104 protein-coding genes and 1 tRNA gene (1 of these 105 running past the window's edge) are annotated in these 114,536 nt (G+C 74.1%); 44 read left to right on the top strand and 61 right to left on the bottom strand.

Annotated elements, in window-relative coordinates; genetic code table 11:
* Both ABZ807_RS00525 and ABZ807_RS00520 read right to left on the bottom strand, forming a co-directional pair.
* Positions 1-187 carry the start of a PQQ-binding-like beta-propeller repeat protein gene (locus ABZ807_RS00525; protein WP_357151455.1) on the bottom strand. The gene continues 1,268 nt to the left of window position 1, outside the view, so only the first 187 of its 1,455 coding nucleotides appear in the window; its start codon is at positions 185-187; its stop codon lies off the left edge, out of view.
* Positions 188-326: 139 nt separating this feature from the next.
* Positions 327-818 (bottom strand): Lrp/AsnC family transcriptional regulator, encoded by a 492-nt coding sequence (locus tag ABZ807_RS00520; RefSeq protein WP_357151016.1) that lies wholly within the window; start codon positions 816-818, stop codon positions 327-329.
* Between the two features lie 145 nt (positions 819-963).
* Here ABZ807_RS00520 and hppD point away from each other — a divergent pair, with 145 nt between their 5' ends.
* The 4 genes from hppD to hisC are packed head-to-tail and all read left to right on the top strand — an operon-like array spanning position 964 to position 4,878.
* Positions 964-2,169, top strand: coding sequence for a 4-hydroxyphenylpyruvate dioxygenase (hppD, locus tag ABZ807_RS00515; protein WP_357151014.1), 1,206 nt, complete (start codon positions 964-966; stop codon positions 2,167-2,169).
* A gap of 11 nt (positions 2,170-2,180) precedes the next feature.
* On the top strand, positions 2,181-2,894 hold the full coding sequence (locus ABZ807_RS00510) for an RDD family protein (protein ID WP_357151012.1): 714 nt from the start codon (positions 2,181-2,183) through the stop codon (positions 2,892-2,894).
* On the top strand, positions 2,891-3,778 hold the full coding sequence (locus tag ABZ807_RS00505) for an RDD family protein (RefSeq protein ID WP_357151010.1): 888 nt from the start codon (positions 2,891-2,893) through the stop codon (positions 3,776-3,778). The genes ABZ807_RS00510 and ABZ807_RS00505 overlap by 4 nt, the downstream gene beginning before the upstream one ends.
* A complete protein-coding gene (gene hisC, locus ABZ807_RS00500) occupies positions 3,775-4,878 on the top strand; it encodes a histidinol-phosphate transaminase (protein ID WP_357151008.1) in 1,104 nt (367 codons plus the stop codon). The genes ABZ807_RS00505 and hisC overlap by 4 nt, the downstream gene beginning before the upstream one ends.
* 104 nt (positions 4,879-4,982) lie before the next feature.
* Here the strand turns inward: hisC and ABZ807_RS00495 are convergent, their stop codons facing one another.
* The 4 genes from ABZ807_RS00495 to ABZ807_RS00480 form a co-directional block, all read right to left on the bottom strand.
* Positions 4,983-6,224 (bottom strand): PQQ-binding-like beta-propeller repeat protein, encoded by a 1,242-nt coding sequence (locus tag ABZ807_RS00495; protein ID WP_357151006.1) that lies wholly within the window; start codon positions 6,222-6,224, stop codon positions 4,983-4,985.
* Between the two features lie 209 nt (positions 6,225-6,433).
* Positions 6,434-6,916 carry an SRPBCC domain-containing protein gene (locus ABZ807_RS00490; protein WP_357151004.1) on the bottom strand — a complete coding sequence of 161 codons (483 nt, stop codon included), beginning with the start codon at positions 6,914-6,916 and terminating at the stop codon, positions 6,434-6,436.
* 98 nt (positions 6,917-7,014) lie between these two features.
* A complete protein-coding gene (fahA, locus tag ABZ807_RS00485; protein WP_357151002.1) occupies positions 7,015-8,214 on the bottom strand; it encodes a fumarylacetoacetase in 1,200 nt (399 codons plus the stop codon).
* A gap of 22 nt (positions 8,215-8,236) precedes the next feature.
* On the bottom strand, positions 8,237-9,094 hold the full coding sequence (locus tag ABZ807_RS00480) for a hypothetical protein (RefSeq protein ID WP_357151000.1): 858 nt from the start codon (positions 9,092-9,094) through the stop codon (positions 8,237-8,239).
* Between the two features lie 94 nt (positions 9,095-9,188).
* Between ABZ807_RS00480 and ABZ807_RS00475 the strand changes: the two genes are divergently transcribed.
* The gene (locus tag ABZ807_RS00475; RefSeq protein WP_357150998.1) at positions 9,189-10,352 is read left to right on the top strand and encodes a cupin domain-containing protein; all 1,164 of its coding nucleotides are present in this window, start codon (positions 9,189-9,191) and stop codon (positions 10,350-10,352) included.
* A gap of 110 nt (positions 10,353-10,462) precedes the next feature.
* Here ABZ807_RS00475 and ABZ807_RS00470 read toward each other — a convergent pair whose 3' ends face one another.
* Genes ABZ807_RS00470 through ABZ807_RS00455 form a run of 4 tightly spaced genes read right to left on the bottom strand, consistent with a single transcriptional unit; the run spans position 10,463 to position 13,215 of the window.
* Positions 10,463-11,473: a tetratricopeptide repeat protein gene (locus ABZ807_RS00470; RefSeq protein ID WP_357150996.1), complete on the bottom strand. Its 1,011-nt coding sequence runs from the start codon at positions 11,471-11,473 to the stop codon at positions 10,463-10,465.
* Positions 11,470-11,964 (bottom strand): 2-C-methyl-D-erythritol 2,4-cyclodiphosphate synthase, encoded by a 495-nt coding sequence (gene ispF, locus ABZ807_RS00465; RefSeq protein ID WP_357150994.1) that lies wholly within the window; start codon positions 11,962-11,964, stop codon positions 11,470-11,472. Before ispF ends, ABZ807_RS00470 begins: the two co-directional genes overlap by 4 nt.
* Positions 11,965-11,980: 16 nt before the next feature.
* On the bottom strand, positions 11,981-12,676 hold the full coding sequence (ispD, locus tag ABZ807_RS00460) for a 2-C-methyl-D-erythritol 4-phosphate cytidylyltransferase (protein ID WP_357150992.1): 696 nt from the start codon (positions 12,674-12,676) through the stop codon (positions 11,981-11,983).
* A 53-nt stretch (positions 12,677-12,729) separates the two neighbouring features.
* A complete protein-coding gene (locus ABZ807_RS00455; RefSeq protein WP_007073334.1) occupies positions 12,730-13,215 on the bottom strand; it encodes a CarD family transcriptional regulator in 486 nt (161 codons plus the stop codon).
* A 328-nt stretch (positions 13,216-13,543) separates the two neighbouring features.
* Here ABZ807_RS00455 and ABZ807_RS00450 point away from each other — a divergent pair, with 328 nt between their 5' ends.
* On the top strand, positions 13,544-14,281 hold the full coding sequence (locus tag ABZ807_RS00450; RefSeq protein ID WP_357150990.1) for a hypothetical protein: 738 nt from the start codon (positions 13,544-13,546) through the stop codon (positions 14,279-14,281).
* 90 nt (positions 14,282-14,371) lie between these two features.
* Here the strand turns inward: ABZ807_RS00450 and ABZ807_RS00445 are convergent, their stop codons facing one another.
* From ABZ807_RS00445 to ABZ807_RS00430, 4 genes are all read right to left on the bottom strand, one after another.
* Positions 14,372-14,968 carry a hypothetical protein gene (locus ABZ807_RS00445; protein ID WP_357150988.1) on the bottom strand — a complete coding sequence of 199 codons (597 nt, stop codon included), beginning with the start codon at positions 14,966-14,968 and terminating at the stop codon, positions 14,372-14,374.
* 68 nt (positions 14,969-15,036) lie between these two features.
* A complete protein-coding gene (locus ABZ807_RS00440; protein ID WP_357150986.1) occupies positions 15,037-16,104 on the bottom strand; it encodes a type III polyketide synthase in 1,068 nt (355 codons plus the stop codon).
* Positions 16,105-16,174: 70 nt separating this feature from the next.
* Positions 16,175-17,341 carry an acyl-CoA dehydrogenase family protein gene (locus ABZ807_RS00435; protein WP_357150984.1) on the bottom strand — a complete coding sequence of 389 codons (1,167 nt, stop codon included), beginning with the start codon at positions 17,339-17,341 and terminating at the stop codon, positions 16,175-16,177.
* 40 nt (positions 17,342-17,381) lie between these two features.
* Positions 17,382-18,140 carry a methyltransferase domain-containing protein gene (locus ABZ807_RS00430; RefSeq protein WP_357150982.1) on the bottom strand — a complete coding sequence of 253 codons (759 nt, stop codon included), beginning with the start codon at positions 18,138-18,140 and terminating at the stop codon, positions 17,382-17,384.
* A gap of 45 nt (positions 18,141-18,185) precedes the next feature.
* Between ABZ807_RS00430 and ABZ807_RS00425 the strand changes: the two genes are divergently transcribed.
* The 4 genes from ABZ807_RS00425 to disA all read left to right on the top strand — a co-directional run bounded on the left by ABZ807_RS00425 (position 18,186) and on the right by disA (position 22,772).
* The gene (locus ABZ807_RS00425; protein WP_357150980.1) at positions 18,186-19,025 is read left to right on the top strand and encodes a UbiA family prenyltransferase; all 840 of its coding nucleotides are present in this window, start codon (positions 18,186-18,188) and stop codon (positions 19,023-19,025) included.
* Positions 19,026-19,166: 141 nt separating this feature from the next.
* A complete protein-coding gene (locus tag ABZ807_RS00420) occupies positions 19,167-19,898 on the top strand; it encodes a hypothetical protein (RefSeq protein ID WP_357150978.1) in 732 nt (243 codons plus the stop codon).
* Positions 19,899-19,990: 92 nt separating this feature from the next.
* On the top strand, positions 19,991-21,448 hold the full coding sequence (gene radA / locus ABZ807_RS00415) for a DNA repair protein RadA (protein ID WP_357150976.1): 1,458 nt from the start codon (positions 19,991-19,993) through the stop codon (positions 21,446-21,448).
* 142 nt (positions 21,449-21,590) lie between these two features.
* A complete protein-coding gene (gene disA, locus ABZ807_RS00410; RefSeq protein WP_357150974.1) occupies positions 21,591-22,772 on the top strand; it encodes a DNA integrity scanning diadenylate cyclase DisA in 1,182 nt (393 codons plus the stop codon).
* Positions 22,773-22,781: 9 nt separating this feature from the next.
* On the opposite strand, the gene ABZ807_RS00405 is transcribed toward disA, so the two are convergent.
* The 3 genes from ABZ807_RS00405 to ABZ807_RS00395 all read right to left on the bottom strand — a co-directional run bounded on the left by ABZ807_RS00405 (position 22,782) and on the right by ABZ807_RS00395 (position 24,666).
* A complete protein-coding gene (locus tag ABZ807_RS00405; protein WP_357150972.1) occupies positions 22,782-23,486 on the bottom strand; it encodes a hypothetical protein in 705 nt (234 codons plus the stop codon).
* 107 nt (positions 23,487-23,593) lie between these two features.
* Positions 23,594-24,157, bottom strand: coding sequence for a peptide deformylase (locus ABZ807_RS00400; protein WP_357150971.1), 564 nt, complete (start codon positions 24,155-24,157; stop codon positions 23,594-23,596).
* Entirely contained in the window at positions 24,154-24,666 is a 513-nt protein-coding gene (locus ABZ807_RS00395) for an ACT domain-containing protein (RefSeq protein WP_357150969.1), read from the bottom strand. Before ABZ807_RS00395 ends, ABZ807_RS00400 begins: the two co-directional genes overlap by 4 nt.
* A gap of 96 nt (positions 24,667-24,762) precedes the next feature.
* On the opposite strand from ABZ807_RS00395, the gene ABZ807_RS00390 reads away from it, so the two are divergent.
* On the top strand, positions 24,763-25,668 hold the full coding sequence (locus tag ABZ807_RS00390; RefSeq protein WP_357150967.1) for an A/G-specific adenine glycosylase: 906 nt from the start codon (positions 24,763-24,765) through the stop codon (positions 25,666-25,668).
* Between the two features lie 181 nt (positions 25,669-25,849).
* Here ABZ807_RS00390 and ABZ807_RS00385 read toward each other — a convergent pair whose 3' ends face one another.
* From ABZ807_RS00385 to ABZ807_RS00340, 10 genes are all read right to left on the bottom strand, one after another.
* Entirely contained in the window at positions 25,850-28,381 is a 2,532-nt protein-coding gene (locus ABZ807_RS00385; protein ID WP_357150965.1) for an ATP-dependent Clp protease ATP-binding subunit, read from the bottom strand.
* Positions 28,382-28,951: 570 nt separating this feature from the next.
* On the bottom strand, positions 28,952-29,302 hold the full coding sequence (locus ABZ807_RS00380) for an Lsr2 family protein (protein ID WP_357150964.1): 351 nt from the start codon (positions 29,300-29,302) through the stop codon (positions 28,952-28,954).
* Positions 29,303-29,410: 108 nt separating this feature from the next.
* On the bottom strand, positions 29,411-30,919 hold the full coding sequence (gene lysS, locus ABZ807_RS00375; protein ID WP_357150962.1) for a lysine--tRNA ligase: 1,509 nt from the start codon (positions 30,917-30,919) through the stop codon (positions 29,411-29,413).
* Positions 30,920-31,095: 176 nt separating this feature from the next.
* Positions 31,096-31,854 carry a type III pantothenate kinase gene (locus ABZ807_RS00370; protein WP_357150960.1) on the bottom strand — a complete coding sequence of 253 codons (759 nt, stop codon included), beginning with the start codon at positions 31,852-31,854 and terminating at the stop codon, positions 31,096-31,098.
* Positions 31,855-31,946: 92 nt separating this feature from the next.
* The gene (gene nadC, locus ABZ807_RS00365; protein WP_357150958.1) at positions 31,947-32,843 is read right to left on the bottom strand and encodes a carboxylating nicotinate-nucleotide diphosphorylase; all 897 of its coding nucleotides are present in this window, start codon (positions 32,841-32,843) and stop codon (positions 31,947-31,949) included.
* 55 nt (positions 32,844-32,898) lie between these two features.
* The gene (locus ABZ807_RS00360; protein WP_357150956.1) at positions 32,899-34,608 is read right to left on the bottom strand and encodes an L-aspartate oxidase; all 1,710 of its coding nucleotides are present in this window, start codon (positions 34,606-34,608) and stop codon (positions 32,899-32,901) included.
* Between the two features lie 74 nt (positions 34,609-34,682).
* The gene (locus ABZ807_RS00355) at positions 34,683-35,579 is read right to left on the bottom strand and encodes a septum formation family protein (protein ID WP_357150954.1); all 897 of its coding nucleotides are present in this window, start codon (positions 35,577-35,579) and stop codon (positions 34,683-34,685) included.
* 88 nt (positions 35,580-35,667) lie between these two features.
* Positions 35,668-36,093, bottom strand: coding sequence for an aspartate 1-decarboxylase (panD, locus tag ABZ807_RS00350; RefSeq protein ID WP_357150952.1), 426 nt, complete (start codon positions 36,091-36,093; stop codon positions 35,668-35,670).
* A gap of 35 nt (positions 36,094-36,128) precedes the next feature.
* Entirely contained in the window at positions 36,129-36,977 is an 849-nt protein-coding gene (panC, locus tag ABZ807_RS00345; protein WP_357150950.1) for a pantoate--beta-alanine ligase, read from the bottom strand.
* Positions 36,978-37,032: 55 nt separating this feature from the next.
* Positions 37,033-38,010: a Rossmann-like and DUF2520 domain-containing protein gene (locus ABZ807_RS00340; protein WP_357150948.1), complete on the bottom strand. Its 978-nt coding sequence runs from the start codon at positions 38,008-38,010 to the stop codon at positions 37,033-37,035.
* Between the two features lie 307 nt (positions 38,011-38,317).
* On the opposite strand from ABZ807_RS00340, the gene ABZ807_RS00335 reads away from it, so the two are divergent.
* Positions 38,318-39,304, top strand: coding sequence for an SAM-dependent methyltransferase (locus ABZ807_RS00335; protein WP_357151453.1), 987 nt, complete (start codon positions 38,318-38,320; stop codon positions 39,302-39,304).
* Positions 39,301-40,488 carry an NADH-quinone oxidoreductase subunit D gene (locus ABZ807_RS00330; protein WP_357150946.1) on the top strand — a complete coding sequence of 396 codons (1,188 nt, stop codon included), beginning with the start codon at positions 39,301-39,303 and terminating at the stop codon, positions 40,486-40,488. Before ABZ807_RS00335 ends, ABZ807_RS00330 begins: the two co-directional genes overlap by 4 nt.
* 20 nt (positions 40,489-40,508) lie before the next feature.
* Here ABZ807_RS00330 and ABZ807_RS00325 read toward each other — a convergent pair whose 3' ends face one another.
* The 4 genes from ABZ807_RS00325 to ABZ807_RS00310 all read right to left on the bottom strand — a co-directional run bounded on the left by ABZ807_RS00325 (position 40,509) and on the right by ABZ807_RS00310 (position 44,642).
* Positions 40,509-41,936: a hypothetical protein gene (locus ABZ807_RS00325; protein ID WP_357150944.1), complete on the bottom strand. Its 1,428-nt coding sequence runs from the start codon at positions 41,934-41,936 to the stop codon at positions 40,509-40,511.
* Positions 41,937-42,053: 117 nt separating this feature from the next.
* Positions 42,054-43,058 (bottom strand): glycine betaine ABC transporter substrate-binding protein, encoded by a 1,005-nt coding sequence (locus ABZ807_RS00320; RefSeq protein WP_357150942.1) that lies wholly within the window; start codon positions 43,056-43,058, stop codon positions 42,054-42,056.
* A gap of 140 nt (positions 43,059-43,198) precedes the next feature.
* Positions 43,199-43,933 carry an ABC transporter permease subunit gene (locus ABZ807_RS00315; protein ID WP_357150940.1) on the bottom strand — a complete coding sequence of 245 codons (735 nt, stop codon included), beginning with the start codon at positions 43,931-43,933 and terminating at the stop codon, positions 43,199-43,201.
* A gap of 22 nt (positions 43,934-43,955) precedes the next feature.
* Entirely contained in the window at positions 43,956-44,642 is a 687-nt protein-coding gene (locus ABZ807_RS00310; protein WP_357150938.1) for an ABC transporter permease, read from the bottom strand.
* A 2-nt stretch (positions 44,643-44,644) separates the two neighbouring features.
* Between ABZ807_RS00310 and ABZ807_RS00305 the strand changes: the two genes are divergently transcribed.
* Positions 44,645-45,643, top strand: a complete 999-nt coding sequence (locus ABZ807_RS00305; protein ID WP_357150936.1) for an ATP-binding cassette domain-containing protein — start codon at positions 44,645-44,647, stop codon at positions 45,641-45,643.
* Between the two features lie 107 nt (positions 45,644-45,750).
* On the opposite strand, the gene ABZ807_RS00300 is transcribed toward ABZ807_RS00305, so the two are convergent.
* The 6 genes from ABZ807_RS00300 to folP form a co-directional block, all read right to left on the bottom strand.
* On the bottom strand, positions 45,751-46,056 hold the full coding sequence (locus ABZ807_RS00300) for a hypothetical protein (protein ID WP_357150934.1): 306 nt from the start codon (positions 46,054-46,056) through the stop codon (positions 45,751-45,753).
* A 60-nt stretch (positions 46,057-46,116) separates the two neighbouring features.
* Positions 46,117-47,337 carry an ABC transporter permease gene (locus ABZ807_RS00295; protein ID WP_357150932.1) on the bottom strand — a complete coding sequence of 407 codons (1,221 nt, stop codon included), beginning with the start codon at positions 47,335-47,337 and terminating at the stop codon, positions 46,117-46,119.
* A gap of 102 nt (positions 47,338-47,439) precedes the next feature.
* Positions 47,440-47,976, bottom strand: coding sequence for a DUF3180 domain-containing protein (locus tag ABZ807_RS00290; protein ID WP_357150930.1), 537 nt, complete (start codon positions 47,974-47,976; stop codon positions 47,440-47,442).
* Positions 47,977-47,995: 19 nt separating this feature from the next.
* Positions 47,996-48,523 (bottom strand): 2-amino-4-hydroxy-6-hydroxymethyldihydropteridine diphosphokinase, encoded by a 528-nt coding sequence (gene folK, locus ABZ807_RS00285; protein WP_357150928.1) that lies wholly within the window; start codon positions 48,521-48,523, stop codon positions 47,996-47,998.
* The gene (gene folB, locus ABZ807_RS00280) at positions 48,520-48,879 is read right to left on the bottom strand and encodes a dihydroneopterin aldolase (RefSeq protein WP_357150926.1); all 360 of its coding nucleotides are present in this window, start codon (positions 48,877-48,879) and stop codon (positions 48,520-48,522) included. The genes folK and folB overlap by 4 nt, the downstream gene beginning before the upstream one ends.
* 52 nt (positions 48,880-48,931) lie before the next feature.
* Positions 48,932-49,879 carry a dihydropteroate synthase gene (folP, locus tag ABZ807_RS00275; RefSeq protein ID WP_357150924.1) on the bottom strand — a complete coding sequence of 316 codons (948 nt, stop codon included), beginning with the start codon at positions 49,877-49,879 and terminating at the stop codon, positions 48,932-48,934.
* A gap of 355 nt (positions 49,880-50,234) precedes the next feature.
* Between folP and ABZ807_RS00270 the strand changes: the two genes are divergently transcribed.
* The 7 genes from ABZ807_RS00270 to ABZ807_RS00240 are packed head-to-tail and all read left to right on the top strand — an operon-like array spanning position 50,235 to position 58,755.
* Positions 50,235-50,549 carry a hypothetical protein gene (locus ABZ807_RS00270; protein WP_357150922.1) on the top strand — a complete coding sequence of 105 codons (315 nt, stop codon included), beginning with the start codon at positions 50,235-50,237 and terminating at the stop codon, positions 50,547-50,549.
* 12 nt (positions 50,550-50,561) lie between these two features.
* Positions 50,562-50,924 carry a hypothetical protein gene (locus tag ABZ807_RS00265; protein ID WP_067302246.1) on the top strand — a complete coding sequence of 121 codons (363 nt, stop codon included), beginning with the start codon at positions 50,562-50,564 and terminating at the stop codon, positions 50,922-50,924.
* Positions 50,925-50,973: 49 nt separating this feature from the next.
* Positions 50,974-54,456 (top strand): ATP-binding protein, encoded by a 3,483-nt coding sequence (locus tag ABZ807_RS00260; protein WP_357150920.1) that lies wholly within the window; start codon positions 50,974-50,976, stop codon positions 54,454-54,456.
* A gap of 1 nt (position 54,457) precedes the next feature.
* On the top strand, positions 54,458-56,407 hold the full coding sequence (locus tag ABZ807_RS00255; protein ID WP_357150918.1) for an MFS transporter: 1,950 nt from the start codon (positions 54,458-54,460) through the stop codon (positions 56,405-56,407).
* Positions 56,404-56,961, top strand: a complete 558-nt coding sequence (locus ABZ807_RS00250; protein ID WP_357150916.1) for a hypothetical protein — start codon at positions 56,404-56,406, stop codon at positions 56,959-56,961. The genes ABZ807_RS00255 and ABZ807_RS00250 overlap by 4 nt, the downstream gene beginning before the upstream one ends.
* Positions 56,958-58,139: a M23 family metallopeptidase gene (locus ABZ807_RS00245; RefSeq protein ID WP_357150914.1), complete on the top strand. Its 1,182-nt coding sequence runs from the start codon at positions 56,958-56,960 to the stop codon at positions 58,137-58,139. The genes ABZ807_RS00250 and ABZ807_RS00245 overlap by 4 nt, the downstream gene beginning before the upstream one ends.
* Before the next feature lie 13 nt (positions 58,140-58,152).
* Entirely contained in the window at positions 58,153-58,755 is a 603-nt protein-coding gene (locus tag ABZ807_RS00240; RefSeq protein ID WP_357150912.1) for a hypothetical protein, read from the top strand.
* A 4-nt stretch (positions 58,756-58,759) separates the two neighbouring features.
* On the opposite strand, the gene ABZ807_RS00235 is transcribed toward ABZ807_RS00240, so the two are convergent.
* Entirely contained in the window at positions 58,760-59,185 is a 426-nt protein-coding gene (locus tag ABZ807_RS00235; protein WP_357150910.1) for a hypothetical protein, read from the bottom strand.
* A gap of 349 nt (positions 59,186-59,534) precedes the next feature.
* Here ABZ807_RS00235 and ABZ807_RS00230 point away from each other — a divergent pair, with 349 nt between their 5' ends.
* A complete protein-coding gene (locus tag ABZ807_RS00230; protein WP_357150908.1) occupies positions 59,535-62,102 on the top strand; it encodes an FtsK/SpoIIIE domain-containing protein in 2,568 nt (855 codons plus the stop codon).
* Between the two features lie 146 nt (positions 62,103-62,248).
* Positions 62,249-62,842 (top strand): hypothetical protein, encoded by a 594-nt coding sequence (locus ABZ807_RS00225; protein ID WP_357151451.1) that lies wholly within the window; start codon positions 62,249-62,251, stop codon positions 62,840-62,842.
* A 67-nt stretch (positions 62,843-62,909) separates the two neighbouring features.
* On the opposite strand, the gene folE is transcribed toward ABZ807_RS00225, so the two are convergent.
* The 4 genes from folE to ABZ807_RS00205 form a co-directional block, all read right to left on the bottom strand.
* Positions 62,910-63,575: a GTP cyclohydrolase I FolE gene (gene folE / locus ABZ807_RS00220; protein ID WP_357151449.1), complete on the bottom strand. Its 666-nt coding sequence runs from the start codon at positions 63,573-63,575 to the stop codon at positions 62,910-62,912.
* A 35-nt stretch (positions 63,576-63,610) separates the two neighbouring features.
* Positions 63,611-65,614 carry an ATP-dependent zinc metalloprotease FtsH gene (gene ftsH / locus ABZ807_RS00215; protein WP_357150906.1) on the bottom strand — a complete coding sequence of 668 codons (2,004 nt, stop codon included), beginning with the start codon at positions 65,612-65,614 and terminating at the stop codon, positions 63,611-63,613.
* A gap of 401 nt (positions 65,615-66,015) precedes the next feature.
* Positions 66,016-66,591, bottom strand: a complete 576-nt coding sequence (gene hpt, locus ABZ807_RS00210; protein WP_357150904.1) for a hypoxanthine phosphoribosyltransferase — start codon at positions 66,589-66,591, stop codon at positions 66,016-66,018.
* Positions 66,592-66,691: 100 nt separating this feature from the next.
* Entirely contained in the window at positions 66,692-66,829 is a 138-nt protein-coding gene (locus ABZ807_RS00205; protein ID WP_357150902.1) for a hypothetical protein, read from the bottom strand.
* Between the two features lie 151 nt (positions 66,830-66,980).
* On the opposite strand from ABZ807_RS00205, the gene ABZ807_RS00200 reads away from it, so the two are divergent.
* Positions 66,981-67,943 carry a helix-turn-helix domain-containing protein gene (locus ABZ807_RS00200; protein WP_357150900.1) on the top strand — a complete coding sequence of 321 codons (963 nt, stop codon included), beginning with the start codon at positions 66,981-66,983 and terminating at the stop codon, positions 67,941-67,943.
* Between the two features lie 412 nt (positions 67,944-68,355).
* On the opposite strand, the gene tilS is transcribed toward ABZ807_RS00200, so the two are convergent.
* The 3 genes from tilS to dacB form a co-directional block, all read right to left on the bottom strand.
* The gene (tilS, locus tag ABZ807_RS00195; RefSeq protein ID WP_357150898.1) at positions 68,356-69,411 is read right to left on the bottom strand and encodes a tRNA lysidine(34) synthetase TilS; all 1,056 of its coding nucleotides are present in this window, start codon (positions 69,409-69,411) and stop codon (positions 68,356-68,358) included.
* Positions 69,412-69,421: 10 nt separating this feature from the next.
* Complete coding sequence (locus ABZ807_RS00190) at positions 69,422-70,489, bottom strand: zinc-dependent metalloprotease (RefSeq protein WP_357150896.1); 1,068 nt, start codon at positions 70,487-70,489, stop codon at positions 69,422-69,424.
* A 66-nt stretch (positions 70,490-70,555) separates the two neighbouring features.
* Complete coding sequence (dacB, locus tag ABZ807_RS00185; RefSeq protein ID WP_357151447.1) at positions 70,556-72,070, bottom strand: D-alanyl-D-alanine carboxypeptidase/D-alanyl-D-alanine-endopeptidase; 1,515 nt, start codon at positions 72,068-72,070, stop codon at positions 70,556-70,558.
* Between the two features lie 572 nt (positions 72,071-72,642).
* Between dacB and ABZ807_RS00180 the strand changes: the two genes are divergently transcribed.
* Positions 72,643-73,149, top strand: a complete 507-nt coding sequence (locus ABZ807_RS00180; RefSeq protein ID WP_154941350.1) for an inorganic diphosphatase — start codon at positions 72,643-72,645, stop codon at positions 73,147-73,149.
* Between the two features lie 52 nt (positions 73,150-73,201).
* Here ABZ807_RS00180 and eccD read toward each other — a convergent pair whose 3' ends face one another.
* Positions 73,202-74,602: a type VII secretion integral membrane protein EccD gene (gene eccD / locus ABZ807_RS00175; protein ID WP_357150894.1), complete on the bottom strand. Its 1,401-nt coding sequence runs from the start codon at positions 74,600-74,602 to the stop codon at positions 73,202-73,204.
* Positions 74,603-74,702: 100 nt separating this feature from the next.
* On the opposite strand from eccD, the gene eccCa reads away from it, so the two are divergent.
* From eccCa to ABZ807_RS00160, 3 genes are all read left to right on the top strand, one after another.
* A complete protein-coding gene (gene eccCa / locus ABZ807_RS00170) occupies positions 74,703-78,662 on the top strand; it encodes a type VII secretion protein EccCa (RefSeq protein WP_357150892.1) in 3,960 nt (1,319 codons plus the stop codon).
* 75 nt (positions 78,663-78,737) lie between these two features.
* Positions 78,738-80,099, top strand: a complete 1,362-nt coding sequence (gene mycP, locus ABZ807_RS00165; protein WP_357150890.1) for a type VII secretion-associated serine protease mycosin — start codon at positions 78,738-78,740, stop codon at positions 80,097-80,099.
* Positions 80,100-80,142: 43 nt separating this feature from the next.
* Positions 80,143-80,943 carry a phosphatase PAP2 family protein gene (locus ABZ807_RS00160; protein WP_357150888.1) on the top strand — a complete coding sequence of 267 codons (801 nt, stop codon included), beginning with the start codon at positions 80,143-80,145 and terminating at the stop codon, positions 80,941-80,943.
* A 27-nt stretch (positions 80,944-80,970) separates the two neighbouring features.
* On the opposite strand, the gene ABZ807_RS00155 is transcribed toward ABZ807_RS00160, so the two are convergent.
* The 6 genes from ABZ807_RS00155 to ABZ807_RS00130 all read right to left on the bottom strand — a co-directional run bounded on the left by ABZ807_RS00155 (position 80,971) and on the right by ABZ807_RS00130 (position 86,249).
* A complete protein-coding gene (locus ABZ807_RS00155) occupies positions 80,971-82,149 on the bottom strand; it encodes a MarP family serine protease (RefSeq protein WP_357150886.1) in 1,179 nt (392 codons plus the stop codon).
* A 58-nt stretch (positions 82,150-82,207) separates the two neighbouring features.
* Positions 82,208-82,903, bottom strand: coding sequence for a CoA pyrophosphatase (locus tag ABZ807_RS00150; protein ID WP_357150884.1), 696 nt, complete (start codon positions 82,901-82,903; stop codon positions 82,208-82,210).
* The gene (locus tag ABZ807_RS00145; protein WP_357150882.1) at positions 82,900-83,526 is read right to left on the bottom strand and encodes a TlpA disulfide reductase family protein; all 627 of its coding nucleotides are present in this window, start codon (positions 83,524-83,526) and stop codon (positions 82,900-82,902) included. Before ABZ807_RS00145 ends, ABZ807_RS00150 begins: the two co-directional genes overlap by 4 nt.
* Positions 83,523-84,311 (bottom strand): endonuclease III, encoded by a 789-nt coding sequence (gene nth, locus ABZ807_RS00140; protein WP_357150880.1) that lies wholly within the window; start codon positions 84,309-84,311, stop codon positions 83,523-83,525. Before nth ends, ABZ807_RS00145 begins: the two co-directional genes overlap by 4 nt.
* A gap of 61 nt (positions 84,312-84,372) precedes the next feature.
* Positions 84,373-85,530 (bottom strand): CapA family protein, encoded by a 1,158-nt coding sequence (locus ABZ807_RS00135; RefSeq protein WP_357150878.1) that lies wholly within the window; start codon positions 85,528-85,530, stop codon positions 84,373-84,375.
* A gap of 56 nt (positions 85,531-85,586) precedes the next feature.
* Complete coding sequence (locus ABZ807_RS00130) at positions 85,587-86,249, bottom strand: adenosylcobinamide amidohydrolase (protein ID WP_357150876.1); 663 nt, start codon at positions 86,247-86,249, stop codon at positions 85,587-85,589.
* Between the two features lie 221 nt (positions 86,250-86,470).
* Between ABZ807_RS00130 and ABZ807_RS00125 the strand changes: the two genes are divergently transcribed.
* The 10 genes from ABZ807_RS00125 to ABZ807_RS00080 all read left to right on the top strand — a co-directional run bounded on the left by ABZ807_RS00125 (position 86,471) and on the right by ABZ807_RS00080 (position 98,719).
* Positions 86,471-87,148 carry a Crp/Fnr family transcriptional regulator gene (locus ABZ807_RS00125; protein WP_088976469.1) on the top strand — a complete coding sequence of 226 codons (678 nt, stop codon included), beginning with the start codon at positions 86,471-86,473 and terminating at the stop codon, positions 87,146-87,148.
* A gap of 119 nt (positions 87,149-87,267) precedes the next feature.
* Complete coding sequence (locus ABZ807_RS00120) at positions 87,268-88,011, top strand: metallophosphoesterase family protein (RefSeq protein WP_357150874.1); 744 nt, start codon at positions 87,268-87,270, stop codon at positions 88,009-88,011.
* Positions 88,012-88,353: 342 nt separating this feature from the next.
* Complete coding sequence (locus tag ABZ807_RS00115) at positions 88,354-89,034, top strand: TetR/AcrR family transcriptional regulator (RefSeq protein ID WP_357150872.1); 681 nt, start codon at positions 88,354-88,356, stop codon at positions 89,032-89,034.
* A 25-nt stretch (positions 89,035-89,059) separates the two neighbouring features.
* Positions 89,060-89,917 carry a TIGR03084 family metal-binding protein gene (locus tag ABZ807_RS00110; RefSeq protein ID WP_357150870.1) on the top strand — a complete coding sequence of 286 codons (858 nt, stop codon included), beginning with the start codon at positions 89,060-89,062 and terminating at the stop codon, positions 89,915-89,917.
* On the top strand, positions 89,914-91,689 hold the full coding sequence (locus ABZ807_RS00105) for an acyclic terpene utilization AtuA family protein (protein ID WP_357150868.1): 1,776 nt from the start codon (positions 89,914-89,916) through the stop codon (positions 91,687-91,689). Before ABZ807_RS00110 ends, ABZ807_RS00105 begins: the two co-directional genes overlap by 4 nt.
* Positions 91,686-92,882 carry an acyl-CoA dehydrogenase family protein gene (locus ABZ807_RS00100; RefSeq protein WP_357150866.1) on the top strand — a complete coding sequence of 399 codons (1,197 nt, stop codon included), beginning with the start codon at positions 91,686-91,688 and terminating at the stop codon, positions 92,880-92,882. The genes ABZ807_RS00105 and ABZ807_RS00100 overlap by 4 nt, the downstream gene beginning before the upstream one ends.
* Positions 92,879-94,480 (top strand): carboxyl transferase domain-containing protein, encoded by a 1,602-nt coding sequence (locus tag ABZ807_RS00095; RefSeq protein ID WP_357150864.1) that lies wholly within the window; start codon positions 92,879-92,881, stop codon positions 94,478-94,480. The genes ABZ807_RS00100 and ABZ807_RS00095 overlap by 4 nt, the downstream gene beginning before the upstream one ends.
* Positions 94,481-94,488: 8 nt before the next feature.
* Entirely contained in the window at positions 94,489-96,459 is a 1,971-nt protein-coding gene (locus ABZ807_RS00090) for a biotin carboxylase N-terminal domain-containing protein (RefSeq protein ID WP_357150862.1), read from the top strand.
* Positions 96,456-97,619 carry an acyl-CoA dehydrogenase family protein gene (locus tag ABZ807_RS00085; protein ID WP_357150860.1) on the top strand — a complete coding sequence of 388 codons (1,164 nt, stop codon included), beginning with the start codon at positions 96,456-96,458 and terminating at the stop codon, positions 97,617-97,619. Before ABZ807_RS00090 ends, ABZ807_RS00085 begins: the two co-directional genes overlap by 4 nt.
* A 110-nt stretch (positions 97,620-97,729) precedes the next feature.
* Complete coding sequence (locus ABZ807_RS00080) at positions 97,730-98,719, top strand: hypothetical protein (RefSeq protein ID WP_357150858.1); 990 nt, start codon at positions 97,730-97,732, stop codon at positions 98,717-98,719.
* 155 nt (positions 98,720-98,874) lie between these two features.
* Here ABZ807_RS00080 and ABZ807_RS00075 read toward each other — a convergent pair whose 3' ends face one another.
* The 6 genes from ABZ807_RS00075 to ABZ807_RS00050 form a co-directional block, all read right to left on the bottom strand.
* Positions 98,875-100,392 (bottom strand): serine/threonine-protein kinase, encoded by a 1,518-nt coding sequence (locus tag ABZ807_RS00075; protein WP_357150856.1) that lies wholly within the window; start codon positions 100,390-100,392, stop codon positions 98,875-98,877.
* A 31-nt stretch (positions 100,393-100,423) separates the two neighbouring features.
* On the bottom strand, positions 100,424-100,915 hold the full coding sequence (locus ABZ807_RS00070; RefSeq protein ID WP_357150854.1) for a hypothetical protein: 492 nt from the start codon (positions 100,913-100,915) through the stop codon (positions 100,424-100,426).
* A gap of 150 nt (positions 100,916-101,065) precedes the next feature.
* Complete coding sequence (locus tag ABZ807_RS00065; protein WP_357150852.1) at positions 101,066-104,656, bottom strand: adenylate/guanylate cyclase domain-containing protein; 3,591 nt, start codon at positions 104,654-104,656, stop codon at positions 101,066-101,068.
* Positions 104,653-105,450: an MBL fold metallo-hydrolase gene (locus tag ABZ807_RS00060; RefSeq protein WP_357150850.1), complete on the bottom strand. Its 798-nt coding sequence runs from the start codon at positions 105,448-105,450 to the stop codon at positions 104,653-104,655. The genes ABZ807_RS00065 and ABZ807_RS00060 overlap by 4 nt, the downstream gene beginning before the upstream one ends.
* 119 nt (positions 105,451-105,569) lie before the next feature.
* Entirely contained in the window at positions 105,570-106,031 is a 462-nt protein-coding gene (locus ABZ807_RS00055; RefSeq protein ID WP_357150848.1) for a RidA family protein, read from the bottom strand.
* 85 nt (positions 106,032-106,116) lie between these two features.
* Complete coding sequence (locus ABZ807_RS00050; protein ID WP_088959894.1) at positions 106,117-106,272, bottom strand: hypothetical protein; 156 nt, start codon at positions 106,270-106,272, stop codon at positions 106,117-106,119.
* Positions 106,273-106,514: 242 nt separating this feature from the next.
* Here ABZ807_RS00050 and ABZ807_RS00045 point away from each other — a divergent pair, with 242 nt between their 5' ends.
* Genes ABZ807_RS00045 through ABZ807_RS00035 form a run of 3 tightly spaced genes read left to right on the top strand, consistent with a single transcriptional unit; the run spans position 106,515 to position 109,315 of the window.
* Complete coding sequence (locus ABZ807_RS00045) at positions 106,515-107,105, top strand: hypothetical protein (protein ID WP_357150846.1); 591 nt, start codon at positions 106,515-106,517, stop codon at positions 107,103-107,105.
* 26 nt (positions 107,106-107,131) lie between these two features.
* Positions 107,132-108,109, top strand: a complete 978-nt coding sequence (locus tag ABZ807_RS00040) for an ArsA-related P-loop ATPase (RefSeq protein ID WP_357150844.1) — start codon at positions 107,132-107,134, stop codon at positions 108,107-108,109.
* Positions 108,110-108,163: 54 nt separating this feature from the next.
* On the top strand, positions 108,164-109,315 hold the full coding sequence (locus ABZ807_RS00035) for an ArsA-related P-loop ATPase (RefSeq protein WP_357150842.1): 1,152 nt from the start codon (positions 108,164-108,166) through the stop codon (positions 109,313-109,315).
* A 6-nt stretch (positions 109,316-109,321) separates the two neighbouring features.
* Here the strand turns inward: ABZ807_RS00035 and ABZ807_RS00030 are convergent, their stop codons facing one another.
* Positions 109,322-109,642 carry a WhiB family transcriptional regulator gene (locus ABZ807_RS00030; protein ID WP_357150840.1) on the bottom strand — a complete coding sequence of 107 codons (321 nt, stop codon included), beginning with the start codon at positions 109,640-109,642 and terminating at the stop codon, positions 109,322-109,324.
* A gap of 403 nt (positions 109,643-110,045) precedes the next feature.
* Here ABZ807_RS00030 and ABZ807_RS00025 point away from each other — a divergent pair, with 403 nt between their 5' ends.
* A complete protein-coding gene (locus ABZ807_RS00025; protein WP_357150838.1) occupies positions 110,046-112,472 on the top strand; it encodes a transglycosylase domain-containing protein in 2,427 nt (808 codons plus the stop codon).
* A 63-nt stretch (positions 112,473-112,535) separates the two neighbouring features.
* Here the strand turns inward: ABZ807_RS00025 and ABZ807_RS00020 are convergent, their stop codons facing one another.
* Entirely contained in the window at positions 112,536-112,991 is a 456-nt protein-coding gene (locus ABZ807_RS00020) for a GatB/YqeY domain-containing protein (RefSeq protein WP_357150836.1), read from the bottom strand.
* A gap of 25 nt (positions 112,992-113,016) precedes the next feature.
* Between ABZ807_RS00020 and ABZ807_RS00015 the strand changes: the two genes are divergently transcribed.
* Positions 113,017-113,910 carry a metallophosphoesterase gene (locus ABZ807_RS00015; RefSeq protein ID WP_357150834.1) on the top strand — a complete coding sequence of 298 codons (894 nt, stop codon included), beginning with the start codon at positions 113,017-113,019 and terminating at the stop codon, positions 113,908-113,910.
* Positions 113,911-114,124: 214 nt separating this feature from the next.
* Positions 114,125-114,201: transfer RNA gene (locus ABZ807_RS00010), tRNA-Pro, on the top strand.
* A gap of 14 nt (positions 114,202-114,215) precedes the next feature.
* Here ABZ807_RS00010 and ABZ807_RS00005 read toward each other — a convergent pair.
* Positions 114,216-114,536, bottom strand: a 321-nt coding sequence (locus ABZ807_RS00005) for a tyrosine-type recombinase/integrase (protein WP_357150832.1), incomplete at its 5' end; no start/stop codon positions are given.

The following is a 114,536-nucleotide window of genomic DNA, read 5'->3' as shown; positions in this document are numbered from 1 at the left end:
CGCTCTTCGGGGTGCCGCCGATGCGCTCCTGCCAGACCACGTCCGGCTCGGAGATCGGCTGCCGGCGGTCGATCCAGTCCCACATGCCGGGGAACGGGTTCCAGACCCCCGTGGCGGCGAGGACGACCACGGTGACGAGCCCCAGCAGCAACCAGCCGCGTACGCCAAGGCCCTTCACACCGCACACGGTAGCGACGATCACCGAACCTCCCCCCGCCCCGCGCCGGAGTGTCGCCGCCCTTTCTCCGCGCCGGCAGCTCCCGTCGGTCCCCCGATCCGCCCGGCCGGCCGTGCCGCCGGCGCCCTCGCGGCGGGAGCACGGGGCGTCAGCGCAGCGCGGCGGCGGAGCGGACCAGGGGCAGGACGCGGTAGGGGATCTGCTCGGCCAGCGCGATGATCGTGGAGGCGCGGCGGATGCCCTCGTACGAGACGATCTGGTCGATCACCCGCTGGAGGTCCGTGTTGGATCTCGCGACGATGCGGCAGAGCAGGTCGCTGCCGCCGGTGATGGTGTGCGCCTCCAGCACCTCGGGGATGGCGGCCAGGTGGGCGGTGACCGCGTCGTGGCCGTGTCGCTGGCTGATCTCCAGGGTGACGAAGCTGGTCACCCCGAAGCCGATCGCGGCCGGCGAGACGTCCGGCCCGAAGCCGCCGATCACCCGCCGCTCGACCAGCTTGTCCAGCCGGGCCTGGACGGTGCCCCGGGCCACCCCGAGCCGGCGGGAACACTCCAGCACCCCGATCCGCGGCTCGTCGGCGAGCAACTGGATCAACCGGGCGTCCAACTCGTCGAGCTGTACATCCTGTCCAGCATTCATGGTTCAGCACTCTACCGAATGTGCAGGATGACCAGCAGAATTGGCGACGGTTGCCCAGTGAGCCGGGTCACCGCGATCCTCCCTGCAAGAGCATCGGAACACCGCGACGGCCCACGAGGCCGGCCGGTACGCAAGGGAGGACACCATGACCCAGGCGATCGACCGACCCCAGTCGACCGAGGAGGTCGACGTCGACGCCCTCATCGGCGCCGTCGACCACGACATCAGCCGGGACCCGTTCCCGGTCAAGGGCCTCGACCACGTGCACTTCCTGGTCGGCAACGCCAAGCAGGCCGCGCACTACTACTCCACCGCGTTCGGCATGACCTGCGTGGCGTACCGGGGGCCGGAGCAGGGCTACCGCGACCACGCCGAGTACGTGCTGACCAGCGGCTCCGCCCGGTTCGTGCTGACCGGTGTGGTCCGCCCCGACGCCGCTGGCGCCGACCACGTCGCCAAGCACAGCGACGGCGTCTCCGACATCGCGCTGGAGGTGCCGGACGTCGACGCCGCGTACGCGCACGCCGTGGCACAGGGCGCCACCGGGCTGGTCGAGCCGCACGACGTCGCCGACGAGCACGGCACCGTCCGGCTGGCCGCCATCGCCGCGTACGGCGACACCCGGCACACCCTGGTCGACCGGTCCCGCTACACCGGGCCGTTCCTGCCCGGCTTCGTCGCCCGCGGCCCGATCGTGGACCGGCAGCCGATGATCGACGCCGGCATCCAGCCGAAGCGCTTCTTCCAGGCGGTCGACCACGTGGTCGGCAACGTCGAGCTCGGCCGGATGGACGAGTGGGTGGAGTTCTACAAGCGGGTCATGGGCTTCTCGAACATGGCCGAGTTCATCGGTGACGACATCGCCACCGACTACTCGGCGCTGATGAGCAAGGTCGTCGCCAACGGCACCCGCAAGGTGAAGTTCCCGCTCAACGAGCCGGCGATCGCCCGCAAGAAGTCGCAGATCGACGAGTACCTGGAGTTCTACCAGGGCCCGGGTGCCCAGCACATCGCCGTGGCCACCAACGACATCCTGGCCAGCGTCGACGCGATGCGCGCCGCCGGCGTCGAGTTCCTGGCCACCCCGGACTCGTACTACGACGACCCGGAGCTGCGCGCCCGGATCGGCCAGGTGCGGGTGCCGATCGAGGAGCTGAAGTCCCGCAAGATCCTGGTCGACCGGGACGAGGACGGCTATCTGCTCCAGATCTTCACCAAGCCGGTGCAGGACCGCCCGACGGTCTTCTTCGAGCTCATCGAGCGGCACGGCTCGCTCGGTTTCGGCAAGGGCAACTTCAAGGCGCTCTTCGAGGCGATCGAGCGGGAGCAGGAAGCCCGCGGCAACCTGTAACACTGTCGAGCGTGACGCAGCCTCCGACGTACCCGACGCCGCCGGCCGGTGGGCCCTCGCCCGCCGCCGGCGGCTTCGCGCCGCCCTCTGGTCCCACCTCCCAGGGGTACGCCGTGCCGGCGCAGCCCGGCCCGTACTCCGGGCTGCCGACCTACCCGGCGCCCGCCCCCGGCCTCCCACCCCGGCCCGGCTTCCCGGCCGTGCCGCTCGGACCCGGCGGCCAGCCGCTGGCCAGCTTCGGCGACCGGCTGCTGGCGGTGCTGGTCGACGGACTGGTGATCATGGCCGCCTGCATGGTGGTCATCCTGCCCGCCGTGCTCGTCTTCTTCATGGCGGTGCTGCCCGACCTGACCGCCACCACGCCGGAGGGCACGTACGTCGAGCCGGACCCGATCACCGACTTCCTGCTGCCGTTCCTGGCCCTGGAGGCCGGGATCTTCCTGTTCGCGATCGGCGTGACGTACGTCTTCCACGTGGAGATGATGTTCAGGACCGGGCAGACGGTGGGCAAGCGGGTGATGAAGCTGCGTATCGTGCCGCTCGACCCCGCCGCCGCGCTGGACCGGAAGATGGCGGCCAAGCGGTGGGCCGCCCACCAGATCGGCGGATCGATCGTCCCCGGGTTCAGCTACGTCGACGGGCTCTGGCAGCTGTGGGACAAGCCCTGGCAGCAGTGCCTCCACGACAAGTTCGCCGGCACCGTCGTCGTTAAGGTGTCCGGGTGAGCGTGCAACCAGGCTGGTACGTCGACCCCGCTGAGCCCAGCACCAGGCGTTGGTGGGACGGCGAGGGCTGGATCGGCGCGCCGATTCCGGTCGACGTCGCCCCGCCGGAGGGGCCCCCGCCGCCGGAGCCGGAGCCCGCCCCGGAGCCGCCGCCGGCCTCCCCGGCCGCGCCGGCCACCGGGTTCCCCGTGCCGTCAGGCCCGCCCGGCCCCGGCGCGGGCCCGCAGGGGCCGCCGCCCGGCTGGCCCTACCCCACCTGGCCGGGGCGTCCGCCGGAGCCGCGCCCGCACGGGCTGCCGCTGGCCGGGTACGGCTCCCGGCTACTCGCCCGCCTGATCGACTTCGGCCTGGTCTTCCTGCTCAACGTGCTGGTCAACGGCTGGTTCGTCTGGCGGTACGTCCGCGAGCTCTCCCCCGCCCTCGACGAGGCGTGGCGCCGGGCCAGCACGGGCGACACCACCACCGCGCCGCTGCCGGCCCCCGGGGAGCAGGCCGCCGGTCTCCCGATCGCCATCCTGGTGATCGCCACCGGGCTCTGGTTCGCGTACGAGGTGCCCGCGATGGCCGCCCGGGGGCAGACCCTCGGCAAGCGGGTGATGCGCATCCGGGCGGTGTCCGTCGAGGCGGACCAGCCGCTGGGCTTCGGCCGGGCGACCCGCCGGTGGAGCACGCTGGGCCTGCCCACCCTGCTCTGGTACTGCTGCGGCTTCGGCCTGCTCCTCCAGTTCGTCGACGCGATCTCCGCGCTCTTCGACCACCCGCTGCGCCAGGCGCTGCACGACAAGCGTGCCCAGACCGTCGTGGTGCAACTGCCGCGATCCGGCGACCCCGCCACCCGTACCGCCCCGCACGACCGTGCCGATTCCCCGGGAGACACCCCATGACCGACACCGGACGTCACCGTTCCGCGCTGCGCCTGACCCGCGCCGACCTGGACGCGCTGCCCAACTACGTACCGGGCCGCAGCCCGGCCGACCTGGCGCGCGAGCTGGGCCTGCCGGAGGCGATCAAGCTGGCCAGCAACGAGGTGCCGTACGGCCCGCTGCCCGGCGTGGTCGAGGCGGTCACCGAGGCGGTCACCGGCTCGCACCGCTACCCGGACATGGGCGTGGTCGCGCTGCGCCAGGCGCTGGCCGAGCGGTACGGCGTGGACCCCGACCGGATCGCCACCGGCTGTGGGTCGGTGGCGCTGGCCGAGCACCTGGTCCGGGCCACCTGCCTGCCCGGCGACGAGCTGCTCTACTCGTGGCGGTCGTTCGAGGCGTACCCGATCATCGCGGCGACCAGCGGCGCGACCAGCGTGCGGGTGCCCAACGACGCCGGCCACGGCCACGACCTGGCGGCGATGGCGGCGGCGGTGACCGACCGGACCCGGATGGTGCTGGTCTGCAACCCGAACAACCCCACCGGCACCGCGGTCCGCAAGGCGGAGCTGGACCGGTTCCTCGACTCCGTCGGCGAGGACGTGCTGGTCGTCATCGACGAGGCGTACCGCGAGTTCGTCACCGACCCGGAGGTGCCGGACGGCCTGACCTACCTGGACCGGCCGAACGTGGTGGTGCTCCGCACGCTGTCCAAGGCCTGGGGTCTGGCCGGGCTACGGATCGGCTTCCTGGTCGCCGCCCCCGAGGTGGCCGCCACCGTGCGCAAGGTGGTCACGCCGTTCTCCACCAGCATGGCCGCCCAGGCCGGCGCGCTGGCCGCACTCGCCCAGGCGGACGAGGTGGAGCGGCGCTGCGCGCTGGTCGTCGCCGAGCGGGACCGGGTCACCGAGGCGCTGCGCAAGCTGGTCGCGGACGTGCCGGCCAGCCAGGCCAACTTCGTCTGGCTGCCGCTGGGCGACCGGGCGGTGGACTTCGGCCGGGCCTGCGAGGCGCGCGGTGTGATCGTCCGGCCGTTCGCCGGCGACGGGGTCCGGGTCACCATCGGCACCCCGGCCGAGAACGACGCCTTCCTGGCCGCGGCGGAGTCCGCGCTGGCCTGAGCACTGCCCCGGTCCGCCTCCGCCAACCCCGATCGGAGGCGGACCGGCAACTCGCACTATATGCGAGATTAGAGCATTTTGTCCGATTTATCGACCAGGCAACCTCAGGTCACCGCGAGCACCACCGGCTCGGACGTCAGGAACCAGCCCTGGTCGTCGTCCTCCGGGCGGGCCCGCTCGCGGAGCCGCTCCACGGCCACGTAGCCGTCGACCGCGTACGCCAGCCCGGGCGTCCAGCCGATTCCGTCCTCCCCGACGGTGAGCGGAAAGCGGGACCGCTGCGCCCCGGTCCTCGGATCCAGCGTGATCAGGTCCCGCTCCGGGGTCAGCACGTGCACCCGACCGGGCTCGACCGCGATCACCCGTACCTCGCCCAGGTCGCCGCGCCGCCACCGCTCCCTGCCGGTGCGCGCCTCCCGGCCGTTCAGCACGCCGCCGGTGACCCCGATGGCGAACTCCCCGGAGAGGATGATGTCGTCGGCGTCCAGAGCCGGCGCGGCGAGCGGCGGCCCACCCGGGCCGACCAGCCAGCCCCGACCGTCGGAGGTGCGCAGCCCCCGGCACTGTGAGCGCGGGGTCAGGCAACCCAGCGGCGTGACCGCGAACTCCGGGCCGGCGCCCGGGGGACGCCAGCGGCTGGCCACCACGCCGGTCGCCGCGTCGCGGAACTCCACGGTCGCCGGCCCGGCACAGGCGTCCACCGAGAGGACCTGGCCGGCGGCGCTGGTCCCGAGATCGGTCCGGCAGTCGGCGCCACCGGTGGCCCGCCAGAGCTCCCGCCCGTCGGCCAGCGCGTACCCGCGCAGCTCACCCCCGCCGGACACCACCAGCGTCGTCCGCTCGCCCGGGCCCGGCGCGACGAAGATCCCCCGGGGGTCCCAGACGACGGCCGCGCCGGTGCGCCGCGCGGCGGAGACCTCCCCCGGCGCCGGGCCGTCGGCCCGCCAGGCCACCTCTCCGGTACGGCCGTCCAGTGCGACGACCTTCCCGTCCGACCAGCGGCTCACCACCGTGGTGCCGGTCACCAGCACCCCGTCGAGCCGGGCCGGCCACCGCCGGTACGACCAGAACGGGGTGACCCGGTGCCGGCTGTCGGCCGGCCGGTCGGCGTAGAGCTGGCGCTGCGCCGCGTACACCCGGAGCCGGCCGTCGACGATCAGCGGCGCGGCGGGCAGCCGGCCCACCACCCCGGTGGCCGGGGTGACCAGCGGCGGCAGGGCAGCCCGGGCGGGCGTGACGACCTCGGCGGGCGCGAGCACCCGGTAGCCGACGGCGGCGACCGCCCCGAGGGCGAGCAGCGCCGCGACCGCGACCGTGATCCGTCGCCGGCCCTTCGGGACACCCATGCCGCACCTCCGCCCGGCACCCTACCGAGGCAGCCCCCGGTTACCCCGCGCAGGTCGCGGCGTCGCCGCCGGGATGTCATTCGGCCGTGCTCACCGTCGTTCCGGGCTTCGGTGGCCGGCCTTCGCCGTGGCCCGGCCCGTGCTCGCGGCGGGCCGGAGGCCGGCCCGGCCCGGCGTCTGGTTCAGGCCGGCCCGGCCCAGCGTCTGGTTCAGGCCGCCTCGGTGTCGCTGGCGCCCACGGCGGCGGTGGCGAGGTCGGCGAGGTCGCGGCGGATGGCTCCCTCGACCGTCCGGGCGGCCAGCCCGCCGAAGAGCAGCGCGACCACCCGCCCGTACGGGGCGATTGGCAGCGCCTGCTGCTCGACGCTGACCGCGGTGCAGCCCCGGCCCCGCCGGCGCATGGTGCGCAGGGTCCAGGTGATCCGGTAGTCCACGCCGGTGCCGGGCGAGCTGAGCACCAGCCGGTGCGGCGGCCGCGCCTCCAGCACCACGAACTCCTCCGCCTGGTCGCCACCGTCCGGCCTGGTGCGGGTCTCCCGCCAGGCGGTGCCGGGACCCAGCCGGCCCTGGGTCAGCAGCTCGACGCCGCCGACGGTGCGAAGCCAGTTCGCGCGGATCGGCAGGTCGACCAGGAGGGCCCACACGTCCTCGGCCCGCGCATCGATGAACTCGGTGACCGTGACCGTCGACATGACACCTCCCGTGGCGTCCACGGTACGGCGAGTGAGCGCGTCACGGGGGATCCCCGGGCGGAATTTCCGTCACCGGTGCAACCGACGGGCGCGGAACGTCAGCGGGCCGGCCGGATCCGCCCGGTCACCTCGCCCAGGGCGACGGTGGTGCCGTCCGGGCCGGGGGCGGTGGCCCGGATGGTGACGGTGTCGCCGTCCTCGAGGAAGGCGCGGGTCTCGCCGCCGCCGACCTTGACCGGTTCGGTGCCACCCCAGGTGAGCTCCAGGAACGAGCCGACCTGGCCGCGTTCCGGCCCGGACACGGTGCCGGAGGCGTAGAGGTCGCCGGTGCGCAGCGAGGCCCCGTTGACGGTCAGGTGGGCCAGCTGCTGGGCGGGCGTCCAGTACATGGTCGCGAAGGGTGGCTCGGCGACCCGCTCGCCGTTCCACTCCACCGCGAGGCGCAGGTCCAGCCCCAGGTGCGGGGTGTCGCGCAGGTAGTCCTGCACCGGCGGGTCCTGCTCGGGCGCCGGCACGAAGGCGTCGGCGAGCGCGTCCAGCGGGGTCACCCAGGCCGAGACCGAGGTGGCGAAGGACTTGCCCAGGAACGGGCCGAGGGGCTGGTACTCCCAGGCCTGGATGTCCCGGGCGGACCAGTCGTTGACCAGCACCACGCCGAAGACGTGGTCGGCGAAGTCGGCGGCGGCGACCCGGCTGCCGAGGGAGCTCGGCACACCGACCACGAAGCCCACCTCGGCCTCGATGTCGAGGCGTACGGAGGGGCCGGCGGTCGGGCCCTGCGGGGTGGCGCGCTGCCCGGTGGGGCGCACCACCGGGGTGCCGGAGACGACCACCGTGCCCGCCCGGCCGTGGTAGCCGATCGGCAGGTGCTTCCAGTTGGGCAGCAACGGCGGCTGGCCGGGACGGAAGATCTGGCCGACGTTCGAGGCGTGGTGCTCGGAGGAGTAGAAGTCGACGTAGTCGGCCACCTCGAAGGGGAGCAGCAGCTCCGCCTCGTCGAGCGGGACCAGCAGCGGCTCCACCGCCGCCCGGTGCGCGGAGTCGGTGAGCAGCTCGACGATCCGCTGCCGCACCGACGTCCACTGCGGACGGCCCAGCGCCATGAAGTCGTTGAGGGTGGGACGGCCCAGCGCGCCGGCGGCGAGCACCAGGCCGGACGCCTCCGCGCCGGCCAGGTCGAACACGAGGTCGGCGACGCGTACGCCGATCCGCGGCCCGCGTCCGCCGTGCCGGAACACCCCGTACGGCAGGTTGGTCACCCCGTACGGCGAACCGTCGGCGCCCGTCACCCAGCTCATGCCGCCACTCCGCTACGCTCGCTCATCGGTCGAATCCCCCGTTCACCAGCCCCAGCCGGATCAGATCGGTCAGTGGTTCCAGGATGCTGCACGAGCCGAAGCCGACCCAGAGCGGGCGCTCCTCGTCGCGCCGCGCCCGGGCCTGCTCCACCAGGGGCAGCGGGTCGGTCGCGGCGAGCAGGACGGCGACGGCGTCCACCTCGGCGCCCTCGGCGGCGGCGAGCGTCGCGGCCAGCACGTTGCCGTAGCCGTGGTGGGTGAAGCCGGTCTCCGGGTCGAGGTGGCGCAGCGCCTGGTGCAGCCCGGCGGTCAGCTTGAACGGCAGGCCCCGGTCGCGGCAGGCGCAGATCACCGCGGCCAGCTCGACCGGGGTGGGGAACAGCTCGGCGGCCAGGCCGCCGGTGCGGAACTTGGCCGCGACGGGCACCCCGTCGGCGCGGGCGGCGGCGAGCGTGTCCAGCGCGCCGGTCAGCCCGAAGGTCAGCGGGACCTCGGCGTAGACGTCGACGCCGGGCAGCCGCTCGGCGAGCTTCAGCAGCTCGGCCAGGCCGGGCTGCGGGTCCTCGCCGCGCTTGGCGACCGCCACCTCGATCTGGCGGACGGCGATCCGGGCATCGGCCTCGGCGAGCGCCGCGTCGAGCCGGCCGATCGCCAGGTCACCGATGACCCCGGCCGCGATCCGCCCGTCCGGGTCGAGCAGTCCGGCCAGAACGGGCACCGTCGAGGCGGGCACCAGCAGCGGGCCGACCAGGTCGGCGTACCAGGCGTCGCGGTGCCCTTGGTGGGCGGCGACGGCGTCCGGCAGGGACGCGCTGCCGGGCGGGAAGACGGCGGCGTCGTCGACGAGGCCGGAGAAGAGGCGGGGGACCTGCGTTGACACGAGACAAGAATCTACGGGACGCTACAAGGAACGGACAACAGTGTCCGATTATCGGACGTCACCGGCCGGAGAACGGGACATAAAGGGAGGCGACATGCCGTACTACCGCAGCGTCGGCGAGGTGCCCCGCAAGCGGCACACCCAGTTCCGCCAGCCCGACGGCAGCCTCTACACCGAGGAGCTGATGGGCCAGGAGGGCTTCTCCTCCGACTCGTCCCTGCTCTACCACCGGCACGCGCCCACCGCGATCGTCGCCGCCGAGGAATTCACCGCGCCGGCGTACACCCGGGTGCCGAACCTCCCGCTCAAGCCGCGCCACCTGCGTACCCACAAGCTGGACGGCACCGGCGCCGACCCAGTCCTCGGCCGCCGCTACCTGCTGGCCAACGACGACGTGCGGATCGCGTACGTGCTGGCCGACCGGCCGTCCCCGCTCTACCGCAACGCCACCGGCGACGAGTGCCTCTACGTGGAGGCCGGCACGCTGCGGGTGGAGTCGACCTTCGGCGTGCTCGACGCGGTGGCCGGCGACTACGTCGTCATCCCCACCTCGACCGTCCACCGCCTGGTGCCGACTGGCGACGCCCCGACCCGGCTGCTCGCCGTCGAGGCCACCGGGCACATCGGCCCGCCCAAGCGCTACCTGTCGGTGCGCGGCCAGTTCCTGGAACACTCGCCGTACTGCGAGCGTGACGTCCGGGGGCCAGACGCGCCGCTGCTGGTCGACGGCACCGACGTCGACGTGCTGGTACGCCACCGGCGCGGCTGGACGAAGCACGTCTACGCGAACCACCCGTTCGACGTGGTCGGCTGGGACGGACACACGTACCCGTGGGCCTTCTCCATCCACGACTTCGAGCCGATCACGGGGCGGATCCACCAGCCGCCGCCGGTGCACCAGACCTTCCAGGGCCCGAACTTCGTGATCTGTTCGTTCGTGCCGCGCAAGGTGGACTACCACCCGGACGCCATCCCGGTGCCGTACCACCACCACAACGTCGACTCCGACGAGATGCTCTTCTACACCGGCGGCAACTACGAGGCTCGGCGCGGCTCCGGCATCGAGCAGGGGTCCATCTCGCTGCACCCGTCCGGCTTCACCCACGGCCCGCAGCCGGGCGCGGCGGAGCGCTCCATCGGCGTCGACTTCTTCGACGAGCTGGCCGTCATGGTGGACACCTTCCGCCCGCTCGACCTGTGCGACGCGGCCGGCGAGTGCGAGGACGAGGGGTACGCCTGGACCTGGGCGCGGCCCTAACTCCGTCCTGGCCGCCTCGCTCGCGATCGGTGTTCGTCCGGGGTGCGTCCTGGTCCTCCATGAAGGATCAGCGGAGTGCTGCCTGGCGGGAGGTTCTCTGGTTCCGGGGTTCAGCGGAGCAGGCGGGACAGGACGGTCAGCTCGGCGGCGGCGGTGACGGCGATCGCCACGACCAGCGGCCACGGGGTGCCGACCAGTGCGTGGAGCAGCAGCAGGGCCGGGCCGGCGGCGACCCCGTAGACGGCCAGCGCCAGCGGACGGTCGGTCCGCCACAGCTGCGGCAGAACGTCGCGACCCAGGCCGGGCACCCGCGTGGCGAGCCGCCAGACCGCGAGCGCCCCGGCGACCGCGGCCAGCACGGCGACGGCGCGGGACAGTCCCGGTCCGCCGGACGACAGGGCGGCGACGACCAGGCTGCCGACCAGCGTCCAGGCGCCACCGTGGAACACCAGGCGCCGGATCCCCTCCGTGACGGGCAGCGCCGCCGCCCGCCCGGGGTCCACGGTGGCCAGCGCGGCCACCTGTTCCAGCGCCTCGGCCCAGCGCCGCCGCTCCAGCCGGATGACGCCGGGATCCTGCCGGGCCCCGGCCAGCTCGGGGTCGAGCCGCAGCGCCTCCCGGTAGGCCCGCTCGGCCAGGTCGAACAGCTCCAGCCGGCCGGCGACCAGGGCGAGCACCAGGTGCGCCTGCGGCTCGTCGGGGGCCAGCTCCACCCCGCGCCAGGCCGCGTTCAGCGCCGGCTGCCCGTTGCGCGCCTCGGCCAGGATCCCGGCGGCGCCCCGCTGGGCGTACGCGTCGGTCGGCCCGACCGCGAGGATCCGGTCCGCCGTACGGGCCGACTCGGCGTACTCCTCGAGGTCGGCCAGGGCGAACCCCCGGAGCACCAGGGGCGCGACGGCGGCGGGTGCGCTGGCCGAGGCGGCGTCGGCCGCGGTGAGCGCCTCCGCCGGCCGGCCCGCGGCGAGGTGCAGCCGGGCCAGCAGGGTCAGCGCGACGGCGTCGGTCGGCTCCAGGGCCAGCGCGAAGCCCAGTTCCTCGGCGGCCTCGTCGTACCGGCCGAGTTCGGCGAGCAGTTGTGCCCGCTGCCGGTAGCCGTCGAGGTCCGGCTCCTCGCCGATCATCGCTGGGGCTGGTCGGCCGGAGCGTCGTAGACCAGGGCGACGGCGATGCCGGCGAGCCCCTCGCCGCGTCCGGTGAAGCCCAGCCCGTCGCTGGTGGCGGCGGAGACGGTGACCGGCGCGCCGACCGCCGCGGAGAGCACCTGCTGCGCCTCCTCGCGGCGCGTCCCGATCCGGGGGCGGTTGCCGACCACCTGGACCGAGACGTTGCCGATCTCGAAGCCGGCCGCGCGGACCCGCCGGGCCGACTCGGTCAGCAGCGCCACCCCGGAGGCACCGGCCCACTCGGGCTGGTCGACCCCGAAGTTCGCACCCAGGTCGCCGAGCCCCGCGGCGGAGAGCAGCGCGTTGCAGGCGGCGTGCGCGACCACGTCGGCGTCCGAATGACCGGCCAGGCCGTCCTGGCCCGGCCAGTGCAGCCCGGCCAGCCAGCAGGGCCGGCCGGCCGCGAAGGCGTGGATGTCGGTGCCGACGGCCACCCGAGGAACGATCATGAGCCGAGGGTACGCGTCAGTGGCCGGCGACCAGCAGGTGCTCGGCGAGCGCGAGGTCGAACGGGCGGGTGACCTTGAGCGCGTACTCCGAGCCGGGCACGCAGAAGACGGGCACGCCCTGCTTCTCGACCAGGCCCGCGTCGTCGGTGAGCTGGTCCCGCGCGGCGGCGTGCGCGGCGGTCAGCACGTCCCGGCGGAAGCCCTGCGGGGTCTGCACGGCGCGCAGCGCCGAGCGGTCGACAGTGCCGAGGACCACCTCACCCGCGCCGACCTCCTTGATCGTGTCGACCACCGGGAGCACCGGGATCACCGCGTGGTGCCCGGCGCGGACGGCCGCGGCCACCGACTCGACCAGTTCGGGTGGGGTCAGCGCGCGGGCGGCGTCGTGCACCAGCACGATGTCGGGCCCCGGTGGCACGGCGGCCAGGGCGGCCGCCACGGACGCCTGGCGCTCCGCGCCGCCCGGCACGACCACGACCGGCGCCACGGGTGCCAGCAACCGCCGGACCGCCGCCACCTCGGTCGCCGGGGCGGCCACCACGATGGTGTGCACCGACGGCGCGGCCGCGATCCGGCGAACGGCGTGCACCAGCAGCGGCTCGCCGCCGAGCAGGCGCAGCGCCTTCGGCGCGCCCGGACCGAGGCGTACCCCGGCACCGGCCGCAGGCACGAGGACCGCGACGTCACCGCGCGGATCAAGTTGCGCGGTCACGTCGCGGTCCTCGGGTTTCTTTGCTTCGGGACGGGTACGACGATCCGGTGGGATCAGGCCTCGGTCAGGACCTTGTCGAGCAGCGTCTCCGCCTCGTCCTTGGTGCTCTTCTCGGCCAGCGCGACCTCGCCGACGAGAATGTCGCGGGCCTTGGCGAGCATGCGCTTCTCGCCCGCGGACAGGCCCCGCTCCCGCTCCCGGCGCCACAGGTCGCGGACGACCTCGGCGACCTTCAGCGGGTTACCGGAGGCCAGCTTCTCCAGATTCGCCTTGTAACGCCGCGACCAGTTGGTCGGCTCCTCGGTGTGCGGTGCACGGAGCACGTCGAAGACCTTGCCGAGGCCCTCTTCGCCGACCACCTCGCGCACACCCACGATCTCGGCGTTCTCAGCGGGCACCCGGACCGTCAGGTCACCCTGCGCGACCCTCAGGACGAGGTACTGCTTGGGCTCGCCCTTGATGACCCGAGTCTCGATTGCCTCGATGAGTGCGGCCCCGTGGTGGGGGTAAACAACGGTCTCGCCGACACTGAAAACCATAGGTTCGAAACCCCTTTCGCTGTGTCTAGGGTAACACGCTCAGGCACCGATGTCCCACCGCTGTCCTGACCGTTGGCGCAGCTCAGGGGCCCTGTGAGAGGTATTTCTTCAGCTTGACAGGCAGTCAAACCAATGATTTGAACACGCTCCGTGACAAGCGGATGACAACCCGGTACGGGTGATCGGAGCGTGGATTTCTCGGGCTACGCGCTCTTCCCATGGTAGCCCGGCAGCGCCCGGCCCGCCCAGGTCTGGCGGCAGGAGGCGGCGTGCGGGACGCTGGAGGGGTACTGCTGTCCGCTCGCGAGCCACTTCCCCCGGGGGTCCGATGGGCATGCCTGACGCAGAGGGCCACGGCCCGTCCGACGGGCTGCCCGACCTGCCTCCGGAGTGGGGTCGGGTGGTCGTACCGGACGACGCGTCGGCGCTGGCCGGGGAGGCCGCGCAGCTCCGTCGCGAGCTGCGGCGCCGGGCCGCCGGCACGCGCTGGCGCCGCCGGCTCGGGCTGGCCCCCCGCCCGGACGGCCGGCCGCCGTTCGCCCTGCCGGTGCTGATCCTGCTGGTGGCGTTGCTCACCAGCGTCGGCGCCCTGCTCGCGGTCACCTGGCCCCGCTCGCCCCGGGGCACCGAGCGGCCGACCGTCCTGCCGTACCCGTCGTCGGCCTCGCCCGGCACGCTGGCCGGCCGGCCACTGCCGGCGCTGGACCTGGTCGATGCCGGCCAGTCGCCGGTGCCGCTGCGCCGGCTGCTGCCCGCGATGATCATCCTGGTGGACGCCTGCGCCTGCGCCGAGCAGGTCGCCACGGCGGCGGCCGCCGCGCCCGCCGGAGTCTCGGTGGTCACCGTCACCGGCGGCCGTACGGTCGGCCCCGACCCGGTCGCCGGCGGCCCGGTGCGCGCCCTCGCCGACCCAACCGGCGGAGTGCGCGCCGCGCTACACCTCGAACCCCGCCCCGGCACCGCCACCGCGCTGCTGGTCGACCGCTCCGGCACAGTCCAGCGGGTGATCCCCGACCTCGCCACGACCGGCGACTACCGCGCCGACCTCACCCGCCTCGTCCGCTGACCGGTGCGGGCTCAGCGCGGTCGCAGTGGCGGAGTCGGTCTGGAGAGCTGAGGCCTGAACTCTGACCAGGACCGCGTGCCGGACCCGGGCTCAGCGCAGGACGACGAGCTGTGCCTCCACCTCGATCCGCCCGGCGACGGCGGAGAGGTCGATCCGGGTGGACGCCTCCGGGTCGGGCAGCTCCAGCGAGCCCAACTCGCCGTCACAGGTCGTCCGGCTGGTGTCGGTGGACGGCGCGTGGACGATCGAGATCAGCAGTTCGCCGTCGCCGGTGCAGCGGTACTGCACCATGTGCCGCGCCCCGTCGGCGATGGAGTCGCGGCGCACCGGCTCCCCACCCGGCACCAGGGTCAGCCGCTCCCGCCACAGGGTGTCGGCGAACAGGGGTAACCCGACCTCGGAATCATCGCCCGGCATCCCGGTCGCGTCGATGATCCGGCCCGTCTCCGAGTCGATCCGGACCCGGACGGTCGTGCCGGGGCTCGCCACCAGCGCCTCCTCGAGCGCCCGACGGGGATCGGAGGGGCTGCGGTCCGGTGACGGCGACGGCCGGCTAGCGCCGGCCGCCCGGTCCGGGCCGGTGGCCGGCGCGTTGGCCCGCCACCACCAGCCGCCCGCGACCAGGGCGAGCAGGGCCGCCCCGGCCAGTACGCCGCCGCGTAGCCGGTCACCCGTGTCGTCGCCCACCCGGCGAGCGTAACCAGCCGGCACCGGCCCCGCCGGCCCGCCCGGGCACCGGCCCGGCCAGGCCCCGCTCAACCCCGGCGTTCCAGCAGGGCGGCGTAGAGGGTCAGCCCCGGGCCGAAGGCCAGCATCACGATCCGCTCCGGCCGTACGGCGGCGCGCAGCAGCCGGTCCAGGATCAGCAGCACCGTCGGGGAGGAACAGTTGCCGTGCTCGTCCAGGGTGGCCCGGGACGCCGCGAGGGCCTCCGGCGGCAGGGCCAGCTCGCGCTCCACCACGTTGAGAATGCGCGGACCGCCCGGGTGCACCGCCCAGCCGTCCACCTCGGCGATGCCTGCGCCATGCCGGGCCAGCAGGTCGTCCACCAGGCCCCGGACGTGCGTGGAGAGCACCTGCGGGACCTTCGGCGACAGGCCCATCCGGAAGCCGGTGTCGGTGACGTCCCAGGTCATGTGGTCGGCGGTGGAGGTGTCGGTGACCGAGGTGACCTCGCGCAGCGCGTACCCGTCGGGCGATCCGGGGCCCGCCGCGCCGGGGACCACCACGGCAGCGACTGCGGCATCGGAGAAGAGCGCGTGCGACACGATCTGCTGGGTGTCCATCCGCACGCCGGCCGGCTGGATGTGCAGGCTGGTCAGCTCAGCGCAGAGCAGCAGCGCCGGCCGTCCCCGCGCGGTGACGAAGTCGGCCGCCGCGCCGAGCCCGGGCAGCGCGGCGTAGCAACCCATGTGCCCGACGAACATCCGCTGCGTGTCGGGGGCCATGCCCAGGTCCCGGGCGAGCAGGATGTCCAGCCCAGGGGTGGCGTACCCGGTGCAGGAGCAGACCACGAAGAGCCCGACGTCCCCGGCGGCGAGGCCGGCGGAGTTCAGCGCCCGGCCCACTGCCTCCTTGCCCAGCGGCAGCGCCTCGACCTGGTAGCGCCGCATCCGGCGCTCGGTTGGCCACTCCGACACGTCCTCCAGCAGTGGGTTGACCGCCGCCTGCCGGCGGGACACCCCCGAGTTGGCGAAGATCCGCTCGGCCAGCGCCCGGGTGGTGCCGGAGAAGTGCTTGGCGAAGAAGCCCTCCCAGAGCTCGCCCTGCGCGGCGGCCGGCGGTTGTGCCGTACCGAGACCCGCGATCACTGGCACGGCCATGTCCCCCACCTCTCGTCCACGACTGCAGGCCCGGCGGCCGTCCCCCGCCCCGGGAACGACCACCACGCCCTCACCAACGAGGAATCGATCCGTCGCGGTCCGGGTCGCCGCCCAACGCCGCGATGCCGAGCCAGTCCGCACAGACGTCCGAGGTCGCGGGGTGCAGCGACCCGCAGCGGGCGTCCCGGTAGAGCCGCTCCAGCGGGTGGCCCCGTCGGGTCGCCGACGTGCCGGCCGCCTCCAGCACGGACGCCGCCACGTCGGCCGCGGTCGTGCCGGCGAGCAGCTTGGCCCGCCAGACCCAGCGGTTGGTCTCGGCGTCACCGGGGGCCTCGTCGACCCGCCGGGCCGCCTCCGCCACCACCAGCTGCGCCGCCGCCACCGCCGCGTCGGCGCGGCCCAACCGGGCCCGGACCGCCGGCAGGCCGGCGAGGTTGCGGGCGTTCAGATGCTCGGCCGCCGCGTCCACCGCCGCCCGGGCCACCCCGACGTAGACGGCGGCGTAGCTGGCCACCAGCCAGTGCGGCATCAGCTGGGCCACCACCAGAGCCAGCCCCTCCACCCCACCGAGCAGCCGGTCGGCCGGGACGGTGACGTCCAGGTGCAGGTCGTGTGAGGCGGTGGCCCGCATGCCGAGCGAGTCCCAGGTCGGCTCCACGGTCAGCCCGTCACCGGCCGGCACCAGGAACTGGGAGACCGCCGACTGGTCGGCGGCGCTGCGCGCGGCCACCAGGTAGCCGTCCGGGTGCCCGGCGCCGGAGCAGAAGGTCTTGCTGCCCTTGATGTGCCAGCCGCCGTCGACCGCCTCGTAGGCGGTGCTGAGCTGGGAGAGGCGCGCGCCCGCGCCGCGTTCGCTCATGGCGACCGCGTACCAGGAACCCTCGGCCGCCGCGCGGAGCAGGCGGTCGCGGGCGGCCAGCGCCTCGTCCGGTACGCCCAGCGCCTCGGCCAGCTCCTCGGTGACCGCGCCCAGCGCGCCGGTGACCGAGGCGTGCATGTTGAACACCAGCGCCGTCGCGCCGTTGCCCCGGGCCAGCTCGGTGGCGACCGCCGCGTACTCGGCGAAGGTGGCGCCCGCGCCACCCAGCTCACGCGGCACCATCAGGCCGAAGAGCCCCGCCTCGCGCAGGTCGGCGAAGTCGTCCACCGGGAAGGAGCCATCCCGGTCGTGCCGTGCCGCTCGCGCGGCGAACCGCGGCGCCAACCGGCGGGCCGCCTCCAGCGCGTGCACCGTCATATCGCCCCCTCCTCGCCCGTCCCCTTTGTTCCCGATCCGGCTACCCGTGCCGCACCCCATGTCCCTGGTAGAGCACGGCGACCGACCAGGTCGGCCTGATCCGGGGCTGCCGCCCGTCGACCGTCCCCGACGGACCGCCGCGCGCCCGTCGGACCAGCCAGGCCAACGTCCCGCGCAGGCTCGGCCGGATGCCGCGGATCCGCAGGTGGACGCCGTGCCGCGCGCACTCGGCGACCAGCTCGCGGGCGTCCACGAACAACCGTGGATCGTGGATGCCCCGGGGTACCGTCGGCAGCCGCTCCCCGATCCGCACCGCCACCAGCCGGGCCAGCGCGGTGTCGTTCAGCGTGTCCAGCACCAGCAGGCCACCGGGCCGCAGCAGCCGGCACGCCTCGGCCACCGCGCGCCGCCAGTCCGGCACGTGTTCCAGCAGCTCACCGGCGGCCACCACGTCGGCGCAGCCGTCGGCCAGCGGCACGGCGGTGGCGTCGCCGTTGACCACGGTCACCCCGTGCGGGGCGGCCTGCATCAGTGCGGACCGGGTCAGGTCCACCCCGACGTGCCGGTAGCCCTTGCCGGCCAGGTGCGGGGCGAGCAGCCCGGCGCCGCAGCCCAGGTCGACCAGCAGGGCGTCGGGCCGGCCGGCGGGCGGGACCAGGGCGGCCCGCGCCCGGGCCAGCCAGTGCAGCATGGCGAACGCGCCGTCCGGTCGCCACCACTCGCCGGCCAGGTCGTCGTACTGGCGGGGGTCGTTGGGAGACAGCACGCGGGGCGGAGTGGACACCGGACCGTTCCGCATGGACCGAGCGTGGCACGACTCACCGGTAACGACCAGACTTCCCTTATGTCGTCGACGGTGTTAGGGCTGGTCAGGGCGAGCCATCCGGAGCCGTCCGCGGCGGTCACCACGGTCGCCGGCCTGCTCGCGTGGGGGGCCGGGCACCCCCCGTCCGGCGTCGCCGCGGTCACCGCGACGGTGCTGGCCAGCCAGCTCGCCGTCGGCTGGACCAACGACGCGCTGGACGCCGGGCGGGACACGACGGTGGGGCGTACCGACAAGCCGGTCGCCGCCGGCGCGGTGCGCCGGCGCACGGTGGCGGTGGCCGCGGTGCTCGCGGCCCTCGCGACCCCGCTGCTGGCGCTGGCCACCAACCCGGCCGCCGCGCTCTGGGCCACGGTCGGCCTGGGCTCGGCACTGCTCTACGACTGGCCGCTCAAGTCAACCCCGGTCTCCGTGCTGCCGTACGCGGTCTCCTTCGGGTCGCTGCCCGCCTTCGTTGTGCTGGCCCTGCCCGGCGCGCCGGCACCGCCGGCCTGGCTGGTCGCCGCCGCGGCCTGCCTCGGCGCGGGGGCGCACTTCGCCAACGTGCTGCCGGACCTCGCCGACGACGCCCGCACCGGGGTGCGCGGGCTGCCGCACCGGCTCGGTCCGGCGGGCAGCCGGGTCGCCGCCGCCGGGCTGCTGCTCGCCGCGACCGTCACCCTGGTCGCCGGGCCGCCCGGCCCGCCGTCGTGGCTGGGGCTGTCGGCCGTGGCGGCCGCCGCCGTGGTGCCACCCCTCGGCTGGTACGGCGGACGCGCCGCGACCGGGGCCGGCGGGCGGCCGGTGGCGGCGTTCCGGGCGGTGATGGTGGTGGCCCTGATCGATGTGGTGCTGTTGGTGGCGAGCGGTCGGGTGATCTGATGGGCGCCCTCCCAGGTGGCAATACCGGGTCGGCGTGCGGCCGTCGATCAGCCCCAACTACCCTGGAGCGCGGTCTGCGCGGGTATGACCACCCCGCGCCCGGGGTACGGCCGGGTGGGGATCGTGACGAGGAGGACCGACGTGACGCGCTCGATCAGGGGTTCCCGGCGGGCGGCCCTGCTGCTGTCCGGCATGGCGGCGGCGACCGCCCTGCTGGCGACGGGATGCGGGGCCGGCCAGGTGGCGGAGACCGCCGTGAAGGACCCGTCGATCCAGGGCATCAACGTCCAGACTCCGGACAACGCCTACAAGCTGCGCGGCCTCTACGTGGAGTACCCGGGCACCGAGGGCTTCCGCAGCGGCGCGAACGCCGCGCTCAACACCGTGATCTACAACGACACGAAGAGCCCGGTGACCGTGACGGTCACCACGGACAGTGCCCGCGAGATCGCGGTCATCGGCACGGCGGGCGCGCCGGCCCCGTCGACGTCGGAGGGCGCCGCACCGTCCGGGAGCGCGTCCCCGTCGGAGAGCGCCTCCGCGTCCGGCAGCGCGTCGCCGTCCGGCTCGGCCTCGGCCAGCCCGTCGGAGAGCGCGTCGGCCAGCCCCTCCGCCCCGGCCCACTTCGAGATCCCAGCCTTCAGCTACCTGCAGCTCAACCGGCAGGGTGGCCGTTACCTCCAGCTCGTCGGGCTGAACGAGTCGATGCGCGTCGGCCAGCGGGTCGACCTGACCTTCGACTTCGGCAACGGCAGGACCATCCAGACGAGCGCTCCGATCGCCGTGCCGCTGACCCCGGCCGCCCCGGTCGCCCCGATCATCACCCGCGAGGGTGGCATCGGCGAGGAGCACAGCTCCGGGGGCCACGGCTGACCCGCGCCCGCGACGAACGGCCGACGACACCGTCGGCGTGGTGACCACCACGTCGGCGGTGTTTCGTCGTACGAGGGGGTTAGCGTCCTGTGGTGACCACCTCCCGATCGACCCCGGCCCGCGGTGGCGCGGCCTCCGGCGCGTCCCGCGGCCGGGCCGCCCGCGAGCCACGCCCGGCCTACGAATGCGACGCCTGCGGGCACCAGCCACCCAAGTGGGTGGGGCGCTGCCCGGAGTGCGGCGAGTGGGGCTCGGTGGTCGAGTGCACGGTGACCGGGCCGATGGTCTCCGGCCGGGTGGTCAGCTCCCGGATGCCGGCCGAGCCGGCCCGGCCGATCGCCACCATCAGCGCCGCCCCGGCCCGGGCCCGGCCCACCGGGGTCAGCGAGCTCGACCGCGTCCTCGGCGGCGGCCTCGTGCCCGGCGCGGTGGTGCTGCTCGCCGGCGAGCCGGGGGTCGGCAAGTCGACGCTGCTGCTCGACGTGGCCCAGCAGTGGGCCGCCGGCGCGGGCAGCCCCTCGCTGGTGGTCAGCGGCGAGGAGTCGGTCAGTCAGGTCCGGCTGCGCGCCGAGCGGATGGGCACCCTGCACGACCAGCTCTACCTGGCCGCGGAGAGCGACCTCGGCGCGGTGCTCGGCCACCTCGACGCGGTCAAGCCGGGCCTGCTGGTGCTCGACTCGGTGCAGACCATCTCCACCACCGGGACCGAGGGGGTGCCGGGCGGGGTCACCCAGGTCCGGGCGGTCACCGCCGCCCTGGTCGCCGTCGCCAAGGAGCGCGGCGTCGCCACCGTGCTGGTCGGCCACGTCACCAAGGACGGCCAGGTCGCCGGCCCCCGGGTGCTGGAGCACCTGGTCGACGTGGTGCTGCACTTCGAGGGCGACAAGCACTCGTCGCTGCGGATGGTCCGGGGCGTCAAGAACCGGTTCGGTGCCGCCGACGAGGTCGGCTGCTTCGAGATGCACGAGGGCGGCATCAGCAGTCTCGCCGACCCGTCCGGGCTCTTCCTGACCCGCTACTCGGAGCCGGTGCCCGGCACCTGCGTGACGGTCGCGATGGAGGGGCGGCGGGCCCTGGTCACCGAGGTGCAGGCGCTGATCGGCGCGACGGTGGCCGGCTCGCCGAGGCGTACGGTCTCCGGGCTGGACGGAGCCCGGCTGGCCATGGTGCTGGCCGTGCTCCAGCGCCGCACCGAGCGGCTGACGCTGCACGACCGGGAGGTCTTCGCCGCCACCGTCGGCGGCATCCGGGTGGTGGAGCCGGCGGCCGACCTCGCCGTCGCCCTGGCCGTCGCCTCCGGCGGGCTCAACCTGGCCATCGCGCCGCACCTGGTGGCGATCGGCGAGGTCGGGCTGACCGGCGAGGTGCGCCGGGTGGGCGCGGTGCCGCGCCGCCTGGCCGAGGCGGCCCGGCTCGGCTTCCGGGTCGCGCTGGTGCCGCCCGGCTGCGGGCCCGGCAGCACCGGGGTGGCCCCGGAGAACATGCAGGTGATGGAGGTCACCGACGTGCGCTCGGCGCTCCAGTGCGTCGCCCGCGCATCCGCCGAGTGACCGACGGTGGCCGCCGGGCCGGACCGCGCGGGCCATACCGGACAACGCCCCGCGCCCAGGCTGGCACGGAGGGATCCGACGCCGTGACACATCACAGTAACCACGACAGCACCCACCGCACGGCAGTCCGTAGACTGTGCGCGTGCCGACCGACCGCGACACCACCAAGCCTGCCGGCGCGACACCCCATGCCCGCACCGGTGCCGTGGGCTCGCCCGCCCGCCCGATCAACGTGAGCGTGACCGGGGGCGCCGGGAGCGCCGGCGATCCGCTGCGGGCCAACCTCGCCCTGATGGCGCCCGGCACCGCGCTGCGCGACGGTCTCGAACGGATCCTGCGCGGCCGCACCGGCGCGCTGATCGTCCTCGGCTACGACAAGGTGGTCGAGCAGATCTGCACCGGCGGGTTCCCGCTCGACGTCGAGTTCTCCGCCACCCGGGTCCGTGAGCTGTGCAAGATGGACGGCGCGGTGGTGCTCTCCAGCGACGGCGCCCGGATCGTCCGGGCGGCCGTGCACCTGATGCCCGACCCGTCCATCCCGACCGAGGAGTCCGGCACCCGGCACCGCACCGCGGAGCGGGTGGCCCGGCAGGCCGGTTACCCGGTCATCTCGGTCAGCCAGTCCATGCGGATCATCAGCCTCTACGTCAACGGCCAGCGGCACGTCCTGGACGACTCGGCGGCGATCCTGTCCCGGGCCAACCAGGCGCTGGCCACCCTGGAGCGCTACAAGCTCCGCCTGGACGAGGTCTCCGGCACCCTCTCCGCGCTGGAGATCGAGGACCTGGTCACCGTACGGGACGCGGTCGCCGTGGTGCAGCGGCTGGAGATGGTTCGCCGGATCGCCGACGAGATCGCCGGGTACGTGGTGGAACTGGGCACCGACGGCCGGCTGCTCGCGCTCCAGCTCGACGAGCTGATGGCCGGCGTGGACGCCGACCGCACCCTGGTCATCCGCGACTACCTGCCCGCCGGCCGCAAGTCGCGCACGCTCGACGAGGCGCTGGTCGAGCTGGACCTGCTCGGCGCGACCGAGCTGATCGACCTGGTCTCGGTGGCCAAGGCGATCGGCTACCCGGCCGCCTCCGACGCCCTCGACGCGGCGGTCAGCCCGCGCGGGTTCCGGCTGCTGGCGAAGGTGCCCCGGCTTCCGGTGGCGATCGTCGACCGGCTGGTCGTGCACTTCGGCAGTCTCCAGCGGCTCCTCGGCGCCACCGTGGAGGACCTCCAGGCCGTCGAAGGGGTCGGCGACGCCCGGGCCCGGGGCGTACGGGAGGGGCTGTCCCGGCTCGCCGAGGCGTCCATCCTGGAACGGTACGTCTGACCGCTCCGGTCAGCCGGTGATGACCAGCTTCACCGGCTCGCTGAGCTTGGTGCCGACCCGGGCGAAGACCTGGTACCTCCCGGCGGGCGGGGTCGGCCCGGCGGCCACCCCACCGGCGCACCGGCTGACGTCCTTGCCGTTCCAGGTCAGCTGGTAGGAGCGCTCGAAGCCCGGGGTGAACGACTGCACGTCCGAGCCCTTCCCGGTGCCGCAGGTGTCCGACGACCAGACCGTCTCCGCACCGGACTTGACGAACAGCTCCTGGAGGTCGGCTCCGACGTCCCGGCTGCAGGTCCGCTGCGACTTGTTCTTGACCTTCAACGTCAGGTCGACCAGGGCGCCCCGCCCCACCTCGGACGGGAGCGCCACCGGTGTCACGCTGAGCTCCGCGTCCGTGCAGGTGCCGTCGTCAACCACGGCTGGGCCGGCGGGCGACGCGGCCGGGGGCGTGGTGGTCGTACCCGGGTCGGCGGCCGGACCGCCCCCGGAGTCCGGCGTGGCCGGCGGTGCGGCGGACCCGGACGTCGGCGGCGTCGGTGACGGATGGATCGCCGGCGACGTCGGGGTGGTCTTCGCCCCCGTTGTCGTGGCGGTGTCCCCCGACTGGTTGCAGGAATAGAGCAGGACAATCAGGAAGAGAAGCCCCGCTCCGAGTACGACGGCGCGACGCCGCCAGTACACGGCGGATGGCAGGGGACCGACCGTCAGACGCATGATGCCCCCACCGTAGCGGCGCACCGCGCGAGGACTCGTCGCGACGCGCCGGATGCCGCCCGGATCACCGCATCCACTCTCCACTCACGACAGCCGACGGCGACCGGTCACAGGTAGACCTTGCGCTGGTAGACGGCGTGCGCACCGGCGACCCGGTCCAGGAAGAGCAGCCCCGCGCAGTGATCGATCTCGTGTTGCAATGCGCGCGCCTCGAAGCCGTCGGTGACCAGCCGCACCGGCTCGCCGGTGCCGGGCAGCTCGCCCTCCACCACGAGCCGGCTGGCCCGCTTCACGTCCCCGGTCAGGTCCGGCACCGACATGCAGCCCTCCCGCCCCGGCTTCCACCGGGTCGCCTCGACCACCCGCGCGTTGCAGAGCACGAAGGCGCCGTGCACGGTGACCGCCTTCGGGTGACCCGTGACGTCCACGGCGAAGACCTGCGCGTCCACGCCGACCTGCGGCGCGGCCAGCCCGACGCAGCCCGGCGAGACCCGCATGGTGGCGACCAGGTCGGCGGCCAGCTGGACGGTCTCCGCCGCGGTGGGGTCGACCGCGCCGCCCGGCCGGCTCAGCACCGGCTGGGGGGCGGCGACCACCGGACGTACCGCGCCGGGCACGGCCAGCGCCTCCGGAGTCCAGCCGCCGAGGCCGGCGTACTCCTCGTCGCTCACAGCAGGTCCGGATCGGCCGGCCGCAGAGTGACCTCGACGCCCAGCTCGGCGGCGGTGGCCGCGAGGCGGCCGGCCAGCTCGTCGGCGGTGCCCGGCGGCAGATCCACCTCGGCGACCACCACATAGAGCGAGCCGGCGAGCCGGGTGCTGAGGTCGGTCACGTTGCCGCCGGCGTCGGCGAGCACCCGGGTCATCGCCGCCACGATGCCCATCCGGTCCGCGCCGTGAACCGCCATCACGTACGGCCCACCGGCCCGCGCCGCCGCCCCGTCCGGGGTGACCGCGCGTACGGTGGCCAGCAGCTGGCCGTCGGCGGCGAGCGGCGCCAGGGCGGCCTCGACCTCGGCGGCGGCCGGGCCGACGCAGATCAGGGTCATCGCGAAGTGACCACGCAGGCGGGTCATGGTGGAGTCGGTGAGGTTCGCGCCGAGCCGGGCGAGCACCTCGGCGACGTCGGCCACGATGCCGGGGCGGTCCCGGCCGATGACGGTGATCGCGAGCTCGTTCATCCGGGCATTCTGCACGATCCGCGCCGGCCCGCCACGTCGCCCCGCCCGGCCCGCCCATCCTCCGGGACCGCGCCGCGTGACATCATCGGCGGCGCGATGACTGAGCCCACTTTCGCCACCCTGGTCAGCCGGTGGTACGAGGAGAACGCCCGCGACCTGCCGTGGCGCGAGCCCGGGGTCGGCGCCTGGGCGATCCTGGTCAGCGAGGTGATGCTCCAGCAGACCCCGGTGGTCCGGGTGCTGCCCGCCTGGCAGGCCTGGCTGGCCCGCTGGCCGGACCCGGCCGCGCTGGCCGCCGACACGCCGGCCGAGGCGATCCGGATGTGGGGGCGGCTCGGCTACCCCCGCCGGGCGGTACGGCTGCAGGACTGCGCGGTGGCGATCGTGGAACGGCACGGCGGCGAGGTGCCCGACAAACTCGACCAGCTGCTGGCGCTGCCCGGCGTCGGCACGTACACCGCGCGGGCGGTGGCGGCCTTCGCGTACGGGCAGCGACACCCGGTGGTGGACACCAACGTCCGGCGGGTGGTGTCCCGGGCGGTGGCCGGCGAGCCGGACGCCGGACCGGCCACCCGACCGGTCGACCTGGTCGCCTGCGAGGAGCTGCTGCCGGTCGAGCCCGCCGCAGCTGTGCTGGCCAGTGCGGCGTTCATGGAACTGGGCGCGGTGGTCTGCACGGCCCGGTCCCCGCGCTGCCCGGTCTGCCCGGTCGGGTCGGTCTGCGCGTGGCGGGCCTCCGGACAGCAGGCGCCCGCCGGCCCGACCCGACGCCCACAGCGGTACGCCGGCACCGACCGGCAGGTACGCGGGCTGCTGCTCGGGGTGCTCCGGGAGACCACCGGCCCGGTCCCGCACCAGCGGCTCGACCAGGTGTGGCAGGACGATGTGCAGCGGGCGCGGGCGCTGGCCGGGCTGGTCACCGACGGCCTGGTGGAGCCGGTCGGCGAGGCCTCCTTCCGGCTGGTCGGCGACGGCCCCGCCATCCAGCCCGTCGGCCCCTGACCGCCCCGCCCGGGGCACGAGCGACACCGACTTGCGGCATGTCGCGGCATCGGGCGCTCAGGACACCACGACATGCCGCAACGGGAGTGGATCAACCGTCGGCGGGGGCGGGGACGCGCGGAAAGGCGACGGCCCCGGTCGGCTCTCGCCGTCCGGGGCCGTCGCCCGCGTGCTGTCGTCCTTACTCGTCCGCCCCCGCGGCGGCGGTGCCGCCCAGGTCGGCCGGGACGGCGTCCGGCACCTCGGCCGGCCGGTCCGAGCCGCGGAAGACCAGCTTGGACTTGTCGATGTTCTCCGGGTCGCCCTCGCAGTCCACCACCACGATCTGACCCGAGGTCAGCTCGTTGAAGAGGATCCGCTCGGAGAGGTTGTCCTCGATGTCGCGCTGGATCGTGCGACGCAGCGGACGGGCGCCCAGCACCGGGTCGAAGCCCTTCTTCGCCAGGTACTTCTTGGCGTTGTCGGTCAGCTCCAGGCCCATGTCCTTGTTGCGCAGCTGGGTCTCGATCCGCTGGATCATGATGTCCACGATCGAGAGGATCTCGTTCTGACGCAGCTGGTGGAAGACGATGGTGTCGTCGATCCGGTTCAGGAACTCGGGCCGGAAGTGCTGCTTGAGCTCGTCGTTGACCTTCTGCTTCATCCGGTCGTAGTTCGACTCGGAATCCTCAGAGGCCTGGAAGCCCAGCGACACCGCCTTGGCGACGTCACGCGTACCGAGGTTGGTGGTCAGGATGATGACCGTGTTCTTGAAGTCCACGATCCGACCCTGACCGTCGGTGAGCCGACCGTCCTCCAGGATCTGGAGCAGCGTGTTGAACACGTCCGGGTGGGCCTTCTCGATCTCGTCGAAGAGGACCACCGAGAACGGCCGACGCCGCACCTTCTCGGTCAGCTGGCCACCCTCGTCGTACCCGACGTAGCCGGGAGGGGCACCCACCAGCCGGGAGACCGTGTAGCGGTCGTGGAACTCGGACATGTCCAGCTGGATGAGGGCGTCCTCGCTGCCGAACAGGAACTCGGCCAGCGCCTTGGAGAGCTCGGTCTTACCCACGCCGGACGGGCCGGCGAAGATGAACGAGCCGGACGGACGCTTCGGGTCCTTCAGGCCGGCCCGGGTACGCCGGATCGCCCTCGAGACCGCCTTGACCGCGTCCTCCTGGCCGATGACGCGCTTGTGCAGCTCGTCCTCCATGCGCAGCAGGCGCGAGGTCTCCTCCTCGGTCAGCTTGTAGACCGGGATGCCGGTCCAGTTGCCGAGCACCTCGGCGATCTGCTCGTCGTCCACCTCGCTGACGACGTCCAGGTCACCGGCCTTCCACTCCTTCTCCCGCTGCGCCTTCTGACCGAGGAGCTGCTTCTCCTTGTCCCGCAGCTGAGCGGCACGCTCGAAGTCCTGCGCGTCGATCGCGGACTCCTTGTCGCGACGCACCTGGGCGATGCGCTCGTCGAAGTCACGCAGGTCTGGCGGCGCGGTCATCCGGCGGATCCGCATCCGGGCACCGGCCTCGTCGATCAGGTCGATCGCCTTGTCCGGGAGGAAGCGGTCCGAGATGTACCTGTCGGCCAGAGTTGCGGCAGCCACGAGAGCCGCGTCCGTGATGGACACGCGGTGGTGCGCCTCGTACCGGTCGCGCAGGCCCTTGAGGATCTCGATGGTGTGGGCCAGCGACGGCTCACCCACCTGGATCGGCTGGAAGCGGCGCTCCAGCGCGGCGTCCTTCTCCAGGTGCTTGCGGTATTCGTCGAGGGTGGTGGCGCCGATGGTCTGCAGCTCGCCACGGGCCAGCATCGGCTTGAGGATGCTCGCCGCGTCGATCGCGCCCTCGGCGGCACCCGCACCCACCAGGGTGTGAATCTCGTCGATGAACAGGATGATGTCGCCGCGGGTGCGGATCTCCTTGAGCACCTTCTTGAGGCGCTCCTCGAAGTCACCGCGGTAGCGGGAACCCGCGACCAGGGCGCCGAGGTCCAGCGTGTAGAGCTGCTTGTCCTTCAGCGTCTCGGGCACCTCGCCCTTGATGATCTTCTGGGACAGGCCCTCCACCACGGCGGTCTTGCCGACGCCGGGCTCACCGATCAGGACCGGGTTGTTCTTGGTACGGCGGGAGAGCACCTGCATGACCCGCTCGATTTCCTTCTCGCGCCCGATCACCGGGTCGAGCTTGCCCTCGCGGGCGGCCTGGGTCAGGTTGCGGCCGAACTGGTCCAGCACGAGGCTGGTCGACGGCGCGGCCTCGCCCGGCGCGGTGCCCGCCGCGGCCGGCTCCTTGCCCTGGTAGCCGGAGAGCAGCTGGATCACCTGCTGGCGGACCCGGTTGAGGTCGGCGCCGAGCTTGACCAGCACCTGGGCGGCGACGCCCTCACCCTCGCGGATCAGACCGAGCAGGATGTGCTCCGTGCCGATGTAGTTGTGGCCGAGCTGCAGCGCCTCGCGCAGTGACAGCTCCAGCACCTTCTTGGCCCGCGGGGTGAACGGGATGTGCCCGCTCGGCGCCTGCTGGCCCTGGCCGATGATCTCCTCGACCTGCTGACGGACGCCCTCGAGGGAGATGCCGAGGCTCTCCAGGGCCTTTGCCGCGACACCCTCACCTTCGTGGATCAGGCCCAGCAGGATGTGCTCCGTACCGATGTAGTTGTGGTTGAGCATCCGGGCCTCTTCCTGGGCCAGGACGACAACCCGTCGCGCTCGGTCGGTGAACCGCTCGAACATGCCCTCGTGCTCCTCACGTGCCGTGCGCCTTGATGTACTAGATCTTGGCGGGGCCGGTGCGCGGACGTCCGGGACGGGCGTCCGTGCCTCATTACTCTATCGCCGCCGACCGACTCCGCTGAGGTCGTGTGTCCCCGCGACGAGCCGTTCAGACGTCGTTTTGACCAACCATCCGCGCTCAGGAGGTGTTCCGGCACCCCGGCCTGTACGCGCAGAGCGAAATTCGCCCCGGGTGTGGAACTCCCCGGCGGACCGGTGGCTCATCCACAGGCTGTGGACGGACTCTCCACCGCCTGTGGACAACGCCTCCCCGGGTGGGAAACTTCCCGCCCGCCGAGAACGCGCCTGGGCGGGCCCCGTCAGTCCCGCCGGGCATCACCAGCTCCGCCGAACACCCTCGCCCCACCGGGCACTGCCGTCACATCGGGCGGCGGGCGGCGGGCGGCGGGCGGCGGGCGGCGGGCGGCGGGCGGCGGGCGGCGGAGAAACCGGCCGACGGCGGCGGAGAAAACGGCGACGCCGGCCCGGAGTGGTGCTCCGGCCCGGCGTCGTGTCGCCCCTGGCGCTGCGTCAGTGACCGGCCTTGGCGTGGTACTCGTCGACGATCTCCTGCGGGATGCGCCCCCGGTCGGAGATCTCCTTGCCCGACTTCTTGGCCCAGGCCCGGATCGCCTTGTTCTGCTCGCGGTCCGCCGTGGCACCGCCCCGGCCCCGCGCGGCCCGGCCACCCACGACCACGCCACCGCGACCGACCCGGGTGCCCGACGTCACGTACGGCGCGAATACGTCACGCAATTTCTCGGCGTTGGAGTTCGACAGGTCGATCTCGTACTGGACACCGTCGAGGGCGAACTTGACGGTCTCGTCCGCGTCCCCGCCGTCCAGGTCATCGACCAGCTTGTGAATGATCTGCTTGGCCACGTCCCACATTCCTTTCGAGCAGGGTGCTCCTGCAATAGGAGCACAATAACCCGCGTGATGCTCGACGCGTCAATAGGATGCGGTAACGACCCGGCGAAGCTTCCGGAGTCACTCCGGGCGGACCAACGGGAAGAGGATCGTCTCCCGAATTCCGAGACCGGTCAGCGCCATCAGGAGCCGGTCGATTCCCATTCCCATACCGCCGGCCGGCGGCATTCCGTACTCCATCGCGCGCAGAAAGTCCTCGTCCAGCCGCATGGCCTCGTCGTCGCCGCGGGCGGCCAGCTGCGCCTGGGCGACCAGCCGCTCCCGCTGCACCACCGGGTCCACCAGCTCGGAGTACGCCGTGCCCAGCTCGAAGCCGAGCACGTAGAGGTCCCACTTCTCGGCCAGCCCCGGCTCGCTGCGGTGGGCCCGGGTCAGCGGGCTGGTCTCCTCCGGGTAGTCGCGCACGAAGGTGGGGGCCTGAAGGCCCGGCACGACAAGTTCCTCGAACAGTTCCTCGGCCAGCTTGCCCGGGCCCCACTTCGGGTCCACGGCGAGCCCGACCTTGTCGGCGTACTCCACCAGACGGGACCGCTCGGTACGGACCGTGACCTCCTCGCCGAGCGCCTCGGAAAGCACCCCGAACAGGGTCACCGAGCGCCACTCGCCGCCCAGGTCGAACTCCCGGCCGTCCGCGTGGGTCACCACAGTCGAGCCGCTGACCGAGATCGCCGCCTGCTGCACCAGATTGCGGGTCAGCTCGGCCATGGTGTCGTAGTCGCCGTACGCCTGGTAGGCCTCCAGCATCGCGAACTCGGGCGAGTGCGAGGAGTCGACCCCCTCATTACGGAAGTTGCGGTTGATCTCGAAGACCCGGTCGACGCCGCCGACCACGGCCCGCTTGAGAAACAGTTCCGGCGCGATTCGCAGATACAGGTCGGTGTTCAACGCATTGCTGTGGGTCACGAATGGCCGGGCCGCCGCCCCGCCGTGCAGCAACTGGAGCATCGGGGTCTCGACCTCGATGAATCCCCGGCCGTGCAGCGAATCGCGCAGGCCGCGCACCGCCGCCGCCCGGGTACGCACCATCTGCCGGGCCTGCGGGCGGACGACCAGATCCACGTAGCGCTGGCGGACCCGCGCCTCCTCGCTCAGCGGCTTGTGCGCCACCGGCAGCGGTCGCAGCGCCTTGGCGGTGACCGCCCACTCCTGTGCCAGCACGGACAGCTCACCGCGGCGGCTGGTGATCACCTCGCCGGTCACCCCGACGTGGTCACCGAGGTCGACCAGGCGCTTCCAGTCCTCCAGCCGCTCGGCGCCGACCCGGTCCAGGGAGAGCATCGCCTGCAGTTCGGTGCCGTCGCCGTCGCGCAGCGTCGCGAAGCAGAGCTTGCCGGTGTTCCGTACGAAGATCACCCGGCCGGTGACCGAGACCCGGTCGCCGGTCGCGGTGTCGGTGGGCAGCTCGGCGTACTTCGCGCGGATCTCGGCCAGCGTGCTGGTCCGGGGGAAACCGACCGGGTACGGCTCGACGCCCTCGGCGAGCATCCGGTCCCGCTTCTCCCGGCGGACCTTCATCTGCTCGGGAAGGTCGTCGGCGGGGTCCACTGGCACGGGATTCTGCTCGGTCACGGCACTCTTCCTCAGGAGGGAGATATCGGCGGGGTCAGCCCCCGAGCGTACTCAAGGGCCCAGGCCGCCGTTACGGGATAACCTGCCGCCCATGACCGATCCCACTCACGCCCTGTCGTTCGGCGCCGTAGCGGGCGACTACGACCGGTTCCGGCCCCGCTATCCCGGGAGGCGGGTCAGGTGTTGCGCTCGTAGACCATCCGCAGGCCGATCAGGGTGATCATCGGCTCGTGGTGGGTGATCGTGTGGCACTCACCGATCACCACCGAGGCCAGCCCGCCGGTGGCGATCACCGCCTTCACCTCGCCCAGCTCCTCGGCCATCCGCTCGACGATCCGGTCGACCTGCCCGGCGAAGCCGAAGTAGAGGCCGGACTGGAGGCACTCGACGGTGTTCTTGCCGATCACCGAGCGGGGCTTGGTCGCCTCCACCTTGCGCAGCTGCGCGGCCCGGGCGGCCAGCGCGTCGAAGGAGATCTCGATGCCCGGGGCGAAGGCGCCACCGAGGAACTCGCCCCGACTGCTGATCACGTCGAAGTTCGTGGTGGTGCCGAAGTCGACCACGATCGACGGACCGCCGTAGAGGGTGTACGCGGCGAGGGTGTTGACCACCCGGTCCGAGCCGACCTCCTTGGGGTTGTCGATCGCGAGCTGGACGCCGGTGCGCACCCCCGGCTCGACGATCACGCTGGGCAGGTCGGCGTAGTAGCGGGCCAGCATGTTCCGCAGCGAGCGCAGCGCCGCCGGGACCGTGGAGCAGGCGGCCACCCCGGTGATCTCCACCGCGTCACCGGCGAGCAGCCCCCGGAACATCAGACCCAGCTCGTCCGCCGTGGACCGGGCGTCGGTCTTGATCCGCCAGGAGTGCACCAGCTTGTCGCCGTCGAAGGTCGCCAGCACGGTGTTGGTGTTTCCGATGTCGATGCAGAGCAGCACACGCGAAGCCTAGACGGCGCTCGGCGGGTGAGCGCGAGGAGTGAGCCGGGCTTGCGAGCCCCGCAGCCACGAACGAAAGGCGACTCGGCCGCTCACTCCGTCCGCAGGTCCAACGCGATGTCCAGGATCGGCGAGGAGTGGGTCAACGCGCCCACCGACAGGAAGTCCACGCCGGTGGCCGCGTATTCGGCCGCCACCTCCAGGGTGAGCCCGCCGGTCGCCTCCAGCTCCGCCCGGTCGCCCACCCGGGCGACCACCTCGCGCAGCGTCTCCGGGGTCATGTTGTCCAGCAGCAGGAAGTCCGCGCCGGCCTCGACCGCCTCCACCGCCTCGGCGACGGTGTCGACCTCCACCTGCACCGGCACGTCGGGGAAGGCCTTTCGGACCCGCCGGTAGGCGGGCGCGATGCCGCCCGCGGCGAACTTGTGGTTGTCCTTGATCATGGCGACGTCGTGCAGGCCCATCCGCTTGTTGGTGCCGCCGCCGGCCCGGACCGCGTACTTCTCCAGGGCGCGCAGGCCCGGGGTGGTCTTGCGGGTGTCCAGCACCATCGCCTTCGTACCGGCCAGGGCGTCGGCCCAGGCCCGGGTGTGGGTGGCCACCCCGGACATCCGGCTGAGCAGGTTGAGCGCCGTCCGCTCGGCGGTGAGCAGCAGCCGGGTCGGGCCGGTCACCGTGGCCAGCACGTCGCCGCGCGCCACCCGCTGCCCGTCGTGCGCCACCAGCGACACCTCGACGGTACGGTCCGACCCGGTCACCTCGCCGACCAGCTCGAAGGCGGCCGCAGCCACGGCCAGCCCGGCCACCACGCCGTCGGCGCGGGCGACCACGTCGGCGATGTCGGTCTGCGCGTCGGGGATGGTGGCCACGCTGGTCACGTCGAGGAAGTCCGGTCCCAGATCCTCGGCGAGCGCCCCCAGGACGACGCCCCGCACCTGCGCCGGGTCCAGGCCACCGGCCCGCAACGCCCGCTGTGTCGACTCCCTCACCATGACTCCTCAGTTCACGACTGCGGTGCTCGCAAGATCGGCTCACTCCTCGCGCTCACGCCGACTCCTCCCACCGAGAGGTTAATCGGCCCTGCGCACCGACCGCGCCGACCAGGTGGCCCCGCCACCGCTCGTCGGCCGTCGGGAAGTCCTCCCGCCAGTGGCACCCCCGGGTCTCCTGGCGGGCGTACGCGGCGGCGACCAGGGTCGACGCCACGGTGATCAGGTTCGTCGCCTCCCAGTCGGCGGTCCGCGGCCTGCCCCGGCCCAGGCCCAACTCGCCCACGATCGCGGCGGTCCCGGTCAGCGTCCCGGCCGACCGCAGCACGCCGGCGCCCCGGGTCATCGCCCGTTGCAGGGCCGGCGTGCCCCCGGCCGGCACCACCCAGCCCTCGCCACCCACCCACGCGCCGGTCTCCGCCGGCTTCGCCTGCTCGGGCAGCCCGGCGGCGATGTCCTCGGCGATCCGGCGGGAGAAGACCAGCCCCTCCAGCAGCGAGTTGCTGGCCAGCCGGTTGGCGCCGTGCACGCCGGTGCAGGCGACCTCGCCGCAGGCGTACAGGCCGGGGATCGAGGTGCGGCCACGCAGGTCGGTGCGGACGCCGCCGGAGGCGTAGTGGGCGGCCGGGGCGACCGGGATCAGGTCGGTGGCCGGGTCCACGCCGATGGCCAGGCAGGAGGCCACGATGGTGGGGAACCGCCCGGCGAGGAAGTCCCCGCCCAGATGCCGGGCGTCCAGCCAGACGTGGTCCGCCCCGGTGGCCAGCAGCACCCGGTGGATGCCCTTGGCCACCACGTCCCGGGGGGCCAGCTCAGCCAGCTCGTGCTGGCCGACCATGAACCGCTTGCCGTCCCCGTCGACCAGGTGGGCGCCCTCGCCGCGCAGCGCCTCGGAGACCAGCGGCTGCTGGGCCAGTCCGGCCCCGGGCACCCGGGCCGCCTCCGGCACGATCAGCGCGGTCGGGTGGAACTGGACGAACTCCACGTCGGTGACCGCCGCGCCGGCCCGCATGGCCAGGGCCACCCCGTCACCGGTGGAGACCGCCGGGTTGGTGGTGGCCGAGAAGACCTGCCCCATCCCGCCGGTGGCCAGCACCACCGCCCGGGCCAGCAACGCGCCGACGCCGTCCTCGCTGCCCTCGCCGAGCACGTGCAGGGTGATGCCGCAGGCCGGGCCGAGCGAGTCCGGGCCGTCACCGGGGGCGCGGAGCAGGTCCAGCACCAGGGCGTGCTCGACCAGCCGGATCCACGGGTCCCGGCGGACCGCCGCGTGCAGCGCCCGCTGCACCTCGGCGCCGGTGGCGTCGCCGCCGGCGTGCACGATCCGGTCCGCCCGGTGCCCGCCCTCCCGGGTGAGCATCAGCGACCCGTCCGGGTTGCGGTCGAACTCCGCGCCTATGCGCATCAGCTCGCGGAGCCGGGTCGGCCCCTCCTCCACCAGCACCCGCACCGCCGCCGGGTCGCAGAGACCGACACCGGCGACCTCCGTGTCGTGGGCGTGCGCGCTCGGGGTGTCCGTCGGGTCGAGCACCGCGGCGATGCCGCCCTGCGCCCACCGGGTGGAGCCTTCGTCGATGTTGACCTTGGTGACCACGGTGACGTGCAGCCCGGCCTCACGCAGGTGCAGCGCGGTGGTGAGCCCGGCGACCCCGGAACCGACCACGATCACGTCGGTCGTCTCCACCCAGCCGGGCGCGGGAGCGGCCAGCAGCCTGGGCAGGGCCGGCAGGTCGACGGTCGGAAGGTCGACGGTCGGAAGGTCCATGAGCACAGTCAACCCGAAGGCCCCTCATCCCGGGCGGCGGGGGCACGACGAGTGGTTTCAGCTACGGCGTCCCGCTAACCCGTCCGGACGGGCAGCCCGGCCGGGCCGGCGCCCTTCAGCGAGGCGGTCACCGTCCGGTCGCTGAGCCAGAGGTGGCAGCGGACCCCCCGGTCACCCGCCCGCCAGCGACCGGCGCCGGGCGGGCGGACCACCACGCCGCTGCGGAATCGCAGGTCGGCGTCGGCCGGCACGCCGACGTACCGGGCGAGGACGCGGCGGCAGCCGGCGTAGAGCGGCAGCCAGTCGGCGTCGCGGATCGGGTACGGGCGGTCGGGCGCCTTCCACACGCCGACGAACTCGGCGTCGTGGGCGACGCCACACTCCGCCGGGAGCAGCACCTGCACGCCCCCGCCCGGGCCGGTGCGGGTGCGCTGGCAGCCCAGGCGCAGCGGCGACAGGCCTTTCAGGGCGTCGCGCAGGCTGCCGGTGCGGGTCACCACGGCGGCCGCCGCCTCGACCGTGGTCAGCTCACTCAGGTCGCAGCGGAACCAGCGGGAGCCGGCTGCCCAGCCAGGGCCGGGCGGCAGCGCCACGGCCAGCCGCAGCCGCCCGGCGCGCCAGTCGTCGCCGACGTATCCGGTGGCGCGCGCGTCGCACTCGGCGAAGGCGCCGCGCACCTCGGGCGAGCCGGTGGTCGGCGGGTCGGCCCGGCCGGCCGGGAAGGTGCCCACGTGCACCGTCTCCACCCGGTGCGCCACCGCGCAGTCCACCGGCGCGTACCCGTCCAACGCGACGGTGTCGGTGAAGTCGCCGACCTGGCAGACGCCGGCCTCGGGGGTGAACGGCCCGGGCGCCGCCAGGGCGGCCCAGTCGTCGGTGAGGTTCCCGTCGAGCCCGTCGGTGCCGGCGCAGCCAGCCTGCAGAGCCCCCGCGACCAACGCGGCGACCAGGGCGGTCATCGCACGGCGCATCGCGGCCTCCCCCAGCCGGCGACCGTCAACCCGACGGCCCGCTCAGGGTAACCAACAATGACCTTCCGGTGACAGACCGGAAGCCCGCTCAGCCCACGACGGCCAGGGGGCTCGGGGTCGGGTCGCCGGCGGTGCCGGGGGCCACGGCGGCCGGGTCGGCGCCGAGGTCGACGACCTTGTTGTCGGCGTCGACGTGCACCACCCGGGGGCGGTAGGAACGCGCCTCGGCGTCGTCCAGCTGGCCGTACGAGATGAGGATGACCAGGTCGCCGGGGTGCACCAGGTGCGCCGCCGCGCCGTTGATGCCGATCACACCGCTGCCCCGCTCGCCGGGGATGACGTACGTCTCCAGCCGGGCCCCGTTGGTCACGTCCACGATCGCCACCTGCTCGCCGGGGAGCAGGTCGGCGGCGTCGAGCAGATCCTGGTCCACGGTCACCGAGCCGACGTAGTGCAGGTCGGCCTGGGTCACCGTGGCCCGGTGGATCTTCGACTTGAGCATGGTCCGGAACATCGGGGTGCCTTTCAACAGGTGCGGTGGTGGGGTGGTCAGGAACGGGGGGCGAGCCGGATCGCCAGGTTGTCGATCAGGCGGGTGCCGCCCACCCAGGCCGCGACCAGCAGCCGGGCCGGGCCGGACACCGGGCCCGGCTCCAGGTCGGGGTCGGTGAGCACCAGGTAGTCCAGCCGGGCGCCCGGCCCCACCGCGGCGAACGCGCGGTGCGCGACGGCCAGCACCTCCCCGGCGTCGTGGCCCTGCTCGGCGGCCGCCGCGCCGGCCCGCAGCGCCGCCGACAGGCTCAGCGCGGTCCGCCGCTCGTCCGGGGAGAGGTAGCGGTTACGGCTGGACAGGGCCAACCCGTCCGGTTCGCGGACGGTCGGCACGCCGACCACCTCCACCGGCACGTTCAGGTCGCGGGCCATCCGCCGGGTCAGGGTGAGCTGCTGGTAGTCCTTCTCGCCGAAGAAGGCGAGGTCGGCCCGGGTGAGCTGGAGCAGCTTCATGACCACGGTCAGCACCCCGTGGAAGAAGCCCGGCCGGCTCTGCCCCTCCAGGTCCTCGCCGAGCTGCCCCGGGTTCACCCGGACCGTCGGCTGCCCGTCCGGGTACATGTCCGACACCGAGGGGGCGAACACCACGTCGGCCCCCGCGCGGCGGCAGATCTCCAGGTCCGCGTCGAGGGTGCGCGGGTAGCGGTCGAAATCCTCGTTCGGCCCGAACTGCAACGGGTTGACGAAGATCGTCACGAGCACGTGGTCGGCCCGCTCCCGGGCCGCCCGCAGCAGCGTCTCGTGCCCCGAGTGCAGCGCACCCATGGTCATCACCACGCCCACGGTGCCCTTGAGCCCGTCCCGCGCCTGCGCCAGCTCGACACGGGTGTGCACCAACTCCGTCACAACGTCACCTCAGTTCGCGACTGCGGGGCTCGCAAGATCGGCTCACTCCTCGCGCTCACGCCGCCACCTCCCGATGGATCCCGGCCAGCACGTCGAGCAACGACTCCGCGTCCACCGGCCGCAGCCGACCGGCGGCGATCGCCCGGTCGGCGCTCCGTCGTGCCAACGCCAGGTAGGGGGCCACCGATTCCGGGGCGGTCTCCGCCAGCCGGGCCAGGTGCCGCCGTACGGTGCCCGCGTCGCCCCGGGACACCGGGCCGGTCAGCGCGTCGTCGCCGAGCCGCAGGGCGTTCTCCAGGGCCGCCCGCAGCAGTGGGGCCAGCACCTTCTCCGGGCTCGCCACCCCGGCGTCGCGCAGCCGGTCGGCTGCCTCGTTGACCAGGGTCACCAGGTGGTTCGCGCCGTGCGCCAGCGCCGCGTGGTAGAGCGCGCGGTCCGCCTCGCCGACCCACTCCGGCACCCCGCCCAGGTCGGCGACGAGCCGGGCGGCGAGCGGACGCAGCTCCGCCGGGGCGGTCACGCCGTACGAGATGCCGGCGAGCCGGCCGAGGTCGTCCGGCGTACCCGTGAAGGTCATCGCCGGGTGCAGCGCCAGCGGGCGCGCGCCGACGGCGGCGGCCGGGGCCAGCACGGCCAGGCCGTGCGCGCCGGAGGTGTGCGCGACCACCTGGCCGGGGCGCAGCGCCCCGGTCTCGGCCAGCCCGGCCACCACGCCGGCCAGCGCGTCGTCCGGGACGGCGATCAGCAGCAGGTCGGTGGCGGCGCGGGCGACCGAGGTGGCCGAGCGGTTGCGGGCACCGGGCAGCAGCAGCGCGATCCGGGCCTTCGCGGCCCCGGAGACGCCGGAGGCGGCGACCACCCGGTGGCCGGCGGCGGCGAGCGCCGCGCCCAGCACGGCGCCGACCCGGCCGGCGCCGATGACACCGACGGTGAGCGTGCGCGGAAAGGCGAGCGGGGCGCCGGCAGGGGCGCCACCCGCGGATACGGCGGCCTCGCGCGGGGCGGCCGGACGCGGGCGCAGCGGTGCGCTCATGGCAACGATCCAGTCCTCGAAAGGGGGTACCGGTCGACCGCAAGTATGCGCCGGGGTCACGGAGCCCGAACAAGGATGTGTGAAAACCTTCACCGGCCGCTGGGCGGGGCGTTCCCCGGCGGCGCGGACCGCCCGCCACGGTTACAGTGCCGCGTGTGACGGAACGGGTCGTGGTGGACGAGATCGGGATCCGCACGGAGGACGGAGACCACAGCTTCGGCTGGCCCGACCCGGTGGTGGAGATCTGGCCGCCCCAGCCGGTCGGCGGGTGACCCGCCAGGGGACCCCGCTGTCCTGGCGGGCCGCGATGGACCGGGCGCTCTACGGGCCCGGCGGGTTCTTCGTCGCCGGAGCCGGGCCGGCCGCCCACTTCCGCACCAGCGTGCACGCCTCGCCGATCTTCGCCTCGGCCCTGCTCGGGCTGCTCACCCAGGTCGACGCGGCACTGGGCCATCCTTCCCGGCTGGACGTGGTCGACGTGGGGGCCGGCCGTGGCGAGTTGCTGCGGACCCTCGCTCACGCCATGGAGGGTTCCGCGCGGGGGCCGCTCGCCGATCGGGTACGGCTCGTCGCCGTCGAGATGGCGCCCCGACCCGACGACCTACCCGGGGGGATCGAGTGGGCGCACGAGATCCCGAACGGGATCACCGGACTGCTGGTCGCGACCGAGTGGCTGGACAACGTCCCGCTCGACGTCGCGGTGCGGACGCGGGTCGGCTGGCGGTACCTGCTGGTCGACCCGGCAACGGGTCAGGAGACGGTCGGCGACCCGGTCGATACCGCCGACGCCGGGTGGCTCGACAGGTGGTGGCCCGACTCCAGCCCGATCGACGCGCTGGCCGAGATCGGCCGACCCAGGGACGAGGCCTGGGCCGACGCCGTCGGAAGGATCAACCGAGGGCTGGCGCTGGCCGTGGATTACGGGCACCTGACCGCCGGGCGCCCGGTCGACGGGACCCTGGCCGGGTATCGGGATGGGCGGCAGGTGCCGCCGCTGCCCGACGGGTCCCGCGACGTGACCGCGCACGTCGCCATGGACTCCGTCGCCTCCGCTGGCGGGCGGGTCGCCCGGTGCCCGTACGCGCTGGTGTCGCAGCGGGAGGCGCTGCGGGCGCTCGGGGCCGACGGCGGCCGGCCGCCGCTGAGCCTGGCCACCCGCGACCCGGCCGGCTACCTGCGGGCGCTGGCCGCCGCGTCGGCGGTGGCCGAGCTGACCGACCCGGCCGGCCTCGGCGGGCACTGGTGGCTGCGGCAACCGGTCGGCGTCGACCCGGCGGCGTTCATGGCACGATGACGGGCATGACCACGGACGCCGGCGACCTCCGCGAACTGACCGTCGGCACCGGCGCCGGCCTGGTGGCGGGCACCGCCGGGGAGCAGCTCGGCACCGACATGGTGCTCAACATCGGCCCGCAGCACCCCTCCACGCACGGGGTGCTCCGGCTCAGGCTGGTGCTCGACGGCGAGCGGGTCGTCTCGGCCGAGCCGATCGTCGGCTACATGCACCGGGGCGCGGAGAAGCTCTTCGAGGTCCGCGACTACCGGCAGATCATCGTGCTGGCCAACCGGCACGACTGGCTGTCGGCGTTCTCCAACGAGCTGGGCGTGGTGCTCGCCGTCGAGCGGCTGATGGGCATGGAGGTGCCGGAGCGGGCCACCTGGCTGCGGATGGCCCTCGCCGAGCTGAACCGGGTGCTCAACCACCTGATGTTCCTCGGCTCGTACCCGCTGGAGATCGGCGCGATCACCCCGGTCTTCTACGCGTTCCGCGAGCGGGAGACCCTCCAGGCGGTGATGGAGGAGGTCTCCGGCGGCCGGATCCACTACATGTTCAACCGGGTCGGCGGCCTCAAGGAGGAGGTGCCCGCCGGCTGGACCGGCCGGGCCCGCGCCGCGATCAGCGAGGTCCGCCGGCGGATGCCGGACCTGGACCACCTCATCCGGCGCAACGAGATCTTCCTGGCCCGCACCGTCGGGGTGGGGGTGCTCTCCGCCGCCGACGCCGCCGCGTTCGGCGCGTCCGGGCCGGTCGCCCGCGCCTCCGGCCTCGACCTCGACCTACGCCGCGACGAGCCCTACCTGGCCTACGACCAGCTCGACGTGCCGGTGGTCACCCGCACCGCCGGGGACTGCCACGCCCGCTTCGAGGTGCTGCTCGACCAGGTGTACGCCTCGCTCGACCTCGCCGAGCAGTGCCTGGACCGGGTCGACCGGCTGACCGGGCCGGTGAACACCCGACTGCCCAAGGTGGTCAAGGCCCCCGAGGGGCACACCTACGCGTGGACTGAGAACCCGCTCGGCATCAACGGCTACTACCTGGTGTCCCGCGGCGAGAAGACCCCGTGGCGGCTCAAGCTGCGCACCGCGTCGTACGCGAACGTGCAGGCGCTGGCCACCCTGCTCCCCGGTGCCCTGGTGCCGGACCTGATCGCCATCCTCGGCTCGATGTTCTTCGTGGTCGGCGACATCGACAAGTGACCGGCGGCTGGCCGGACCGGTCAGCGCCAGCGGCCACCGGCACGCGGGGAGTCGTCCTGCGGCGGGTGGCCGTACCGCTCCTCACCGCCCCGCTGCTGGCGGGCGCGCGGCTCCGGCTCGGCCGCCCGCCACGAGTCGACTGGCTCCCGCTGCGCGGGCGGCCGCCACTGGTCGGCCGGCCGCTGGCCCCACGACTCCTCGGCGGGCTGTTGGCCCCGCGCCGGCCCCCGCCACTCGTCCGGCACGGGCACCCCGCCGGCCGGCAGCGCCGCCCGGTCCTCCGGCTCGGCCCAGCCGCCACCCCACTGCTCGGCGGGCCGGCGCGGTTCGTCGTGGCGTACCGAGGCCCACCGGTCCCGCATGCGGAACTCGGCGCCGTCGGCGTGCACCTCCGCGCGGCGCTCACCGATCCGCACCTCGCGGGCCCGCCCGTCGTCGCGCACCTCGGCCCAGCGGTCGCCGGCCCGCGCCCCGGACCAGCTCTCCTCCGCCGGGTACGACCCGCCCGCCCACGACTCGTCGGCGCGGTCGTCGGCGGGGCCCGGCCAGGACCGCTCCTCGGGCTGGCCGCCCGACCGCTCGTCGCGCTGGCCCGGCCAGCCCCGCTCCGCCGGTTCGGCTCGCTCCGGCCAGGAGTTCTCCGCCTCCGCGGCGCCCCAGGACGACTCCTCCGGGGCAGGCGACCAGCGGCCGGCGTACCCGGCGTAGGCGTTGCCGACCGGGTCCGCGCCGTCCACCACGGTGTGCCGGGTGGTCACGTGCACGGTCTCGGTGTGCCGCACCACCGGCCGGCCGCCGGGCTCCGGGGCTGACGCCGGTCCGCGCGACTCGCGGGCCGAGCCGTACACCCCGGCCTGGCCGGCAGCGGGACGCTCCGCGCCGTACCCGCGGCCGGCCAGCTCCTCGTCGTCCAGGTCGGTGGGCGCGCGCCCCCAGGTGGCCGGGGTCTCCTCCGGCGCGGCCGCCCGCCGCCGCCCGCCCGACGCGTGGTCGTGGGCCTCCGGCGCGGGCACCCGGGCCCGGCCGGCGCCGGCCGGCTCCTCGGCGACCGGGCCGGTGATCCCGGCGGCCGCGGCCATGCCGGCCGCCGCCGCGTCCAGCCGGCGACGCAGCCCGGTGACCTGGTCCTCGACCCGCTGGGACTGGTCGAGCGCCTGGTTGCCGCGCTGGGCGGCGGCCACGATCTCGCCCCGCAACTCTCGGCGCAGCTGCTCCAGCTCGTCGAGAAACTCCTCGCCGTGCGGCTGGCCGCCGTCCCCGCGCAGCGCGATCGACAGGCCGATCAGGACCACGGCCATGATGGCCAGTACGGCGGCGAACCGGAGCGGACCGTTGCCGTCGGCGACCAGCAGGATCAACGCCGCGATCGGCGCGATCGCCACACCTATCCAGAACAGGACGGTCAGCAGCTGGGAGTTGTGCTTCTCTGGCGCGACCGGGGCGGGCATGGCTGTGGAGCCTACCGAGAGATGCCCTGGCTGGGAACGGTCCGACAACCCGAATCGGGACGTCAGGGGTGCCGCCGGGCGCGGCCGGCGGGGTGCCGCCGCGCCCGGAACCCGTGGTCAGCTGCTGGCGAGCGCGCCGTCGGAGGAGAAGACCAGGCCGACGCTGGCGGCGCCGGTCTTCAGCGCGTTCTTGGTCTGCGGACCACCGGCGTCCAGCGAGCTGAACGAGCCGGCCTTGAAGTCGTAGACCTGCACCAGACCCGCCTGGCACTTCGGCCGCTGCGGGCATTCCGGCGGCCCGGCCAGCACGGTCGCCTTGCCGGAGCACTTGGCCGCCAGGTCGGAGAGCGTCCTCAGACCGTACTTGTCGGCGAACGCCCTGGTGACGGCGAAGGCGTTCTGGTCCTGGGCGGCCGACGGCGTGCCGAAGGTGATGCCCACCTTGTCGCCGGCGGCCTTCAGCGCGGCCACCGTCCTGTCCAGGTCCGGCGAGGAGACCGGGGTGGCGTTCTGGCCGTTGGCCTTGGTGTTGAGGAACTCGGCCATGGTCGCCGCGTACTCGGGGACGACCTGGATCTCGCCCTTCACCAAGGCCGGCTCGTAAAGCTCCCGGTTGCCGATCGTCTGCACCTTGACCTGGTAACCGGCCGCGGTGAGCACGATGTTGTAGAGCTCGGCCAGGGTCTCGTTCTCGGTGATGTTGGCGGCGCCGACCACGAGCTGCCCGCCGGGGCCCTTGGCGAGGCCGGCGGTGAGGTTGTTGGCCGAGGCGAACTCCCCGGCGGCGGCCTTCGGGGTCTTGCGGTCGACGTCGACGGCCTTGTTGAGCGCGATCAGCTTCGGCGTGTCCAGCGCCGCGGAGACCCTGTCCAGCGCGGCGACGAGTTGCGGGTTGGCCGCGTCGGCGTTGACCGCCGGGATGATGTTGTCGGTGTTCTGGAGCTTCTTGTCGTCGTCCAGGACGACCAGCTGGTCACCGGCGACCGGGGCGCACCCGGCCCCGCTCGCGCCCTGCTCGGGCGCGTCGGTGCCGGAGGACCCGGCGTCCCCGCAGCCAGTGAGCAGACCCGCTGCCGTGATCGCGCCGACTGCGCCGACCGCCAGCCGTGTCCGTACGCGCATGGTGCCCGCCTTCCGTGTCCCGGCGCGGCCCCGTGGGCCGGCCGCGTGTCCGACGGGCGATCCGATCGGCCGCCCGCAACTCCAGCCAATATCCTCCGGGCCGGACCGACAAACTTTGCGCGGGGTTCGTCACCGGATCGTCATCCGCCCGCCTGGTTTCCGGCGATCGCGGCCGCCGCCCGCCGGTCGGCCCGAGTCCGGGCCCGCCGCAGCGGGCGCGGGGTGACGGCGCGCTCGACCAGCGCCAACATCCCCTCGACCAGCAGCGCCAGCCCGGCAACCAGCACGCCGCCGGCGATGATCTGGCCACCACCGGCCGCGATGTCCAGCCCGAAGCCGGCCCGGATGATCTGACCGAGCCCGCCGCCGTTGACGAACGAGGCGAGCGCCGCGGTGGCGACCACCTGCACCGCGGCGGTCCGGAACCCGGCCGCCAGGTACGGCACCGCCAGCGGCAGCTCCACCCGGCGCAGCACCTGACCCCCGGACAGCCCCATCCCCCGGGCCGCGTCCCGGGCCTCCGGGTCGGCCTGCCGCACCCCCGTGTACGCGTTGGCCAGCAGCGGCGGCACCGCGAAGACGGCCAGCGCCACCACCACGGCCGGCCGGCCGAACCCGAGGAAGGTCAGCGGCAGGATGGTCAGCAGCGCCAGGGTGGGGATCGACAGCGTGACGTTGGAGATCAGCAGGACCAGCCCACCGCCGCGACCGGTGTGCCCGAGCCACAGCCCGATCGGCCAGGCCACCAGGCAGCCCAGCAGCACCGCGGCGGCGGACATGCTCAGGTGCTCGCCGAGCCGGTCCAGGACGCCGCCCGGGTTCGTCCAGTTCAACGGGTCGTTGAGCCAGACCACCGCCTGTTCGACGGGATTCATGGCCGCCCTCCGTCCGTGCCGGTCACCCGGTCCGCCCCCGCAGCCATGGCGTGAGCAGCCGGCCCACCCCGGCGAGGAACAGGTCCAGCACCAGGGCGAGCAGGACGCAGAGCAGCGTCCCGGTCATGATCTGGGCCTTGTAGAAGTTGTTCTGGAAGCCGGCGAAGATGAGCTGCCCCAGGCCGCCACGACCGACCACCACCCCGACCGTGACCAGGGCGACCGTCGAGACGGTGGCGAGGCGTACCCCGGTGAGGATGCCGGGCAGGGCCAGCGGCAGGTCGATCCGGAACAGCCGCGCCCAGCGGCCGTACCCCATGCCCTCGGCCGCGTCGCGGACCTCGGGGGGCACCTGGTTCAGCCCGGCCACCGCGTTGCGCACGATCACCAGCAGCGCGTACAGCACCACCACTGTGAGCACGGTCACCGCGCCGATGCCCAGGTACGGGGCGATGAAGGCGAACAGCGCCAGCGACGGGACCGTGTACAGCACACCGGTGAGTGCGAGAATCGGGCCGGCGAGGCCCCGGAACCAGTACGCCACCACCGCCAGCGGCAGGGCCACCAGGGCGGCGATCAGCACCGCCCGCGCGGTCAGCGAGGCGTGCTCGCGCAGCGCGGCGAGGACCGTGTCAGAGTTGTCCCGCACGTACTGCCAGGAGAACCACGGGTTACCCGGGTCGGCCCGGTAGTTGAGGTGGAGGGACACACGTGGACGTTACCCCGGGCACCACCGACGACGCCGGACACGGCGCGGCGTCGATCACCCTGGACGGCATCCGCAAGCGCTACCCGGACGGCACGGAGGCGGTGCGCGAGCTGAGCCTGGAGGTCAAGGCCGGCGAGCTGGTGGTGCTGATCGGCCCCTCGGGCTGCGGGAAGTCAACCGTGCTGCGGATGGTCAACCGGCTGATCGAACCGACCGGCGGCCGGATCCTCCTCGGCGACGAGGACATCACCCGGGTCGACCCGGTCAAGCTGCGCCGCCGCATCGGCTACGTGATCCAGAACGTCGGGCTCTTCCCGCACCAGACGGTGCGCGCCAACGTGGGCACCGTGCCCCGGCTGCTCGGCTGGCCGAAGGAGCGGATCCGCCGCCGCGCCGACGAGCTGCTGGACCTGGTCGGGCTCGACCCCGCGCAGTTCGGCCGCCGCTACCCGCACGAGCTCTCCGGCGGGCAGCGGCAGCGGGTCGGGGTGGCCCGGGCGCTCGCCGCCGACCCGGTGGTGCTGCTGATGGACGAGCCGTTCTCGGCGGTCGACCCGATCGTCCGGACCCGGTTGCAGGAGGAGTTCCTCCGGCTCCAGGCCGAGGTCCGCAAGACCATCGTGCTGGTCACCCACGACCTGGACGAGGCGGTCCGGCTCGGCGACCGGATCGCGGTGCTCTCCGAGGGGGGCCGGCTGGAGCAGTACGACACCCCGGCCGCCCTGCTCGGCGCCCCCACCTCGCCGTTCGTCCGCGAGTTCGTCGGCGCGGACCGGGGCATCCGCCGGCTGGTGGTCACCCCGGTGTCCCGGGACACGCTCGCCCCGCTGCCGGACGGCGCCGCTGGCCTGCCCGCGCTGCCGCTCGGCGGTTCGGCGTACGACGCGCTGGCCGCGATGCTGACCGCCGGCTCGGACGCGGTCGTGGTGACCGCCGACGGCGAGCCGGTCGGCGCGCTCAGCCGGGCCCGGGTGCTCGAGCTCGGGCAGACCGGCATCTGAGGCCGCCCCGCCGGCCGGTCCACCCACGGTTCGCTGTGGAGCTGATGTCGCAGCCGATTCAGCGGCGACGGTGCCGCCCCGGCGGGAAGATCAAGCCCGGCCGGCGGTCAGTGCTTCATCAGGTAGTCGATGAACGCCGCCCTCAGCAGCGGCGCCGACTCCTCGTAGCCGTGGCCGGTCAGCTCCCGCCACAGCGCCGAGGCCTCGTCGATGGTCGGGCCGACCGAGTTGGGCGCCCCGTCCAGCGCGGCGGCCTCGTCGGCGTTCGGCAGGTGCCGCAGCACCGACCAGAAGAAGCCCACGTCGCGGCGCGCCCGGGCCAGCGCGAAGGCCCGCTCCCGCAGCTCCTCGGTGGAGAGCGCGTCGAGCTCGTCGAAGGTGCGGCCGGTACCGGCGGAAGGAGTCTCGCTCATGCCCGCGAGCCTAACCGGCGAGATCACCTGCAGCCCGCCGGACGCGGCACACCCCGGGCCTCACCGGTCGTCGGCGCCCCAGTGGCGCGGCCCGGTCTCCCAGCGGGGAGCCTCCCACGGGTCCGGTGGGGTCCCGGTCGACTGGGCCGGCAGCGCGGGCGGCCAGTTGTCGGCCGGGCTCGGCCGGGGCAGCGACCAGCCGGAGCTGATCATGCCGTCACCCGCCGGAGCGAACTCGGCCACCTCACCGGTCGCTGCGCGCGGTCGCCCGCACGCCTCGACCAGCCGGGTCACCACCAGCCCGGCGCCCAGCGCCGCCCCGCCGACGGTCCACCGGCCGACCGTCCAGCCGTGCGTGGTGGCCCAGGCCAGGAAGACCACGACCACGCCCACCGCGAGCAGGGTGCCGAAGATCCCGCCGCGCCGGCCGTACGCACTGGTGCCGCCGAGCATCGCCACGCCGACCGCCAGCAACGTCCAGTCCAGCCCCGACGTCGGCATGACCGGGCCGGCGGCGTTGGCGGCGAGCAGCACCCCGGCCAGCATGGCGAGCACGGTGGAGCCGACCAGCGCCGCGGCGGTGACCAGGGCCGCCACCATGCCCCGGCGGCGAGCCGGGTCGGCCACCGGCCGGAACCGGCCGACCACCCGCCGGACCGCCCGGATCGCGCCGAAGACCCCACCCAGCACGGCAACCGCCGCGAACCCGGCGAAGAGGTAGAAGGCGGTGCGGTGCGGGTCGTAGTCGGCCTGCACGGCGACCGGGGCGGTACGCCGCTCGATGTAGACGATCACGCCCGCGGCGGCGGCGAGGCTGGCCGCCCAGCCGGGCACGTGCAGCACCACCACGGCCAGGGCCAGGGCCAGGCCGCCGACGGCAGCGGCCAGCAGGGCCGGGGTCAGCGCCGCCGCGGCACCCCGGTCGCCCTGCTCGGCGAAGTGCAGCGCGGCGGCCACCGCGACCGGCCCGACCGCCAGGTTCACCGCCGCGGTGCGCAGGCTCAGCCCGGCGGCGAGGGCGAGCAGGCCGAGCGCGACCACGTCGACCAGGAGGGTGCGCAGCCCGTCGCCGCGCAGCGCGTCGGCGTCCTCCCGACCGAGCAGGAGGACCACGGCGACCAGGCTGACCAGGAGGACCGTCTCCCACACCAGATGCACGGCGACCCGGTCCCGGCCCGGCTCACCGTGCGCGGGATCGTCGAAGACGTTCTCCAGCACGGCGGCGGGCACGCCCGGTACGGGCTCCGCCGACCCGGCCCGGCCTGGTTCGTCGTACGCCATGCCGCGCGCCTCCCACGTGGCCGGCCGTCCTCGTCGACGGTCGTCTGCACTCCGGTCGCCAGGGACGGTACCTGCGCACGCGGCCGGGCGTAACCCCCCTGATCAGCGACGGGGTGGACGGCCCGGGCGGTCGCCGGGCTCCCGGTCCTCGTCGTCCTCCTGCTCAGGGACCCGGCAGGCACGTTCCAGCCGGAGCGCGGCGACGGCCAGGGCGAGCGAGGCGAGCAGACCGGCGCCAGCCGCCGGTCGATCGACCATCGCGGCGTTGGTGTTCTCGATGAAGAGCCACCCGGTCAGCCCCGCGTAGAAGCCCGTGAAGATCGCCCCGGCCAGGGCGGACGCCTTGGCCAGCACCACGAAACGGGCGACCAGCAGCGGGTTGACCGGGTCCCGGCCCGGCCGTCGCTCGATCCGGCTGCGGGTGTTGACCGCCGCGAACGCCTCCAGCACGGCGAGCGCGGCCAGCGTGACCACCGGCAGCCAGGGCAGGCGGGGCGCGACGTCGTAGTAGAAGGTGCTGATCAGCAGCCAGGCCACCGCCGCGGCGGCGAGGGCGGCCACGACCAGCGTCGAGATCCGGGTGGGGCCCATCCGGAAGCGGTCGGGCTCGCTTCCGCGCGGGGGCTGCGCCTGGGTCATGCCGGCCGGCTCCACTCGGTCATGGAGTCGACTCTAACGCCAGATCGGGCCGTGGACCGAGTTCCAGGACGTCACCGGCGACCGGGTCGGCGTTGAGCAGGTCGGTCAGCCAGCCGTGCCCGGGCAGCCGCCCGTACGGCTGGATGTCGATCCACGGCCGGAGCACGAACGCCCGCAGGTGGGCGCGGGGGTGCGGCAGAGTCAGCTCGGGGTCGTCGCTGAGCACCGGCTCGCCGGCGTCGTCCCAGACGGCGATGACGTCCACGTCCAGGGTGCGTGGCCCGAACCGGCGCTCCGGGTCGCGGACGCGGCCGGCCGCCTCCTCGGCGGCCCGGGCCCGGTCCAGCCAGTCGCGGGGGGTCGCCGCCGGGTCCGTGACCAGCACCGCCGCGTTGAGGTACGCCGGTTGGTCGGCGTCCCCCCACGGGGGAGTCTCGTAGACCCCGGAGACCACCAGGACCGCGTCGTCGAGCGCGGCCACCGCCGAGCGCAGGTGGGCGAGGCGGTCGCCGAGGTTGCTGCCGAGGGAGAGCACGGCCCGGGTCATCGGGTACGCCGCATCGTCACGGCGACATCGGAGAAGGTGTGCGGGATCGGCGCCTCGGGCTTGTGCACGGTGACCGTGGCGGCGGCGACCAGCGGCTCGGCCAGGCAGACCGCGAGCAGCCGGTCGGCGAGGGTCTCGATCAGGGCGACCGGCTCGCCGGTGATCACGGCGACCAGCCGCTCGGCCAGCTCGCCGTAGTGCACCGTGTCGGTCACCTCGTCCGAGCGGGCCGCCGGCGCGAGGTCGAGTTCGAGCACCGCGTCGACGACGAACTCCTGCCCCTGGGCGCGTTCGAAGTCGTAGACGCCGTGCCGGCCGCGCGCCCGCAGGCCGGTCAGCTCGATCCGGTCGGTCATCACTCTCCCTCGTCCCGGCCGGCGTGCGCGGCGGTCCCCACCCCGGACGCGGTCACCGCGTCCGCCCACTCTCGTCCCGGCCGACGGGCCCCACCGCAGGCGCGCCGACCCCGTCCGCCGGGCGTGCGCTGTCGTGGCCGATCCGACCGGCGGCGGGCTCGGCGACCAGGCGGGGGCGGCCGGTGGCCCGCCAGACGGCGAGCGCGTCGGCGGTGCCGCGCACGTCGTGCACGCGTACCCCCCAGGCGCCGGCGGCGACGGCCAGCAGGCTGGTGGCGGCGGTGGCCGCCTCCCGGCCGGCGGTGGGTCGCGGCTCGCCGTCGGCGTCGGCCAGCAGCCGGCCGAGGTACGACTTGCGGCTCGCCCCGAACAGCAGCGGAAAGCCGAGCGCGACCAGCTCGGGCAGGCGGGCGCTGAGCTCCCAGTTGTGCGCGGCGGTCTTGGCGAAGCCGAGGCCGGGGTCGATGATGATCCGGTCGGCGGCCACCCCGGCGGTCAGTGCCTCGTCGACCCGCTGGCCCAGCTCGGCGCGCACGTCGGCGACCACGTCGGTGTAGCTGGCCAGCTCGCGCATCCCCCGCGAGTGGCCGCGCCAGTGCATCAGCACCCAGGGGCAGCCGGCGTCGCGCACCACCCGGGCCATGTCCGGGTCGGCCAGCCCGCCCGAGACGTCGTTGACCACGGCAGCCCCGGCGGTCAGGGCCGCTTCGGCCACCGAGGCCCGGCTGGTGTCGATGCTGACCGCCACGCCCGCCGCGGCCAGCTCCCGGATCACCGGCACGACCCGGGCCGCCTCGGTCGCGGCGTCGACGCGGTCGGCGCCGGGCCGGGTGGACTCGCCACCGACGTCGACCAGCGCGGCGCCCTCCTCGCGCAGACGCACGCCGTGGGCGACCGCGGCGTCGCGGTCGGCGTACCGGCCGCCGTCGGAGAAGGAGTCGGGCGTGACGTTGAGGACGCCCATCACCACCGGGGACTGCGCCCGTACCAGATCGGTCACGACCAGACGGTACCGGTCGCGCACGCCCCGTCCGGCGACCCCCGCCGGGCGGTCCGTCGCCGGCCCTGACGTGCGCATTGGAACAGGTGCATGATCGGTCGTCCGGGCCGATTCGGGTCGAGTCTTCGCGGGTTGTCGCAAAGGAGGGCGGCCCGTACTCTGTGGAATTGCCCAGCATCGAAATGGCGAAGCCTGGAGGGAGGGCCGAAGCGGGAACAATCCCCCCAAAGCTCACCACTCTCCGTGGTGGGTAACGAACGCAGCGTCGCCGACGCTGCGCCGAGTGAGCACATTTCCGCCAGGCTTGCCTACTGCACCGCCGCGGCACCGCCGGCCGCGACATGGGGAGGTTCCAGTGATCGCCTTCGAGCTCATGCAGACGGCGTCGTCCGGCGTCGCGCAGGCGCTGCACACCCTGGCGACGGCGCCACTCGCCGAACCGGCTCCGAAGGGCATCGACACCAACGGTGTCGTCACCTTCTTCGCCAGCAAGATCGCACCCATCCTGCTCGCCGTGCTCGGTGTCATCTTCATCGGCCGGGCCAGCCGGGGCGAGATCTCCAAGGTGCTCACCAGCTCGGCCATCGCGATCGTCGGCCTGGCCTTCATCGCCGGGGCGGCCACACTCTTCTTCGTCGGTGACTACCTGATCGACCTGATCTTCGAATAGGCCGGGCGAGACATGCGGCTGCGCACCGACGACGACATCTACCGGGCTCGCCTGGTCTACCTCGGGCCGCCCGGCTACACCCTTCCCGTCCACCTGCCGTACGCCCAGTACGGCCTGTTCATGCTGCTCGTACCCCTCTACATGTTCATCCACTGGCTGTTCACGCTGCAGGTCGAGCTCTTCCCCGCCTGGGAGATCGCGCTCGCCATCGTGAGCACCTCGTTCATCTTCCGGTACGTCGACCCGGACCGGCCGGCACGGATGGTCATCCGCACCGCCCTGACCGACTGGCGACGCACCCGGGAGCCGGCCGCAGAGCTGCGGGACCCCCGCCTGGTCGGCAGCCGGATCAGGATCCGGGAGGAACTGGCATGACCGGGCGTACGCCGATCGGGCAGTCGAACCACGCGGGTGAGGCGGTCGAATGAGTCGCTCTTCCACGCCGGGTTTCCCGGCCGGACGTCACAGCGCCCCGCGCGGTAACCGTGCGCGGTCGCTCGACTACCCGAAGGGGGAGGTCCGGGGTGAGGAGACGCACGACCCGGCCCTGGTGACCAGTCCCGGGCACGGCGGCGTCGGCGTCTTCCAGGCCCCCCGGCCGGCGAACGGCCGGGGCGTACCGCCGGCCGAGCCGAGCACGCCGATGCTGGTCGGCGACGGCACCGACATCGACTCGCCGTTCCTCGACCTCTTCGGCGGCCCGGTCGCGCCCCCGCCCCCCGGCACGTCGCCCCCGGTGTCGTCCCCGCGTCACAGCGGCCGGGAGCACCCGCCGATCCCGCACCAGCCGCCGGCGCCACCCGCGTCGGCCGCGCCGGCGCCCGCGATCGGGGCGGAGACGCCCCCAACGATCGAGGCGCCCCCGGCGGCCGACCGGCCGGTCCGCACCCGCGTCCCGCACCAGCCCGGCGACCGCCTCCCCGTGCTCCGCCCGCCGGCCGAGGCCGGATCCGTCCCCGACCGGCCGGTGCAGGCGCCGACCCAGCGCGTGCCCCGCGGCACGCCCGCCGAGCCGCTCACCGCACGCGAGGCCGCCGAACGCAGCCGGCGGGACGCCGTCGAACGAGCCCGCCGGGAGGCCGCCGAACCGGTCCGGCCGGAGCCGACCGAGCCGGAGTGGCCCGAGCCGGAGGAGCTGCCCCGGTCGGCGCCCGCCGGGTCGTCCCGACGCGCGGTCGGGGAGCCGGCCCGCCACCCGGTGGCCGAGTCGGGCCGGCGCGAGCTCGCCGAGGCCGGGCCACAGGAGCCGGCGGAACGGGCGTCCCGGGAGCTGGCGCCGCCGCGCCAGCGGGCAGCCAGCCGGCGCGGCACCCCCGCCAAACCCGTCCGGGTACGCCCTCCGAAGATCAAGTTCGGCGACCGGGACCCGTCGATCGAGCTGGCGATCACCGAGATCGCCGGCCACCTGACCTTCACCCCCAACACCGTCACCGCCTGGTACTGGCTGCCCGAGGTGCGCTGGGCGTTCCGCCCGGACGCCGAACGGGAGGCGCTGCTCTCGGCGATCTCGGAGCAGTACGCCGGCCTGGCCGGGTTCCGGCTGCACCTGCGCCGCACCACCCGCCCCTTCCCGGCCGACGAGTGGGCCCGCACCATCGACGCGCACACCGCCGCGCCGCTGCCGGACGTCCCCGGCACGCCCGGCTGGGCCGACCACCTGGTCGCCGCCCAACGGCACCTGATGTCGGTGAACCACGCCGAGGGGCAGACCTACCTCGGGGTCACGTTCGCCCGGCGCTCGCTCGGCGACTCGCTCACCGAGCGGCTGCTGCGCGCCTTCGGCCGGGGCACCGCCGACGGCGAGCGCCGCAAGCTGGGCCGCACCGTCGAGCAGTTCGACGAGGTGCTTGGCGCGTTCGGCATGCGCGGCCGCCGGGTGACCGCGCAGGAGCTGGAATGGTTGCTCTACCGCTCGGTCGCGCTCTGCATGGCACCGCCCGGCGCGCTCTCTCCGGTGACCAACGGCCGGTGGGAGCGGGGCGACCTGCTCGCCCTCACCGAGCAGGTCGAGCGCTACCGCACCCCGTACGGCTCCACGGTGAAGCTGGTCAACCGGATGACCGGCGAGGAGCGGCACGTCGCCGTGCTCGCCGTCGGCCGGATGGAGCCGCTGGAGATCCCCGAGCGGCACGAGCCCTGGCTGCACTTCCACGAGCGGCTGCCGTGGCCGATGGAGATCTCCACCCGGGTGGACATCCTCGGCTCCGGCGACTCCTTCCGTAACCTCGAACACCGACTGCGGATGATCCGCTCGCAGCAGCTCGACTACGCCGAGCACGGCATCGACGCCCCGCCCGAGCTGGAGCGACTGGCCAAGCGGGCGCTGGTGATCGGCGACGAGATGACCACCGGGCTGCCGGTCGACTCCGCCCGCGCGCACGGCTGGCACCGGATCGCCGTCGGCGGCCGGACCAGGGAGGAATGCCTCGAACGGGCCCGCCGGCTCATCCAGCTCTACTCCCGCGAGCTGCGCATCTCGCTGCAACACCCGAAGAACCAGGACTGGCTGGCCCGCGAGTTCATCCCCGGCGAGCCGATCGCCAACACCGGGTACGTCCGCCGGATGCCGGTCAACCTGCTCGCCGCCGCGCTGCCACAGGCCGCCTCGACCGTCGGCGACCGCCGGGGTGACCTGATCGGTCGTACCGCCGGCACCTGCCGCCGCCCGGTCTTCCTCGACCTGCACTTCCCGATGGAGGTCCGGGAACGCTCCGGCCTGGCGGTCTTCGTCGCCGAGCCGGGCGGCGGCAAGTCGACCCTGCTCGGCGCCCTGGGCTACCTGGCCGCGCGGCGCGGGGTGCAGGTGACCCTGCTGGACCCGTCCGGCCCGCTGGCCCGGCTCTGTGCGATGCCCGAGCTGCGACCATACTCCCGGGTGCTCAACCTGACCGGGTCGGAGCACGGGACGCTGGCGCCGTACTCGCTCATCCCCACCCCGCTGCGCAGCGAGTTCGGCAGCGGCGCGGCCGGCGACCGGGAGTTCGAGATCGCGGTCTCCAACGCCCGGGCCGAGCGCCGGATGCTGGTGCAGGACATCTGCATGATGCTGGTGCCGCCGCAGGTGGCCCGCGAGGCGTCCACCGCGACCCTGTTCCGACACGCCGTACGCCAGGTGCCGGCGGAGGAGAACTCCACCCTGGACGACGTGGTCGCCTGCCTGCGGGGGATGGACGACGACGCCGGCCGGGAGCTGGCCAACCTGCTGCTCGACACCGCCGAGATGCCGCTGGCGATGCTCTTCTTCGGCCGCCCGCCGGAGGGGCTGCTCGGCGCCGACGCCGCGCTCACCGTGATCACCATGGCCGGCCTCCGGCTCCCCGACCTCAAGATCGAGCGGGAGTACTGGTCCGCCGAGGAGGCGCTGGCCCTGCCGATGCTGCACACCGCGCACCGCCTCGCCGTGCGCCGCTGCTACGGCGGGTCGATGTCGTCGCGCAAGCTGGTCGGCCTGGACGAGGCGCACTTCATGGAGGGCTGGCGCTCCGGCCGGTCGTTCCTGGTCCGGCTCGCCCGGGACTCCCGCAAGTGGAACCTCGCCGCACTGGTCGCCTCGCAGAACCCGAAGGACATCCTCGGCCTCGACGTGCAGAACCTCGTCTCCACCGTCTTCGTCGGACGGATCGCCGAGGACGTCGAGATCGCCTCCGAGGCGCTGCGGCTGCTGCGGGTGCCGGTCGACGACGGGTACGAGGCCACCCTGGCCTCGCTCTCCGCCGTGGACGCCACCTCGGCGGACCGGCTCGGCTTCCGCGAGTTCGTCATGCGCGACGTGGACGGCCGGGTGCAGAAGGTCCGGGTCGACGTGTCGTACGTCGAGGGTCTGCTGCAACACCTGGACACCACTCCCGCCACGGTCGCCCAGGCGGCCGGGCAGCTGCCGACCGTCCTGGCTGACCTGGAGGCGTGACATGGCGAGGGCCCGGGCACGGATCACGGCGCTCCTCCTCGCGCTCGGCGTACTCGCCGGTGCCACGATCGCGTGGCCGGTGGTCGGGGCCACACCGGCCGCCGCGGCCCCGCCGGTGGCGGCCCGAGCGGCGGCGGAGCTGTGCAGCACCAAGGAGTGGCAGGCCGACTTCCGCGCCTGCGTCACCAAGCTGGAAGACGTAACTAGCGACCGGGCGGAATGCCTCGAGCCGCCCACACCGGGCACCCCAGACGCCGGTCTGGCCGGATGGTTTGCGGGGGAACCGCCCGCGTCCTCGACAGGAGGCGTCACGGGGCGCTACAGCCTCTATGGCTACGCCGGCTACAGCTACAACACGTATGACCTGGGCTGTGGGTCCTCGGTCCTCCATGCGGACTACAAGTTCACCACCACGGTGGCAAACGGCGAGTTCATGATCGCGACTGCCGTCATAGGTGCCTCAAACGCCCTCCGGGAGCGGGCGTGGGACCCGCGCTCGATGTGGGGCTGGGCCGACCCGCTGGTGGAGAAGGCGACCAAGGCCGTCTACCAGAAGGTGTTCAGCGTCTTCGGCATCGTCACGCTCTGCGTGGTGGGCCTTTACCTTCTCTGGCGCTCCCGCCAGTCGGACATGAGCAACGCGATGACCACGGCCGGCTGGGCCCTGCTGGTGATGGTCGCGGTGACCGCCCTGGCCGCCTGGCCGGTCAAGTCCGCCACCATCGCCGACGGCACCCTCATCACTTCCCTCGGTGTCGTCCACGACGCAGTGGGTCCTCAGGCGAAGGATCCGGCACCAGGCCGCTGCATCGATCCCAATCCCGACCGCTGCAAGGACCTCCGCCCACCCGCTGTCCGCGCCAGCGACACGGCAACCGAGACCATGCTGTACCGCAACTGGCTGCGCGGCGTACTCGGCTCGGCGGACAGCGAAACGGCGAAGAAGTACGGCCCCGCTCTCTATGACGCCCGCTCGCTGACCTGGGGAGAAGCGAAGTCGATCCGCGCGAATCCCGCGACGCGCGCGGCGACAATCAAGGCCAAGCAGCAGCAGTGGATGAAGGTCACCGAGCAGATCAGCAGGGAAGACCCGGAGGCGTACGAGTACCTCCAGGGCACCCGTGACATGGACCGCATCGGCGCTGGCTTCATCGCCGTACTGGCCTCGCTGCTCTTCGCGATGTTCGACCTGACCGCGTCGTTGCTGGTGCTGCTCGGCTTCCTGATCTTCCGGTGGGCGGTGATCGCGGCGCCGATCCTCGGCACGGTTGGCCTGCTAAGACCGGCCAGCGCCGGGCTGCGCCGGCTCGGGAACGCGGTGGTCGCCGCCGTCTTCAACATCGCCATCTTCGGCACCGGGGCCGCGATCTACCTCTTCGCGGTGGACCTGATCATGAGCACTCCCACCCTGCCGGGCTGGCTCCAGGTCGTGCTGGTCTGGCTCTGCGGCGTGGTCGGCTGGCTGCTGCTGCGCCCGTACCGGCGGATCACCCAGCTCGGTGGCAAGGACAGCAGCGAGGCGGTCAGCTCGGCCGGCTCCTGGCACCGTCGCTTTTTTCGCGACATGCGCATCGCCGCCCGGCTCGACGTGGTGGAGCCGGGGGGCACGGCCGAGCCTGCCGCCGTCCGGCGGCGCGGCCTGGCGCTGGAGCCGTCGAACCTGCGCCCGGAGGCCCGGCGCGAGGACCCGTCGCACTCCTCGACCACGCCCGCTGTACGGGAGCGGCCGGACGGCCGGGAACGCGCGGACGAGACGGACCCGCCGGAGGTGCGGTCCGGTGACGGTGGGCGGCCCGCCGCGCTGCGTCCACGCCGTCGGCAGCCAGCAAGCTGGACGGAGCCGGACGTGCCCGAGGAGTCGCCATCCTTCGTGGTGTACCGACCCGACTCGGCCGAGCGCGCGCCGGCCAGCACCAGGCCCAGCCCCCGGGTGCGCTCCGAGGCACGGTGACGGCCATGCGGCGAGCTATCGAGTTCCTGGTCACCCGAGTCCTGCGGTCCCGAATCGGCATCGCGCTTGCGATCGCCGTGCTGGTGTTCGGGGTGATTGGTACCGCCCGCCTGGTCAGCGGTCCGCCCGACCTGGCCGATGGGCTCAGCAGCCGGCCACGCGGACCCATCACGACCGTGGACCCAGAGGCGGGCGACGATGGCGTGGTCGATACGCCGGTGCCACAGCCCCCCAAAACGCGTGCCGGCGAACTGACCCCGGAGCAGACAGCGGACCGATTCACCAAGGCCTGGCTCGGCGGGCCGGCCACAACGATCGAAAAGTGGCAGGCCGATCTGCGGCCACTCTCGACAATGTCGCTGACAGAGAAGCTGACCGGCGTCAACCCGACGGAGGTGCCGACGGTGAGGGTGACCGGTGAACCGACTCTTCGACCACGCACGGAAGCTTTCGTGGAGGTGCTGATTCCGCTTGATGGCGGGGGACTTCGCCTGGAACTGGTGGCACCCGAGGGACGCTGGTTGGTCGATGCGGTGGATTGGGAGCGGGATTGACTGCCGAGCCATCGAGGGCATGCCAGCCGCCCCGACGTCGACTCCGCCTCGGTGCACTGCTCGCCGCACTCACCGCCGCGTTCATCCTGCTCTGCTGCGGCGGTGGCACTGCTGCGTTCTTCCTCACAAACCTCGGCAACGAGCAGAAGAACCTCGCTGGCGAAGAGCTGAGCTGCGAACAGGACCACCACGTCAAGGTCACTGGCGACATGCCCCGACTCGCGAAGTACGGCCCGACCCAGATGCGCAACGCCGCTGTGATCATCAAGGTCGGCCAGGAGATGACAGTGCCGCCCCGGGGTTGGGTGATCGCCGTGGCGACCGCCATGCAGGAGTCCGCTCTGCGCAACCTTTCCAACAGCACGGTCGCCGGTTCCGGCCGGTTCTCTAACGAGGGCGTCGGCGCCGACCACGACTCGGTCGGCCTGTTCCAGCAGCGGGCCAGCTGGGGCAGCGTCCCGCAGCGGATGAGCCCGGACTACGCCGCCCGCAGGTTCTACGAGAAGCTGCTCAAGGTCGACGGCTGGGAACGACTCCCGCTGACCCTCGCCGCCCAGCGGGTCCAGATCAGCGCCTATCCGGACGCGTACGCCAAGCACGAGGACATCGCCAGCCAGATCGTGAACGCCCTCACCCGCGGCGGCGCCCAGACGGTGCAGATCGCCGGCAAGGCCGTCTGCGACAGGGCATCCGCTGAGACGATCGCCGCCTCCGGCTGGACGGCGCCGATCCGCGGGGGAGTGGGCTCCGGCTTCCGGACGCCGAGCCGACCGCAACACAACGGGGTGGACATCGCCGCACCGAAGGGGACGACGCCGATCCACGCGGCGGCCACCGGACGGGTGCTGGTGGCCCGCTGCGACCCCGACCACCGGAGTCGGCTCGACTGCGATGTGGACGGCTACCCGGGCAAGGGCGGCTGCGGCTGGTTTGTCGACATCCTGCACGCCGGCGGGTACATCTCCCGCTACTGCCACATGGTGGCGAAGCCACTGGTCGTCCCCGGTCAGGAGGTGCGGGCCGGTGAGGTGATCGGACGGGTGGGCAGCAGCGGCAACTCCTCCGGCCCCCACCTGCACTTCGAGGTGCACCGGGACGGCGACCGCAGCTCCCGCGGGGCGACCGACCCGGTGCCGTTCATGCGGCAACGGGGCGCGCCCTTGGACCAGTCGTCATGAGGTACCCGGAACGATGAGCGGCCCGCTGCCGGATCCCTTCGCCGGCCAGCCCGACTGGGCACCACTGGCCCCCCGCCCGATCGAGATCGTGCCCGCCACCAGGCGGGTGGAATTGCGCGGCCGGCGGGTGCTGGTGGGGCTGCCCGGCCTGGGTTGGCGGGGCGACCTGCGGGCCGACGAACAGGTGGTGCAGGGCAGCCGCACCTACGTGCCAGTGATCCCCGAGCACGAGTGGTACCGGGCCGAGTCCGACCAGGTCGAGGTCTTCGCACCGTTGATCCCGGTGGAGCGGGTCTGGGTTGAGACGCTCGGCGAGCGCCCGTCGCCGGGAGCGGCCGTCCGCGAGCAGGGCATCCGGCTGGTATCCCTGGATGAGCCGGCACACCGGACCCCCACGCCGGTCTTCGAGGCCGACACGGTCAGCGGTCGACGGGTGGTGCACGTCGAGGACTCGGTCGAGCACCGGGACCTGCGCGCGGTGACCGAGGCCTACTCCGGCGCCGACGGCGACATCTGCGTCCGGGTCGCCCCGGAACTGGAGTGGTACCGGTGGGCCTGGCGCGGGCAGCCACCGACCACCCTGGAGGTGCCGGTGCATCTGCTGTGGATCGAGTGATTCACTATGCGGGAGCAGCCATGCAAACCCGCCATCCCTCTTGCTGATCGGCGACATCGAAGCGCCAGGTGTCCGTCAGACTCTGCTGAACGCCGTCGATGGTGGCGCTTCTCCTGATGACGACGTGCACGACGGCAGACGTGGCGCTGGTCTTGGTTACAGCGACATTCTCAATGTTGACAGAGAATACGGTGTCGAGCTCCTGCTCCCGGGCCGCCAGCTGCTCTCGGAACTCGTCAACGGCTCGTATGGGACCGGCGCAGGTGAAGAGGTTGGCCTTGTTGTCGTCCCGCGCTACCAACGCCGCCTGCAGGTAGTTGACGGCGACCACATCGGGAGCGCTGCGATCCGGAGCTGTGGCGCGGTCGTACAGCACGTAGCCGATCACTCCGCCACTCACGCAGAGCAGCGCCAGCAGCCCGGCGACCACGGTGAGCACGGTGCGTGCCCGGCGGGGCGGCTGCTCCGGTGCTGGCGTGACGGCAGGGGGCGCCAACTGCTCCGGCGGGGTCCGCTGCGCCGGTACGCGGGAGACCTGGGAACCGGCGGGGGGCTGCACTGATTCCACCCCTTGAGGCTATCGGCTGCCCGCCGCGTACCCAATGCCCCAGATCCGCCGATCGGGGGGAACCGCCGGGGTGGACGCCGCCCGGCGTGCCTCTCGGCGGGACCGGGCTGGGCGACCATTCCGGCGCAGCGCCGGGCGACATCCCGGAGGTGCGCCGCCGGCTGGGATACGGTCTGTGCCCGGGGAGGAAATGTCGGCCTCGGGAAGAGAGGTGGACGTGGTGGCCGGTCCGAGGACGCGTACGAACCGTGCCGCCGCACTGCACCGGCGGGCCGCCGCCACCGCCGCCGCGGCCGCTGGCGTGCTCGACGAGACCCGCCCGGCTCCCGCCGACCAGCGCCGGCAGTACGAGCTGGCGGACCGGCTTCGCACCGCGGCGGCGCTGCTGGCCCCGGGCTGGGCCGGCGCTTCGCTGGACAGCCTGCCGCCGGACACCCCGGCCGGCGAGACGAACCCGCCCTTCGTCCGGGTCGGCACCGCCGCCCCGCTGGACGACGCCCGTTTCCCCGCGCTGGTGCCGCTGCTCGGCACCGGCCACCTGACCCTCGACGTCGACGCCCGGGAGCCGCGGGCGGCCGGCCTGCTGCGGGCCGTACTGCTGCGGCTGCTGGCCGCGACCCCGGCCGGCTGCCTGCTGGTGCGCGCGGTGGACGGCGCCGGCGCGGGTAACACCTTCGCGCCCTTCGCGGCGCTCGCCGACGCGGGCCTGCTGCCGCCGCCGGCGGTGGACGTGGCCGGCCTGCGGGCGGTACTCACCGAGGCCGAGCAGTGGGTCTCCCCCGGCACCGGCCGGCCCCGCCGGCACGACCGGACGCTGCTGCTGGTGATCGCCGGGCTGCCGGAGCTGACCGGGCCGAGCGACCTGGCCCGGGTCGAGGCGCTGGCCGCCCAGGGCCGACCGGCCGGCCTGCACCTGGTGGTGGCCGGCTGGCCCCCGTCCGGGCCGTACGCGGCCCGCCCGCCGCTGCCGGAGGCCACCCGGCTGGAGCTGCGCACCGCGTACGCGCTGCTCGGCGATCCGCCGGGCAGCCCGTTCAGCGGGCCGGGCGGCGAGGCGCCAGGCGGCCTGAACTCGCCGGTCTTCGTGGACGAGGACCCGGGGCCGGAACTGGTCGGGGCGGTCTGCCGACGGCTGGCCGAACAGATGGAGGCCGGTTCCCGGCTCGGTCTGGCCGAGCTGCTGCCGCCGCCGGACGAGCCGCTCTGGCAGGCCGGTTCGGCCGGTGGGCTCTCCACCACGGTGGGCGACGCGAACGGGCGGCCGGTGACCGTCGGCTTCACCGAGCTGACCCCGCACTGGCTGGTCAGCGGCCGCTCCGACGCCGGCCGGTCGGCGTTCCTCACCAACGCGCTGCTCGGCCTCGCCGCCCGGTACGGCCCGGACGAGCTGGTCCTGCACCTGGTGGACCTCGGCGACGGCGAGTCCTTCGTGGAGTTCCTGCAGACCGAGCGGGACCGCTCCTGGGTGCCGCAGGTCCGGGCCGCCGCTATGGCCGCCGACCCGGAGTACGTGCGGGACCTGTTCGACCAGTTGGGGGCGGAGACCCGCCGGCGGGAGGAGGCCGGCGCCCGGGCTGGCGGGCAGCGCTACGCGGAGCTGCGGGAGCACCAGTCGCTGCCCCGGATCGTCTGCGTGATCGACAACTTCCCGCTGCTGCTGGCGGCCCGGGATCCGGTCGCCGCCGACGTGCTGGCCCGGCTGGACGGGCTGGCCCGCGCCGGGCGCGCGTACGGAATCCACCTGGTGCTGGCCGGCGCGGGCGATCTGGGCATCGGTGCGGGGCCGGCGCCGCGGGACTCGGTTCTGGGTCAGTTCCCGGTGCGGGTGGCGCTCTCCGGCGGCGGCACGGTGCTCGCGCCCACCAACGACGCGGCGGCGGGCCTGGCGGTGGGCAGCGCGGTGGTCAACACCGCAGGCGGGCTCGGCGGGCCGCGCGGCGCCACCCGGGGTCACGAGCGGCTGGTCCGCTTCCCCGACCCGCACGACGCCCCGGAGACGGTCGAGCGACTGCGGCACCGGCTCTTCGAGGCCCGTCCGGAGGGGGCGACCCCACCGGTGGTCTTCGCCGGCTGGGCCCGGCCGCTGCTGCGCAACGATCCCCGGCTGCGGGCCGCCCTGGCGGGCCGGGCCGGCGGGCCGGCCGCCCTGCTCGGCCGGGCGGTGGACGTGGCCCGGACGACGGTCGCCGTTCCGCTCGGCCCGGTGGCCGGGCGCAATCTCGCCGTCCTCGGGGCGGGCGCGGGGGCGGCCGGCTTGTTGGCGAACGCCGCGCGGAGCACCGCCGCGCACCATCCGCCGGGCACCGCCCGGTTCGTGCTCGCGCCGCTGGCTGAGGGGTCCGCGCCGCTCGCCGCCGGGTTGGCGGCCGACCTGGCGCAGCGGCAGCGGGCGGAGACGGTCGACGCGGCGGGCCTGCTGGCCGCGATGGACGGCGACGGGCCAGCGTACCTGGTGGTGTTCGGGGTGGACCTGGCGACGGCGGACACGGTGCCGGTGGAGCGGCTGCGCGCGCTGCTGCGGGAGGGCCCGCCGACCGGCACGCACCTGCTGGGCTGGTGGCGGACGGTGCCGCCGTTCGCGGCGCTGCTGGAGCCGGACGGTGAGGTGGACAAGCTGGCCGCGGTCACCGCGGTGGACGTGCCGGGGGCGATGCTGGGTGCGGTCTTCGGCCGCCCGGTGGAGTGGCGGCCCCGCCCCGGCCGGGTGGTGCTCTGGGACGGTCCGGGTGAGCGGGGCACGGTGCTGGTGCCGTTCGCCGACGGGGAGGAGCCGGCGTGAGCGGGCGCGACGAACGGGCCGGGCGGCCCGGTGGGGTGGGCGTCGACGAGGCGTCCCCGGCGGCGACGGTCCGGCAGCGGGTCGGCGACGACCCGGTCGGCGCGGTCGCCGCCGCCTGGACCGACTACCTCGCCGCCGCCCGGCAGCTGGACGGGGTACGCCGCGCGGCGGCGACCGCCGCCGCCGAGCAGGCCCGGGCGGTGCAGGCGGCCCGGGAGGAGCTGGCCGAGGTGCACGCCCGGTTGGCGCCGCAGCAGGCCGGACTGCGGGAGCTGGGCGTACCGGCCATCTCGCTGACCCCGACGCCGCCGGAGCTGACCGAGGCGGCCCGGTCGATGGTCGGCGGCCCGGCGGCCGTGCTGGGGGCATTGCGGGTGGCCCGCGGCTGGGCGGACGCGGCCGACGCGATGCTGGCCGCGCGGGGCCGGCTGCGGCCGGCGGCCTGGCCGCCCCGGGTCCGCAACCTGCTGGTGTACGGCCCGCTGGCGCTGCTGGTGCCGGTCGTCCAGCTGGTCGTCCTCGTGGTCGCCGGGACGGGCGCGGCGACACTCGTGGCGCTGGTCGTCGGGCTGCCGATGCCGGCGGTGGCGTTCGGGGCGGGCTGGGCTGCGGTGGGTCGGCTCTTCCCGCCGCGACCAGGTGAGCGGCTGGACCGGACGCCCAGGCTGGGGGCACTGGCCTGCCTGGTGCCCGCGGTGGCGGCGGCGAGCGCGGTCATGTTGGCGATGCTGGCCGGCTGAGCCCCGCTGTCAACGCGACGGCCGCACCGCCCGGTGGGGAGCGACGCGGCCGGTCGGGTGGGCGGGGTCAGCGCGGGATGATCAGGGCCATCGCCTCGGCCCGCGACTTCGCGTCGTGCTGGAGGGTGCCCCGCACGGCCGAGGTGATGGTCTGGGCGCCGCTCTTCTGGATGCCGCGCATCGCCATGCACATGTGTTCGCATTGGAGCACCACGACGACGCCGCGCGGCGCCAGTTTGCTCATCAGCAGGTCGGCGATCTGCGAGGTGAGCCGCTCCTGCACCTGCGGGCGGCGGGCGAAGACCTCGACCAGCCGGGCCAGCTTGGACAGGCCGGTGATCCGGCCGTCCGGCCCGGGGATGTAGCCGATGTGGGCGCTGCCCCGGAACGGCAGCAGGTGATGCTCGCAGAGGCTCATCACGTCGATGTCCCGGACGAGCACCAGCTCCTCGTGGTTGGCCTCGAAGGTGGTGCTGAGCACCTGGGCCGGGTCGACCCGGAGGCCGGCGAAGAGCTCCGCGTACGCCCGGGCCACCCGGGCCGGGGTCTGCTGGAGTCCGTCCCGGTCGGGATCCTCCCCGACCGCGATGAGGATCTCGCGGACCGCCTTCTCGATCCGGCCGAGGTCCATGGTGTCCTCGACCGGACGGCCGGTCAGCCTGCCGCTGATCAGCCGGGCGGCGACGTAGTCCAGGGCTTCGTCACCGTCGGGCTCGGTCGACGAGGCGGCCAGCCCCGAGTCTTCGGAGCTGGCCGCGGCGTCCGTGTTCAGTGGGTACCGTCCGAGTTGTTCGAGCCGCCGACGGACGCGCCGTCGGCTTGGGCCTGCGCCTTGAGCTTGTCCTTCTCGGCCGGGGTGAGCACCGGGGGCTCGGTGGAGGGCTGACGCTTGCCGAAGCCGTTGTAGGGGGCCATCGGCGGGCGCTTCGCCACCCGGGCGCAGATCCGGGCCATGTCGGCGGTGGAGAGGGTCTCCTTCTCCATCAGCTCCAGGACGATGTTGTCCAGGACGTCCCGGTACTCCACCAGGATCTCCCAGGCCTCGTCGTGGGCCACCTCGATCAGGGCCCGCATCTCGCCGTCGATCTCGGCCGCCACCGAGTCGGAGTAGTCCCGTTCGTGGCCCATGTTGCGGCCGAGGAACGGCTCGTCACCGCTGGTGCCGTACTTGATCGCGCCGAGCTTGGAGCTCATGCCGTACTGGGTGATCATCGCGCGGGCCAGCTGGGTGGCCTTCTCGATGTCGTTCCCGGCGCCGGTGGTCGGCTCGTGGAAGACCAGCTCCTCGGCGGCCCGGCCACCCAGCGCGTACGCCAGGGTGTCGACCATCTCGGCACGGGTCTGGGTGTACTTGTCCTCGGTCGGCAGGACCAGGGTGTGGCCCAGCGAGCGGCCGCGGGACAGGATCGTCACCTTGTGCACCGGCGCGGCGTGCGGCAGCGCCCAGGCGACCAGCGCGTGGCCACCCTCGTGGTACGCGGTGATCTTCTTCTCCTGGTCGCTCATCACCCGGGTCCGGCGCTGCGGACCGGCGATCACCCGGTCGATCGACTCCTCCAGGGAGTCGTTGGTGATCGCCCGCTGGTCCTTGCGGGCGGTGAGCAGCGCGGACTCGTTGATCACGTTGGCCAGGTCGGCGCCGCTGAAACCGGGGGTGCGCCGAGCCACCGCGTCGAGGTCGACGTCGGGGGTGAACGGCTTGCCCTTGGCGTGCACCCGCAGGATCGCCTTGCGGCCCTCCATGTCCGGGGCGTCCACCGGGATCTGCCGGTCGAAGCGGCCCGGGCGCAGCAGCGCCGGGTCGAGGATGTCCGGCCGGTTGGTGGCGGCGATCAGGATGACCCCACCCTTGGTGTCGAAGCCGTCCATCTCGACGAGCAGCTGGTTGAGGGTCTGCTCGCGCTCGTCGTGGCCGCCGCCCATGCCGGCGCCGCGGTGCCGCCCGACCGCGTCGATCTCGTCGACGAAGACGATCGCCGGGGCGTTCGCCTTGGCCTGCTCGAAGAGGTCGCGGACCCGGCTGGCGCCGACACCGACGAACATCTCCACGAAGTCGGAACCGGAGATCGAGTAGAACGGCACCCCGGCCTCGCCGGCCACCGCGCGGGCGAGCAGCGTCTTACCGGTACCGGGCGGGCCGAAGAGCAGCACGCCCTTCGGGATCTTGGCGCCCAGGGCCTGGTACTTCGCCGGGTTCTGCAGGAAGTCCTTGATCTCGTGCAGCTCCTCGACGGCCTCCTCGGCGCCGGCCACGTCCGCGAACGTGGTCTTCGGCGTGTCCTTGGTGATCATCTTCGCCTTGGACTTGCCGAAGTTGAGCACCCGGGAGCCGCCGCCCTGCATCTGCGACATGAAGAAGATCAGCAGGAGCACCAGCAGGACGATCGGGAGCAGGTTGACCAGCAGGCTCACCCAGATGCTCTCGGACGACACCTTGGTGTCGGCCGGACCGGTGACATTGTTGTCGGCCTTGGCCTTGAGGACCGCGTTCCAGACCTCATCGCCGACCTGGTACGGGAACTGGGCCTCGATGCGGTTGGTGGTGGTGTCGTCGAACTTGGCCTTGTCCTTCAGTTCGAGCTGGAGCGTCTGCTCCTTGTCCTGGAAGACGACCTTTTCGATGCCACCCTTGGTGAGCTGGTCGAGCGCAACGGAAGTGTCCACCCGGTGGTAGCTGGGACCAGCGGTGAACAGCTGACTGAGCACAACGGCGCCGAGGATGACCAGGATGATCCAGACCACCGGTCGGCGGAAGAAACGCGTACGTTCCATACTGTTGTCGAGCGCCGAAACGCCCGCATCCTCCTGATCGACGTCCTGACCGTCTGAATGGTGTCGCCGCCTTGGCGGCGCCGAGCCGCCGTGCGGGCCGGCCTCGACCCCGAGGCGCGCGAACTGCCACACCGCGGTCATTCGACGGTACACCGTGTGCGCCAGGAGTGAGCTTGCGAGCCCAGCACTTACGCGGACGGCGAACCTGGGTTTCAGCCGGCGTGGCGGGAGCTCCGCACCCGGCCACCCGACCGCCGGTCAACCACGGGTCGAGGGGTCGGGCGTGGAAAAGTGCGTCCACGCCACCGGCACCTACGGTAGTCCGACTGACTGAGAGCCCGCTGAACGTCTGCTCGATGGACGCCGATCCGCGCAGTTCCCGGCCGGGCCGGGCGGCGGGCTCAGGCCCGCGCGTAGACCTCCGGCTTGAGCACGCCGACGTAGGGCAGCTCGCGGTAGCGCTCGCCGAAGTCGAGGCCGTAGCCGACCACGAACTCGGTCGGGATGTCGAAGCCGACGTACTTCACCGGGACGGGGACCTTCACCGCGTCCGGCTTGCGGAACAGGGCGACCACCTCGACGCTGGCCGCCGAGCGGGACTCCAGGTAGCGCAGCAGCCAGGAGAGGGTCAGCCCGGAGTCGACGATGTCCTCGACCACGACCACGTGCCGGCCGGCGATGTCCCGGTCCAGGTCCTTGAGGATGCGGACCACGCCGGAGGAGGTGGTGCCCTGGCCGTACGAGGAGATGGCCATGAAGTCCAGCTCGGCGGGGGGCCCGTGCCGGCCGAGCGCCCGGGAGAAGTCGGCCATGAACATGACCGCGCCCTTGAGCACGCAGACGAGCAGGAGCCCGTCCTCGACATGGGCGTGATCCGCGGAGACCTGCTTGGCCAGCTCCGCGGTCTTCTCGCGGATCTGCGCCTCGGAGATGATCACGTGGTCGATGTCGGCGTCGTACCAGGAGCCGTCAGCCATGACCCCTAGCCTGCCGTACGCCGACTGGCCCCCGTCGGCGGGGCCGCCCCTTTTGGCGCGGTCCCGCCGTGGATTTTCTCGGCAATACGCACCAATCACCTCAGCAAGTGCGAGACCGCCAGCGGCGGCCCTGGTCGGTCGGCTTCCAGTCGGCCGAGTCACGGCTGTCGGCGGTGAGGCCGGTGGCCGAGGCGACGGCCAGACCGACGAGGAAGAGCAGTAGCAGCAGGAACTCCATGGCGGCGCTCGCTTTCGCGGGTATCTGGACTGATTTCGCCGCCGGTGCGCACCGGACTGGATCCAGTTTCCGCCCGCCGCGACCGCTCGGACAGTGGCAGGAATGCCACAGTCCCTCGATTTCCTGCCATCACTCGGGTTACCCTCGTCACATGCTCCGTTCGGTCGCCGTCGTCGCGCTCGACCAGGTCGCCGCGTTCGAGCTCGGCGTGCTCGCCGAGGTCTTCGGCACCGACCGGACGGCGGACAGCTTCCCCGGCTACCGGTTCGCCGTCTGCACCGTCGACGGCGGCCCCGTCCGCACCGCCTCCGGCTTCGGGCTGACCCCGCACGCCGACCTCGGTCCCATCGAGGAGGCCGATCTGGTCGCCGTGCCGGCGCACGGCCAGGCCTGCGCGGCGCCCGAGCCGGTGCTGGCCGCGCTGCGCCGGGCCGCCGACCGGGGGGCGTACCTGCTCAGCGTCTGCTCGGGCGCCTTCGTGCTGGGCGCCGCCGGGCTGCTCGACGGCCGCGAGTGCACCACCCACTGGCGGCACGTCGACGAACTGCAACGCCGGCACCCGGCGGCCCGGGTCCGGTGCAACTCGCTCTACGTCGCCGACGGGCCGGTGCTCACCAGCGCCGGTACCGCCGCCGGCATCGACGCCTGCCTGCACCTCGTCCGCCAGGAGCACGGCGCCGCCACCGCCACCCGGCTGGCCCGCCGGATGGTCGTCCCGCCGCACCGCGACGGCGGCCAGTCCCAGTACGTCGAGGCGCCGATCCCGGTCACGCCGGAGGCCCCCACGCTGGAGCCGGTGCTGAGCTGGCTGATGGGGCACCTGCACCGGCCGATCACGGTGGACGAGCTGGCCGCCCGGGCCGGCATGTCGGCGCGGACCTTCGCCCGCCGGTTCCGGGCCGAGACCGGCACCACCCCGCACGACTGGCTCACCAACCAGCGGGTGCTGCTGGCCAGGCAGCTGCTGGAGGAGACCCGGCTGAGCGTGGAGACCGTCGCCGACCGGGCCGGCTTCGGCGACGCCGCCGCGCTGCGCCACCACTTCACCCGCCGCGTCGGCACCACCCCGCACGCCTACCGCACCACCTTCCGCGACCGCGCCACCGCCCACTGACGCCACCGCGCCCAGCCCCGCCACCCCGCGACTCCGACCCCACCACGTACCCAACGGCGTCGACGGCGTTGCCGCCGCGTCGCAGCACGGCCAGACCCGCGGCCGCCGCGAGCGGCTGGCTGGTCGCGACGGCACCGTTCGGGGCGAAGAGCGGCTGTCGGGGGTACGCCATCCGCCATGTCTACCGCCTGCGGCGGCTCCCGGGGAGACTCCGCGACTCTGTCCGCCGGCCCCTCATCCCGCAGCCGTTGCCCCGCCCGCGGCGGCACGCCCCCAGCCTCGCCAGATCGCCGACATCGCGGCGTTCCGCGCACCTGGACACCGCACCATCGGCGACATGCAGCTGGCGAGCACCCATGTCGTGGGCGCGGTCGGCGTCGTCGGGGATCGGGGTCCGGAAGCCCGGACGGGGTCAGTCAGTGACGGTCAGTAGACCGTCGCGGCGGACCACCCGCAGCCCGCCGGGCAGGTGCGTCGGGCCCTGCCCACGCCAGCCGGTCACCAGCGCGTCCAGCGCAGCCACGTGCCGGTGCGACAGCGCGGCCGGCGACGCGCCCAGCTCGCGGGCCCAGGCGTGCAGCACCCGGGTCCGCACCGCCGCGGGCAGCGCGGCCAGGGCCGCCACCGAGAGTCCCCCTCCGACGACCCGCACGCCGGCCGAGGCGGCGACCACCGCCCCTGCCCCGCCAGGCCGGTCCCCGGTCGACGCTCCCACCGGCGGGGCGGCGAGCGCGGCGGTGGCCAGGTCGTCCAGCGCGACGGTGTCGGCGGCCACCAGCCGGGCGGTCCGGGCCAGGTTGTCCAGCACCCCCGGGCCGAGCGCCCGCAGCAGCACCGGCAGCACGTCGGTGCGTACCCGGGCGCGGGCGTACGAGGGGTCGGCGTTGTGCGGGTCCTCCCACGGGGTCAGCCCGAGCGCGACGCACGCCTTGCGGGTCTCGTCCCGGGTCACGTCGAGCAGCGGGCGCAGCAGCGGCACCCCGGCCAGCTCGCGACACTCGGGCATGCCGGCCAGTCCGCGCGGTCCGGCGCCCCGGGCCAGCGCGAGCAGCACCGTCTCGGCCTGGTCGTCGCGGGTGTGCCCGACCAGCAGCCCGGTCGCGCCGTGCCGGCGGGCGGCGTCGGTCAGCGCCTGGTAGCGGGCCTCGCGGGCGGCCGCCTCCGGGCCGCCGGGCCGCCCGGTCACGGTCACCGGCACCGCCTCGACCGGGTCCAGGCCGGCCGCCACGGCCCACCGGGCCACCGCCTCGGCCCGCCCGGCGGAGCCCTCCTGCAAGCCGTGGTCGACGGTCACCAGGCCGGCCCGCCGGCCGAGCCGGGGCGCCACGAAGGCGGTCGCGGCGGCCAGGGCGAGCGAGTCGGCCCCGCCGGAGCAGGCCACCAGCACCGGCCCGCCGGCCGGCAGCCCGGTCAGCGCGCGGCGGACCGCGACCCGGATCGCGGCGACCGGCGGGGCGAGGGCGGCCACGGCCGGCCGCTCAGCCAGCGGTCGGGGCGGCGCCGGCCGGCCCGTGCACCCGGGCCACCCAGGCGTCCGGGTCGCCCAGCTCGTCCAACCGGGGCAGGGTCAGCGGGGAACCGAAGATCTTGTTGAAGCCGTCCATGCCGACCCGCTCGACCACGCCGTGCACGAACTTGCGGCCCTCGGCGTACTGGCGCATCTTGACGTCGACGCCGAGCAGCCGGCGGATCGCCTTCTCCAGCGGGTTGCCGGCCTCGCGGCGCCGGTTGAACGCCGCCCGGATCCGCTCGACGCTGGGGATGACCTGCGGCCCGACGCCGTCCATCACGAACTCGGCGTGCCCCTCAAGCAGCGTCATCAGCGCGGTGAGCCGGTCCAGCACGGCCCGCTGCGCCGGGGTCTGCACGATGTCCAGCACGCTGGTGCGGCTCTCCGGGTCCTTGACCGCGTCGGAAAGGGTGGCGACGCCGCGACGCAGCCGCTCCAGCAGGTGCTCGCTGCCCTGCGAGGCGTCAACGAAGGCGTTCACCTCGCCGAGGAAGTACGCCCGCATCCAGGGCACCGAGGTGAACTGGGTGCGGTGGGTGACCTCGTGCAGGCAGACCCAGAGTCGGAAGTCGCGCTGGTCCGCCTCCAGCTTCCGCTCCACCTCGACGATGTTCGGCGCGACCAGCAGCAGCTGGCCCGGGTCGGCGGAGAAGACCTCGTACTGGCCGAGGACCCGGCCGGAGAGGTACGCGAGCACCGTGCCGGCCTGCACCCCGGTCAGCCGGGAGCCGACCGCCTCGGTGAGCGGGCCGGGACGCTTGTCGCCGGAGAGCCGGCTGACCAGCGGGGTGATCACTTCACGCAGGCCGGCAATGTTGGCGGCCGCCCAGTCCCGGCGGTCCACCACCCGCACCGGCGGGTGCCTCACCTGCGAGCGCAGCCCCGTGTAGTCGGCGACGTGCTCGGCCGCCTCCTCGGTGAGCCGACGCAGGTCGACGACCACCTCGGTGGCCTCGGCGTACGACACCCGGGGGCCCGACTTGCTCAGCGCCCCCGCGGTCGCGGCGGCCAGATCCCAGTCCACGAACTGCGCCATGCACCCACCGTACCCGCGCCGGAACACCCCGGCCGGGCGCGCGAGCCGGGGCTCAGGCGGCTGGGGTCAGCGGCAGCCGCAGCCGGCCAGCGCGCCGGCGATCCGGTCGAGGGCCTGGCGGGTGACGTCCGCGTCGCCGGCCGGGGCCCGGTCGGTGAGCACCGCGAAGGTGAGCAGCCGGCCCTCGGCGGTGGTGACCAGCCCGGCGATGGCGTGCACCCCGGTCAGCGTGCCGGTCTTGGCCCGGACCACCCCGGCGCCGGCCGCGGTCGCGTTGGCCTGGTAGCGGCCGTCCAGGGTGCCGGACCAGGCGGCGACCGGCAGGCCGCCGAAGATGGCGCCCAGTTCCGGGTGGTCGCCCTTGCCGGCGAGCGCGATCAGGTCGGTCAGCAGGGAGGGGCTGATCCGGTTGTTCCGGGAGAGGCCGCTGGCGTCGGCGAGGCTGATCTCGCCCGCCGGCAGGCCCAGCTCGCCGATGACCGCGTCCATCGCCGCCGCCCCGCCAGCGAAGCTGGCCGGCTGGTTGCGGGCCAGCGCGACCTGCCGGGCCAACGCCTCGGCGATCACGTTGTCGCTGTCGCTGATCATGATGTCGACCAGCCGGATCATCGGCAGCGACTCGACCTTGCCCAGCTCGGTACCGGGCGCCGGGGCACCGGTGGCCGCGGCCCCGCCCGCCGCGGGGGCGGGGCCCTTGGTGACCTCGGCGTCGCCGCCGAGCCCGAGCAGCCGGGCGAAGGAGCGACCGGCAGCGAGGTCGGGCTGCGCGTACCGCTCGGCCGCGCCGTGGCTGTCGTCGAACGTCTTCCGGGCCGCCGCCGGGTCGCGGCGCGCGCCGTCGGTCATCAGCGCGGTGATCGCCGCGCCGTAGCCGCCGGTCGGGATGTCGTCGTCCCAGCCGGGGCCGTGCACCGGGCCGGGGAAGAGCGAGGAGTCGACGATGACCTTCGTCGGCGTGGTGCCGCCGAGCGCCTGCTTCACCTGCTTGGTCAGCGTGTCGAGGCGGGCCGCGTTGGGGTAGAAGCCGTCGCCGCCGACCGCCAGGGTCGGGTCGCCACCGCCGACGAGCACCACCTCGCCCGGGGTCGCCCCGGCCACCGCCCGGGTGGGGATGCGGTAACCGGGGCCGCGGGCCTCCAGCACGGCCACCGCGGTCGCCAGCTTGGTCACCGAGGCCGGCACGGTGCCGTCGTCGCCGCCCTTGGCGTAGAGGGACTGCCCGGTGGCCACGTCGACCACCGACACGTTCACCCGGCTGCCGAGGGCGGCGGCCCCGACCAGCGGCTCCAGCGCGGCGCGTACCCCGGCGGGGGTGGGCTGCGGGGCGTTGGCGTCCGGACCGGCGAGCACCGGCGACGGGTCGGGCTCCGGCGCGCGGGCGGAGGCCGCCGGCGCGGCGGCCTCGTCGCCCAGCCAACCGGCGACCGGCCCGGGACGGATCACCACGGCGGCTCCGGCCAGCGCGAGCAGCAGCACGGTGGCGAGCACCGCGACCGGCAGCAGCCGGCGTCGCCGGCGCGGTGGGGGCAGCGACCCGGCGCCCGCCGGCGACGGGGAGACCGGGCCGGCCGGCGGCGACACGGGCGCGGCCCCGTGGGCGCCACCCGACCCGGCGGCCGGGGCGTCCCAGGACGGGACCCGGGCCGACCCGGCGGCCGGCGGCGGCCCGGACGGGACCCGGGCGGAGCCGGCGGCCGGCGGCGGCCCGGACGGGACCCGGGCGGAGCCGGCGGCCGGCGGCGGCCCGGACGGGACCCGGGCGGAGCCGGCGGCCGGGCGGCCGGGCGGATTCAGCTCGGGGAACCGGCCGGCGTTGCGAGGATCGCCCGGCCAGGCCGGCGGTGCCTGCCCCGGTGACGGGTGCCCGACGCCCGACCCGGGCGGGGCCGGAGACCGGTCCGACGGATGCACTCCGGGCACCGGGACGCGTCCGCTCGCGGATCCGCCAGACCCGCGTCCGTCAAGCCCCTCCGGGCGGTAGTGTGAATCTTCCCTCCCCACGACCCCCTCCTCCCGCCTCCGAACCAGCCTGGGTGACACTACTTCGGTCCGAAGACTATTCGGCGTCCGGAGCCGGCGGGTGGCCATTCACCCGAACCGGGGGCGTCTGTGGTTCCGTTCAGCCAGCGTGGGCAGACGAGGGAGCGTGGGAGATGGATTTCGACGTCACGGTTGAGATCCCGAAGGGTCACCGCAACAAGTACGAGGTGGACCACGTGACCGGCCGGATCCGGCTGGACCGCACCCTCTTCACGTCGACCCAGTATCCGGCCGACTACGGCTTCATCGAGGGCACCCTCGGCGAGGACGGCGACCCGCTGGACGCGCTGGTGCTCGTTCCCGAGCCGACCTTCCCGGGCTGCCTGATCCGCTGCCGCACCATCGGCATGTTCCGGATGACGGACGAGAAGGGCGGCGACGACAAGGTCCTCTGCGTGCCCTACGAGGACCCGCGCCAGGAGCACCTGCGCGACATCCACCACCTGGGCGAGTTCGACCGGCTGGAGATCCAGCACTTCTTCGAGGTCTACAAGGACCTGGAACCGGGCAAGTCGGTCGAGGGCGCGACCTGGGTCGGCCGGGTCGAGGCCGAGGCCGAGATCCGCGCGTCGTACCAGCGGGCCAAGGACGCCGAGGAGCGCGGCGACACCGCGCACTGAGCAGCACGTCGACGAAGGGCCCGGGCTCGCTGCCGGGCCCTTCGTCGTCTCCTCAGCCCAGCAGGCCCCAGGCGGCGTCGTAGAGGCCCAGCACCGCGCAGGCCACCGGCACCACGGAGACCACCAGCGCCGTGTCGGTCAGGTCGGCCACCCGACCGAGGTACGGCGACACCGGCCGCCGGGCGTACGTGGTGCCGGCCGCCACGGCGATGAGCGCCACCAGCAGCCCGCCCGCGGTCAGCGCCAGCAGCCCGGCGTCACCGGCCCCGACGGCCAGCACCACGCCGAGCACCGCGAACCCGGCCAGCCCGGCCAGCACGGGCGGCACCCGGTGGCGGACCGCCACGAAGAGCCGGGAGCGCAGCAGCAGCACCGCCGAGACGACCGCCACCAGCAGCCGCCCGGCCAGGCCGCCGGTGACGCCGAGCACCAGCGCGGCGCCGAGCACCAGTCCGGCGTGCCCGATCAGCATCCCGGTCAGCATCTCCTCGGCCCGGGCCACCGCCGCGTGCACCCGGGCCCGGTCGGGCAGGTCCCGGACGCCGTCGGGGCCGCCGGTCGGGCCGGCGGGCAGGGTGATCGGCGGCAGCGGCATCTTGCCGAGCCGGATCGCCAGCAGCGGCAGCCCGCCGAGGGCGAAGACCAGCACGCAGAGCAGCGCCGCCGCGGTGCCGGCCGGGCCGAGCAGGAGCCCACCGAGGGCGGCCGGCGCGCCGACCGCGCCGACCGTCGCGCCGCCTACGAAGACCCGTAGCCGGGTGGCGGTGCCGAGCAGGCCGAGCACCGACACCAGCAGCAGCGCCACCGCGCCGGCCAGCAGTTCGGGGGCGCCCAGCCAGGGCAGCGGCCGGAACGGGCCGACCGGGTCGCCGGAGCTGACCGCGAGGGCGCCGGCCGCGGCGGCGTACGGCAGCGCGTACCCGCCGAGGGTCGCGCCGGTCGGGCCGTCCCCGTACGCCCGGGAGGCGACCGTGCCGGCGAGCACGAGCAGCAGCGCGACGGTGACCGCGAGGGGCCAGCCGGCGCGGTGCTGCGGCCCGCCGGCCAGGACGGCGACCAGCCCGACGGCGAGGGGCACGCCCGCGCCGGCGAGGGTGGCGGCCCAGGTGGCACCGGGCGACCACGCGCTGCCGCGTCGGCGGGCGCCGTCGGCGATCGCCTCGACCACGTCGTCGTACTCCAGCTCGGGCCACTCGGCCCGGGCCGGGACGAGGTGCAGCACCTCGCCGTCGCGCACCCCCTGGGGCAGCAGCGCCTGCGCGGTCGCCAGCACCGCGCCGTCGGTGCGGCGCAGCACCCATCCGCCGTGCCGCTCGCCGTCGTCGGCCAGCCCTTCGCCGGCGTGCCGCAGCACCTCCGGCAGCAGCTCGGCGAGGGGAACCTGCTCCGGCAGGGCCACGTCGACGCGTCGTTGTGGAGCGCTGATGGTGACCCTGGCCAGCCCGGTGGTCATCGACTGATCTCCATATCGAGCGGGAGCGGTGGCTGACGGACGACAGGACTTTACCTACCATGAGCCAGGCTCGGGTTACCGAGCGCCATCGGAAGGCCCAGTGTCCACTGTCGTCATCAAGCGGCCACCGCGCCGTCCGGCACCGGAGATACCGGTCGGCGAACTGCCCGTCGAGGCGCCGCCGGAGATCCCCGCGGTGACCGGCGGTCGCTGGCAGCAGGCGCTGATGGTGCTGCCCATGCTGGGCGGCACGGTGGCGATGGCGATGATGTTCGGCCGCGGCGGCGGCGCCTACTCGTACGTGGTGGGCGGGATGTTCGGGCTCTCCTCGGTGGCGATGCTGGTGACCTCCTGGGGCAGCGCCTCCGGCACCCCGAAGAAGTCGGAGATGATGGCCGCCCGCCGCGAGTACCTGCGGCACCTGACCGCGCTGCGCCGCCGGGTCCGGCAGACCGCCGGGCAGCAGCGGGCCGGACTCTACTACCGGCACCCCGACCCGGGCCGGCTCTGGTCGACCGTCGGCAGCCACCGGGTCTGGGAGCGCCGGCCGGGCGACCCGGACTTCGCGGTGGTCCGGGTCGCCGTCGGCCCGCAGACCCTGGCCACCCCACTGATCCCTCCGGTCACCCGGCCGCTGGAGGAGCTGGAACCGATGACCGCCGGGGCGCTGCGGCGCTTCCTCGACGCGTACTCGGTGGTGCCGGACCTGCCGGTGGCGCTGTCGCTGCGCAGCTTCGCCCGGGTCTTCATCCGGGGCGACGCGGTCCCGACCGACGTGCGCCCCGGCACCGGCTCGCCCACCGCCCAGGCGCTGGCCCGGGCCATGCTCACCCAGTTGGCCGTCTTCCACGCCCCGGACGAACTGCTCATCGCGGTCTGCGCCGGGCCGGAGCGCCGGGCGCTCTGGGAGTGGGTGAAATGGCTGCCGCACGCCCACCACCCCGGCCGCACCGATGCGCTCGGCCCGGTCCGCCTGGTCACCAGCTCCGCCGCCGACCTGGAACGGCTGCTCGACGAAGTGCTGGCCAGCCGGTCCCGGTTCAGTCCGGCCGGGCCGGCCACCGACGGGCCGCACCTGGTGGTCCTGCTCGACGGCGGCGACCTGACCGGGGCGACCGACCTGACCGGGGACGGCGGCATCGACGCGGTCACCCTCATCGACCTGGACACCCCGCCGCCGCGGCTGCTCGACCGCTTCGCCCTCCTGCTGGAGTTGCGCGGCGACCGGCTGCACTCCCGGTCGGCCGACGGGCACGCCGAGGTGGGCACCGCCGACCGGCTGGAGGTCGCAGACGCCGAGGCGGTGGCCCGGCGGCTCGCGCCGCTGCGGCTCGCCACCACCGTACGCGGGGGCGAGGCCACGCCCGGAGCCGAGCTGGGCCTGCCCGAGCTGCTCGGCATCGGCGACCCGGAGGGCTTCACAGCCGAGCAGGGCTGGGCGCCCCGCTCCGGGCGGGACCGGCTGCGGGTGCCGATCGGGGTGGGTGCCGACGGTGGCGCGATCGACCTGGACCTGAAGGAATCGGCGCAGGACGGCATGGGTCCGCACGGGCTGCTGATCGGCGCGACCGGGTCCGGCAAGTCGGAGCTGCTGCGCACCCTGGTGCTCGGGCTGGCCGCCACGCACAGCTCGGAACAGCTCAACTTCGTGCTGGTCGACTTCAAGGGCGGTGCCACCTTCGCCTCCTTCGACCGGCTGCCGCACACCGCCGCCGTGATCACCAACCTGGCCGACGCGCTGCCGCTGGTCGACCGGATGGTGGACGCCATCAACGGCGAGCTGATGCGCCGCCAGGAGCTGCTGCGCCGGGCCGGGAACTTCGCCAGCCGGCGCGACTACGAGCGGGCCCGAGCCGCCGGCACCCCGCTGGCCCCGCTGCCGTCGCTGCTGCTGATCTGCGACGAGTTCTCCGAGCTGCTCTCCGCCAAGCCCGACTTCATCGACCTGTTCGTCCAGATCGGACGGCTGGGCCGGTCGCTCGGCGTGCACCTGCTGCTCGCCAGCCAGCGCTTGGAAGAGGGGCGGCTACGGGGACTCGACACCCACCTGTCGTACCGGATCGGGTTGCGCACCTTCTCGGCGCTGGAGTCCCGGACGGTGCTCGGGGTGCCCGACGCGCACGAGCTGCCCCGTTCCCCCGGGAACGGCTACCTGCGCGCCGGCACCGACCCGTTGGTCCGGTTCAAGGCCGCGTACGTCTCCGGGCCGGTCCGCCGGCGCGGCGGGGCGGCCGGCGGCGGCGCGGGCGGCGCCACCCGGCTGCTCACCTTCTCCACCCACCTGGTGCCGGTGCCGGAGCCGGCCCCCCCGGCGCTGCCGGCCGTCGAGGAGGAGACCGAGAACCTGCTGGACGTGCTGGTCGGCCGGCTCGCCGGGCAGGGCCCGCCCGCACACCAGGTCTGGCTGCCCCCGCTCGACCGGGCGCCCGCGCTGGACGAGCTGCTCGGGCCGGCCGCCGCCGACCCGCAGCGCGGCCTCACCGTCGCCAACCCGGAGCTGCACGGCGCGCTCCAGGTGCCGGTGGCCGTGGTGGACAAGCCCTTCGAGCAGCGCCGCGACCTGCTCTGGCTGGCGCTGGACGGCGCAGCCGGGCACGTCGCCGTGGTCGGCGGGCCGCAGAGCGGCAAGTCGCACCTGCTCCGGACGCTGATCTGCGCGCTGGCGCTCACCCACACCCCGGCCGAGGCGCAGGTCTACTGTCTGGACTTCGGCGGCGGCGGGCTCGCCGCGCTGCGCGACCTGCCGCACGTCGGCGGGGTCGCGGGCCGGTCCGACCCGACGGCGGTGCGCCGGACCATCGGCGAGATCGCCACCCTGCTCACCGAGCGGGAGCGTCGCTTCGCCGAGCTGGGCGTCGAGTCCATGGCCGCCTGGCGGCAGCGCCGGTCCGCGCTGGCGGCGGCCGGGCAGCCCACCGTCGACCCGTTCGGCGACGTCTTCCTGGTCGTCGACGGCTGGGCCACCCTGCGCGGCGAGTACGACGACCTGGAGCCGCTGGTCACCGACCTGGCCACCCGCGGCCTGTCGTACGGGGTGCACGTGGTGGCGAGCGCGATCCGCTGGATGGACTTCCGCCCGGCCATTCGGGACCTGTTCGGCTCCCGCCTCGAGCTGCGCCTCGGCGACCCGTCGGACTCGGTGGTGAAGCGGGTCGCGGCGGCGGCCGTACCGGAGAAGTCACCCGGCCGGGGCATCACCGCGCAGAGCCTGCACTTCCTCACCGCGCTGCCCCAGCTGGCCGGGGCGGAGACGACCGACCTGGTCAAGGCGGTCGCCGGCGCGTGGTCCGGCCCGCCTGCCCCCCGGGTACGGCTGCTCCCGCCGGTGCTCCCCTTCGCCGACCTGGACACCTCCGCCGCCACCGGGCTGGCCTTTCCGATCGGCGTGGCCGAGGCGGACCTGCGCCCGGTGGCGGTGGACTTCGCCACCGAGCCGCACTTCGTGGTCTTCGGCGACGCGGAGTGCGGCAAGTCCTCGTTCCTGCGCGCGCTGGCCACCTCGATCATCGGCCGGTTCACCCCGGAGCAGGCCCGGATCATCGTGGTCGACTACCGGCGCAGCCTGTACAGCCTCAACGGCCTGCCGCACGTCATCGGGTACGGCAGCGCCGCCGCGCACACCGCCGAACTGGTCGAGTCGGTGGCCGGGTACATGCAGGCCCGGCTGCCCGGGCCGGAGGTGACCCCGGCGCAGCTGCGGGAGCGGTCCTGGTGGTCCGGGCCGGAGCTGTTCGTGCTGGTCGACGACTACGACCTGGTGTCCAGCGGACCGGCGAACCCGCTGCGCGCACTGGAGGAGCACCTGCCCCAGGCCCGCGACATCGGGCTGCACCTGGTGCTGGTCCGCCGTTCCGGCGGCGCCGCCCGGGCCCAGTACGAGCCGATCGTGCAGCGGCTCCGCGAGCTCTCCACCGCCGGACTGGTGATGAGCGGCAGCCCGGACGAGGGACCGCTGGTCGGTCAGGTCCGGCCCGGGCCGCTGCCGCCGGGGCGCGGACGCCTGGTCACCCGACGTGAGGGCGTACGTCTGGTCCAGTTGGCCCATCTGCCCCCACCGTGAGCATGTCCGGCGGAACGTCCCGTCACGGCGGGGAAAACCGGTAATCTGCCGAGCAGCACGTGTCATGGACGATGAATGGCGGAGGATGTGACCAGGGTTCGGCACGGCTCCCCGACCGCGCTGCACCGGTTCGCCGGGCGGGCGCTGCTCGGTGTCGCGGCAAGCGCCGTGACGGTGGTCGGCGCGGTGCCGCCACCGGTGTCGGCCGCCGCACCCCGGGCGGTCGCCGTCGCCGCGCCGCTCGCCGGCACACCGCTGGCTGAGCCGGAGTTCTCCCCGGTGGAGACCATCGCCCGGGCCGACCGGTTCCGCGACGACCAGTGGCAGCTCGACGAATTGCGGGCCGGCACCGCCTGGAGCACCTCCACCGGCCGGGGGGTCACGGTCGCGGTGATCGATTCCGGGGTGGACGGCTCCCACCCGGATCTGGCCGGCCAGGTGCTGCCCGGCATCGACCTGGTCTCCTCCACCGACGCCGACGAGCCGGACCCGGTGGGCCACGGCACCACGGTGGCCAGCCTGATCGCCGGGCGCAACGACGACCGCAAAGGCGTGGCCGGGCTGGCCCCGGACGCCCGCATCCTGCCGGTCCGGGTGCTCGACGACGAGAACCGCTACGACGACGCGATGATCGTCGCCAAGGGGGTGCGCTGGGCGGTCGACAACGGCGCCCGCGTGATCAACCTGTCCCTGGGTGGCAGCGGCGACAGCCCGGCGCTGGCCGCCGCGCTCGACTACGCCTTCGCCCGGGACGTGGTCGTGGTGGCCTGCACCGGCAACGTCGCCACCTCGTCCAGCTCCGAGGTCTGGTACCCGGCCCGGGAGCCCGGCGTGATCGCCGTGGCCGGGCTGGAGGGCAGCAGCGAGAACCTCTGGTCCGGCTCGATCACCGGGCACGCCACCACCCTCACCGCGCCGGCCACCCGCCTGGTCGGCGCCCGACCCCCCGCCGGCTACTGGGGCGTGCAGGGCACCAGCTTCGCCGCGCCGCTGGTCGCGGCCACCGCCGCGTTGGTCCGCGCCCGGTTCCCGGAGATGTCCGCCGGCGACGTGGTCAACCGGCTGCTGGTCACCGCGAAGGACATCGGCCCCACCGGCCGGGACGACCGCTTCGGGTACGGCCTGGTCGACCCGGTGGCCGCGTTGACCGCGGACGTGCCGCTGGTGCACCGCAACCCGCTGGACGACCAGACCTCCCCCGGCGTGGTCGGCTTCGGCGCGGCGCCCGGATCGGACGACGACGCCCGGGCCGGGGGCACCGGCTCCGACCCGCTCGGCTTCACCGCGCCCCGGCAGCACACCCGCTGGTCGGCGCAGCCGGCCGGCGGGGAGGACGACACCGCGCCGCGCCGGTTCTGGGCGGGCGTGGCCATCCTGGTCGCCCTGGTCACCGGCACCGCGCTGATGATCCGCCGGCTCCGGCTGTGGGGCCGCTGACCCCCGACCTGATCCGCCGCGCCGCAGGGTAGGTGCTGACCCCATGAGCTTCCCCGGTCCGCGCACCTCCGTCCGCCCGTCGGCCCGAGCCTGGCGGGACCGCCGCCTGGACCGCGAACACTCGCTGGGTCTGCGGCTGACCCTGGCCTCGGCGGCGGCGTTCCTGGTGCTGGTGCCGTTCGCGCTGCTGGCCGTGCTGGTGGTGGGTGCCTGGCCGCCGCTGCACGACCTGGACGCGGCGGTGACCGGCGCGCTGCACCGCTACGCCCTCGACCACCCCGGCTGGGTGCGGGCGATGAACCTGTGGACCAACGTCTTCGCCCCGGGTCCGCTGCGGGTGGCGGCGGGGGTGGTGGTGGTCTGGCTGTGGGTCCGCCGGGCGCGGCGGCTGGCGCTCTGGGTGGTCACCACGATGGCCGTCGGCGGGCTGCTCGGCGCGCTGCTCAAACTGCTGGTCGGCCGGGGCCGCCCGGACCTGCTCGACCCGGTGGCCCGGGCGGCCGGGTTCTCCTTCCCGTCCGGGCACACTTTGAACGCCACCCTGGCCGCCGGGGTGCTGCTGCTGGTCTTCCTGCCGTACGCCCGGGGCCGGACGGCGGCGCGCGTCGCGCTCTGGGCGGCGGCGGTGCTGGTCGCCGGGGTGACCGGGCTGAGCCGGGTGGCGCTCGGCGTGCACTGGACCAGCGACGTGCTGGGCGGCTGGCTGCTCGGGGTGGCGGTGGTGGCGGCGACCTCCGCCGCGTTCAGCACCTGGCGGGAGCGGACCGGCCGGCCCTCGGCCCGACCCACCATCGAGGGCGTGGAACCGGAGCTGGCCGACGACCCGGACGGACCCGACGCGTAGTTCCGGGCCGCCGCGCCGCGGCGGGGCTCAGGTGCAGTCGCCCGTGCCCACCCCACGGGTACGCTCCGCGCCAGCCAGCGCCACCGGCCGCGCCTCCGCCGCAGTGACCGCGAAGCCGGTGTTCGGGTCGTCCGCGGCGGCCGCGAAGATCACGCCGAGCACCAAGCCGTTCGAGGAGACCAGCGGACCGCCCGAGTTGCCGCTGCGGACCAGCGCCCGAATGGTGTAGATCTCCCGGTTCACGTCGCGCGAGGAGTAGATGTTCGGTCCGGGGATCCGGTCCACGTCGCGGATCCGCGCCGGGCGGGCGTCGTACGGGCCGTCGAGGGGGAAGCCCAGCACGATGGCGTCCGCGCCGGTGCCGGCCTGCCCGGCGGCGAAGCGCAGGGACGGGCCGGGCAGCCCCGGCACGTGCAGCACGGCGAGGTCGCGGTCCGGGTCGTAGACGACCACCTCGCCGTCGTACCGCTCGCCGCGCAACTCCACCGCGACGGAGCGGGTGCCGGCCACGACGTGCGCGTTGGTCATCACCCGGTCGTCGGCGTACACGAAGCCGGAGCCCTCGATGCGACGCGCGCAGCTCGGCGCGGAGCCCAGCACCTTGACCACCGAGCGCTGGCTGTTCGCCACCACCTGGGAGCCGGCCAGCGCCGGGTCGGGCGGGGACACCTGCCGCGCCCGGGTGCGGCCGAGGCCGTTGAAGACCTCCGGGAAGCCGTTCGTGTCGACCGTGTCCCGCAGTGCGGTGGAGAGCTTCTGGGCCCGGTCGGGCAGGACCGCGTCGACCACGGTCAGCAGCGCGCTGTTCTTGACCGAGGCGGCCAGCCAGGGCAGCGAGGAGGAGCCCAGCGGGACGGCAACCAGCCAGGCCACCAGCATCACGGCGAAGAGCGAGACCAGGGCCCCGCCGATGTCGTCGACCCGCTTCGCCACGTCGTTGGTGATCGTCCTGCGCAGGTGGGAGCCGAGCCAGCCGGCGAGGGCCTGCCCGAGCACGGCCAACCCGAAGACGGCGACCAGGGAGATCAGCACCCGGGTGCCGCTGGCGACGAACTGCCGGGCGAACATCGGGCCGACCTGGAGGCCGAGGAGCGCGCCCAGGAAGAAGCCGGAGAGCGACAGCGCCCCGATGGCGAAGCCCTGCCGGTATCCGCTGATCGCGAACACGAGCATGAGCAGGAGCAGGACGAGATCCACGACGGACACGCGTCAAGGGTACGGGCACCGGGCACGATGGCGGCGCTACGCTTGCGGAACGTGACGGTCAGGTCAGCGGACCGGCCATCTCGTCGACCTCGTCGGTGCCGGCGGAGGGCGCCGGGGCGGCCCCGACGGACGGCAGCTCGACCACCCGGCCGCGCGGCCAGGGGCGGTCCCAGCCCCCCATCTCCAGCAGGGTGGCGAGCACCCCGGCGGTGAAGCCCCAGACCAGCATGCCCCGCACGGAGAAGGCCGGCCCGATCCAGCCGCTCGGGTGGCGTACCCGCATCCGGTTCTCCGGGTCGACCAACTCGGCGACGGGCAGCCGGGCGACGTGCGCGACCTCGGCCAGCTCCCGGGGGTGCACCGGGTGGGGCGAGTGCCACCAGGCCAGCACCGGGGTCACCACGAAGTCGCTGACCGGGATCCACAGCCTGGGCAGCTCGGCCAGGACGGTCACGCTGGCCGGGTCGAGGCCGACCTCCTCGTTCGCCTCGCGCAGGGCGGTAGCGGGGGCGTCGGCGTCCTCCGGGTCGGCCGCGCCACCCGGGAAGGCCGGCTGGCCGGCGTGGTTGCGCAGGGTCGCGGCCCGCTGGAGCACCAGCACGTCCGGGCCGACGTCCAACTCCTCGCCGAGCAGCACCAGCACGGCGCTCTCCCGGCCGCCCTCCTCGGGGGTGGTCAGCCGGGTGAAGTCCTCGGCCCGGGCGGTGCCGAGCCGGCCCAGCAGCGGGTCGATCCAGGCCGGCGGGCGGGTCACCCGGGCACCTCCAGGCCGAGGTGCTGCCTGACCAGCGCCGCGAGGCGGGCGTCGTCGAGGGCGCCCGTGGCGTCGGTGTGGCGTACCCGGCCCTGCGCGTCGACGAGGAGGGTCAGCGGGACGGCGTTGCGCCCCAGCTCCCGTTGCAGCGCCTCGCCCTGGTCGAACAGCACGGGGAAGCGGATGCCGAAGTCCTCGCCGATGGACTGGGCGGCGGCCCGGCTGTCCCGGCTGTTGACGCCGACCACCTGGAGCTTGCCGGTCGTACGCTCGCTGAGCCGCTGGAAGGCGGGCAGTTCCTTGCGGCAGGGCGGGCACCAGGAGGCCCAGACGTTGACCACGGCGGGGCCGCGGACGTCACGCAGCGCCACCGGCGCGCCGCCGGTGAAGCAGGAGAGGGTCAGCTCGGGCAGCAGCGCCCCGGCACCCGGGCCGCCCGCCGAGGCACCCGCCGTGGCGGCACCGGTCGCGGCCGGCGGGCGGGTCAGCGTCGCGCAGTCGGCGAACGGCGAGGGGCGTTCGGCCCGGCCGGTCGGGGCGGTGGCGCTGCCCGGCCCGGTGGCGGTGCAGCCGGCGACGGCCAGCAGCGCGGGGACGAGCAGGGCAGCGAGGCGCCGGTTCACGGCACCTCCGCGACGACGGCCTGCTGGGGCACCAGCTCCGGGTCGACCCCGGCGGCGGCCGCGAGGTCCCGGGCCCGGGGGCCCTTGAGCAGCTTCGCGGCGGCGGCCGGCTCGGTCGGCCCGATCCCGTACGACGGGCAGAGCTTCGCCAGCGTGCAGGCCCCGCAGGCCGGCTTGCGGGCGTGGCAGACCCGCCGGCCGTGGAAGATGATCCGGTGCGAGAGCATGGTCCACTCGCGCTTGGGGAAGAGGGCGCCGATCTCGTGCTCGATCTTGACGGGATCGGTCTGGGCGGTGAGCCGCCAGCGCTGCACCAGCCGCTGGAAGTGGGTGTCGACGGTGATCCCGGGGACGTCGAAGGCGTTGCCGAGGATGACGTTGGCGGTCTTGCGGCCGATCCCGGGCAGGCTCACCAGGTCGGCCAGCCGGCCGGGGACGCGGCCGTCGTACCGCTCGACCAGGGCCTGGCCCAGCTTGATCAGCGAGTCGGTCTTGTTGCGGTAGAAGCCGGTCGGCCGGATCAGCTCCTCCAGCTCCGCCCGGTCGGCCCCGGCGTAGTCCGCCGCCGTCGGGTAGCGGACGAAGAGCTTCGGGGTGACCTCGTTGACCTTCTTGTCGGTGCACTGCGCGGAGAGGATGGTGGCGACGGCCAGCTCCAGCGCGTTGGAGTGGTCGAGTTCACAGTGCGCGTCGGGGTGCGCCTCGGTCAGCGCCCGGCCGATCCGCCGGGCGCGCCGGGTGCGGCCGAGGTCCGTCTCGACCCGGCCGGGGGAGCTGATGGTCACGCCGGCCAGCCTACGTCGCCGGGACGACCACCCGCCGGGCCCACGCCCGGCGGCGCCCGGGTCAGCCGGCCTGCGGGGCGCTGATCTTGCCGTCGGCGTCGAACCGGGCCCCGGTACGCGGGAAGTCGGCGCGGCTGAGCTGCTTGACCAGACCGAGGCCCTGGTCGGCGGAGTCCATGGTCGGCTTGCCCACGGAGTTCATCAGGGTGGAGGTGAACGAGCCGCCGGCGAAGCTGCCGTCCGGCTTGAGCGACACCTTGAGCACGCCGCCCCAGCCGAGCCGCCCGCTCGGGTTCAGCGACCGGCCGCCGCCGGCGAAGTTGCCCAGGCTGTAGGCGATCAGCCGGCCCTGGTAGAACTCCATGCCGCGCAGCACGTGCGGGCCGTGCCCGACGATCAGGTCCGCCCCAGCGTCGATCATGGCGTGCGAGAACTTCATCGGGTCGCCCCGGTTCTCGCCGTAGAACAGCTCGGTGCCCGGCTTGACCTTGGTCTTGTCGGCGCCCTCGGCGCCCATGTGCACCTGCACCACGACGATGTCGGCCAGGGTGGCGGCCTTCTCGACGACCGCCGTCGCCGCGTCGATGTCGGTCAGGCTGTTCGACCAGGGGTACGACGAGAAGCCGGCCACCGCGATCTTGACGCCCTTGACCTCCACCACGGTGATCTGGTCCGGCGCGCCAGTGTGCTTGAGGCCCTGCTTCTCCAGCGCCTTCTGGGTGTTCGTGTATCCCTGCGGGCCGTAGTCGTAGCCGTGGTTGTTGGCCTGGTTGAGCAGCTGGAAGCCGGCACGCTTGAGGTGCGCGGCGTAGCTGGACGGGGCCCGGAACTGGAAGCAGGCGGTGGCGTTGGCCCCGCACTTGCCGGTGCCGGTGTCCTCGGTGAGCGGCTCCTCCAGGTTGCCCATCACCAGGTCGGCGTCGAGCGCGTCGGAGATCTCGTCGAAGAAGCCCTGCCCGCCGTTGGCGGGGAGCCGGGAGGGGGCGTTGCCCATGATGATGTCGCCGGTCGCCGAGAGCGAGACGGCCGCACCGGCCGGCTCGGACCCGCCGCCGGTGGGGGCCGGTGAACCGGTGGCGCCCCCGCCGCCGCCGGGCTGCCAGACCGGCGCGGCGCCGTCGTCCGACGTGCCGCAACCGGCGACGAGCAGCACGGCGAGGAGCGCGCCGGCGGCGAGCGCGGCGCGGTGGCGGGTCCTGGAAAACACGAGAGCGTGCATCGCTGGCGACCCTACCGGGCGGGTAACGGCGCCACGATGGCCGATCGGACGGAAGTTCAGGCCGCTGGCCGGTCGGACCAGGGCACGCAGGGCGCCGACCCGCCGTCGCGGACGGCGGCGTGCACGGCGCGGGCGAGCGGGGCCCCCCAGGTGGAACGGGGACCGCCGTAGGACTCGGCGGGACCGTCGGCCGGGCAGAGGACGGTGACCGCGTCGGTGGGCGTACCGGTGGCGGGCAGGCCGAGCTCCCAGATCGCCTGCGCCTTCGCCTCGGTCGCCGTGGCGACGGCGTTGACCAGCGCGGCGTCGCCGAGCGCCGCCGGGACGTACACGACGATGTTGACCGTGCCCACGCGCTGGGCCGGTGCCGCCGGGGCCGGCGCGGCGGCCCAGACCGGCGTGCCCAGCCCGACCGTCGCCCAGACCCGCACCCCGGTGTCGGCCCGGGCCACCACCTCCGCGACGTCCACCCCGGTGAGCAGGCCGACCCCGGGCCCGTCCAGGCCGAGGCCGTCGGCCAGGGCGGTCAGGTGGTGGGCCGGGTCGTCCCGGTGGTACGACATGGGCACGGTCGCGTTCACGACCCAGTTCCGTACGCCGATCCCGCCGCCGAGCGGGCCGGAGCTGGCCGCCCGCAGCGGCGCCCCGGCGCGCCACACCAGCAGCGGGATGTCCCGCCCGTCCTCGGATCGGGTGGTCAGGGTGGGGTCGCTCAGCACGCCGGTCACCCTACGACCAGCGGCGGCGACGCCTCGTCACCACCCGGCCACGGTCGCGCGATTCTAGCCCTTGATCAGGGCGGAAAGGTTAACCCAACGATCAAGTTTCCAGGGGTGCACCTCTGATTCGTGCTCACGTGCGCCTAGACTTGGCGACGCGCGAGGGATAAGCGGACGGCGGACCCGGCCGACGGACGGCGACGCGCAACCGGAGGTGCGCGATGGACGAGGTACTGGCCCGCAGCGGGATCTTCCAGGGTGTCGACCCGGAGGCTGCCGAGGCGCTCGCCAAGGAGATGGAGACGATCGACGTCCGCAAGGGCGAAGTCGTGTTCAACGAGGGCGAGCCCGGCGACAGTCTCTACATCCTCCTGTCGGGCAAGATCAAGGTCGGGCGTCGGGCGGCCGACGGCCGGCAGAACCTGATCGCCGTGATGGGCCCGTCGGACATGGTGGGTGAGCTGTCGCTCTTCGACCCCGGTCCGCGTACGGCCACGGCGACCGCGGTGACCGACACCCGGCTGGTACGACTGCGCAAGCAGGCACTGCGGCCCTGGCTGAACAACCGACCCGAGATCGCCGAGCAGCTGCTGCGGGTGCTGGCCCGCCGGCTCCGCCGGACCAACGACTCGCTGGCCGACCTGATCTTCACGGACGTGCCGGGCCGGGTCGCGAAGAACCTGCTCCAGATGGCCGGTCGCTTCGGCACCCGCGACGGCGGCGTGCTGCGGGTGACCCACGACCTGACCCAGGAGGAGATCGCCCAGCTCGTCGGCGCCTCCCGGGAGACCGTGAACAAGGCGCTGGCCGACTTCGCCTCCCGGGGCTGGCTGCGGCTGGACGGCAAGAGCATCATCATCCTCGACCCGGAGCGCCTGGCCCGCCGTGCGCGGGTCTGACCGATAGCCGACCAGGCCAGGGACGACCCCAGGGAGTCCCCGGCTTCGTCGTGTCCGGGCCCGTCTGCCGGGAGCAGAATTCCTCGACAGCGGCGGCGTCCGGCCGGCACGGTGGGCGCATGCTCGAACGTGTGGCCGTTCTCTCCGACATCCACGGGGCGCTGCCCGCGCTGGAGGCCGTGCTGGCCGAGCCGGACGTGGCCGCCGCCGACCTGATCGTGCTCACCGGCGACATCGCGGCTGGCCCGCAGCCGGTCGAGGTGCTGGACGTGCTCGCCGGCCTCGGCGACCGGGCCTGCTGGGTGGGCGGCAACGCCGACCGGGAACTGGTCGAGGCCCGGGCCGGCCGGAGTTCCCCGATCGCGGTCTCGAACTGGGCGGCCCGGCAACTCCGAGACGATCAGGTGGCCCGGCTGGCGGCGCTGCCGCTGACGGTGACCCTGGAGGTGGCCGGTCTCGGTCTGGTGCTCTTCTGCCACGCCACGCCCCGGGATGACGAGGAGGTGGTGCTCGTCGACTCCCGGATGGGCCGCTGGGCCGAGGTCCTCGCCGGGGTGCCGGCCGAGGTGGGCACGGTCGTCTGCGGGCACACCCACATGCCGTACACCCGGCTGGCCGACCGCCGGCTGGTGGTCAACGCGGGCAGCATCGGGATGCCGTACGGCGGTGCCGGGGCCTGGTGGGCGCTGCTCGGCCCAGGCGTGCAACTACGTCGCACCCCGTTCGACGTGGATGCCGCCTGCGCCCGGGTCGCTGCCGAGTCGGGCTTCCCCGACGCGGCCGAGTGGGCCGACGAGTACCTGCGCTCCCGGCACAGCGACGCCGACGCGCTCGCCGTCTTCGGCCCCCGCGACGGCCGCTGACCTCCCGCTGGGCCTCGGTCCCCCGGTGGATGGTGGGTCGCCGTAGGCCCACCGGGACAGCCGGCGCAATGGCCTCTGCGGGACGGCTCCTCGGTGGCCTGGCCAGGACGACGGCCGGGGCTTGCCGGGACGACGGCCGAAAGGCGCCCATGGCCTGGCCACTTGCGGGTCCTTTGGAGCTGATGACGTGAACGACTCAGCGGCGATCCGTTGACGTCATCAGCTCCAAAGGGCCGCCGCACCACCACACGGCCAGAAGGCCGGCACGGGGCCGAGGGCCGGCACGGGGCCCCGAAAAAAGTCAGTCTTGACTGTTTGTTTCGTTGGCAGCACGCTGTCCCCGTGTACACCGCATCGACGCGCGTCCCTCAGCAGGAGCGCAGCCGCGCCACCCAGACCCGGCTGCTGGAGGCGACCGTCGACTGCCTGGTGGAGTACGGCTGGTCGGGCACCACCACCACGGTGGTGGCGGCCCGGGCCGGCGTCTCGCGCGGTGCGCAGCTGCACCACTACCCCACCAAGGCGGCCCTGGTCACCGCCGCCGTCGCCCACCTCGCCGACCGGCGGGCGGCGGAGCTGCGCACCGAGGCGGAGGCCCTGCCCGCCGGGCCGCAGCGGCTCGACCGGGTGGTCGACCTGCTCGGCGTGGCCTTCACCGGGCCGCTCTTCGTCGCCGCGCTGGAGCTCTGGGTCGCCGCCCGCACCGACGCCGAGCTGCGCGCCGCCCTGGTGCCGCTGGAGGCCCGGGTCGGCCGGGAAATGCACCGGCTCACCGTGGCGCTGCTCGACGTCGACGAGCGCCGTCCCGGCGTACGGGAGGCCGTGCAGGCCACCCTCGACCTGCTTCGTGGGCTGGGTGTGGCCAACCTGCTCAGCGACGACTCGGCCCGCCGTACCGCCCTGCTGCACACCTGGAAGCGCCAGCTCGCCACCCTGCTCACGCCCCACGCCGGCCCACCGGAGCGCGCCGCGCCGGCCGCGGGCAGGGCCCGAGCGCGACAGGAAGTGACCCGCCCGTCCTGACCGGCACACCCCGCCCGGAGGCACCATGGTCGACCTGACAGCACTGCTCGCGGATCTGGCCGCCGAGTCCGAGCAGCTCGACGCCCTCGTCGCGGCGTCGCCGCCGGAGGTGTGGGATCGGCCCACCTCCGCGCCCGGTTGGACGGTCGGCCATCAGATCGCCCACCTCGCCTGGACCGACGAGGTGGCCCGGCTGGCCGCCACCGACGTCGACGCCTTCTACGCGTCGGTCACCTCGGCGCCCGACCCGAGCCGGCTGGTCGACGACGGTGCGGCGCAGTTCCTGGCCCCGCCGGCCGAGCTGCTCGCCCGCTGGCGCAGCGGGCGGACCGCGCTCGCCGACGCCCTCGCGGCCGTCCCGGCCGGGGAGAAGCTGCCCTGGTACGGCACCCGGATGTCGGCTGCCTCGATGGCCACCGCCCGGATCATGGAGACCTGGGCGCACGGCGAGGACGTCGCCGACGCGCTCGGGGTCACCCGCACCCCGAACGGCCGGCTGCGGCATGTCGCGCACCTCGGCTTCCGTACCCTCGGGCACGGCTTCGCCGCCCACGGCCGGGCGCTGCCCACGGCGCCGGTCCGGGTGGAGTTGACCGCGCCGGCGAGCGCGAGGAGTGAGCTTGCGAGCCCCGCAGTCGCGAGCGAAGACGGCTCCGACGGCGACACCTGGGTCTTCGGGCCGCCGGCGGCGGCGGACCGGGTCACCGGCCCGGCGCTCGACTTCTGCCTGCTGGTCACCCAACGCCGGCACCGCGCCGACCTGGCCCTGGCCGCCACCGGCCCGACCGCCGACGAGTGGCTGGACGTGGCCCAGGCCTTCGCCGGGCCGCCCGGCGCCGGCCGGCAGCCCCGAGCCGCGAGCGAAACCGGAACGCCGGCATGAGCGGCGTGCTGCGGGTCGGCAACGCCTCCGGCTTCTACGGCGACCGCGCGACCGCCTGGCGGGAGATGCTCGACGGCGGCGAGCTGGACGTGCTCACCGGCGACTACCTGGCCGAGCTGACCATGCTGATCCTCGGCCGGGACCGGATGCGGGACCCGGCCCTGGGGTACGCAAGGACGTTCCTCCGCCAGCTCGAAGGGTGCCTCGGCACCGCGCTGGACCGGGGCGTGCGGATCGTGACCAACGCTGGCGGGCTGAACCCGGCCGGCCTGGCCGCCGCGATCGGCTCGCTCGCCGACCGGCTCGGCCTCACCGCGCGGATCGGGTACGTCGAGGGCGACGCCCTCCCGCGTCCGGACGCGCTCACCGCGAACGCGTACCTCGGCGCGTTCGGCATCGCGGCCTGCCTCGACGCCGGGGCGGACGTGGTGGTGACCGGCCGGGTCACCGACGCGTCGCTGGCCGTCGGGCCGGCGATCGCGCGCTTCCGCTGGGGCCGGGACGACCTCGACGCGCTGGCCGGGGCGACCGTCGCCGGGCACCTGATCGAGTGCGGGGCGCAGGTCACCGGGGGGAACTTTAGCTTCTTCACCGAGCTGCCCGACGGTGGCCACCGGCCAGGCTTCCCGATCGCGGAGATCCACCCGGACGGCTCGTCGGTGCTCACCAAACACCCGGGCACCGGCGGCGCGGTCACCGTCGAGACGGTCACCGCCCAGCTGCTGTACGAGGTGGGCGGGCCGGCGTACCTCGGGCCGGACGTGGTGACCCGGCTGGACACGGCGACCCTGCGCCAGAACGGGCCCGACCGGGTCCGCGTCTCCGGCGTCCGGGGCACGCCGCCGCCGGACACCCTGAAGGTCGGCGTCAACAACCTCGGCGGCTTCCGCAACTCGATGACGTTCGTCCTCTGCGGACTGGACGTCCCCGCCAAGGCGGCCCTGGTACGGGGGCAGATCGAGGCGGCGGTCGGCAAGGAGGGGCTGGAGTTCACGCTGGCCCGCACCGACCACCCGGACGCGGCGGACACCGAGGCGGCGAGCGCGCTGCTGCACGTACACCTGCGCGACGCCGACCGGGCGCGGGCCGGGCGGGCGTTCTCGGCGGCGGCGGTGGAGCTGGCGCTCGCCTCCTACCCCGGCTGCACGCTGACCACCGTGCCCGGCGACGCCACCCCGTACGGCGTCTTCACCGCCGACGTCGTGCGGCAGGACGCGGTCGACCACGTCGCGGTGCTGCCGGACGGGACCCGGGCGCCGATCGCCCCGCCACCGCGGACGGCGACCGCCGAGCCGCCGGCGGCCGGGGCGGCGGTCGACGCCGGAGCTCCGGCCGGCGCGGCCCCGACCGCCGCGGGCGACCCGCGCCCGGCGCAGGCGACCGGGGGCGCGGGCAACGCCGACCCGACCCGGCGTGCCCCGCTGGGCCAGCTGGTCGGGGCGCGCTCCGGGGACAAGGGCGGCGACGCCAATCTCGGCGTGTGGGCCCGCACCGATGCCACGTACGCCTGGCTACGCGGCTGGCTCACCGTCGAGCGGCTGGCCGCACTGCTGCCGGAGACCGCCCCGCTGACCGTCGAGCGGTACGAGCTGCCGCACCTGCGGGCGGTCAACTTCGTCGTCCGGGGGCTGCTCGGGCAGGGGGTGGCCGCCTCCACCCGGTTCGACCCGCAGGCCAAGGCGCTCGGAGAGCTGCTCCGCTGCCGGATCGTCGACCTGCCGGCGGAGCTGCGGGCCGGGCCACCGGAGCGGGTCGGGGAGGCGGGCGCATGACCATCGTGGACACGCCGGAACGGCGGCAGCTGCGCGAGCTGACCCGGGCCTTCGTGACCCGGGAGGTGCTGCCGCACCTGGACGACTGGGAGCGGGCCGGCGAGGTGCCGCGCGAGCTGCACGCCGCCGCCGCGAAGATCGGCCTGCTGGGCATCGGCTTCCCCGTGTCGGTCGGCGGCAGCGGCGGGGACCTGCTCGACTCGATCGTCGTCACCGAGGAGATCATCCGCTCCGGCGGCTCGTCCGGGCTGGTCGCGGCGCTGTTCACGCACGGCATCGCGCTGCCGCACATGGTCGCCGCCGCCGGGCGCCGGACCGGCGGCGCGCTCGGCGGCCGGCTCGCCGGCGGCCCAACTCGGGGCGACGACGACCTGGTCGACCGGTACGTCCGCCCCACCCTGGCCGGGACGACGATCGGCGCGCTGGCGATCACCGAGCCGGACGGCGGCTCGGACGTCGCCGCGATCCGCACCACCGCCCGCCGCGACGGCGACCACTACGTGGTGAACGGGTCGAAGACCTACATCACCAGCGGGGTCCGGGCCGACTTCGTGACCACCGCGGTCTGCACCGACTTCCCCGGCAGCGGCGAACTCACCCTCCTGGTGATCGACAAGGGCACGCCCGGCTTCACCGTGGGGCGCCGGCTGGAGAAGCTGGGCTGGCACTGCTCGGACACCGCCGAGCTCTCCTTCGTCGACGTCCGGGTGCCGGTGACCAACCGGATCGGCGAGGAGAACACCGGGTTCCTCGCGATCATGCAGCATTTCGCCACCGAGCGGCTCTCCCTCGCCACGCAGGCGTACGCGACCGCGCAGCGCTGCGTGGAGCTGGCCACCCGCTGGTGCCGGGACCGTGCCACGTTCGGCCGCCCGCTGGCCGGCCGGCAACTGATCCGGCACCGGCTGGCCGAGATGCACACCCGCGCCGAGGCCGCCCGGGCGTACGTGCACGAGGTGGCCGCCCGGGTCGCGGCCGGCGAGCCGGTGGTGACCGAGGTGGCGATGGCGAAGAACGTCGCGGTGGCCGCCTGCGGCCACGTGGTCGACCAGGCGCTACAACTGCACGGCGGCTTCGGCTACCTGCGCGACGCCGAGGTGGAGCGGCACTACCGGGACGCCCGGATCCTCGGCATCGGCGGCGGCACCACCGAGATCATGAACGAGATCATCGCGAAGGGCATGGGGCTGTGAGCACACTGGACAGCGCGATCGACCCGTCCTCGCCGGCCCACCGGGCCAACCGCCGGGCCCTGCTGGACCGCCTGGCCGAGCTGGACGCCGCGCTCGACCGGGCCCGCTGCGGCGGCGGCGAGAAGTACGTGACCCGGCACCACCAGCGCGGCAAGCTGCTCCCCCGGGAACGGATCGAACTGCTGCTCGACCCGGACGGCCCGTTCCTGGAGCTGTCCCCGGTCGCGGCGTACGGCACCGACTTCCCGGTCGGGGCGAGCGTGGTGACCGGCATCGGCGTGGTCGAGGGCGTGGAGTGCCTGGTCGTCGCCAACGACCCGACGGTACGCGGCGGCGCGGTCAACCCGTGGTCGCTGGCCAAGACCCGGCGGGCCGGCGAGATCGCCCTGGCCAACCGGCTGCCGATGATCAACCTGGTGGAGTCGGCCGGCGCGGACCTGCCCACCCAGGCGGAGATCTTCATCCCGGGCGGCCGGGTGTTCCGCGACCTGACCCGGCTCTCCGCGGCGAAGATCCCCACGGTCAGCGTGGTCTTCGGCAACGCCACCGCCGGCGGCGCGTACGTGCCGGGGATGTCCGACCTCACCATCATGATCCGGGACCGGTCGCAGGTGTACCTGGCCGGCCCGCCGCTGGTGAGGATGGCCACCGGCGAGGTCACCGACGACGAGTCCCTGGGCGGCGCGGCGATGCACGCGTCGACGTCGGGGCTGGCCGACTTCCTGGCCGAAGACGAGCGCGACGGCATCCGGCTGGCCCGGCAGTGCGTCCGCCGGCTCAACTGGCGCAAGCAGGGCCCACCGCCGCGCAACCCGGCCCCCCAGCCGCCGAGGTACGACCCGGAGGAGCTGCTCGGCATCGCCAGCGCCGACCTCAGGGTGCCCTTCGACCCGCGCGAGGTGCTGGCCCGGGTGCTGGACGGCAGCGAGTTCGACGAGTTCAAGCCGAGCTACGGCACCGCGCTGGTCACCGGTTGGGGCGAGCTGCACGGGTACCCGGTCGGGGTACTGGCCAACGCCCGGGGCGTGCTGTTCAGCTCCGAGGCGCAGAAGGCCGCCCAGTTCATCCAGCTCGCCAACGCCGCCGACACCCCGCTGGTCTTCCTCCAGAACACCACCGGCTACATGGTCGGCACCGAGTACGAGCAGCGCGGCATCATCAAGCACGGCGCGCTGATGATCAATGCGGTGTCGAATTCGACCGTGCCGCACCTGACGCTCAACCTGGGCGCCTCCTACGGCGCCGGCAACTACGGCATGTGCGGCCGGGCGTACGAGCCGAGGTTCCTGTTCACCTGGCCGAACGCGAAGTCGGCGGTGATGGGGCCGGCACAGCTCGCGGGGGTGCTCTCCATCGTCGCCCGGCAGGCCGCCGCCGCCCGGGGCCGGGACTACGACGAGGAGTCCGACGCCGCGATGCGGCTGATGGTCGAGCAGCAGATCGAGTCCCAGTCCGGCGCGCTCTTCCTCTCCGGCCGGCTCTACGACGACGGGGTGATCGACCCCCGGGACACCCGTACCGTCCTCGGGCTCTGCCTGTCGGCGATCCACAACGGACCGGTGAAGGGCGCCGACGGCTTCGGCGTCTTCCGGATGTAGGAGTTGCTGTGATCTCAAGGCTTCTCGTTGCCAACCGGGGCGAGGTCGCCCGCCGGGTCTTCGCCACCTGCCGCGCGCTCGGGGTCGAGACGGTCGCCGTGCACTCGGACGCCGACGCCGACGCGCCCTTCGTCGCCGAGGCCGACCACGCGGTCCGGCTGCCGGGGAACACCCCGGCGGAGACGTACCTGCGGGTCGATCTGATCCTGGACGCGGCCCTGAAGGCCGGCGCGGACGGCGTACACCCCGGCTACGGCTTCCTCGCCGAGAACGCCGAGTTCGCCGCAGCGGTGACCGACGCGGGCCTGATCTGGGTCGGCCCCCCAACCAAGGCGATCGCCGCGATGGGCGACAAGATGGCGGCGAAGGCGCTGCTCGCCGAGGCGGGCGTGCCGATGCTGCCGACCTGGACCGACCTCGACGGGATCAGCGACTTTCCGGTGCTGGTGAAGGCGTCCGCCGGTGGCGGCGGGCGGGGCATGCGGGTGGTCCGCGACGCCGCCGACCTGGCCGAGGCCGTCGCCTCCGCGCGCCGCGAGGCGGCCGCCGCGTTCGGCGACGGCACGGTCTTCATCGAGCGGTACGTCGAAAGCGGCCAGCACGTCGAGGTGCAGATCTTCGGCGACACCCACGGCACGGTGGTCGCTCTCGGCGAGCGGGACTGCTCGATCCAGCGCCGGCACCAGAAGATCGTCGAGGAGGCCCCGGCGGTGCTGCCGGACGGGGTGCGGGCCCGCCTGCACGAGGCGGCGGTGGCCGCCGGCCGGGCGGTCGACTACGTCGGCGCGGGCACGGTGGAGTTCCTGCTCGCCCCGGCCGGCGAGTTCTACTTCCTGGAGATGAACACCCGACTCCAGGTGGAACACCCGGTCACCGAGGCGGTCACCGGCCTGGACCTGGTCCGGCTGCAACTGCTGGTCGCCGAGGGCGAGCCGCTGCCGTCGGCGGCGACCCCGCCGGCCGACGGCCACGCGATCGAGGTACGCCTCTGCGCCGAGGACCCGGCCCAGGACTTCCGCCCCGCGACCGGCACCCTGCACCGCTTCGCGGTCCCCGGGGTGGCCGACGGGTTCGCCCCGACCAAGGGGCTGCGGCTGGACTCCGGCGTGGTGGACGGCTCGGTGGTGGGCGTGCACTACGACTCGATGCTGGCCAAGCTGGTCGCCTGGGCGCCCACCCGTGCCGAGGCGGCCCGGGCGCTGTCCGCCGCGCTGGCCCGGGCCGAGTTCCACGGCGTCGCCACCAACCGGGACCTGCTGGTCCGGGTGCTGCGCAGCCCTGGGTTCGCGGCGGCCGAGGTGGACACCGGCTTCCTGGACCGGCACGCCGAGGTGTTCGCCCCGCTGCTGCCGGCCGACCAGCTCCCGCTGGCGGCGCTGGTGGCGGCGCTCGCCTCGGCCGCCGGCCGACGGGCGAACGCCCCGGTGCTCGCCGGGCTGCCGTCCGGCTGGCGCAACGTCCCGGCCTTCCCGCAGGTCACCCGCTACGCGGGATCGGACGGCGAGATCGAGGTCCGGTACCGGCTGGACCGGACGGGCACCCTCGCCGAATCGTCCACCGACCCGTCAGGCGAGTGGGAGGTGACCCTGATTGAGGCCGTCCCGGACCGGGTGGTGCTCGACGTGGACGGCGTGTGGCGGGCGTACCGCGTACACCGGGTCGGGTCGGAGGTCTTCGTGGACGGCCCGGACGGGGCGGCGAGCCTCACCGAGCTGCCGCGTTTCCCGCCGCCCACCGCGGAGTTGGCCGCCGGGTCGCTGCTCGCCCCGCTGCCCGGCGCGGTGACCCGGGTGCACGTCGAGGTCGGCCAGCGGGTCGGCGCCGGCGACCTGCTGCTGACCCTGGAGGCGATGAAACTCGAACACCCCGTGCTCGCCCCGACCGACGGCGTGGTCGCCGAACTGCCGGTGCCGGCCGGCGGCCAGGTCGACACCGGCGCGGTGCTGGCCGTGGTCAACCCCGAGGAGGACCCCCGATGAACTTCGACCTCACCCCCGAGCAGGACCAGCTCCGCGACGCCGTCCGCGCGCTCGGCCGGAAGTACGGCCACGGCTACTTCGTGGCGAAGGCCAAGGCCGGCGAGCACACCACCGAACTGTGGGGCGAGGCCGGCCGCCTCGGCTACCTCGGGGTCAACATTCCCACCGAGTACGGCGGCGGGGGCGGCGGCATCACCGAGCTGGCCATCGTCTGCGAGGAGCTGGCCGCGGCCGGCTGCCCGCTGCTGCTGCTGGTGGTCTCCCCCGCCATCGCCGCCACCGTGATCAACAAGCACGGCACCGACGAGCAGCGCAAGCGCCACCTGCCCGGCCTCGCCGACGGCACTCAAAAGATCGTCTTCGCGATCACCGAGCCCGAGGCCGGGTCGAACTTCCACCGGCTCGGCACGGTCGCCCGCCGGGACGGCGACGACTGGCTGCTCTCCGGCCGCAAGTGCTACATCTCCGGCGTCGACGAGGCGCAGTACGTCCTGGTCGTCGCCAGGACGGAAGATGCGGCGACCGGCAAGCTGAAGCCCGCGCTGTTCATCGTGCCGACGGACGCCCTGGGGCTGACCCGCTCCAAGCTGGACATGGAGATCCTGTCCCCGGAGAACCAGTTCCTGCTCTACCTCGACGAGGTGCGGCTCCCCGCCGACGCGCTGGTCGGCGAGTCCCTGGATGCCGGGCTGCCGGCGCTCTTCGCCGGGCTCAACCCGGAGCGGATCACCGTGGCCGCGATGGGCGCCGGCACCGGCCGATACGCCATCGAGCGGGCCAGCGAGTACACCGCCACCCGCAAGGTCTGGGGCGGCCGGAGCATCGGCTCGCACCAGGGTGTGGCGCACCCCCTCGCACACGCGGCGGTGCAGGTGGAACTGGCCCGACTGATGATCCACAAGGCGGCCGCTCGCTACGACGCCGGGCGGGACCTGGAGGCCGGTGTCTCCGGCAACATGGCCAAGTACGCCGCCGGCGAGGCCGCCGCGCTCGCCGTGGACACCGCCGTGCAGGCCCTCGGCGGGGCCGGCATGACCACCGAGTACGGCGTGGCCACCCTGCTCGGCGCGGTACGCGCCGGCCGGATCGCCCCGGTCAGCCGGGAGATGATCCTCAACTTCGTCGCCCAACACGTCCTCGGCCAGGACAAGTCCTACTGAGCCGTCGGTCATCGCGGCGGCCTGTACCGGAAAGGTGTCCAGACCGACACCGTGATTCGGCGACTCCCCACTGTCACGATCAGTCATGACAGACCACAGGGGAGGGTGTCATGGACAGAAGAGCCATTCTCAGGGGGCTCGCGGGCGCGGCGGTGGCCGCGCCCGCCGCCACGCTGCTCGGTGCCGCGCCGGCCGAGGCCGCGACCCATTACGTGATGGCGACCGAGCAGGCCAGCGGTCGGATCCTGAGGTTCAACCCGGCCGCCTGGAGCAGCGGCACGGTGCTGTGGAAGGCGCCGAGCACCACCGGCACCTGGACGAACCTCTCCGACGTCAAGCGGCGGGGCACCGCGAAGTGGGGCAACGTCATGCTGGTGACGTCCTCCGGGGCGGGCGACTACCTGGGCCGGGCCGCGATGATCGACGAGAGTGCGATCAGCTCCTCGCGTACCGGGGGGATCGTCTGGCAGGCAACCGTGGACGGCAACCCGCACTCGATCGAGCGGATCGAGGGCAAGGGGGCGATCGTGGTGGCCACCTCCAAGGGGCCCACCGGCTCGGCCACCGGCGGCGGACTGCACCTGTTCGTGCCGTCCAGCAACGGCGGCACGCCGGGCACCCGGGCCGTCAAGTTCTACGGCTTTCCCGGCGCGCACGGCGTCATCTACAACCAGAACGGCTTCGTCATCGCGGTGGGCACCGGTGAGGTGCGCCTCTACGGGATCACCGGCAACGGCTCCAGCACCCGGTTGTCGTACCGGACGAGGCTGACCTTCAGCGACGGGGCGGGCCGGGCGAAGGTGGGGCACGACATCCTGCCCGACCACGCCGGCAGCGGCTACTTTTTCACCTCGTCCTACAACGTGCGATCGCTGCAACTGGTGTACGCCGGCACCAGCTGGCAGTTCACGTCCAGCCAGGTCAGCGGGGCCGACCACGTCAAGGCGTACACCCGGCTGCCGAACGGGGTGCGGACCTGGGTGGTGCCGGGTTCCGGGGAGGGCGAGTGGAGCCGCAGCATCCACTTCAGCTCCGGCAACCACAGCAAGAGTGGCGCCCGCTTCTACCGGGTGCGGTACTACACCACCGCGTTCGGCTGACCGGCCGGGCGCCCGGGTCCGGCGGAGCGCCGCCGGGCCCGGGCGTCGACCGGGCGCCGGTGCCCCGGTGCTCGACGCGGACACCCTCGACGCGCTGGACAGCGCGGCCGTCCTCGCCGGGCTGGAGGGCTGGAGGGCTGGAGGGCTGAACGAGATCAGGGACCGATGAGGGTGGGCGAGGCGAGCGCGTCCACGCCCTTCCCGGCCAGGCAGCGGTACGTCCGGCCGGTGTCCGTGCCGCTCGGCGGCAGGACCTCCAGGTGCCATCCGGTCGGGTCCACCCCGCTGGTCAGTCGGAAGGTCCGCACGTTGCAGACCCGGCGGACGGCCGGGTCCGCGCTGACCGCGGCGTGCCCGGCGCCGACCAGCGCGGCGGGCAGCTCACCCTCCAGATAGGCCTCCCAGGTGTGCCGCCCGTCGCAGGACACCTGAGCCGCCTCGGCCCGGTCGCCCCGCAACCGCACGGGACCGAAGCAGGCCAGCCCCGGCGCGCAGCGGGCCCCGGGCGGCAGGGCCGCGGTGGAGGAGCCGGCCGGGCAGCCCGGCAGCGCGCCCCACGCGACCGGCAAAGTGGACCCGGTGACCGTGGGCGTCGGCGTGGGGGCGGCCACCGACGACGCGTTGCCGGCGACCCAGGCCCCGGCGCTCGCCGAGGCGGCCAGGGCGAGGACCCCGGCGCCACCGAGGAACCACCGTCGCCGCTGGCGTCGCCCGCGCGGCACCGTCGGGTGGGCGTCCTCGGGCGGCGGGCGCGGCGGGCCGGAACGGTCCACGGTGTACGGCCCGGAGGAGCCCCCGGAGATCAGCGCCCCGCTCACCGGCGCCCCGCTGACCGGGGACGGGGCCGGGCCGAGCGGCAGCGCGGTGAGCAGGTCCCGCAGCTCGATCGCGGAGGGACGCGCGCCCGGGTCGTTGGACATCCCGGCGCGGAGCACGTCGACCAGCTCGGTCAGCACCCCGGGCAGCTCCGGGATCGGCTGGTTGAACATCTCCAGCACGGTGACCAGGCTCGGGTTCCGCTCCGACTGCCAGCGCGGCGGGCGGCCGCTCATCACCGCGTAGAGGGTGGCGCAGAGCGCGTACACGTCGACGGCCGGCGAGGGCGGGCTGTGGCTGAACATCTCCGGCGGGGCGTACGCCGGGGTGAGCACCTCCAGGGTGACCGAGGCGTCACGCACCTCGGCCAGCACGGCCAGCCCGAAGTCGGCCAGCACCGCCGGGTTGAAGTGCGAGTGGAGGATGTTGGCCGGCTTGACGTCGCGGTGCAGCACCCCGGCAGCGTGCGAGTGGGCCAGCGCATCGGCAATCTTGATGCCGAGCTCGCGGGTCTCCGCCGGGCCGAGCGGCGAGGTCCGCATCCGCTCGGCGTACGAGCCGTCGCAGAGCTCCATGATCAGATAGGGGTGCTGGTCGACGGTGACCCCGACGTCGAAGAGGTCCACCACGTGCGGGTGGGACGACATCTTTCCGGCGGCCCGCGCCTCCCGGAGGAACCGGGCCTGGTCCCGCTCGCTGTCCAGCGTGCGGTTCTCCACCTTGACGGCGACCTCCCGCCCCACCGAGATCTGGGTGGCGCGGTAGACGGTGGCGTAGCCACCGCGGGCGAACACCTGCAGATCGGTCAGACCGGGCACAATGGGCAGCCGGAGGGCGCCGGGCGATGTCTCGGTCACGGCTCTGAAAATACCCGTCCCGCCGGAGCGCTCAGCCGGCCGTACCGACGGCCGGCGCGGGACCGGCGCTCGCAGCAGCACCCGGCAGGTCGCCGTCCGGACCATCGGCGGGCGTCGACGCACCGGCCCGGCGGGCGTCCCAGCGCAGGCCGATCGCGGTGGCGACCGCACCCAGCCCCTCCCAGAGGGCGACCCCGAAGAACCGGTCCGGCGCGACGTCGGCCAACACGGTCAGGGTGAAGACGGTGAACGTGACCAGCCGGAAGACGACCGTGAACCGGTAGAACGCCCGCCACTCGGTGGCCACCGCCAGCAGGTAGTAGACGCCCATGTTGAACGACGCCATCGAGGAGGCGGTGAGGAACGTGCCGGTGTAGTCGCCGGCCGCCCGCCGCGCCGGCACCTCGAAGCCGAGCAGCCGCAGCTGCGCCTCGGGCCAGACCAACCCGAGCGCGCCGAGCAGCACCGCCAGGACGCCGAAGACCGCGATCGTCCAGCCGGCGCCGGAACGCGGCAGCCTCATCTGTCCTCCCCACCCCCGAGGGCGCGGCCGGATGGACGACCGCGTGAAAGTGACACGCTAACCGCCCCCACCGACGCGCACATCCCCGGAACCGCCAGACCTGCCGCCCGGCGACCCGCCCGGGCCCGACCGACCCCACCGCTCGGGCGGTCATGCCCCGGCGGCGAGGCGGGCGCGGAGGGCGTCGGCGGCGGCGCGCTCGCTGCGCTGCTCGGTCGCGTACGCCAGGCGGACCGCCTCCTCGGCGCAGGCCAGCGCCTCGACGGGCCGGCCGCAGGCGGCCAGCGCCTCGGCCAGCACGCTCGCTCCGATCACCTGGCTGCGCACGTCCTCGGCCGGCGCGGCGGCCGCCCGCCGGGCCCAGTCCAGCGCCTGCTCCCGCTGGCCGTGTGCGAGCAGGGCGGAGGCGTACCGGGCCTTGATCTGACGGCGGGAGATGAGCAGCGTCGGGTTGTGCGCGGCGGTGGTGGCCACCGGGGCGAGCAACCCGACCGCGGTGGCCGAATCACCGGCGGCAAGCCGGGCGGTGGCCAGCAGCACCCGGGGCGCGGCCTGGGCCGGTGCCTGCGGGTTGTGCGGCTCGACGGCGGTCAGCACCGCCCGGGCGTCCCGCTCGGCGGTGTCGCAGTCGCCCAGGTCCAGCGCCACGAAACCGCGCAGCGTGCCGGCCATCCCGGTGAGCAGCGGGTGCGAGGTGCGCCCGGCGTACGCGAGGGCGTCGGTGAGCAGGTCCGCGGCGTGCTCCGGCTCGCCCAGACCGCGCGCCACCACACCCCGTACCACCAGGGCGAAGCCGCGCCCCCAGTCGTCGGAGACCTCGGCGAAGTCCCGGTACGCCCGGCGGGCCGCCCGGTCCGCTTCGGCGATCTCGCCCAGCTCGGCCCCGGCGAACGCCTCGACCGCGCGCAGCGTGCCGACCGCCCACGCCTCGCCGACCCGCTCGCCGAAGGGCAGGAAGACGCTCGCGAGCTGGCACGCCTCCTTCAGCCGCCCGGCGAGCAGCCGGGCGAACGCGGTGGTACCGCGCAGCCAGGCCCGCCCGTACGGGTCCTTCAGCTCGGCGAAGAGCCGGGCCGCCCGGCCGAGCACCGCGTCGGTGCCGGCGAAGTCGCCCCGGGTGGTGGTCACCCAGGCCAGGTTCTGCAACGACCAGGCCTGCCCGCGCGGGTCCTGCGCGGCCAGGCTGACCTGGTACGACGCGGCGAGGCGGCTGCTGGCCTGGCCGAGCCGGCCGGCGATGAAGTCGGCCATCCCGAGCCGGCGCATCGCCGAGGCGCGCATCGCCGGCAGCCCACCCGCAGTGGCCACCTGCAACGCCTCCTGCCAGGAGGTCACCGCCCGGCCCTGGTCGCCGAGGGTCTGGTGGGCCTGCCCGGCGAGCAGGAGCGCGCTCGTCCGGGTGGCCGCGTCGTCGCCGGCGTTGGCCGCGATCTTCTCGGCGAAGGCGAGCGCGTCGGCGGGGCGGCCCACCTGGAGCAGCGCCCGGGCGTGCACCACCCGGTCTGGGGCGGGCACCCCGTCCCGGGCCAGCTCGGCGGCGCGTTCGGCGTACTCGACGGCCAGGGCCGGCTCCCCGGCGCGCAACGCCCGGCGGGCGGCCCGGCCCAGCGCGGCCACGCCCAGCGGGGCGACCGTCCGGGCCGGCGCGTCCGGCCGGAGCTTGACCGCGTCGGCGAGCGTGGCGGCCCGCTCGACGTGCTCGGCGACAAAGTCGTCCCGGGCCGGATCGGTGAAGCCGCCCGGCGGGGTGACCGGGCTGTCCGGCACCGGTGCCGCCCAGCGGGCCAGTGCGGCGTGCCGCTCGGCCAGCTCGGCCTTGCTCACCCCGGCGTACGCGGCCTCCCGCATCAGCGGGGTGGCGAAGGCGTACCCGGCCCGGGTGCGGTGCAGCATGCGGCGTTGCAGCAGCTCCTCGACGGCCCGGTCCAGGTCGACCGCGGCCACCGCGGCGGGCCGGCCGTCCCGCCCGGCGCGCTGCTCGCGGAGCGCCTCGAGGGCCCCGGTCGGCACGGTGTCGCCGACCACGGCGGCGTCCCGCAGCACCGAGCGGGCGTCCGCCGGCAGCGCGTCGATCCGCGCGGCGAGCACGGCGGCCAGGTCGCGGGAGAGCAGCCGGCTGCCCAGCGAGCCGGGGACCAGCCGCCAGCCGCCGGGGTGGCCGCCCCGCTCCGCGACCGCGGTGAGCGCGCCCCGCTCCATCAGCAGGGTGACCAGCTCGGCCAGGTAGAACGGGTTGCCCTGGGCGGTGGCGAGGAGCCGGTCCGCGTCGGCCTGCGGCAGTTTGCCGCCCCCGAGGTAGGTGGTGAGCAGCCGGGCGGCGTCGGCGCCGCGCAGCGGTGGCAGCCCGTGCACCTCGGCGTCGGCGACCCGGGTCAGCGCCCCCGCGGTGCGCACCAGCTCCGGGCGGCCGAGCAGCAGCACCAGCACCGGGCCGGTGAGCCGGGACAGCGTCAGCCCGAGCGCGCGGATCGTCTCGGCGGTGGCGTCGTGCAGGTCGTCCACGACGATCACCAGCGGCGCCTCGGTGGCCAGGGCGCTGAGCAGCCCGGCGACCGCGTTCGGCACCACCTCGGCGTCGGCGGGGCCGCCACCGGCGGTCCACTCCCCGTTGTCGGTGGCGCTGCCGTGCCCGCCGGGCAGTTCGGCGTACCCGAGCAGGGCCAGCAGCTGGTCGGTGGCGAGCGGGGTGGCGCCCTGCCGGCCGAGCCGCTGGCCGAGCCGGCGCAGCCGCTCCTCCACGGCCGGCCGGGTGAGCGCGGTGGACGTGTCGTTGGGCAGGCCGACCGCGGCCCGGACCAGGTCGGCCAGGGGGGCGAGCCGGCGCCGCTCGCCGAAGGCGGCGCAGCGTACGGAGAGCACCCGGGCGCCGGTGTGCGCGGCGTACCGGCCGGCGCCGACGTCGTACCCGGCGGCGAGGCGTTCCACCTCGGCGGCGAAGCGGGACTTGCCGATCCCCGCCTCGGCGGTCATCAGCAGCACCCGGGGCTCGCTCCGGTCGATCACCTCGGCAAGCCGGCCGGCGACCCGCCCGACCTCGGTTTCCCGGCCCACGAAGGGCGCCTCGTCGCCGAGGCCGGAGCGGGTGCCCGGGGCGTCCAGGAGTCCCAGCAGCTCGTACGCCTCGACCGGCTCGCGCTTGCCCTTGAGCCGCAGCGGGCGCAGCGCCCGCCAGGAGGCGACGTGCCGGGTGGCGGCGGAGGTCCGCGCGCCGGCGTAGACCGCGCCGACGGCGGCGGCGTCGGCGAGCCGGGCGGCGGTGTTCACCGTGTCGCCGATGACGGTGTATTCGATGGCGGCCTGGATGCCGGCGATCACGTCGCCGGTGTTCAGCCCGACCCGCAGGCCGAGCGGCGCGCCGCCGCCCCGCTCGTCGTCGAGCACCCGGCGGACCGCCCGCTGCATGGACAGCGCGGCCCGGATCGCCCGCTCGGCGTCGTCCTCGTGCGCCACCGGCGCGCCGAAGACCGCCATGATCCCGTCACCGGTGAGCTTGTCGACGTGGCCACCGAAGGTCTTGACCGCCCCGGCGAGCGCGGCGAGCACCCGGTCGGTGACCGCGCCGACCCGTTCCGGGTCCAGGTCCTCCGACCAGGAGGTGAAGTCGGACAGGTCGCCGAAGAGCACGGTGACCACCCGCCGCTCGGCGGCGGGCAGGGTCGCCGCAGCCGGCAGCGCGGCGCCGCAGTTGTGGCAGAAGCGGGCACCGGGCACGGCGACGGTGCCGCAGACCGGGCAGGTCACGGCCGCTCCACCCCGAGGTACTCCAACTGCGCCCGGACCGACCATTCGGCGGCCCACCAGAGCGACCGGTCGACGTCGGTGTAGACCCGGGCGACGACTTCGGGCGCGGTGGTGGCGCCCTCGGCGACCGCCGCGCGGACCTGGTCGAGTCGGGCCCGGCGGTGGGCCAGGTAGAACTCGGCCGCCGCGCCGCAGTCGGCCAGCGCCGGGCCGTGCCCGGGCAGCGCCGGGATCCCCCGGTACGCGGAGAGCAGTTCGAGGCTGGCGAGGTAGTCGCCGAGGTGCCCGTCGGGGTGGGCGACCACGGTGGTGCCCCGGCCGAGGATGGTGTCGCCGGTGAGCACGACCCGCTCGTCGCCGTGCTCGGCGAGGAAGCAGACGGAGTCGGCGGTGTGCCCGGGGGTCGGCACCAGGCGGATGGTGAAGCCGGTGGCCTCCAGCGGGGCGTCCGGGGTCAGCGGGGCGGCGCCGACGGTGTGCGCCGGGTCGGCGGCGCGCACGGGGGCCCCGTCGAGCAGGTCGGCGAGGCGGGCGGCGCCCTCGGTGTGGTCGGGGTGCCCGTGGGTGATCAGCACGGACCCGACCGGGCCGTGCGCGGCGATCCGGTCCAGGTGGCCCTCGTCCGCCGGCCCGGGGTCGACCACCACGGCCGGCGCTCCCGGGGCCGCCCGCAGCACCCAGGTGTTCGTCCCGTCCAGCGTCATCGGCCCGGGGTTGGGGGCCCGCAGCAACGTCACCCAACCCGGCAACCGGTCGGCGAGCGCAGCCACCGGCCCCGTCACATGCCCGCCCATGGCTGCGATCGTACGACCTCGCCGGCCACTCCCCGCGATCTTGCAGTTTCGGCCGCTGGTTTGTGGCCGTTCACGGCTTTCGCCGCGGGCCAGGACCGCAAGATCGCGGGGGCGGTGGGTCAGGAGACCTCGACGATGACCTCGACCTCGACCGGGGCGTCGAGAGGGAGCTCGGCGACGCCGACCGCGGAGCGGGCGTGCCGGCCGGCCTCGCCGAAGACGGCGCAGAAGAGGTCCGAGGCGCCGTTGATCACGCCGGGCTGGCCGGTGAACCCGGGTGCGCTCGCGACGAAGCCGGTCAGCTTGACGATCTTGACGACGTTCTCCAGGCCGACCAGCGCGTCGACCGCGGCGAGGGCGTTCAGCGCGCACCGCTCGGCGAGGTCCTTGGCCTGCTCGGCGGAGACTCCAGCACCGACCTTGCCGGTGGCCAGCAGCTTGCCCTCGGCCATCGGCAGCTGGCCGGAGACGTACACGTGCTGGCCGGACTGCACCGCCGGCACGTAACTGGCCACCGGGGGCACGACCTCCGGCAGGCTCAGGCCGAGTTCCGCCAGCTTGGCGTGGGGTCCGTTGCTCATGCCGCCACCTCGCTCCGCTCGGCGGCGCCATGAGGCACCCGCGCACAGATCCCGATGATTCGCTCGCTGCGCTCGCTCATGCCGCTCAGCCCTTCGGGCGCTTCAGATAGGCGACCAGCTGGTCCGGGTTGGGACCGGGGACCACGGCGACCAACTCCCAGCCGTCCTCGCCCCAGTTGTCGAGGATCTGCTTGGTCGCATGGACCAGCAGCGGGACCGTGGCATATTCCCACTTCTGCATCGGTGGAAGGCTCCCTTGCCTGGCGTGGACTGGTTTCCAGGCACAGCCTACGGTCCGGCGTTGGGCCGGGGCACGGGACGCTGCTCCGGAGCGGCATGTTGACGACGGCTCGTGAACGGTCCGCCGCGCCGCGGCCATCGACCGCTACCCTTCGCCTCGGACGGGCGAGCAACGTCGCCCGCCGTGCCCGAGCCCGCGTCCATGCCAGGGGCGGCGCGGACGCCCATCCCCCGGGGGACCACATGACCCAACCGCCGAACGACGGTGCGACCGGATCACCGGGCACCCCCGCGTCGGACCCGTCCGGCCCGACCTCCCCCGGGGCGCCGGGGCAGGAGGTCATTCCGCCGCCCCCGCCCGCCTACCCGGCGTACCAGGCGCCGGTCGGCAAGCGCCGGCGCGGCCTGCTCATCGCCTCGCTCGCGCTGGCCGCGGCCGTGCTGCTCTGCGGCGGCGGCGGAACGGCCGCCTTCCTGGCGCTGCGGAACACGGAGGATGGCGAGGGTGCCAAGGAGCCTGCGGTGGCGGTGGACAACTTCCTCACCGCCGTCTACCGGGACCGGGACGCGAGGAAGGCCGCCGGCTACGTCTGCGCGGACTCGCGGGACCAGAAGAAGCTGGACGCCAAGGTCGCCGAGGTGGAGAAGTACGTCGCCAGCTACGCCAGCCCCCGCTTCCGCTGGGTCAGCCCGAAGGTGGACAACCAGACCGGGGACCGCGCCACCGTCAGCACCAAGGTCACCATGACCACCGCCGACGAGAAGGTCGCCGAGCAGGCGTTGCGCTTCACCGTCGTGCGGAAGACAGGTTGGTGGGTCTGCGAGGTGGCCTGACGCCGCCGGGTGGATAGGCTCGACGGGTGCGAGCAGCAGAGCGGCCGACCGACCCGGCCTCCACCGGATGGCCGGCCCGTCTGCACGTGGTCACCGGCAAGGGCGGCACGGGCAAGACCAGCGTCGCGGCGGCCCTGGCGCTGGCCCTGGCCAGCGGCGGCCGGCGCACCCTGCTGGTCGAGGTGGAGGGGCGGCAGGGCATCGCCCAGCTCTTCGGCACCGACCCGCTGCCGTACGAGGAGCGGCACCTCACCAACGCCCCGGGCGGCGGTGAGGTACGGGCCCTGGCGGTGGACGCCGAGCTGGCCCTGCTGGAGTACCTCGACATGTTCTACAAGCTCGGGGCGGCCGGCCGGGCGCTGCGCAAGTTCGGGGCCATCGACTTCGCCACCACCATCGCACCGGGGCTGCGGGACGTGCTGCTCACCGGCAAGGTGAAGGAGGCGACCACCCGCACCACCGGCCAGCGCCGCGCGTACGACGCGGTGGTGCTGGACGCGCCGCCGACCGGGCGGATCGGCCGCTTCCTGAACGTGACCGCGGAGACCGCCCGGCTGGCCAAGGTCGGCCCGATCAAGACCCAGAGCGAGGGCGTCTCCGTCCTGCTGCGCTCCCCGATGACCGCGGTGCACGTGGTCACGCTGCTGGAGGAGATGCCGGTCCAGGAGACGGTCGACGCGATCGGCGAGCTGACCCAGTTGGGCTTCCCGGTCGGGCGGGTGATCGTCAACAGCGCCCGGCCGCCGGTGCCGGCCGGGCGTGAGGTGACCCGGGCCGAGCTGAAGCAGGGGCTGCTCGCCGCCGGGCTGCCGGCCGACCGGGCCACCGTGGCCGGCCTGGCCGGCGAGGCGCGGGACCAGCGGGTCCGGCGCGAGCTGGAGGATTCCCTGCGGACGGAGCTGGCGGAGCTGGGGCTGCCCCTGACCGAGCTGCCGCTGCTCCCGGACGGGGTGGACCGGGCCGGGCTGGAGACGCTCGCGGAGCTCCTCGGCCGGGCGGATTGACTCACACCTGCCCTCGGCACGGGCGCACGGACTCCACCGGCCCGATACGCTCGATTGGTGCCTTCCGAAGACGCCGCGCCACGGCTGGACGTCGACCAGATCCTCGCCGATCCCGGCGTGCGGATCGTCGTGTGCTGCGGCGCCGGCGGGGTGGGTAAGACGACCACGGCCGCCGCGCTCGCGCTGCGGGCGGCCGAGCGGCACGGCCGCCGTACGGTGGTGCTCACCATCGACCCGGCCCGCCGGCTGGCCCAGTCGCTCGGCCTGACCGAGCTGAACAACACCCCCCGCCAGGTCAAGGGGATCGACGTCGAGGCCAGCGGCGGCGAGCTGCACGCCATGATGCTGGACATGAAGCGCACCTTCGACGACGTGGTGCTCCAGCACACCGACCCGGCGAAGGCGGCGGAGATCTTCGCCAACCCCTTCTACCAGGCCATGAGCTCGACCTTCGCCGGCACCCAGGAATACATGGCGATGGAGAAGCTGGGCCAGCTGCACGCCCGCGGCGAGTGGGACCTGATCGTGGTGGACACCCCGCCGTCCCGCTCGGCGCTGGACTTCCTGGACGCCCCGGCCCGGCTCTCCCGTTTCCTCGACGGGCGGATGCTGCGGCTGCTGCTGGCGCCGGCCCGTACCGGGGGGCGGAGCATGTTCAGCCTCGTCACCGCCAGCTTCGGGTTGTTCTCGAAGGTGGTGCAGAAGGTGCTCGGCGCGCAGCTGCTCACCGACCTGTCCGGCTTCGTCGCCGCGCTGGATTCCATGTTCGGCGGCTTCCGGCAGCGGGCGGAGCAGACGTACCGCATCCTGCAGGCCCGGGAGACGGCGTTCCTGCTGGTCGCGGCACCGGAGCCGGACGCGGTCCGGGAGGCGGCCTACTTCGCGGGCCGGCTGCGCGAGGAGCGGATGCCGCTGGCCGGCCTGGTGCTCAACCGGGTGCACCGCCCGGCGGTGCCCGACCTGGGCGCGGCGGACAGCCTGGCCGCCGCGGGGCGACTGGCGGAGCTGGGGGGCCACGAGGCCACCGTCGACGTGCTGCGGGCCCACGCCGCGCTGGCCCGGCAGGCGGTACGCGAGCAACAGGTGGCGGCCCGGTTCACCGAGGCGTTCCCGACGGTGCCGGCGGCGTCGGTGACAGCGCAGCCCGCCGACGTGCACGACGTCGACGGGCTGCGGACGATCGGCGCGGCGGTCAGCCGGCCGTGACCGGCGTCAGCCGGCGGCGGTGACCAGGACCTTGTCCTTGCCGGTCTTGTCCTTGTCGTTCTTCCTCATCGCGGCCTCGAACATCTTGCGCCAGCTCGTCACCTGCGGGTGCCGGCGCAGCAGCGCCCGGCGTTCGCGTTCGGTCATGCCACCCCACACTCCGAACTCGATCCGGTTGTCGAGCGCGTCGGCCAGGCACTCGTACCGAACTGGGCAGCTCCGGCAGATCCTCTTCGCCACGTTCTGTTCGGCGCCCTGTACGAACAACGCGTCCGGGTCCCCGTTCTGACACGCCGCCAGTGACGGCCAGTCAGTGATCATGCCCATGTGTACACGTCCCCCCTTGCAGTACCTACCGACCTCGTGCGACCAGCCGTCGATTCCCCCGGTCGTCCGGCCCGGTCCTTCCCCAAGGAGGCACGGACGACGTGTGGCCCTGTCGCCGCCACCATCATGCTCTGTAGTCGCCTGATTACGCAACGTTGTCGGCAAAATCCATCATTCCGGACACTCCCGGCTTCCCGGGCCTTCGCCCGCCGCTTACCCGGCCCGGGTACGTGAAAACGCTGCGGGGGCTCCGTCGTTCGGTGGAGACTCGCGCCAGGTCACACGCAACCACGCACCAGGGGTCGTGCGTTTAGCACAACGAGGTCGGCGCGCGCAGGAAATGGGGAAAGAACGCCCCAGCGCCCCTCGTTCCCTACTCGCGTACCCTGTCGAGGTGACCTGGATGCGGAAACGTGACCACAATGTCTTCACCAACGCCGCATCGCTGCTTGTCTGTGGCCTATTGGCCGGCGTGGTGGTCGCAGCGGCGGCCTTCCCCGCGGTGGCGATGTCCGGACTGGCCGCGAAGGCCGGCGCCGAGACCTTCGGCGCGCTGCCGAAGGAGCTGACCGTGGCCCGCGCGCCGCAGATCAGCTACCTGCTCGCCTCCGACGGCAAAACGCCGCTGGCGACCATGTACGACGAGAACCGGCGGGACGTGAAGCTGGCCGACATCGCGCCGGTCATGCAAAAGGCGATCATCGCCGCCGAGGACCACGACTTCTACAAGCACAACGGCGTCGACCTCAACGGCATCGCCCGTGCCTTCGTCAACAACCAGTCCGGCACCAACTCCCAGCAGGGCGCCTCGACGCTGACGATGCAGTACGTCCGGCTGGCCATCGCGTACTCGGCGACCCACCCGGCCGACGTGGTCGCGGCGACCGAGGACACCAGCGCCCGCAAGCTGCGCGAGATGCGTTTTGCGCTCCAGATGGACAAGGAGTACTCCAAGGACGAGATCCTGGAGCGCTACCTGAACATCGCCTCGTTCGGCAACGGCGCGTACGGCATCTACGCCGCCAGCCAGGTCTACTTCGGCAAGCCGCCGAGCAAGCTCAAGCTCGAGGAAGCGGCGATGCTGGCCGGCATGGTCAAGGCGCCGACCACCAACGACCCGACCACCCGCAGCGGCCGCCCGCTCGCCCTCGACCGGCGCAACTACGTGATCGACAACATGGTCAAGACCGGCGCCATCAACCAGCAGGAGGCGGACACCGCCAAGGCGGCGCCGATGGTGGTCAAGGACAAGCGCACCCCGAACGGTTGCGTCTCCACCAACCAGAAGAACTGGGGCTTCTTCTGCGACTACTTCTACCGGTGGTGGATGCGGCAGGAGACGTTCGGCTCGACCACGTACGACCGGGAGCGGCGGCTCAAGAGCGGTGGGTACACCATCACCACGACGCTCGACGTGCAGGCGCAGAACGGCGCCGACGACGCGGTCCGGAAGAGCCTCGGGGTGAACAGCAAGGCCGCCCGCATGGTGGCCGTGGTGGAGCCGGGCACCGGCCGGGTGCGGGCGCTCTCAGTGAACCGCAACTTCAAGATCGACGACCCGAAGAAGCCGCAGAACAGCTACTCCAGCGACCCGAAGAAGGCCAAGAAGAAGATCCGGGGCAACTACCCGAACACGGTGAACCCGCTGCTCACCGGCGGTCAGGGCATCACCGGCTACCAGGCCGGCTCGACGTTCAAGATATTCACCCTGGTCGCGGCTCTGGAAAAGGGCATTCCGCTCAGCTACACGATCAACTCGCCGGACCAGTTCAGGTCGAACTACATCATCCAGCCCGGCCCGGCGGCCTGCACCGGCACCAACCTCTACTGTCCACGCAACGCGAGCAAGAGCATGGCGGGCGTCCACAACATGTGGAGCGGCTTCGGGCGGTCGGTGAACACCTTCTTCGTGTCACTTGAGCAGCAGGTCGGCGCGGAGAACGTGATCAAGGCGGCGCAGAAGCTCGGCATCACCTTCCGGGACGCCGGCGACGCGCGTCGGGCGACCAAGGAGGGTGGCGCCAACCAGTGGGGCGCGTTCACCCTGGGTGTCTCACAGACCACCCCGCTGGAGTTGGCCAACGCGTACGCGACGCTCGCCGCCGACGGCAAGTACTGCGAGCCGATCCCGGTGCAGGAGATCAAGGGCCCGGACGGCGACAAGCTCGACATCGCCAAGCCGAAGTGCGAGCAGCGGGTCAGCACCGAGGTGGCCCGGGCCGCCGTGGACGCCGCCCGCTGCCCGGTCGGTGACAGGTCCTCCACCTCCAAGTGCGCTGGCGGGACCGCGCGCAACGTCCATGACATCGTCAACGCGCCGGTGGCCGGCAAGTCCGGCACCACCGACGGAGACAAGACCTCCGCGCTGGTCGCGATGACGAAGCAGTACGCGGTGGCGGGCATCATGGCCGACCCGGACTGGCCGCAGACCAACCAGAAGATGGGCCACGACGAGACCCCGAAGGGCATCAACCCGGCGGTCTACAACACCCTGAAGGCCGCGATGGTCGGCAAGGAACGGATCAACTTCACCCCACCGGGCAACAAGATCATCAACGGGGACCAGCGCTCGATCCCGAACGTGAAGTGCGAGTCGGTGGAGACCGCAAGGTCCCGGCTGAAGGGCGCCAGTTTCGAGGTGGTCGTCTCCGACACCAAGGTCGCGTCGGACTGCGCGCCGAACTCCGTAGCGGGCACCAGCCCGAGCGGCCGCACCATCAAGGGCGGTGTGGTCACCATCGAGGTGAGCAGCGGCGGCGGCACTCCGACCGCGGGCCCCGACGCCTCGACCCCGCCGACTTCGGGCCGCCCCGGTCGGCCTCGCGGTTGACGTAGCGCACGAAGAACGGGCGGGCACCCTCCGGGGGGTGCCCGCCCGTTTCGCGTACGCGGGTCAGAGGCCGAGCTGTCGGCGTACCTCGGCGGCCACCCGGCCCCCCTCGGCCTGGCCGGCCACCGCGGCCTGGGCCGCCTTCATGGCCGGGCCCATCTGCGCCTTGCCGGTGAAGCCGCCGGCGGCGAGCGCCCCCGCGACCAGCTCGGCCAGCTCGTCGTCGGAGAGCTGCTTGGGCAGGTAGCGGTCCAGCACCTCGCCCTCGGCGGTCTCCTTGGCGGCCTGCTCGCCACGGCCGGCGTCGGCGAAGGCGGTGGCGGCCTCGCGCCGCTTCTTCGCCTCCTTGGTCAGCACCGCGAGCACCTCGTCGTCGGTGAGCTCGCGCTTGGCCTTACCGGCGACCTCTGCGGTGCCGACGGCCGCGAGGGCCATCCGCAGGGTCGAGGTGGTCAGCTCGTCGCGCGCCTTGAGAGCGGCGCGCATGTCGGCGGTGAGGCGATCCTTCAGCGTGCTCATGGACGGTCAAACTACCCTGAACGCCATGCGAAAGCGCACACTATTCCGCCTCGCCGCCGGAACCGTCGCCGCGGGCGCGGCCACCCTGGCGTACGCGTCGCTCGTCGAACGCAACATGTTCACCCTGCGGCGGTACGACGTGCCGGTGCTGCCGGCCGACACGGAGCCGCTGCGCGTGCTGCACCTGTCGGACCTGCACATGATGCCCGACCAGGCACGCAAGCAGCAGTGGGTGGCCTCGCTGGCCGCCCTCGACCCAGACCTGGTGGTGGTCACCGGCGACAACATGGCCCACCCCGACGCCGTCCCCGGGGTGCTGCGGGCCCTGCAACCGCTGCTCGACCACCCGGGCGCGTTCGTCTTCGGGTCGAACGACTACACCGGGCCGGTGTGGAAGAACCCGTTCACCTACTTCCTGCCGAACCGTGAGTACGCCGATGGCGTCGAGCTGCCCCACGAGGAGCTGCGTGAGGTGCTCACCGGGGCCGGCTGGGCCGACCTCAACAACGCCCGGACGTCGGTGAAGGCCGGGGGCCGCCTGGTGGAGCTGGTCGGCGTGGACGACCCACACATCGAGCGGGACGACTACGAGGCGGTCGCCGGGCCGGTCTCCGCCTCGGCCGACCTCGCCATCGCGCTCGCGCACTCCCCCGAGCCGGCGGTGCTGGACCGGATGGCCGCGGACGGCTTCGGCCTGCTGCTCGCCGGGCACACCCACGGCGGTCAGGTCTGCGTGCCCGGCTACGGGGCGCTGGTGACCAACTGCGGGCTGCCCCGGTCGATGGCGCGCGGGCTGCACCGCTGGCCCGGCTCGGACTCCTGGCTGCACGTCTCCGCCGGCCTGGGCACCCACCCCACCGCGCCGGTGCGGTTCGCCTGCCCGCCGGAGGCGAGTGTGCTGACGCTCATCCCGCGCTGACGGTCGCTCTCCCTCTTACGGCGTGTCGCGGCAGGTCGGAGGACGCTTCGGAGGCGCTTTGGAGCTGATGACGTAGACGATTCAGGGCGGCGCCCGGGTTCGATCCGGTGCCCGGCGACGGTCCGTACCGGGGCCGTCGTCGGGGGCGGGCCGAACCGAGGGGGTACCGAGTTTGACCATCGGACCGGGTGGGCTACTATTTGTCGGCACGCCTCGGGGTGTGGCGCAGCTTGGTAGCGCGCTTCGTTCGGGACGAAGAGGTCGTCGGTTCGAATCCGGCCACCCCGACCAGAGGTAAAAGCAGGTCAAGACCCCTCCACGGAGGGGTCTTGATTCATTTCTGGGGATCGCCGCTCCTCCTGAGGCAGCGAGAAGGCAGCAAACGACGCGAGCGCCCTGCGATCCCGGTCACGTGTCGAGTGCGTGTAGCGGTCCAGGGTCGTGGACGTCTGCTCGTGCCCCATCACCTTCGCCACATCGTTGATCGGCACGCCGTCGGAGACGAGCCAGGTCGCGTACGAGTGCCGAAGATCGTGGGTGCGCCGTGAGGCGCTGTGGTTCGAGTGGAGGTGAGAGACCTTCGCCGCTGACCCTGTCGCAGCAGGGCGGTGGAGCTGGGGGCAGCC

Source organism: Micromonospora sp. NPDC047548, from assembly GCF_040642975.1.
GTDB lineage: Bacteria > Actinomycetota > Actinomycetes > Mycobacteriales > Micromonosporaceae > Micromonospora.
This window is presented reverse-complemented; position numbering and strand designations above follow the sequence as displayed.

Coding starts and splice junctions, on each gene's coding strand:
- ABZ807_RS00260 (WP_357150920.1), top strand. CDS start 50,974: ATGAGTCGCTCTTCCACGCCGGGTTTCCCGGCCGGACGTCACAGCGCC.
- ABZ807_RS00055 (WP_357150848.1), bottom strand. CDS start 106,031: ATGAGCAACGGACCCCACGCCAAGCTGGCGGAACTCGGCCTGAGCCTG.
- ABZ807_RS00295 (WP_357150932.1), bottom strand. CDS start 47,337: ATGGCGTACGACGAACCAGGCCGGGCCGGGTCGGCGGAGCCCGTACCG.
- ABZ807_RS00425 (WP_357150980.1), top strand. CDS start 18,186: ATGTCGTCGACGGTGTTAGGGCTGGTCAGGGCGAGCCATCCGGAGCCG.
- panD (WP_357150952.1), bottom strand. CDS start 36,093: ATGTTCCGGACCATGCTCAAGTCGAAGATCCACCGGGCCACGGTGACC.
- ABZ807_RS00105 (WP_357150868.1), top strand. CDS start 89,914: ATGAGCGGCGTGCTGCGGGTCGGCAACGCCTCCGGCTTCTACGGCGAC.
- ABZ807_RS00240 (WP_357150912.1), top strand. CDS start 58,153: ATGAGCGGCCCGCTGCCGGATCCCTTCGCCGGCCAGCCCGACTGGGCA.
- ABZ807_RS00455 (WP_007073334.1), bottom strand. CDS start 13,215: ATGGTTTTCAGTGTCGGCGAGACCGTTGTTTACCCCCACCACGGGGCC.
- ABZ807_RS00355 (WP_357150954.1), bottom strand. CDS start 35,579: ATGCGCCGTGCGATGACCGCCCTGGTCGCCGCGTTGGTCGCGGGGGCT.
- ABZ807_RS00255 (WP_357150918.1), top strand. CDS start 54,458: ATGGCGAGGGCCCGGGCACGGATCACGGCGCTCCTCCTCGCGCTCGGC.
- ABZ807_RS00180 (WP_154941350.1), top strand. CDS start 72,643: ATGGATTTCGACGTCACGGTTGAGATCCCGAAGGGTCACCGCAACAAG.
- ABZ807_RS00020 (WP_357150836.1), bottom strand. CDS start 112,991: ATGAGCACGCTGAAGGATCGCCTCACCGCCGACATGCGCGCCGCTCTC.
- ABZ807_RS00475 (WP_357150998.1), top strand. CDS start 9,189: ATGCCGTACTACCGCAGCGTCGGCGAGGTGCCCCGCAAGCGGCACACC.
- eccD (WP_357150894.1), bottom strand. CDS start 74,602: ATGACCACCGGGCTGGCCAGGGTCACCATCAGCGCTCCACAACGACGC.
- ABZ807_RS00290 (WP_357150930.1), bottom strand. CDS start 47,976: ATGACCCAGGCGCAGCCCCCGCGCGGAAGCGAGCCCGACCGCTTCCGG.
- folK (WP_357150928.1), bottom strand. CDS start 48,523: ATGACCCGGGCCGTGCTCTCCCTCGGCAGCAACCTCGGCGACCGCCTC.
- fahA (WP_357151002.1), bottom strand. CDS start 8,214: ATGAGCTGGGTGACGGGCGCCGACGGTTCGCCGTACGGGGTGACCAAC.
- ABZ807_RS00160 (WP_357150888.1), top strand. CDS start 80,143: ATGAGCTTCCCCGGTCCGCGCACCTCCGTCCGCCCGTCGGCCCGAGCC.
- ABZ807_RS00110 (WP_357150870.1), top strand. CDS start 89,060: ATGGTCGACCTGACAGCACTGCTCGCGGATCTGGCCGCCGAGTCCGAG.
- ABZ807_RS00070 (WP_357150854.1), bottom strand. CDS start 100,915: ATGAGGCTGCCGCGTTCCGGCGCCGGCTGGACGATCGCGGTCTTCGGC.
- folB (WP_357150926.1), bottom strand. CDS start 48,879: ATGACCGACCGGATCGAGCTGACCGGCCTGCGGGCGCGCGGCCGGCAC.
- ABZ807_RS00025 (WP_357150838.1), top strand. CDS start 110,046: ATGCGGAAACGTGACCACAATGTCTTCACCAACGCCGCATCGCTGCTT.
- mycP (WP_357150890.1), top strand. CDS start 78,738: ATGGCGGAGGATGTGACCAGGGTTCGGCACGGCTCCCCGACCGCGCTG.
- ABZ807_RS00190 (WP_357150896.1), bottom strand. CDS start 70,489: ATGGCGCAGTTCGTGGACTGGGATCTGGCCGCCGCGACCGCGGGGGCG.
- ABZ807_RS00450 (WP_357150990.1), top strand. CDS start 13,544: ATGGGCATGCCTGACGCAGAGGGCCACGGCCCGTCCGACGGGCTGCCC.
- hpt (WP_357150904.1), bottom strand. CDS start 66,591: ATGGCTGACGGCTCCTGGTACGACGCCGACATCGACCACGTGATCATC.
- ABZ807_RS00325 (WP_357150944.1), bottom strand. CDS start 41,936: ATGCCCGCCCCGGTCGCGCCAGAGAAGCACAACTCCCAGCTGCTGACC.
- ABZ807_RS00335 (WP_357151453.1), top strand. CDS start 38,318: ATGGACCGGGCGCTCTACGGGCCCGGCGGGTTCTTCGTCGCCGGAGCC.
- ABZ807_RS00200 (WP_357150900.1), top strand. CDS start 66,981: ATGCTCCGTTCGGTCGCCGTCGTCGCGCTCGACCAGGTCGCCGCGTTC.
- hisC (WP_357151008.1), top strand. CDS start 3,775: ATGACCGACACCGGACGTCACCGTTCCGCGCTGCGCCTGACCCGCGCC.
- ABZ807_RS00085 (WP_357150860.1), top strand. CDS start 96,456: ATGAACTTCGACCTCACCCCCGAGCAGGACCAGCTCCGCGACGCCGTC.
- ABZ807_RS00385 (WP_357150965.1), bottom strand. CDS start 28,381: ATGTTCGAGCGGTTCACCGACCGAGCGCGACGGGTTGTCGTCCTGGCC.
- ABZ807_RS00330 (WP_357150946.1), top strand. CDS start 39,301: ATGACGGGCATGACCACGGACGCCGGCGACCTCCGCGAACTGACCGTC.
- ftsH (WP_357150906.1), bottom strand. CDS start 65,614: ATGGAACGTACGCGTTTCTTCCGCCGACCGGTGGTCTGGATCATCCTG.
- ABZ807_RS00120 (WP_357150874.1), top strand. CDS start 87,268: ATGCTCGAACGTGTGGCCGTTCTCTCCGACATCCACGGGGCGCTGCCC.
- ABZ807_RS00320 (WP_357150942.1), bottom strand. CDS start 43,058: ATGCGCGTACGGACACGGCTGGCGGTCGGCGCAGTCGGCGCGATCACG.
- ABZ807_RS00405 (WP_357150972.1), bottom strand. CDS start 23,486: ATGCGTCTGACGGTCGGTCCCCTGCCATCCGCCGTGTACTGGCGGCGT.
- hppD (WP_357151014.1), top strand. CDS start 964: ATGACCCAGGCGATCGACCGACCCCAGTCGACCGAGGAGGTCGACGTC.
- ABZ807_RS00440 (WP_357150986.1), bottom strand. CDS start 16,104: ATGGCCGTGCCAGTGATCGCGGGTCTCGGTACGGCACAACCGCCGGCC.
- ABZ807_RS00135 (WP_357150878.1), bottom strand. CDS start 85,530: ATGCACGCTCTCGTGTTTTCCAGGACCCGCCACCGCGCCGCGCTCGCC.
- ABZ807_RS00080 (WP_357150858.1), top strand. CDS start 97,730: ATGGACAGAAGAGCCATTCTCAGGGGGCTCGCGGGCGCGGCGGTGGCC.
- ABZ807_RS00430 (WP_357150982.1), bottom strand. CDS start 18,140: ATGCGGAACGGTCCGGTGTCCACTCCGCCCCGCGTGCTGTCTCCCAAC.
- ABZ807_RS00015 (WP_357150834.1), top strand. CDS start 113,017: ATGCGAAAGCGCACACTATTCCGCCTCGCCGCCGGAACCGTCGCCGCG.
- ABZ807_RS00360 (WP_357150956.1), bottom strand. CDS start 34,608: ATGGACCTTCCGACCGTCGACCTTCCGACCGTCGACCTGCCGGCCCTG.
- ABZ807_RS00495 (WP_357151006.1), bottom strand. CDS start 6,224: ATGGGTGTCCCGAAGGGCCGGCGACGGATCACGGTCGCGGTCGCGGCG.
- ABZ807_RS00045 (WP_357150846.1), top strand. CDS start 106,515: ATGACCCAACCGCCGAACGACGGTGCGACCGGATCACCGGGCACCCCC.
- ABZ807_RS00300 (WP_357150934.1), bottom strand. CDS start 46,056: ATGAGCGAGACTCCTTCCGCCGGTACCGGCCGCACCTTCGACGAGCTC.
- ABZ807_RS00125 (WP_088976469.1), top strand. CDS start 86,471: ATGGACGAGGTACTGGCCCGCAGCGGGATCTTCCAGGGTGTCGACCCG.
- ABZ807_RS00520 (WP_357151016.1), bottom strand. CDS start 818: ATGAATGCTGGACAGGATGTACAGCTCGACGAGTTGGACGCCCGGTTG.
- ABZ807_RS00100 (WP_357150866.1), top strand. CDS start 91,686: ATGACCATCGTGGACACGCCGGAACGGCGGCAGCTGCGCGAGCTGACC.
- ispF (WP_357150994.1), bottom strand. CDS start 11,964: ATGATCGTTCCTCGGGTGGCCGTCGGCACCGACATCCACGCCTTCGCG.
- ABZ807_RS00490 (WP_357151004.1), bottom strand. CDS start 6,916: ATGTCGACGGTCACGGTCACCGAGTTCATCGATGCGCGGGCCGAGGAC.
- ABZ807_RS00470 (WP_357150996.1), bottom strand. CDS start 11,473: ATGATCGGCGAGGAGCCGGACCTCGACGGCTACCGGCAGCGGGCACAA.
- ABZ807_RS00050 (WP_088959894.1), bottom strand. CDS start 106,272: ATGCAGAAGTGGGAATATGCCACGGTCCCGCTGCTGGTCCATGCGACC.
- ABZ807_RS00030 (WP_357150840.1), bottom strand. CDS start 109,642: ATGGGCATGATCACTGACTGGCCGTCACTGGCGGCGTGTCAGAACGGG.
- ABZ807_RS00205 (WP_357150902.1), bottom strand. CDS start 66,829: ATGGAGTTCCTGCTGCTACTGCTCTTCCTCGTCGGTCTGGCCGTCGCC.
- ABZ807_RS00435 (WP_357150984.1), bottom strand. CDS start 17,341: ATGACGGTGCACGCGCTGGAGGCGGCCCGCCGGTTGGCGCCGCGGTTC.
- ABZ807_RS00390 (WP_357150967.1), top strand. CDS start 24,763: ATGACTGAGCCCACTTTCGCCACCCTGGTCAGCCGGTGGTACGAGGAG.
- ABZ807_RS00315 (WP_357150940.1), bottom strand. CDS start 43,933: ATGAATCCCGTCGAACAGGCGGTGGTCTGGCTCAACGACCCGTTGAAC.
- ABZ807_RS00340 (WP_357150948.1), bottom strand. CDS start 38,010: ATGAGCGCACCGCTGCGCCCGCGTCCGGCCGCCCCGCGCGAGGCCGCC.
- ABZ807_RS00395 (WP_357150969.1), bottom strand. CDS start 24,666: ATGAACGAGCTCGCGATCACCGTCATCGGCCGGGACCGCCCCGGCATC.
- ABZ807_RS00265 (WP_067302246.1), top strand. CDS start 50,562: ATGCGGCTGCGCACCGACGACGACATCTACCGGGCTCGCCTGGTCTAC.
- ABZ807_RS00060 (WP_357150850.1), bottom strand. CDS start 105,450: ATGGGCGGGCATGTGACGGGGCCGGTGGCTGCGCTCGCCGACCGGTTG.